Below are 112435 nucleotides of genomic sequence, written 5' to 3' on the forward strand. Positions count from 1 at the left end.
TATCATTTTCACTCCATTTCGTTTCTTACAGAGTAGAAACTAGGGAGAAAATGGTAAATTTCAAATAAAATCATATACTTATTATAAGTATGCCACGCATAATGGGGCGCTTAATGATAATGGGTATCCAGCCCAACATGCCAACATTGATGTAGACACACAGGCCCATTGCCATACATGTTTGGAGTAACTGACGTAAGCTACTGAGGTCATGCCAGTGTCTGATCAAAATCGACCACCAAAGCGCACTGAAAAACTGCAACTGATGCTCGACCTCGAAGAGCTTAAGGCCATCGATGATTGGCGGTTCGAGAACAGACTGCCATCCAGAGCGGCCGCCATTCGTGAACTTATCCGTCGCGGTCTGATTTCCAATGAGTTCGAAGAACCACCTACTGACGCGCCTTCCGGTGAGTTTCGTGTTGTGGACGAGTGATAGAAGCATCCACAGCGCATTTCGTCTTTGGAAGGACGTGACACTGACCCGACCGAACCATCCCGCGCGCGAGAAATCGTATGCTGATCTTGTTGCGTACTGCACACGTGACAGTAGGGCGATAGCCGCAATCCACCGGAGTGTTTTGGCGATTTTCTGTACTGTGCAACACAGTACTTTGTACCCAACTGATCCGCGAGGGCACTATTCGACTTGTCGGGTTAAGTTAAAGTCAACGCTCAGTTATTCCACTGGAGCCGATATAGAACGTGGTGTCCACGGAGACCTTTGAGCAGTCTGGGTTCTAGGCCGGAAAACGAAAAACCGGTCTGTCCGGCAACCATGGCGCGGGTCACATCTGAAACGAGGATTTCACCTGCCACACCAGCCGTTGTAATGCGTGACGCCTTGTTGACCACGGTACCGAAAAAATCTCCACGTGATTGCACGACATCGCCAGTGTGAATTCCAATACGAATTCCGAAAAACGGCTCTTCGGATACCGACGCAATGGCCTTCTGAATTTTGATGGCAGCCGCTAATGCTTCTTTCGCAGACGGAAAGACAGACAACGTTCCATCTCCAAGGGATTTTACGAACTGGCCATGATGCTTTTCAATGATCGCCGACAAGACCCGGAAATGGTTTTCGATCAGCACCGACCAACGCTGATCACCCAACGCCTCTGCCAATGCCGTACTGCCCTCCACATCAGTGAAAAGTACCGAAGCTAAACCTTCGGTTTGGGTCAGCTCGGGCCCTTCATCGCGTGCGGCATCAATCAGTTTTTGGATGGCCAGCTGTTCCTTACCCACAAGTTCAATATTCGGAGTGGGTACTGAAGCGTGGCGATTGACGATCTTCCAGGCCGCTCCCTCCAGGACAAAAATCAGGACGGTGCGATAGAAGACGGCTTCATCAAAGCCGACAAACTGAATCTTATGGACAAAGGATGACCATCCCGTTTCTCCGTTTTCGAAGGCTTCCGCTTCAATTTCCTCGAAAACGACCGGTGCCGGGATTTCCGCAAAAAAGCCGCTAACCCCATCACGGACGGCTTGCCCGCTCCAATACTCGCCTTCGCCGGTTCCAACGAACCGAAGTTCTTCTGCCTTCGACAGAAAGTTCCGCAATTCCTCAGTATTCTTCTTGGTTCTGAGAATCTCATACCAACGCCTGGAAACTGCCAGCAGTTCAGGTGAGGAATGTATCATCGCAAGCAACCCGAGACGCTACATGGGAAGAGACTAAGAAGGCCTTGCAAACGGTATCCCCATTTTTCGAACGACGCAGGTCAATGCTGCCGCCGGGATTTGGTCAGATCAAGACTTTTGTGTTTCTTCAGGACATGACCTGAGCCCGGAAATCTCCTCCAGTTTTGCGTAGAGTCTGGTCAACTAAAGGAAGGACAAGTGCACGTGGGATTCATCGGCGAACAGATCATTCAGATGATCAACGAACAAGAAGCCTGCGGGAAGACGGGGATGTTTACAAGCACTTTGGGATCAGCCAGAGTACCTTCCACAAATACAAATCGAAGTATGGCGGCATGGAACTGTCTGACGAGAAGCTGCGTGCTTTGGATTCCGAGAACCGGCGGCAGAAGAAGCAGCTAGGCCGCAAGTTCCGCCCACAGTTCATCAAAAAAACCCGTGTATTTGAACCGCACGCTCCGCCGAAATCTATTATCTGTCATCTAAACTGAAGTTCCGGTCACCCGTGAGAAATGAGACATTGAGAACATAAGCGTTAGTCGGAGTCCGGCGCAGTATTTGCATTCGGCCAGCAAAGAACGCCCGCAATTGATAAGCCACACCGGGCCTAGGTGCCTCAAAACGCGGCTTTCTTGCCATAGATTCCGTTCATTAAACTCAAGTTTAACGCCCATAGCCCTGCACGATTTGCCCAAAAGTCTGCACAGTCAGTATTTTGCGTTGGATTAAATCCCTCCGAATGTCTCTTTGAGTTCTGCGACTTGTTCTGCATCCAACGTTCGGGTTGGCATACCCCGCAGTGCCACGAGCAACTTGGCCGTTTCTTCCAACTCTTCTGCTGCACAGACCGCTGAGAAAAGATTCTTTCCCGAGACTACGGGTCCGTGGTTGGCCAACAGTACAGCACTGTATTTACCGCTCAATTCGCGGATCAGGTCACCAGATTTCGGATCACCCGGCTTGACGTATGGAACAAGTTTGACCGTGCCGACGCGCATCACCACGTACGGCGTCAACGGAGGAATACAATCATCTGGGTTGATGTCTTCCAGACACGACAGGGCGGTGGCCCAGGTCGAATGCAGATGAACCACGGCGCCCGTTTCTGGCCGCGTTTCATAGAAGGCTTGATGCAGGAAAACCTCTTTGGTCGGGTTGTCGCCAGAGACGTGGTTTCCATCCAAATCAATCTTGGCAATGCGCTCGGGATTTATATCTCCTAAAGTTGAGTTGGTTGGAGTCATCAGGATACCGTCGTGTAGACGTGCGGAGACATTGCCCGCAGTGCCGACGGAAAATCCACGCTCAAACAGCGAGGCACATAAATCCGACATCTGCTGCCGCAATACCAATTCTTCAGATTTCATGTGCCTGCCTCCATCATTCTGAGAGCCTTCAAAAAGAAGTTCGGAGCGCCAAAGTTTCCAGACTTCAACGCCAGCGCGATGGGTTCGGTTTTTCCAACGCTCAGGACCGGCACGCCCGGGTCAATCTCTGGCCCAACCGACATGGCAGGAGACCCCAGTGCCGCAGACACGGCTTTGGCGACAGCGCCCGACGTCTCCCCTCCTGCCACCACCAATCGCTTGTACCCCGTCAGGACAAGTTCTCGCGCGGTGTCTGCAAAGAGATTGTCCAGCTTTTCCGCTACTTCTTCCTGACCAAATTGGTTTTGGATCGCGCGCACATCTTCCGGGTTTCCCGACGAATATGCGAGCGGCGCCTGACCCAAGTGCGTTTCAAAGAATTCCAAAAGCGTTTGCGTGGTCACATCTCCGCAAATGACGCCCGGAACATCAATTGCGAAGGTCGGATGGGAACTCGCATGAACATCGATCTGCTCACGAGTAGCGCCTGAGCAAGACCCTGCAAGGATCGCCTCGGGCCCGGTGATACCGGGGAACACACTGCCAGCACTATTGGGTGAAGTCCCTCTCAAGAAGTTTCTTGGTAACCCCAGTGCTATACCCGATCCCCCAGTAATGAGCTTGGCACCCTTTAGAGTTTCGCCCCAGGCCAACAAATCTTCATCCGAAATCGCATCGCCAATCACAAATCGTTCGTCGGCGTTTTTCAAAGCAGCAGCAATCGCCTCGGATCCTTGCTTCACGGCGTCAATGGGCACCAACCCGACCGCTTCTTTGGTCTGACGCTGCAACCATCGCCGGATGTTGGCATCCGTCATCGGAGTAAGAGGGTGATTTTCCATCCCAGACTCGTGCAACAGCTTGCCGTGCACAAAAAGATGTCCCTGAAAAACGGTACGCCCCGTGGTGGGAAAGGCCGGACAGAAAACCACCTTTTGCTCATCCAACTCGTTGGCGAGTGCTTCCGCAACGGGGCCGATATTTCCCTCCATCGTGGAATCAAAGGTCGAGCAATACTTGAAAATGAACTGACCGCATCCTTGATCCGCGAGCCAGCGCAGGGCGCGCACGCTATCTGCAATGGCTTCATCGACGGGTGCAGTGCGGCTTTTGAGAGAGATCACACCCGCTTCGATCGCCTCGTCCGCCGGGGTAGTTGGAATGCCTGTAAACTGAGCCGTTCGTAACCCACCTTCCGGCTCAACGCCCTTTGCCAAGGTGTTCGCAATATCACTCGCACCAGTGAAGTCGTCCGCTATGACGCCGATCTTCATAATTTAATGTCCCTCGTCGGCCCTGGATCCAACCTATGGATATGCGGTGCTGCTCCGACGGGATAAACCTCGCGCACAAGTGGATCGTGGCCGGGCACTATGAGTCGAGGATGCGAAGCCAACCTCTCGAGCGTCTCGAAACCGTCCATCATGTCCTGCAGGTCGACAACGATGGGAAAGGCTTTGCGCGCCATGAAATTCTCGTAGTAATGCGAGGCATCTGAGGCGAGTACCATCCATCCGCCTGACGTCCTTACCCGAACGCATTGCAATCCGCGCGAATGCCCACCGATGCAGTGCACCGTGACCCCATCAGCTATCTCGGCTTCTCCGTCGTAAAAAACGACCTTGCCTGAATAGAGGCGCTTTACAACCTCGCAGATATGGCTCGCCGAGAAAGGCGCACGCAGATGATCGTGGCACATACAGGGGCCCGTGGCGAAGGCCATTTCCTCCGATTGCATATGCAACTTCGCGTTAGGGAACATATGCAGCCCCCCCGCGTGGTCATAATGAAGATGGGTCACGATGACATCGGTCACCGCTTCGGGCGAAATACCTAAGGGCCGCAAAGCCTCGCGAGGGTCCATCGCGATGGGACGACCCCGGGCAGTGGCCTCGCCGCTATCGTAACCAGTATCGACAAGAATGACTTTGTCGCCGCGTTTGAGCACCCAAACGAAATAATCCATCGCATGAGGCGCGTCGTGATTGTCATCCAAGATGAAGCTATCGCGCCGAGTGCGGGCATTGCGATCTGCATATTTGACGGCGTGGATTTCCCAATCGTTCATCGGATGACCTCGGAATACTGGTGAACAGCTTTGGCTTCTATCATATCAGCCACCGCAGCATCGAAGGACTTGAAATGCGGGCTTTCGAGGTGAACGCCGAACGCGGCAGCGTCCTCATAAACCTCGTAGAGGAACACCGTCTCGGGATCGTCACCGAGGCAAACGTCAAACTGATGGCATCCGGGTTCTTCACGCAAAGAGGTTGAAGCGTTTTCGACCATCAGCGGTAAAAAGGTGTCTGTCGTACCGGGCTTGAGAGTGAAGGTGACAGTAACCGCAAACATCAGACAGAAATTCCTCTTAGGCGTGAGAAAGCGCGCTTTGCGACAGGCAGTTGGCTGAGGATCAGACCAATGTTGAGCAGCAGCAGAATGGTCGCACCGGGTCGTGAAAAGAAGACCGAAAGATCCCCGTCCGACAAGAACAGCGACCGGCGGAAGGTTTCGTCAAACAGGCTTCCCAGAATAACACCAATCACCAACGGGGCGATTGGGTATTTCATCAGGTTCATGAAATAGGCAACGGCACCCACACCAAGCATCAGATAGAGATCATTGATGCCCCCACCAACGCTGAAAGATCCAATTGTTGTCAGAACCATAACGACGGGCAAGAAGATGGTCTGCGGGATGGCGAGTATCTTGATAAATACCCGAGCCGTGAAAAGCCCCATCAGGAACATTGTCAGGGATGCCAGCACAAGTATTGCAACCACGCGCAGAATGATCTCGGGGTCTATCGTCGGGCCTGGGATCACGTTGTTGATTTTGAAAGCGCCCATCAAAGCGGCGGCCGGTGGCGAACCGGGAATGCCCAACACCAAAAGCGGGATCAGAGCACCACCAATACAGGCATTGTTTGCAGTCTCAGAGCACAACAGACCTTCCAAAGAGCCTTTTCCGTATTTGTCGCCCTCGGCAGATACAGTCTTACCGACACCGTAGCTAACCCACCCGGCGACATCTTCGCCGACGCCGGGAAGTGCTCCTACCCCAGTTCCAATCACTCCTGACCGGCCAATGGTGGGCAGGTAGCGTCGGATGGAGCGTAGGTTCGGAAGAATGCGACCTTTCAGGGCCAGAACTTTCCCGGCCTCAACGTGCCTCAATCCATCAATGATTTGGGGGATCGCAAAGGCCCCCATCAAAACTGGCACAACCTGAAATCCGCTCATCAGGTAAGACCAGCCGAAAGTATAGCGTGGTTCAGACAACAGCGGGTCGAGCCCCACCATGGACATCGCAAGCCCGATCAGACCAGCGATCCATCCCTTGATCACCAGGTCTTCGCTCATCAAGGTGCCAGAAAGCAGAATGCCGAACAGGGCCAACAATGCTTTCTCCGGGCTTGCGATGTTCTTTGAAACCAAAAGCAGCGCCCAGACAAAAATCAAAAGCGTGATGGTCCCGATTACTGTGCCAATGAAACTGGCCGTCGTGGTGAGCCCTAGTGCTTCGCCCCCTCGACCCGCTTTGGCCAGAGGGTAGCCATCCATGGCCGTCGCAGCGCTGGCTGCCGTGCCCGGTATATTCAGCAGGATTGAAGGGTAAGAACCACCGTAAATCGCGCCGACATAGGCCCCGAGCAAGGCAATGAGCGAATAGTCGAGCGGGATTTTGTTACCGAAGAAGCCCGTCAAGATCGTCACGGCCAGGGTTGCCGTAAGTCCGGGCAATGCTCCAAATGCGATGCCCAGGAATACGGATGCGACCAAGTACAGATAGGTCAGCGGGTCCACTGCCAGGCCCACGAAAGCGGCCCCAAATCCAGCGAGTTGCGAAAGGATAAAGTCCATCCGGTCAGTCTTTCCAAAGCGGACGAAGCGTCACGTAGTAGTGGTATTCGATTTGCTTGAAGATCAGTCCGCCGCGCGCGGGCACGTTCTGCCGGAAAACAAAGGCCATCGCGCTTACAAGGATGAGCGGGGCAAGTATCGCCACCACTGGAACGAACCGCAAAACGCGTTCAGTAACCGCTTTGGACAACACCACAAGTGTAAGCGTGACCCAAACGGCCAATGTAAACCAATCATCACCGTGTTCATTCCAATCCGCCTGCGCGGGAAACACGGCGAACGCAAACAAACCGGCAGCGACAACTGCGACACAGGCCACCAAAGCACGCCGCGCATGACCCCCGTAATAGCCGTAAGTCAAAGCCGTGATCAGCAACCCAGAGCACAGAATGAAGTCCACTCTGGGAACCAGTCCGACGACATATGCAAGAAGGATCAGGCCTATTGTCGAAGCACGGTAGGCTTCGCACTTATCCCATCCAATCCCCAAGGCACTGAACGCGTTTTGAGCTCCGCCCGAACGGACCGAAATAGCCAGCAAAACGAAGGAAAGGACAAGTAACCCGCCGAAGATGAACAGCGGTACAATTGCAGCCGAGTTGTACCAATCAGATCCACTTACACCGGCGCGGTTTTCACCCCAAAGTGGAATGTCCAATGTCTTCCAAAGGAAAAAGAGGGACACTGTGATAAGAGCAATCGATGCCCAAAAATCGCGCGTCCGCAGGATCAGTGTTTCGTCAGGTTTGTCCATGGCCTGCCTCCTTCAGGAAAAGGCGCGATCGAACGCGCCCTTTCAAAATTGATCGGATTAGGGCTTCTCGATACCCAGCGAGGCCGGATCGACAGTGGCAGCACCAAGGTCCTGCAAGGTATAGGCAAAGGTAGCCTCAAGGTTCGCAAACAATTCTTGAGCTTCTTCGCCGTGCTGACCGCCGACATCGTATTTGTTTGCCGCAGCCCATTCAGCGACGGTGTCGGACGCAATCGCCTGCTCGAACGCAGCGCCAAGCGCAGCCTTTACGTCATCTCCGGCTGAACTGTGAACTGCAAACCCGATGGCCTGTTTGAGCGGCAGATACTGGTCGAGCCCGTCATAGATGCCAAAGGCAGATGGCACTGTTGTGCCTGCAATCTGCGCATCTTCGGGCGTCAACATTGCGAGCGGTTTAAGTTGACCGCCCTCAATCAACGGAGCCTGTTCAGCCAGTGAAGTCACAACCAACGCAACTTCACCCGCTATCGCCGCTTCCTGCCCGGGTGCTGAGCCTTTGTATGGAACAAATTTGAATTCCGCACCGGACCCTTTTTCGATGGCCAGAAGGTTCAAGTGGTGGATCGAACCTGCACCGGAAGCCGCTGCTGGAATAGTACCCGGAGCAGCTTTGGCAGCGTCGACCAGTTCTTCCAGCGTATTGTAAGGGCTGTCCGCTGGAACCGAGATCAGATCAGGCGATCCGCCGACAATAAACGGATACCAAAAATCAAATTTCTTGTCCCACCCCCCCTGCACAGCGGCCGTGACATTCGATTCTGACAGCCCGACCAATGTATAACCATCGTCTGGTTGGTTCATGACATAGACCATGCCGTTGGAGCCTGCGACCCCACCTGTTTGATTGATCACATTGATCGAGACCGGAAGGTGTTTTTCCATTTCGGCCATGATCATTCGGTTAATCGTGTCCGTGCCGCCACCGGCCCCCCAGACCACAGCTGTGGTGATATCACGATAGGGATAATCCTGCGCGGCAGTTGCCCCTGCGATCCCGGTCGCCATCACGGCTGCTGCCGCTAACCGCCCTAGCTTTAGTTTCATTTCCAAGTCCTCCCAAAACAACTTCGCGTTTATTGTTGCATTTATTTGCGTATACATTAAAGAATGCGTTGTCAACGGACTGTAGTGGAAGCTGCTATCGCGCTATGAATGCAAAACGGGAAGGAAGCGGGCCAAAATGAAAAAGACTTACGATATCGCGGTTTTCCACGGGGACGGGATCGGCCCGGAAATTATGGCGCCTACGCTTGAAATTTTGCGCCATCTCTCGCGCGGTAATCCGACCTACGAGTTGGCGTTTACAGACGCACCAGCAGGCGCAGGCCACTACGCCAAAACTGGAGAATCTTTCCCATCAGGATCACTCGAAACTGCACGCATGGCCGACGCGATTCTGCTGTCAGCAATGGGTTTACCGGATGTTCGATATCCTGACGGAACCGAGATTTCTCCACAGATAGACCTGCGAAAGCAGCTTGGCCTTTTTGCTGGCGTGCGTCCGGTAAAGGTAAGCAGCGGACAAATGACCCCCTTGGCGCTGCCTCCCGGAAAAGAGATCGACTTTGTCTTGATCCGTGAAAGCACCGAAGGGTTGTTCTTCACCCAAGGAACGGGCGAAGTCACGGAAGATGAGGCGCGTGAAACCCTGCTGATCACCCGAGAGGTATCCGAAAAGCTATTCTGCTTTGCGTTTGATCTCGCCAACAACCGCAAGGCGTCCGGTCGCGGCCCGGGACGAGTAACCTGTGTCGACAAAGCCAATGTATTCCGCGCCTTTGCATTCTTCAGATCAATCTTTGACGCCGAGGCCGCACGCCATCCCGATTTACAAGCAGACCATGCTTATGTTGATGCGACCGCCCTCTGGATGGTCCAGAAGCCTTGGGAATTCGATGTTTTGGTAACTGAGAATATGTTCGGAGATATCCTCTCTGACCTTGGTGCAGGTCTTATGGGCGGTCTTGGACTGGCTCCTTCAGCAGATATCGGATTGAACCACGCCGTGTTCCAACCCTGCCACGGCTCCGCTCCGGACATTGCGGGACAGGGTGTTGCCAACCCTTTTGCAATGTTCCTGTCCGCGGCAATGATGCTTGAATGGTTGGGTTTGACCCATGATCACCCGGAACTGTCCAGCGACGGCGCTCGATTGCGCGAGGCCGTAGAAAAGGTGGTGGCGAACGGTCAAAACCTGACGCGAGACTTGGGCGGCAAAGCTGGAACTCAGGAAGCGGCCTCAGCGGTATTGGAAGCATTGCCGGCATGAGTACTAAAGAAGCCATTCGGGTCGCGTGTGTAGGTGCGGGATACTTCAGCAAGTTCCACTACGAAAGCTGGTCAAGAATGCCTGGCGCTGCTCCAGTTGCATCCTGCAACCGTGATATCAAAAAAGCGAGGGAAACAGGGCTGGCGGCTTATGATGATCTGTCGAAAATGTTGGAGGCAGAAGAACCAGATCTCGTGGACATCATCCTTCCTCCTGTGGCGCAGGCCGAGGCCATCCGCACGGCACTGCGGTTTGGTATCAAGTGGCTGATCTGCCAAAAGCCATTTTGCTTGTCTCTGGGTGAAGCGGAGGAGGTTGTTTCCGAAGCAGATGAGGTTGGCGCAACGATTGTCGTACACGAGAACTTTCGCTTCCAGCCTTGGTACCGCGCAATCAAGGAAGCGATGGCTGAAGGTCGAATTGGAACGCCTCTACAAGCGACTTTCCGGCTTCGGCCCGGCGACGGACAGGGACCACGCGCCTATCTTGACCGGCAGCCCTACTTTCAGGACATGCCGCGTTTCCTCGTTCATGAAACAGCGGTTCACTGGGTAGACACGTTCCGGTTTCTGTTTAATGCGCCCAGCGCGGTTTATGCCGACCTGCGTCGAGTGAACCCCGTTATCGCAGGCGAGGATGCAGGTTACATCTTGTTTGATCACCCCAACGGCTTGAAAGCTCTGTTCGACGGGAACAGGTGCCTTGATCACAGTGCCGAAAACCTGCGCCAAACCATGGGCGAAGCGCTTATTGAAGGAACGAAAGGATCGCTGGTTCTTAACGGCGACGGTTCAGTTGAACTGCGCGCTTTTGGAAAACAGGAGCGACAGCAGATTCTACCTCCGAGCGATCACGAAGGATTTGGAGGAGACTGTGTCCACGCCTTGCAAAGTCACGTCATTTCGGGCCTTCTACGGGGCACGCTGTTGGAAAACACGGCCCGAGAATATTTGGATGTGATCCGCATAGAAGAGAAAATCTATCTCTCGGCTGCGGAGGGACGAAAGATCAACCTGGAGACGCCGTGAAGGATCAGGACGCAAAAACTCTTTCCAATACACAACGCGCTGTAAGGGATTTGCGGCGGATGATCCTATCCGGCGAACTTGCAGCCGGGACTGACCATCTGGAGTCGGAACTCGCCGAAACCCTTGGCATGTCCCGCACCCCGATACGAGAAGCTGCGCTGATGTTGGAAAGTAAGGGGTTGCTGGAAATGCGGCCCCGCAAGGGTGTGCGGATACTGCCTGTTTCATCAGATGATATGCGTGAAATTTACGACATATTGACGGAACTCGAGAGCCTCGCAGCACAGCGCGCAGCCGAAGCAGGTTATTCAGATGATGAACTGTCGGTACTTGCTGGATCGATTGCAAAGATGGACCAAGCCATCGACGCCGAAGACCTTGAAGCCTGGGCAGAGGCCGATGAGCTGTTTCATCAGGAACTCGTGCGTTTAGGTGGCAACAAACGGGTCGAAGCGATTGTGGCCATGATGAGCGACCAGGTTCGTCGCGCACGCGCAACGACACTGTTTATCAGGCCGCTACCAGTCAAATCCAATGAGGATCATCGTGTTGTTTTCCAAGCGATAAGTGAAGGTCGGCCGGATGTGGCGCGTGAACGCCATCGAGAACACAGGCTCCAAGCCAAGACTATGCTTTGTGGGATACTCGAGAAGCATCGGCTCAACAGCCTTTGAACCACTTGGACGGCTCTTCGAAAGTTCATTAAACCGCTAGGACCACGGGATAATTTGCTGCGCCCGGCTCGTTGCAGCCATTTGGTGAAGTTCACCGAGGGTCTACTCCTCAAGTGCAGAAGACATTTATTCTCGGCCGGAAATACTCCGTACCGGAGTTGTGTTATGATGCCTCCAATTATGGAGGAAAAGTTGTTTCGCTATGTTTTACCCCTCGCTCTCATTTTGGGGAACCCAATCCTTGCTCAGAATGCAATAAACCCGTCTGGGCTTTCTGGACCTTCTGGTCGCCCTTATTCACCTTACGCTGAGCGTGCGTATCCAACTCAAGTCTATTTTGGAGACACCCACGTTCATACCGGTCTTTCCGGGGACGCTGGCGGCGGCGGGACACGCCTGATGCCGCGAGATGCTTATCGGTTTGCGCGTGGCGAAGAGGTAATCTCTAATACGGGTCAACCAGTAAAACTTTCGATACCTCTCGATTTCTTCATGATTACAGACCATTCGGATGCGATGGGAGCAATCACCGACATAATTGGGGGTGCACCCAACATCCTGGCGGATGAGCAAGGCAGATATTTCCACGAGGAATTCAACAAAGGTGGGGAAGCCGCCTTGGCAGCTGCGCTTGAGCTTACCGCGGCATTTGCTCAAGGACAGGTTTCCCCTGCGCTGAACTATCAACCCGGCAATCCCGCTTACGCCCGTGTTTGGGACGACATTATTGATGCCGCGGAGGAGTACAATGACCCCGGCGTGTTCAGCACCTTCATAGCCTATGAATGGACATCTCTCGTTGCAGGGAACAATTTGCACCGAAACGTGATATTTCGCGACGGCCCTGAGCTCACAAGGCAGATACTGCCTTATACAACGACGCCCCCGGTCGGCTCACCAAACCCTCGTGATCTTTGGAAGTGGTTGGAAAACTATGAGCAAACAACCGGCGGGCGTGTGCTTGCTATTCCGCACAATGGAAACTTATCGAACGGCTGGATGTTCCCGCTCGTTGACGATTTTGCAGACGGGGTACCGTTAGATCCCGCATACGCAGAAGCGCGAAACAAATGGGAAAGGCTATATGAACCAACCCAGATAAAGGGGGACGGTGAGGCCCACCCGTTCCTTTCACCTGATGATGAATTTGCTGACTTCGAAACGTGGGACTTCGGTAACCTTGATGCTTCGGTTCGAAAAGAGGCGGATATGTTGCCCGGCGAATATGCACGATCCGGGTTGCTTCGCGGCCTGTCACTTCAAAAAATTTTTGGGGTGAACCCTTTCAAGTTTGGTTTGGGTGGGGCCAGTGACACGCACACAGGTTTGACCGCCCCTGACAACGACAATTTCTTCGGAAAATTTACCGGCTACGAGCCCAGCGAAGAACGGAGCCAACATGTCAGCAAAACGTATGCTGACGGGACTGTTGCGCTGCGGTCGTCGCAATATATTACCGGCGGTCTGACAGCAGTATGGGCTGAGGAGAATTCCCGCACAGCCATCTGGGATGCGATGCATCGGCGTGAAACTTACGCAACAACAGGTCCCCGAATGCGCGTCCGTATGTTCGGTGGATATACTTTTACCGAAGAGGATGCCTTGCGGCGGGACTTGGCGCTTGTGGGATACACCAAAGGTGTGCCGATGGGTGGCGATCTTGGCCCCGGGGAAGGCTCTCCTACTTTTCTGGTATACGCGCTTCGTGATCCGATGGGAGCAAACTTGGATCGAATCCAGATCATAAAGGGTTGGTTAGATGCAGATGGAGAGCAACGGGAAAAAGTCTACGATGTGGCCTGGTCCGGTTCCCGCGAACCAGATGCCGCTGGTAAGCTGCCATCCGTAGGCACCACAGTTAACCTTTCAATCCCCTCGTGGACCAACACGATAGGTGCTTCTGAGTTGGGAACCGTGTGGCAAGATCCCGACTTTGATCCGTCAGAAAGCGCGTTTTACTACGCCCGAGTGATCGAAATTCCGACACCCCGCTGGACGGCGTATGATGCCGTTAAGTTTGGAATACAAATGCCAGACAATGTCCCATTGACAGCGCAGGAACGCGCATACACTTCGCCAATTTGGTACGCCCCTGACCGATAGTCTGAGCTTACTGACTGTTCTGCTTTACGCTCTAAGCCCTCATAAACTGCGTCGAATACTTCAAGTATTTCAGCCATTTTTTGAGGTCGCTCGATTGGTCATAGCGCATGGATGCCGAATAGATCGGAGAAACCCTTGATCATGGTTCCACCAAATGTGTCCAACACATTTGCCCCCACCGACAGATCGAAGATTTCTTGATCAATCAATTAAAGGCTTCCGGTTTTCTGCGTCTCTGTCCCAAGGTAAGCAGCAAGGTTTACGGTCGATCCGATACAAGTATACGTCGCCCAATTATCCGTACCGGCATAGCCTGCGACGACTTCGCCAGTCGCTATTCCGATGCTGATTTTCAGGTCACTTTTCCCTTCTGAGCGCGGCTCGTGAACTTACATCTCAATCATGTTATGCATTTGATGTCCTTCCTACACTGAGCTTTGCGCAAAGTTCGGCGGTGGCTGCGGAACTCCGAAACCGTCGCCCAGCATCAGACTGACAATTCCGCCATTGCTGGTATGCGAAATCAACACTGACAAACGAAACAACCTCGGGTTTCATAGAACAAACTTGCAATCGCATGGTCCGGCGTAGTCACTTAGGGCATACGGTTGGAGGAAACCTATGGCGCAATGGAAGTTCATGATTGGGGTTTGTTGCGCGCTGTTTCTTGTCGCTTGCGCTCCAAAATCCCGTACATATGAAAAGACAGCATCGGCTGCGCTGCCGGCGAATTCGGGCACGGCTCTGGGCCAGGCGGCCAATCGCCTAGGGGACCCCAAAGACGGTCGGTCAGGCATCAAGCTGATCAGTGATGGAGAAGAAGCGCTTGTTTCACGGCTGCTGTTGGCGGCTGCTGCCGAGCGAACGATAGACGCGCAATACTACCTTCTGCACAACGACCCAACAGGTCACCTTTTTGCAGCCAGTCTTTTGCAGGCAGCAGATCGGGGTGTTCGTGTCCGATTGTTGCTGGATGACATGGACACGTCCAGCTATGACGCGATGACGGCCGCGTTGGACAATCACAAAAATATTGAGATCAGGCTATTCAATCCATTTTGGCGAGATCAGAGCCTTTTGATTGCGGGTATCACAGATTTCAAACGCATCAATCGAAGAATGCACAACAAGTCCATGACGGCAGACAATGTGTTCACGATTGTGGGTGGAAGAAACATCGGTGCCGAGTACTTTCTGGCACGGCAAGAAATGAACTACGCTGATCTGGATGTGCTGGCCGCAGGCCCCGTTGTGCGCGAGGTGTCGCGTAGCTTTGACTCTTACTGGAACAGCGAGTTCGCAGTTCCGGCGCGTGCGGTCGTTGGGGAACCCGAAGAATTTGACCTTAGCGATGCGCGAGGCAGGTTGAAGGAACTGGTCGAAGAAGCGAAGCAAACGCAGTACGGCGCCGCCCTCAGAAAGTCAGCACAAGAGAACTTCGCAGATGGAGCCCTGTCACTGGATTGGCTGCCTGCGAAACTATATGCCGATCCGCCTTCAAAAGCTGCGGGTCTGGATAGTTCAGACCCCGTTTTGGCATCTCAATTGCTTCCGTATTTTGAAAATGCCCGCAGTGAGGTGAATATCGTGTCCGCCTATTTTGTGCCGCGCAACAACGGTGTGAAATGGTTGACCGAACTCGAGAGGCGCGGGGTCGACGTAAAGGTCGTAACCAATTCACTTGCATCTAACGACGTCGCACCCGTTTACGCACACTACGCTAAAAAACGCCGAGCACTTTTACGCGGTGGAGTAGAACTTTACGAACTGCGACCCGACGCTTATCAAGTTCAACGCCGCGGGATTAACTGGGCTCAATCGCGATCAGGCCTACACTCCAAGGCATTTGCGGTTGATGACCGATACTTGTTCGTAGGGTCGTTCAACTGGGACCCCCGGTCTGTCAACATCAACACCGAGATGGGAATTCTGATTGACTCGCCAGCATTGACTGCACAGACGATGGGTGCCCTAGACGACGCGCTGCCCGCATACACATATCACGTCACACTCGAGCAAGCTGGCCAGCTTAGATGGACGACAAGAGATGATGATGGCAACGTCCTTGAGTATGAATCCGAGCCGACAGGATCAGCCTGGGATCACATAGTTTCCGGTTTCCTGAGTATTTTGCCAATTGGGTCGCAGCTTTAGGTCTTTTTGACAAATAATCTGATGGCGTGTCGCCCTTTTTTGGGGGGCGCGGCTACACCGAAAGGGGGACGCCCAGACGTATTTCCGGCCATCGCCCGGGCGACCTTCAGTAAAACCCAATCTCGCTGACATCCATACGGGCCTCGTGATCGCGCCCATAGGCTACAACTCCAACCGAGGTGATTTCGTCAGCGACGGGAATAGCGCGCAACATGGCACCTGAAGCCTTGAAGGCTGACAAAGGCAAAGAGACTTCGGTCCAGTCTTCTGAAGTTGGAAACTCGGCCTGGTAGTATTGCCAAGGAAGCACGGTGCCACGTGTCCTGAGGTGAACAAAGTATTGCTCGCCGTTACCCCGGACCAACAGCCTTACGCCCGATACGCCCGCATCGGGCCGATCAGGCAACTTGTGTCGAAACTGGATGAAGCCGCCGTTGTTTTTTGTACTAACGGTTCCGGTCAGATGCGCGAATGCGACATCACCTTCCGTACGAAACTGCACTTTCCCTGAAGAGACGCCTCCCATGACTGTGTCCGCAACATAGTCCCAACGCGTCTCCGGAGACTTGGAAAAGTCCTCAGCAAGGTTTTCATCAGCCTGTGCCATTGTAGATCCGAGCATAACAAGCCCCGAAAAAAGCCCAAAGAAGTTGGCACGCATGTTGTTCCTTCTCAGTTCAGTATCGCAATAGAAAGATTAAGCGCCGTGGCAAATGCGACCCATGCACAATACGGCAGGAAGGCCAGCGCGGAGACTGGATCCGAGTTCCTCACCCGAGCGATGAACACGAAGATGACAGCCAGCAACGCAACAATGACCACAAAGGCAACCCACGGCATTTGCAGTACGAAAAAGGTTGGTGACCACAAAAAGTTCAGCCCCATCTGCGCCCACCACAACTTCATGGCGGCCGAGCTCCGGTCTGCTTCGAACTGGCGCCAGCCCGCCATCGCGATCAATACATAAAGCGCCGTCCAAACCGGGCCAAAAATCCAATTTGGTGGATTGAAAGCAGGTTTAGAAAGTTGCGCATACCAATCACCGGGTGCGGTTAGTATCCCGATCAGGATGCCGCCTCCGAGCATGAGCACAAGAAATGCTATGCGGATCAACCAGTCCGACATTGCCGGGCAGCTCTCAGCAATCCTTGGTCATCACGTTGACGAACGCTTCGGAAGAGAAGGTCGCAGTATTGGTCTCATCCGAGGCAGTATATGACACCACGGCGCCCTCGATCTCCGACCCAGAAACAGTGATTTCGCGTTGCCCAAGGGTGTCATCTACATCGATGGTAAAAGCGAGTTGTTCCCCTGCCGCGAGGGAGGTGATCTCAAGTTCAATTGTATTTTGCCCGTCGACGACCGAAGGAAACTGACGCAGTGCATCAGCACCTTCAACGAATTCGAGAGGTTGAAAAACCTCCACGCCCGCGCCTTTTTCGGTAACGTCGAAAATCAAGCGTCCGGCAGATTGCGACAAGTCAATTTTTACGGTCGAGGCTGCGACGTCGCACGTTCCGACATTTGTCAGAACAAAACGATCCTTTGGTGCGCCCTCTACGAAGCGAATTTGAACACCAGCTTGAAGCGAAGTGGCTGCGAAAAATCCAAGGGTCGCAGCTATAATGCTGGGTGGAAGCATTCTTTTCTCCTTGTTAAGAGGTACTTGATAAATACGCCTCGGCGGGTGTCTTGGATCAGATTAATGCCTTTTGCCTATCGTGGTTCAGCCAATAATTGCTTTCGAAGTTACGGCTACAATCGCGCCTCGGAGATCAAGTGTGCCCTCGATGAAATGCAGGTGGCCAATAACTTCGACTGCCACGGGTGGATCGTCGGAATCGTTCCCAAAGTCCCTGATAAGAAGCTCCGCACGCAATTCACCGGGAACATTGGCGGGCAACACTGACGCGCAGTGCATTGTTCCGACCTCGCCTGACTTTGTTAAAACACTGACGTCACCCGCTGCATGGCTTCCAGATTTTCCTCGGTTGAAAAAATATAGGCATCCTGAATTTGCCCCTAGAACCCCAGAAAAGGAGATTTGAAACCCGAGGTAACGCCTCGGGCCCGTAGAAAGCAGAAAACAACTCGGCATCTTGTCCTCCGGCTGTACTCGGCAATCCGGGTTCCGGGGCTGCATCGTCAAGTTCTGGACCTGAGAGGTCCTGCGCGCATACAGCCGTGCCCGATAATACAAACGCAGTGGCAGGTGCGGGTCATGTGATCGCTTGAACCAATTTCCCAATCTGTTTCAGCAATCAGATGTTTCTCCTTATTTGGTCCTTGGCGCTGCGGGTTTTCGAGCGGTTACGAGTTGGAACTTAAGAATCACACGCAAGCAAGTTTGGTCGAACTTGCCGCTATGCGGTCGCCAATAACGCATCGGAAAGCTCGTATTCTGACAGGGCACCCGGTGCACCTATTGCAACAAGCCTTGTTTCGCGTTTTCGGTGGCCCCATGCCCCATCCCTTGCGATGTCCATACGTTTTCCAACGACCTGAACGAGAATGCGATGATCCGGGTCCTCCTCGCTAAAAACAAAACCCTTGAGGCGATAGACATCGCCTGGAAGCTTCCGAATTGCGTTCCGGAGAGAAGATAGGCTTATCGGGCGTTCAGCTTTCATCATGGTTGTTGAGAAACTGTCCGAGTGATCAGAGTGGTCACAACCACAATCTGGTCCATGTTCGTGATGATCGGGTATTGTTGTTTCGAGCTGTTCGGCGGCAAAGCGACCAACGGAAAGAAGTATATCCAGTGGGACGTCGGCATTGACAGCTTCGACCAGGCGATATCGACGGAAGCGAGACCCAAGCCAATCGTGCACCTTCTGAACAGCTGCCCTGTCGACGAGATCGACCTTGTTTAAAATAACCATGTCCGAGAACGCGATTTGACGGAGCTTCAGTTCCATTTGTTCCGGCGCAGCAAATAGCTGTTCCGCATCGACAAGACACATTAGGCTGTCCAAGCGGATCATGTCCCGAAACTTCTGATCGGTAAATGTCATCGCGATTGACGACGGGTCTGACACACCACTTGCCTCAAGGACGATGTATTCCGGCTTCTCAGGCCGGGCAAGTACGGCTTCCACCGTTTCGATCAGGTCATCTCGTATCGAGCAACAAACGCAACCATTAGCCAGGCTCATCACATCATCTTCGAGGCCGACTACAAGATCGGCATCGACATTGATGGATCCAAAGTCATTTACCAGAACCGCAACCCGCAACCCGTGATTGCCTGTCAGGATGCGGTTCAAAAGTGTTGTCTTACCGGCTCCTAGAAAGCCGGTAAGGATCGTCACGGGGATCGCAGAAGTCGAACCAAATTCAATCATCGTTCGATCTCCTTTCAGTCTTCATCACGCGTGCCGATTACATCCGAAACTTTGATGGTAAAGTCCTGCGGCCAGTCCCCGCCGGGTGCTCGGAAAACGTCAGTTGGGTAGTACTCGCGTGGATCAATCTCCATATCTCTGTACTTCTGATCTTGCTGATCTGCTCGGGTGAGCCTCGGGTTCGGTAGTGTGATTTCATCCGGAAGCTCAATACGTCCGGCCTCAGCTGCCGCAGCCAGTTCGCGGAATGGCGGAACGGTACCGGATTTTCCGGGCAGTGCAGCTTTCCTGTACCAGATTGCATCCTTGGTCACGTTTACAACGGCTACATCGAGACCCCATTGGAACAGACCGTCATAGTGGGCGCGAATTCCAGCCAGCATTTCAGCGTCGATGTCTTCGTCCTGAGTATAGTGCGTCACCATTCCCAAACGCGGCCTTGTGTCAGCAAAGAGCTTACCCACGGCATAGTGGGAGGTGTGATGCGTATCGATGGTGTAGTTAAAGAGATCCTGTGGGATACCATATTTGTAGGTCATCAGCTGACCAATATCCTGTCCTGACATTTCGGTTACAAAGACATCAACACCTTCGCCGTATTTTCGTGAAAGCTCATCCGGGCGACCATCGCCGGTCCATACAAAGCTCAGCCCGTTCCAATCGAGCCGATAGCCAACCGCACCGTCCTTGGCGTGGCTTCGTGGCCAGGACCGAACAGTCACGCCATCTTCGTCATAAACGATGCCGCCTTCCTGACGGAAATCGAATTCGTTGACCTCGATCTCGTAGCCGTCCCCAATCGGGAACACATCAAAGGCCTCCAGATGCCATTTGAGCATCTGTTGCATGCCTTTGACCATTCCGGCTGTGCCAAGCTCGGGTGTCCGACCAGAGGGACCGTGAATGCGCAGCGGTGTGTAACCACCCGACCAGGCACGGAATGGGTAAATATAGGGAATATCGGCGTAGTGGTCGACATGCAGGTGAGAGATGAAGATGTCGTTGATCAGTTGCCCAGGTACTTGCATGGCAATGATGTTGCGGACACAACCGGATCCAAAATCGAAAAAGAACCGCTTTCCATTCCCCAACTCCACCATGATACAAGTACCCGCCTGATCTTCGCGCGGTGGATACGGTGTTGAACCACAGAATGAGATGCGCATCTCATCTGGCCCCAACTCCTCACTCAGTGGAAAATAGTTCGCGTTTGAACCGGTCATGTACTTCGTCGGGCGGAAGTACTCTGGCAATGATATGCCGCCTGCGGGTCGACCGCCATATGGGTTCTTGAGTGTTTCTCCCAGGGGGCCGTCTCCTTCGTGGGCCTCGGCACTTCCTGCCGCAAACCCAGCTGCCCCTGTCGCGGCCGCTCCAGTGGCCAAGCCCTTTAGAACACTCCGCCGCGACGGGTCTTCGATTTGCTCTGTTGGTTGCCCCTGTTTGTTGTCCAGGTCTTTCCCAGTGTCTTCCTTAGTCATGGACCAGTCCTCAGTTAGAAGTGTTGCGAAGGCTTCGCTTCACCATCCGGCGAAGCTCGTTGATCAGCTCAGATTTGATGTGGGTCCATTCCGCGCGCTCTGGGGCTGGTATCGATGTGTCATCCAACAGTGCCGATACTTTCTTCAGGTCTTCGATTGCCTCGCTGAGCAACGCATCCGTTTCGTTAAACCCTGAGAGCGCATCGGAAAGCTCTGGAAGCTCGTCACTCAGTTCCCAAGTCACTGGATTATCCATGGTTCCCACTATCTATTCTCAGATCAAGATGAGTGCGGTTGACGATGCAGGCCAAGTGAGTCACCGTGAGTTGGGGGTGAGTTTGCTTTGAACCAAGCTAATGAATTGCCGATAGATCAAGATATTGCACCGCCATCGCCGGAGCTTGTCCGACAGGCACTTCAGAGCGTTGTTTCAAGCGTCGCGTTCCAGGCTTCGCCGCGACTCCAGCAATTTATTACTTACGTGGTCGAAGAAACTCTCGCTGGTCGCGGCGCCCAAATCCGTGGCAAAGCAATCGCAGTCGAAGTTTACGGTCGAAGTATTGATGGCACCGGTGGCCGAAATCTCGTTCGCGTTGAAGCCAGACGGCTGCGTCGACTGCTTCATGAGTTTTACGAAGATCAATGGAACGGCAAAGGGGTTCGCATTTTTGTTGATCCGGGTGGATACAAGCCACGGTTTTCGCAAAAAAATACGACAGCATACGACGCCTCAGAGGTACCGAGTAGCGATGTGCTAGCAGAACATCCGCGTTTGAAAAAAATGCTGCCGCTTGGACTGGGTTGTCTTGTATTGATTGCTGGACTTGGCTTTTGGCTGGCTCAAGATAGCAATGTGGTTTTGCCCCCAACCCAATCCCTAGGACAGGCTGAAAGAGCAGCCCTTGGTGAGCAGTCTTTGACGAGACTTCAGGCGGCCAACCTTGCGGATCAGGCCAGAGGAATGTTTTTTCCTGTTTTCGATGTCAAACGACAGCAAATAGCATTGGGAATGTTCCAACATGCCACAGAGTTGGACCCGGCACTTTCCGATGGCTACGCCGGATCGGCACAAGTTCTGGCGACTTTGGCTATTTTGTCCCCGGACACAGCGCAAAGAGATGACCTCATCAGCAAGGCTTCGGAGATGTCGGGAAGGGCGCTTGATCTGTCTCCGACAGATGCCTGGGCAAACGGCGCAAATGGTTGGGTATTGGCTGCCCAAAATAATCCAGTCGAGGCCAAAAAATATGCAAGAATGTCCGTCGAACTTGCTCCGAATGATGGTCATATCCTGGATCTTGTCGGCATCACAGCCATCCTGGCTAACGCACCGGAACTTGCTGCCGAGGTTAGCAATCCCGAAAGACTAAGGTCCGGATCGGGCCGCTTTGGCGCACGTAATATTTGGGGTGTATCGCAGCTTATGCTCGGGAATTACGAAAAGGTTGTCGAAGCATTTCAAGGCGCGCCCGCTGCCGGTGCGCCCGTAAGTGCTCCGTCGCTCCTATTCCAGGCCGTTGCGCAGGATCAGCTGGGACATTCGCAAGAAGCACAACGACTGGTCACTGAAATGCGCAAAACGTGGCCTGAGTTTCCATCGGAGTTTCTCGCCGGCAGGATCTTCCACAATGATGACGCAACGCGGCAAGCGATACTTGATACTCTGACTAGATACTGATCAAACACGTCGTATCGCAGCCGATGCAAAGTGTTCTAGGGTCAATCCTTGATGTCACATTCAGAGGTACAATGCGACGTTGAACTCGAATGATTGGTCTTGGTCCGAAGGCTTTACAGCGTTGAAAGCCATTGAAGATTGCAAGATTTGACGGATCCGGACGGCTTTGCACAGCCCGCTTTCTGCGCATCGGAGACATTTGCGAAAGTCCAAGCAAGAAAGGCTGCATAGAACCCAAGGTTCCTAAGGAGGACCTTTGCGGGATTCAGCAACGCAAGGGGCCGTAACCGCAAAGACTACGCCAAAAGACTGAACTATTTTGCACGATTTACTTGCGACAATGCGCGGCTCGAGAAATGCGCTCAATTGATTGTAGTCACCGCACTTCTTCCTCAACTAAAACCGGGCGCCCCTCAATCAAGGATGCATCCTGATTGGATACATTCAACCCTGATCATATGGCAGCAGTTCATTTGCAGGTTTGTGACAGGCCCTCGCCTTAAGAATAGAGATCTCCGTAGTTGCTGGGTGAGCGCGTCCAACCCGGCGCGCTCACTTTGCTTGGTATAGCCCGTCGCTAAGGGGTTAAGAGCGATGTATCACTCTGCAGCGACCGCTTCCTCTTCCAGTGCCGGATAATCGGTATACCCTTTTTCATTGCCGCCGTAGAGAGTGGTTGGATCGAGCTCATTCAGTGCGGCGTCTTTCTCCAGCCGGTTGACAAGATCCGGGTTGGAAATAAACGGCCGACCAAAGGCCACCAGGTCGACGGCGCCGGTCTCAACTGCTTCAATCGCCATGTCTCGGTCATAAGCGTTGTTGCCCATTTTCACTCCGTCAAACAGTTCATAGAGCGCCTTTAGGTCACCACCTTCAGGAATATCGCGCGGGCCGCCGGTCTGCCCTTCTACGAGATGGAGATAGGCCAACCCATAGCTATTCAACAATTTGATCGCATGCGAGAACGTCGCCTGTGGGTCGCTGTCGGAAATGTTGTTAGCGTCCGAGAACGGGCTGAGGCGGACACCGACGCGGTCGGCACCCCACACGCCGACAACAGCGTCCATCACCTCTTTCAAGAATCGCGCTCTATTCTCAACAGGACCACCGTATTCGTCTTCACGCTTGTTCGACCCGTCGCGCAGGAACTGATCGATAAGGTATCCGTTGGCTGCATGGACCTCTACACCGTCGAAACCAGCCTCCTTGGCGTTTTCCGCAGCCCTCCGGTAGTCCGCAACAATGTCAGCAATTTCTTCGATGGCCAGAGCCCGCGGTTCAGAAGTTTCAACAAACTGCTCACCATCAAACGTCTTGGCCTTAGCGCCAATTGCGGATGGCGCAACAGGGGCTTCACCACCCTCCTGCAAGCTGTAATGCGAAATCCGACCCACATGCCAAAGCTGGATCACGATCTTCCCGTCTTTGGCATGGACGGCCTCAGTCACTTTTTTCCAGCCGTCGATTTGCGCTTTGGAATAAATGCCGGGCGTCCAGGCATAGCCTTTGCCTTGGGGCGAGATTTGCGATGCTTCCGTGATGATCAGACCAGCAGCTGCCCTCTGCGCGTAGTACTCGGCCTGCAATTCATGGACACTGTCATCCTCAGCTCTTGCCCGGTTACGGGTCAGTGGCGCCATTACAATTCGGTTCTTCAGCTCGATTGCACCAGCTTTGATGCCAGAGAACAGTTTTTCATCAGCCATTGCTGCTTCCTTCTTTGGTAAACTTCGTTCAGATATTATTGGACCAACTAGTCCAATATTGCGCTCACTGTCTCTTGTTTGAGTTTGTGTTAGGTTTCATTTCGTTATGGTGGCGGGAGACCTTATGGCGAAATCACCAACCGGGCTTGTTTCAGGGTTTGCGATATCTGCTCAGCGGGAACGCCCGCCTTACGCAAGGCTAGCGTGCCAATGGCAAGGGAGGCATAGGCGCGCGCCCTGTCGAGCGCCAGACTCGGATCTGAAGGCTCAAGCGCTTCCGCAATAATTTTGTCAATGCTCTCCAAATGGTGTCGCCCGAGATCGGCCACTTCATCATCATGCGGGGCAAGCTCGGTAAGGCAGTTGATCAGCATGCAGCCGTCACGACCTCCTTGCGGATTCGCCAAGGCTTCCATTATCGCGCCGACGGGGTCATTTCCGCTCGCGTCCGCGAGGTCGCGCAAAGCTTTCAAACCACGTCTTGAATAGTGGCTGAGGGCTTTGCGAAACAATGCCTGCTTGTTTCCGAAGGTTCCATAGAAGCTGGAACGGCTCAAACCCATGGCCTTGGTCAGATCGTCCACCGACGCGGCCTCGTAGCCCTTGTGCCAAAATACGCACAAGGCTTTTTCCAAAGCATCGGCTTCGTCAAAGGCACGAGGCCTACCCGGGCCTGCGGACGACTTGACGTTGGCAATTGGAAGGGTTTCTTTGTTCATGGCATAGATGTGGAATGATCAGTCCAGAATTTCAAGGGACCAGTGAGATAAAGCTGTTCATCCGACTTCATTCGCAGGTCTGTTCGGCAAAGGAACTTGCTACACCATGTGTAGGTGCGCCCATAACGCTGCATTCCTAACATTGATTTTAATCAGAAATTCTGGTGGTTTTCGCCCATAATTTTGCGCAGCATTTGCGCATAAGTCTGCACGATTTGCCCATAAGTTTGCACGGTTCACTATACACGCTCAAACTTCGATTGTTGTAGCGCAATTCCATCAACTTTAACGCATCAAAACTCAATCAAAAGTGCATTCTGACTAGTAAAGTTCAACCCAAAACCGAAGAACACAGCTCAATTGAGAGGTCGCGGCAGATCCCTTTCAATGTAGCGCGGCTCGGTCTGCCTCGAATGTCCCCTCACCGTGGCTCAACCAACGGTTCAAAGTTGCATAGACATTTCGTGCCAAGTCATTCCTCCATGATCAGAGGTTGATGGACGAAGATAGTTGTACCCAAATCTCTGATAAAGCGGAACGTGATGCTCTTTGCACATAAGGTAGATCGCGGATTTGCCCATTTTTCTCATGCGGCCGACGAATTCAGTCATCAATGCCCGCGATAGGCCTTTTCCTTGATGCGCCGGATCCACGACGACAGACATAATAACGACATTTGGCGCGCCGGGGTCATGCCCTACAAGTTCTTTGAATTCCTCGTCAGACATTTCAACGTTGTACGCACATCCGCAATTCACAAAGCCGACGATCTCGCCTTCGACCTCAAGAACAAGGAAACCATCGGGATAGACCTCGATTCTCTTTGCTATCTTTTCGAGGGTAGCCGCTTCGTCGCCTTCATAGGCATCAGTCTCGATCTCAAAGCATCGAATTGCATCAGAGGGTTGGGCGTTTCGAATTCGGCTCATGCATTTACACTTTGAACGATAGGTCAAGTTGTATAGCCGCCGTTGGTTCTGCTCGCACCATTGCTCAATCTGCGCGCGGTGCAGCCTTTCTCTGCACACATCCCTCGCGGCAGCATTGCGGGCAATGTTGCCCAAGGCGCGAACACATGCTTTTCATTCCATAACAACGCAGCGCTCTTGACCGTACTCACTTGCACATCTAGTAAAACTGATCTGCCCGCTGGGACGACCCGGCCAAGCAAGGGCGTTTTTTTCAGGACGACCTGCCAAATTAGAGGTCGAACATGACAACTAAAGCCAAACAAGCCAGGAAACTGATCGAGGGTAGACCTGCCCTAGTCGTAATCGACATTCAAAAGAGCACGTTTATTGATGACAGCGAAGTACGCTCCATCGACAACATGCCGGGCTACAAAGATCGCATGATCGCTGCGCGTGATTTGGTTAACGCCGCGCATGAGAGCAAAGTGCCCGTCATCTTCGTTCAGGAAGTCCATCGTCCCGATCAGGTCGACTTCGGCAGGGAACTGGATGGTGACGAAGACATACACTGTCTCGAAGGTGATCCAAGAACGGAAATTGCAAAAGATGAGATGGGATATCGCAAAGGTGACTACATCGTACCGAAGCGACGGTATTCTGCATTTTTTGGCACCGATTTCGAAATCCTGCTGCGCGGTTTAAAGGTAGACACACTTTTGTTGTGCGGCGGGCTGACAGATGTTTGTGTGCACTACACATTCGTCGACGGCCACCAATCAGACTACTTCTGCCGCGTAGTAGAAGATTGCGTTGGCGGGTCATCTGTCCAAGCCCATGAAGCTGCTCTCAAAGCTATGGAGTATCTACAAACCGGCGCTGTTCAGAGCCGAGAAGCAGTGATCAACGCGATCACCTCGCTCTAAATTGCAATCGAACTGTTAGTAGCAGTTGGGGCGCACAATTATTTAGGGTGCACAAACGGGTGGAGATTTTTGTTGCTTGATCGCCTTGGACTTGCCCACTTGAAGCAGAAGATACCGACACTTTCAGTGCAAGCCTTTGAGTGTGCGACGATGGCCCTTCAAAACCTCGCTTGCATCGCAATCCAGCCGTCGGCGCGTATAATGCGAATATGACAAGAGATATTGAATCTAACGCTCAGACAATTGCTGATGCCCTGACCTCTGCCCAGCAGATACCTAAACTGTCTTCAGAGGCAGAACAGCTATCGCTGGATGACGCATATTCGATTGCTAGTCGTGTCCGCGAGATTCTGGGCAAAGAAAGAGTCGGCCGAAAAGTCGGCTTCACGAACCGCACGATTTGGCCTGTTTACGGTGTGGATCAACCCATTTGGGGAGAGGTCCACTCAGATGGGCTGTTTTCGACTGATCAGCCGGTAAACTTGGCAAGTTATTCAGAACCGAGAATCGAGCCAGAAATCGTACTGGGCCTTAAACATGCACCAACAGCTGAAATGAACAATGAGCAGTTGGCAGGTTGCGTGGAATGGGTGGCCCCGGGATTTGAAATTGTTCAATCGATTTATCCCAACTGGAAATTCTCGGTCGAAGACTCAATCGCAGCACAAGGATTGCACGGCTGCCTTGTGCTTGGCGACAAAATCGCGGCTACGCATGATGTCTTGACCGGCTTAGCCGAAGTGCCACTAGCATTGTTCAAGGGCGCCGAGGCCATCGAGTCCGGCAAAGGTGAAAACGCGCTTGGAGGCCCAATTGAAGTCCTGGCTCATCTTGTGTCTCTACTCTCACAAGCCGACCAGCTTCAGGCAGGCGAGCTGGTTACAACCGGTACTTTGACAGACGCATGGCCAGTGTCTCCGGGTGAAGATTGGTCAGCTGGTTTTGGTGGCGTGATGGACACCGAGCTATCAGTACGATTTACATGAGGCCTTGGTAGAGTGGTGACGCCGACTGCACCAAAGAAAAGTTACTCTCAATAGCTGACCATGATGGTCTTCCACTGGTTTCATCAATTCTGGGACGCAATTTAACCAGGTCCGGTTTAGGCTCGGTGTCGTCGTTCGCTCAGTCGCGGCGAATGTCCGGAAAGCGGACATGCATCGCGACTGAGCGAATGACCGCGTGGAGCCCATACCTGTGTAGTTTGCCCTCCGCAGCGAATGTCAGCTTGTCCGAGCTGTTCTATGCTCGTGTGCTGCTTCCTCGTGCCGTTCCTCAAGAGCCTGACGAATGATCTGGTACGAAGATGACAAGAACAGGCTTGCCATGATCGCAGCAACTATTAGGTCAGGCCAACCTGTTGCCGTACCCCAGACGCCCAACGCGGCAATCATCACAGCTACGTTACCGATGGCGTCGTTCCGCGAGCATAGCCAGACTGATCGCACGTTGGCGTCTCCATCCTTGTAGCTAACAAGCAAGAATACGCTCGCAAGGTTTGTTGCGAGAGCCAACGCGCCGATGATGCCCATAATTTCGGCCTCTGGAACGCCCACGTAAAAAACACGGTAGACGGTAGACCCAAACACCCACGCACCCATAAAAAAGAGGCTGATCCCCTTTGCCAAGGCGGCATTCGTTCGAGCGCGGATAGACGCGCCGATCACAGCGAGGGAAATGCCGTAGGTCAGTGCGTCACCAAGGAAGTCGAGCGCGTCGGCCTGAAGTGCCTGAGACTTCGCGTAGTGTCCCGCGGTCATCTCGACCACGAACATCGTCGCATTCAACGCGATGACGATCCAAAGCCGACGTTTGTATTTGTTCGACATTCCGTCGAATTTCACCTCGTTGCCGCAGCACCCTGCCATCTCAAAACCTCTTCAGAATCGCGTCAGATCCAATGTAGTGTCTCTAGTGACTAGAGGTTCAAGAGGTTTTTCACATGTTCTCGATTGGCGAGCTTTCGAAGCGGACGAAGGTCAAAGTGCCCACCATCCGCTATTACGAAGAAATGGGTCTACTGGCCGCACCGGAACGGACGGCAGGCAACCAGCGGCGCTACACAAATGAGGGTTTGGAGCGCCTGAGCTTTATACGGCACGCGCGTGATCTCGGCTTCTCCATCGAAGCAATTTCTTCTTTGATTGAGTTACAGAACCATCCGGATCGGTCGTGCGAAGCGGCCACCGAAATCGCAGAAGGTCAGTTGTCCGAAGTACGCGCAAAGATCAAACGCCTCAAAGCTCTCGAATATGAATTGAAGCGTATCGCACAGGGATGTGACGGACGGGGTGTGGCAGAAGACTGTTACGTCCTGGCTTCGCTTGCAGACCATGACCTTTGTGGTCGAGATCACTGACCCACAAAAGCAGACATCTTTTCACTGATTTTGAACGGCCGCTTGGCGGACGAAGCGGACATTGCAAAGTTTGGTGGTCGAGGCCAACTTTGGGCATGGTTTATGGGAACGTATCATCACAAATTACTCGAGACGCTAAATGGATTGAAACTTGCAAGGTTTTGCAACCGGTATCTCCATTTTTCGAAAGATGCAGGTCAATGCTGCCGCTGAGGTTTGGTCAGATCAAGACTTTTGTATTTTTCCAGAACAGAGCGCATCAGACGCAGATCAAAATAAGCGCGTCGGTTCAGAGCGCACTATCGACGGAGTTTCTGAGTTCGAGTCCGGGTCACAGGGTATCGAATCGTTTCGCTGACTGAGAGCTACTCGACGCTGTACTGACCCGCAAAATAGGATGCTTCATTCTTTTTGGCACACGCTAAGCTAGAAGGTTCCCAGAACTACACGGTGAATCTCGGGCTGCCGCGCACGTCGACTTGACACAGTAGCCCTAACTGGTTCAGCTTCTGGTCATGACGTACACACGCATCCACTGCCATCGAATATCGGCCTGAGGTCGATAACCCACGCGAAATCCGCGGGAGGCAGCATTGGTATGCGGGCGAGGCTTATATCCTTGTAATTGCTCCAGATTAGAGTGCACGAGTCGGTTCGATTCCGACGCCTCCTACCATCCTCAGGAGGAGTCCAACATGGCGGACGACGTCACGAACGCAATTGATTTCAACGACATCAAGCAATCGGTCGAGGAGAACCTCGGAAGCACACCCGAAGGCTGGTCCGGCTTGGTCACGGCACTCTTCACAGAGGTTAAGGAATACTGCAATCTGAAGGGTGCCACCTACCCCTTTGTCTTTCAGATCAAAGAGAAACTCGGCGAGCTCCGCATCTACCACCGGTGTGATGATCGACAAATCCAGTCGATGATCACCGCCACAATTGCACGAGCAAATCGTACCTGTGAGCGATGCTCAAACGCTGCCGAGACCCAGCTGTTGGACGGCTGGTACACGACACTGTGTTGCTGGTGCGCGCATGATGTCGCGAGCAAGCGCCACCCTGAAAGGAAGAGGCATTTTGGCGTTCGAAAAACGCGTGTTCGAGATCGAATGACCTGTGGTGTCTGCGGATATTACGGCCAGATTGACCGAACGGATGACCGTAATCGGTGCCCCGCGTGCGTGAAGAAGGACTGGTGATGACCGCCGAACAACAAGTGATCTTCAATAAGATTATGGAAGACCACGATGATGAGGACTACGCCCGGAAGCTCATGAACACGGGCTCGCTGTCAACTGGCCATGTTCCGCCGATTGCGCTTTGCCAGATCCCGGGAGGTGTATTCCACCTCAACAGGGCCAAGTTTTGGAGAGTGTGACTGATGGGTGATGTCGAAAAGAGCTGGAAGGAATTCCGGGAAAAGGTCCGAGGTGTGATCGAGGACCATGGAGCGCCAGATGATCTCCGCTCATTTGACGCCTGGTACGCCGAAGAGATGCGTTTGGTGATGGCGCACAACTACCCAGCTCCGCACGTCTCTGACGTCACATGGTCGACCGAGTTTCTGCATGTCGAGTGTGATGACCGCGAAGTGGTCGACCGTATGATGACTGCTATGGCGGAGGTTTCACATGATCTCAAAGAGGCGCGGGCCCGGAGGTCAGTGATGAGCAGTGTTGTCGACTGGAATGATATTCATGGAAGCGTCTTCAAGCAGCTTGGTGAGTATCGTGCCGGGTGGGCGGAGCAGCTTACGCTTGCACTTGAGAAAGTGAAGAGGTTGACCAACGAGCAGCCCGACCTGTTTGGTGATGAACACCCGTCCATCGTTCAGATCAAACAGAAATGGGGAGGCTTGCGCGTCTATGAGGGCCCGGGCTGCAACCAGGCTGCGAGTGAAGAGATTCAATGGCGTGTCGATCAGATTGAGCAAACCTGTGAAGGTTGTTCTAATTCTGCCCAACGCCAGAACATCCTTGGGTTTGTGACGACGCTTTGCAGCTGGTGCTACAATGATGCTCTACGGCGGCGATTTGAGGGCGCCGAAGAATCCTGGCCCGACAGCCTTAGGCTGGACATTGTGGAAAACTATCCAGACCTCGTTTCTCCGGATTGCGCATCTCTTGTTCCTGCTATCGGAAAGGGCTGGCTCGTCGTGATTTCGCAAGCACTCCACAAGCTTTCCTTCAGTCAGGATTTCAGGGCACTGGACCCTGGAACTATTCAGATCTCGGATATTAAGAAAGGCCAGGATGGCAAGATTTCCATCGGTTTCAGTCGATACCACGATCTCCTTCAGGAGTACGCTGACTGGATGAAGTTTCGATGCGGTGTGACGTGTGAAGAGTGTGGCCACGTTGGTGACATCGTTCGGACAGCCGACAGGTCTCAAGTGCTCTGTTCTCACTGTTATTGTACTCGGGAGAAGTCTGATGGGTGATGACGACGACGTTGAGCTGGATGAACAAACCTTGCGTTTGCTTAGGCTTCGGGAGGCTGAAATTGCGGCCGGTCGAGCAAAACTAACCAAGCCGATTACCTCGGATGAGATCCGGTCGCGAAAGGTGCCTGATCCGAAGGTTAAGCCAGATGAGTGACGAGTCTACGGAAGAGGAAATCCCAATTTTCGTAGTCTGCGAGACTTTGGTGAACGGCAAACTTCGAGAGATTGAAGGAAAAGAGATCACTGTAAAACCAAACAAGATCTTAGTCTTGACGATCAGTGTCGAGGATGTTGAGCGATGACAGATGATTTTTCAGAAGACGAGATCTTCGGGCGCCCGTTACAGGATGTTCCTCTGGATGAATTGATCGCGGAGTTGCAAGCTCGTCGCAAAGAGGGTCCGGAGGTCTGGCTTGCATTGCGCAAAATGATTTTCGAGCAAATCGCCGATTTTGCACAGCGTCCGGCCGATGCGCCCAAATGGCGGGATGAATGGGTCAAAGAGAACACCTGGGATCTAGTGACTGACGACGATGATGTCGAGATCACTGATGGTAGCGGCAACGTGTTCGACGACCTCGGGATCGAAGACCCAAGGAAGAAGACTTAGTGATGGGGGCGGAGCATATCAGCTTGATCTTATCCGCTGTGATCATTGTCGCGTTGGCGATCTACGTCAGACACATCGTCCAAACTGCCGGAAATGATCGCGAAGTCGACCCAGAGCGAGTTCGAAGGATCATGCGAGATCTGGACTACAGCCACCTGGACCGAGTGATGAACTGGCGAAGGAAGGGGTAGCGGGATGTTGAAGGTGGTTGTCTATGTCGGCGAAAACGAGGTCGCTCGAGCCATTGCTGAGAACGCTTCAGATCTGGCTGACGTGTCTGATTACGATATCCGCATGAATGAGAGGGCATCTGAACAGCTCGGTGTTGAAGAACGAGGCCTTGGCGGTAGAATCGAAGACCACCCACGAAATCAAACTGTTTGGTCGCTTGTTCGCAAGATCGCAGACCTTTGGCTTGCAGGGACTGGTGCTGGTGAAGAAAGCGCTCAGGCAAAGCTGCTGTCGGTGATCCGTGAGTCCATTCGCGAACCAGACGAGTGGATCGAAAAGGAATCGAACCAGAATGACGATTGGAATGCTGTGATCAAGCAGATTTCTGATGACGAGCCGTATTCCCTAGGCTTCTACGCTGACAAATTTGAGTCGTGGACAGCGGACGAGATTGAAGCTCTTCGATGTGATGTGGTTGAATCAGCCACAGAGGAAGAACTAATGGCCGAGGTCGAACGCCGGCGAAGAGCTGGTCTACTGCCCAAGGAGGCCTCGAATGATGGCTTCTCAGATATGGTTGATGATCTCTGGGGCAAGCTCGATACAGACCCAGACCGCTAGTACAGCTTACCTGCCGCCCTTAACCAAAATTTGACATAAGAAGTCTATGGCGACTGTCGTTGTAGTAGTGCGTGCTTCTTCTAAGCGCCTCTCCTGCTAGGAACCAAAGCGCCCCGGATAAGCATTTCCCCAGCACTGCTCTGCGGAACTATGTACCACCAGTCTCTACGATGAGCATGGTTGACCGCAACCAGCCCAAACCGGACATCCATCGTCGGGCTTTGCAAACTCCCAAATGAGGTAAAAACCTGCCTCTTAACACTTGGTGCCCAATATCTGGTTCCTGCTTCTCGCGATGCTGCCAAAATTAAGTCAGCGCTGAATCAAAGCTCTTCTTCGACGAGAGAAAACAATTCGATTGGACGCGCAAGTCCACGAACTTCTTGAAACCCACAAGGGGAAAACAGATCAGGGGAGACTTCGGCAATCGCAGATGTTGCCAGCACTCTTCGGCCAATAGATTTAGTCAGCCCCTCAATTCGACTCGCAACGTTCACTGCACCTCCGAGAACCGTGAAATCAAGTCGACCAGGGCTGCCGATGTTGCCATAGCTGACTTGTCCAACATTGATCCCGATCCCAACGTCCAAAGACGGCTTTTTCGCTTCAGCGCGGCGACGGTTGAGGACCGTCAAACCGGCCAATACACTTTGTGCGGCTTGCGCAGCCTTTCGGCATCGGTCGGCGTGATCAGCCTGAGTTGCGATGGTGAAGATCGAGAGAATTCCATCACCCATGAACTTGAGAACATCGCCACCGTTATCTTCCACAGACTGAACAACCAGATCAAAGTAGCCGCTCAGCGCGTCAAACACATCGGCCTCGGGTGCGGCTTCTGAAAGCGCCGTGAACCCTCGTAAATCAGAAAACATGACCACCGCATCAAGGGTCGTTCGTTCGCCTCGCTTGATCCTCCCGCTCCATACGGCGTCGGAGGGCCCATCGCCAAGATATGTTCGCAATAGACCCTTGGCTGACTTGCGCATCGTGACAGGTTCCAAAGCGGAAGACAAAGCAGGCAGCGCTGCCTCAATCAATTCCAGATGTTGCGGTGAAAAGCCGTCTGGTTCCTGCGTGACAAATGTGCAGCCGTGCAGAGATCCGTCGCCATAATACATCAGAGTTGCATAGTAATCTGTGCCACCGAGCTCAGCGAACTCTAGATACGATAAATGCTCAGTCTTTGGATCCAGTTGTCGCAGGCTTTTGTGAAGCGGCTTTCTGTGCTCCAGAATGTACTCAAACGAGCTACCAACATACCCTTCCGTCAACATCGTTTCATGAGTTACGTCGTAGCTGTCGGTCCCATCAGGTGTCCAAACGACCCCCCATGCAATGAGTAGCGGATTGGCGAAGCGCTGACCGATATTGACCCGCCAGAGCGGTACACCTTCCTCAATTAAGGACGAGCAGAAATGCGAAACTACTTTAACAGGGTCGCCTGAGCGGCGTCCTTCGGTAATCATCCAGTCGGTTAGTTGTGCTACGGAGGCCATGTTCTCAAACTAGCTGCTTAGACAAGATGATAAAGAACCTTGTCTTTGCTTTGTTTGCCTTAATCCAAGCAGTTTCTCAACGACCTTAACCGCATACGGCAGAGCGAAGCGCTAGGGTGCAACGACCGAAAGACCGTTGCTTCAGTCTTCAATTATCTGACGACTTTTTCTCATCGTAGTCCCTAAGAAGGGCATGTGTGAATTGTACAAACAGCGTGATGAAGACCCCGACGCCTACGAAAATATACAACACGGTAAAGAGTTTTCCTGTGTCGGTTACGGGCGTTAGGTCACTGAGGCCAACCGTAGAAATAGTAGTTGCACTGAAGTACAGCGCGTCCACCCAAGACCACCCCTCGACGCTGACATAAAACAAAGTTCCGGAAAGCAACAAGAGTATTGCAAGGGTAAGCGCTCCGCGGAATCTAGGGCTACTCCACGAGCGGACAATCGCTTTTAAGAGCCTGTAGAAATTCAAAAAAAATGAAAACATTCCGCCGTCCAATCCATAGTTCTGTTTGGCAAATCGTTGAGGTGCCATTGCAATCCGTCAAGGGAACTCTGCTACATCGGAGCCGAGATTCGTATTAATCGGTTTTCGGCAGAACTAAAAAGACAACCGGTCAAATGGGTACAGTACGCTCAATTTGCTCTGATGGTAAAATTCCATATATGCTTTTGTACAGGCTCCCAAATCGTCCCAAATCGGTGAATCCGTGAGCGAGCGCCACTTGCTTCACCATGGGTTTTTGCTGAGACGCCTGAACAAGTTCATCATGGACATTGGCCAGTCTTTGAAGAGCAAAAAATCGTGCTGGTGTTTCACCCGTTACGTCGCGAAATGCTGAGATCAATGTTGGCGCGCTTACCGCGGTTACTCGACACAGATCTGCCACTGATGGCCTTTTTGACAAGGCGGAAGAATAGTACTCTCGTGCTTTTGAGACCAAACCCACTTTTTGAGACCAAGTCGCTTTGCGTGCATTCCCACTATTCAGAGATAAGGCAAAGAAGATCGCAAGCGTCCTTGCAAGACGCGCCTCCAAATCACTCTGGGTATATTGACCATCGGCTTGGTTCATTATGCAGCTAAGTGTTCGCACCAAAGCTGCGTGAAAATCAGAAGACAGTTTCACGATAACCGTTGGTCTGCGAAAATCCGATGTATTTCTGCCGGAAAAAAGTTGAACCTCTTTGAGAAATCGTTGCAAGGGCACACGACCACATAACGAAGTTCGATTGCGCGCGACTACCTCGGTTTCCGATGCAGTGAAATTGAAGAAAACGGAGTTTTCTTTCAAAGGAACGCCACTTACCGTCCATAACTCTGAAGCGCAGATTGGTACAGTGAAATTAGCGAAGCTTTCACTTTGTGCGGTTCTCACCAATGCATTGGGCTTGAAGCGGATACTAGACAAACGGGAAAGCCCTAAACGAGCTGTGAAAATTGCGCCTTCGTCAGCCCCCTTTCCCAACTGTATCACATCGCCATCGAAAACCTCTCCTGTCATTGCTTCACGTACGGTTGCCGCAAAAAGCTCCGGTTTGCCTTCGCCAAGTTCCTTAAAAAAGTTCATATCGATTTTCCTCGGAGAGTTGGCTACCTTCGTTAAAATTAAACAATCGAATGCTTTGATATTCCTAGGGTGAAAGATATGCGCAAAAATCAATTGTCAACGCTCTGCTTGGTAATCTCAAGCATGCTGGCAACGCTGGCGAGCGCTCAAGAGGATTCTACAAGAACTCTCATAACGAATGTTCATGTTTTTGACGGGGTAAACGAAGCACGCATCGAGAATGCTAACGTTTTGATCGAAGATAATCTCATAACCGCTGTTTCTTCCGACCCAATCGAAGCCGAGAACGCGGTGGTGATTGACGGTGGCGGTCGCACGATGATCCCAGGATTGATCGATGTCCATTGGCACACGACGTATGCCTACACCCCTGCATCCGTTCTAATGTTGAATCAAGGCGACATGTCGGAAGTGGCCATTCGCAGTATGAAGGGGGCTGAAGAGACTTTAATGCGTGGATTTACCACCGTTAGAGACCCTGGCGGAAATCCGTTTACGATCAAGAAACTGATTGACGCTGGTGAATACCCCGGTCACCGCATTTTGCCCTCCGGACCATTCATGAGCCAAACGTCAGGCCATGCCGACTTTCACACGCTGCTTGAAAACCCAAGAAACTCCAACTCTGAACTGAGTTATTGGGAAAAAAATATGATGGCGATGATTTCTGATGGCGTACCGGAAGTCAGAAAGAGAACCAGAGAAATCCTCAAGTTTGGTGCTACTCAGGTCAAAATCACGACTGGTGGTGGTGTCTCTTCCCAATACGATCCGCTGGATGTGAGCGAGTATTCGGTCGACGAAATTCGTGCGGTAGTCGAAGAGGCAACGAACTTTAACACCTATGTTTTGGCGCATGTGATGACAGACAGAGGTATCCGTACCTCAATAGAAAACGGCGTGATGAGCATCGAGCACGGCTTCTTCGCATCAAGAGAAACACTGGAATTGATGAAGGAAAAAGGCGCTTGGCTCAGTCCTCAGGCGATGTTTGAGGCCGATATGGTTTGGGATAGCCCAGTTAGTGCCAAAAAGTGGAAACAGGTGACTGATGCTGTAGACGCGCTGTACCCAATGGCCGTCGAAATTGGCGTGAATCTCGCCTTTGGCACCGATCAACTCATGGATCCATCAAAGGCGTATCAACAGAGCGAATATCTTGTGAGGTTGGGAACTTGGATGACGCCTTATCAAGCGCTCAAGATAGCGACCTCTGAAAATGCCCGCCTAATGGAAATGAGTGGCCCTCGTCATCCCTACCAAGACGGTCCACTCGGAGTTATCAGAGATGGCGCATACGCTGATCTGATCCTCGTGGACGGCAACCCGCTTGAAAACTTGGAGCTTGTAGGGGACCCACAAGAAAACTTCGACCTGATTATGAAGGACGGAGTCATCTATAAAAACGAGCTTTGAACTGTGTTTCGCTTAGAGCCCAAGTGTCCATAAATGTCTTAAGCTGGCAGGTGATGACGCATTGACCAACATCCAAGTGGCCATACGGTTGAAAAGGATAAGTCATGAAGATTTGGAGAATAGTCTGTGTTGCCTCTTTGATTTCAACGTCGTTGTCCGCAGAAATCGCTGAGTTAGACTGGAACCAATTGATTGATGAAGAATCTCAGGAATACGTAGATCCTTTCAAAGAACTGACACCTGACCAGCTTAGTGGTCTTGTTGAAGTCGTCCGACTAAAGCTCAGACTGGATAGTGGAGCCCATTCCGAAGATGTCCGCAAAAGTCTTGAAGCGAAAATTCTGGAAAATGAGACGCCGCTGCAAAAGGCTGGGATCGACGTTGATTGGTTGATTGAACAACGATGGGTCGTTGCAGAGCGACGAAAGAAAGCCGCCACGGCTGGTAATCCAGAAATTGACGGAAAAGTCGTAAAGCTGGCGGGCTATGCGATACCCGCACCACCGGATCCTGATGGTACAAACGTCGCTTACTTGGTTCCGGAGAGAGGTATGTGCAGCCATACGCCTCCACCGAACCCAAACCAGCTTATTCGTGTTCGATTGCCGGAAGGTTGGTATCCAGAACGCTTTCACGAGCCAGTTCGCCTTACAGGGATAGTTTCTATTTCGCCGTCAGAGAGGACGATGAATTTCGTGGATGGGTTCGTTCCAATGAGAGCAACGTATTCATTTGAAGCTCAGTATGTAGAGGCTGGCGATGATCTCCCAGCTTATGGTTGGAAGTTCACTGACGCGGATGAGGTCAACGATCCAAGCGCCATTGGAAAATTAGGTTCCGGGGCTGCAAAATTTGACGCGTCAAAATTGGCAAGTTTTCGAGCCAAAGCTGCGCGTGAAGCAAATTCGAATTAAAAACCGCCTGTCTTAAGCATATGAAAGCCAGTGTGTTACGTGCCCAGACTGTGGATAAAACAGAATGTCATGCAGTAATACTTAAATGAAATTGCTTAATACGATTATCAATCTGGCGCCCACCAAGCATTGAAGTGCTGCTTGAAGTGGAGACTGTGACTTTGCAAAGTCAGCTTTCTGCGCATCGCAGACCTTTGAGTTCGAGGAAGCCCTTTGAACTTTGTGCTCACGGCTACCGCTGAAGGAATGTTCACGAGTGTCCGAGGTTCGGATCTAGCCGGTGGTTGGCTGACTAGAACGCAACCGCTCCATAATTGCGACTTATGTTAAATCTCGAAATCCCGGCATCCTGCCACAAAACCGGTGCGAATTTCCGACAGTTTCAGGAAAACGAATGTTTCTTCCGGTGACGTCTTGAAGGACGATGCCCGCAGTATCACTATTAGACTAAGTGTCCTTAAACCAAGACTTGTTCATTGTTTTCACTCCCTGATTGGCTGCGTTCCAAGCCAAAGCAGCTCACCGAAGCAAATCAAAAGCCCGCAAGCGAGCTTGATGCCGAACCGGTTGCGAAGGTCGGCACCAATATCGACCGGCCGGTCATCAATCTTTATCGACCCCACATCACCTCCGGGGATTGTCTGATTGTCACCGGGTATCAGGACTTCTTGTCTTCGCTGTCGATTTTGATGAAGGAATTGCCCGAGCTGCGGGATCTGGAAAACGACAGCGATATCCGGATCCGGATATCGTTCGGGATCGACACTGCGAATACCAAAAGACTGACAAACCCCAAACCAGTCACCCAAGAAATGAAAATCTACTGGCTGGAGCGCTCCGGGCTTCAAGTGGAAGAGGACCACGATCTCATCGCAGTGCTGGCAAAACACGCCATCAAAACCGGGAAAATTGATCTGCGTGTCTTCGATCCGGAGCTCGCCAAACGCAAGTTGGGTATATCTGGGGATCGGCGGCTACACTCAAAAATCGTCAGTTCCCCAAAAGGTGCCGTCGCCGGGTCCGCAAACTTTTCCTACTCAGGGCTCTACAGAAACATCGAGTATGCCGATGACCTGGATGCGGGCACGCATGAACTTCAGGTCGAACGCACAGAAGCCGCCGAGCAGGCTTGGGATGTGTCTGTCGATTGGAATACCGAGGCGCTGGAGATACTCGAAAAGCTTATCAAACCGGTGACCGCTGAAGACGCGATGGCGCGAACACTTTCGGAGCAAAAGGGGTTTGAACCCTGGCTCACTGGCGCCCGAAAAGAGATCACGAGCCATACGCTGTTTGGGTATCAACAGGAGCTGACCTATGAGGCGTGTTCCATCGTCTATGACCATGGCATCGCCTTCGTAGAAGCGCCAACCGGTTCAGGAAAGACAGAGATCGGCTGTCACCTGGCCGAAGCATTGTCAGAAACATTCTCAGAAGTCGTGCCCCGCTCCCCCGTCCATGGCGTTGCGCGAAAAAATGCGGCTGTAATTGCCCCGCCCAAAGTTATTCCCAGTTGGCGCAAGTATTCGACAAACTCGCTCCAACCTGTCGCGAATAGCAAACTTGCCAAACAACACCTCCGCGGCGCTGGCGATGAAGAAAAATCTGGGCTCAGGCTCGATCAGTTTGGCATTCTTATAATCGATGAAAGCCACACGGTTACACCAGGCTTTGAACAAGCATCTCAAATGGCTTCAGCCATCGAACTTGCCCCACCAAGCTGGAATGTCTGTCTGTCAGCAACGCTGCTCGGGAACCGGGATGTCGACTGGTTGACCCATATGCAGGAGAAGCGGGCGTCCATTTTCATGACCCCAACCTTCATTCAGGCCATGGGTGAGTTGTTCGAGCGCGAAACCCACGTTCCCAAAGATATCTTCAACCAGGATGCACAACTGGCCGTTTTGTCAGAACCCGACACGACGCTCACGCGAGAGGCTCGCACCGAACTCGCGCAACTTGTTTCTCCGTTTTTGACACGCAGACAAAGGCGATGCATTGGCGAGGACGAAGATCCCAGGAAGCACAGTTACCCGAAACTTGAAAACCACGGGCGCCCGAAGAAACTTATGGTGACAAAGCCTCAGCAAACGCGCCTGGATGAGATTGTGGCACTCTGTAAAGAACTTGCGCCTGGCGGTAGGGTGACCGCTGTCGAGAAAAGCCGGTTCGGGCATGTCAGCACGCAACAAAGCACCCAGGACCAACTCTACATCCGCAACCTTTTGAACATTCTGCGCGTGAGCGCCGCCCAGGCCCATTGGGAGATGTCTCATGGAGCTATTGGCAAATCGCTTCGCGACTTCGAGCGTGGCGGAAAATCGAAGAAAAAGGTGCCCCACCGCGACCAGTCCGACATGTTCGAAGCATTGGGAATAGAAGCGCCTGAACCCACAAAGAAATGCGACGCGCTAAACCAAAAACTGGGTCTCAGTGTTCTCAAGGAGCTTGATGAGAAGCGGTATGAGGCATGCCTGAGAATACAAAATGAAAAAGACAGAGTCGTCTTTCTCGCAGAACGGACGGACACACTAGAGATTTTTGCAGAAGCACTGTCGCGCAAAGGCCACCACACCAACTATGTCGTGGGAAACCAAACCAAGGGTGAAGATCGCGCCGTGAAGGTGATCTTTGGAGGTGGCCCCGACAGCTTCAAGCGTATCACACAGGGCAAGTCCGTTGAGTCTTACTTCCGACCTGGAGGAAAGAACGAACCAAAAGGATCTGCCTCGGTTTTTCTGACTTACAAAATGGCTGAAGGTATCAACCTTCAGTCGTCAGACACGCTGGTGTTGCTTGGTCTGACCTCGAACCTGAAAGAGCTCATCCAAGGTCTGGGTAGGATCGACAGGATCGATAGTGAGTTCGGGGTCGTCAATTATCACCTTATTGATGTGCCAGTAGGTCAGTTTGCATCTGACGAAAAAATCGCCCAGCGCATAGAGAACTATAGAACTTTGGCTGGGGAAGAGCTGATCGACGCCGTCTTAGAAGAAAGCACCGAAGACGCAGAACTGATCCTCGATAGTGTTGTTGAATATCTGCGATCCCCAAGGCGGCTTCGCGACAATAACTTTCACGACGTGCTGGAACGCACCAAGCAAACAATCCCCGAAGACCGCTACAAACTCATCGACAAGGCCAAAATCCAGGGCACCTGGGGCGCCGAGTTGGCGCTCCTATCGGCCCGTGAGAAATTCACGGCGCTACATCTCAAAGGACTTAGCAAGAGCAATAGCTTCTTTCCGCCTCGCCTGCTGCTTCTAAAGGATACTGCGCAAGGCCTGATATTGGAACGCGACCAGCTGGCCTGCGTCCAATCTCTGGAGACTGCATACGAACGGACCAGAAGCCTGGGTATGGAACACACCCACATGTCACTGGAAGATCTCTCTGAAGCGCTAGAGACGATTTCAGAGCAGATTGGCAAGCTGACCGAGTGGGACTTGCGCCCCGCTCGCGTTGAGAGCCTCATGAAAGCCTGCGCCGAGTTCATGGGACGCAAAGGTGGTGTCGAACTCAGTGATCAAGAATTGTTTGGCCATATGGCACTGCCTGCCGTGGAAATGGTGTGTGAGGCGTGGAGCCGTGAGCTTGATCCCTTCTGGGAAAAAGCGAAACACGAAGTGCGTGACAGCTTCGCCTATGAGGGTCTTCCCAAGGGGTACATCGCGCTTCAGGTTATCCTGGAAAAGCTCGAAAGCGATCATCAGGCGTCCGCAGAGATCCATGAGAAGATGGTCCGGGTCATCGAAGAAGCTGAACATATTTCACGCGACCACGAACCCGCAATTGGACAGCGCATTTCAGTGGTGTTCTTTTCGGATGGTGCAGGCGAGCACTAGGCAGCCTCAGACAGCAGCGAAGCCAGATCACTCAGTTTTACCAAGTGTCCTCGCGTCGTCTTACCTTCCATTTGCGCACCATGGGTCTCAATCCCTTTGCTCTCAAAATCAGACAGGAGTTTTCGGGACGTAGTTCCTCTTGACCTAGCCAGTGTAGCTACCGGCATGTACTCGCTTTGAAAGATCGCAAGCTGCTGCGGTCTGACCAAGAAAGACTCGCTTGGGCCATGCGGAACTTTGCGTGATCCGAGCAGGCCCAGCTTGCACCAATGTGTCACCGCCTGAGCCTTCCAACCCGTCAACTTTGCGACATCATTTGCGGTCCAGTCTTTTGACAACCGCTGCGTCCCAAGTTCGCGGTCGATGTCGGAAACTGAAAAATGAAACTCACCAAGTCGCATGTTTTCTTCCGCAACAACAGGTTTGATAACGCCTGTGGAGATTTTCTGAAGAACATGCATCAAAGCAGCTCGATAAGTTGTGCGCCTCAGGTTGAGCTGATTGAACGGAATAGTTTCTCCCGCTTGAACTTTAGTGCAGTTTCGAATGTTTGTTGTGAGCTCTTTTAGGCTTTCACCGTCAATGCAGCCATCAACAAGTGGAGGACGGTATTCAGCAGCAACCTCGTGGATCAATTCTGACGCGCGAAGCAGATCAAATTGCTTTCTTGTAACACCAAGGTAGTCTCTGGCCTGCAACCCATCCCAATACCGCTTCCTATCCAGATAGATGTTCGAAATTTCGAAGCGTGGAATCATCGTATGCCGGTGCCCATACCCGCTATGGGCTTGCTTTCCGGCAATTTGACCTGACTGAACCTCAGCCACCAAGCGCTGTGCAGAAATTCCCAGTTCCTTGGCCGCTTGTTTAGCCGAGACCCATTCCCGAGCTTGCAACGGCGTTAGCTTTCCCAGGTAGGTTCCCTTGAACTCGGTTGAAGCAGCACGCGACACTGCATCTCTGAAAGGCTGGTACGCATCATCTTCGAACTTCATAAGTCTTTGATACCAGCTTCCGAGCATGGACGGCACAGAGTTGGATTCTGAATTTCCTGCCAGTATCAACCCTCGAACGTGTTCTTCGAACCCATTTGGCCAATGGTCAAATACAGTTGCCAACGGCTCAATCAGTTCCAACGAATCTGCAACGCTTTTGGGTGTTTGTGTTTTCCCAGACTTGCCCGTGCGGTTCTGAGCGAAACCACTCGCTAGGAAATTAATAAAAGCGCCAATGTCTTTTGGGACCTGACGCCCTCCTGCAAGGTCAAGAAACCGCTTGCCAACCGTTGAATCTCCCGCAATCAAGGCGGAGATGATCACTTCGTGGTCCTTTGCTGCCACCCCTGAGAAATTTGAGTAGCTAAAGCCACATCTGCATTTATCAAAGCCGCCGGACGTCGGACGCAATGTGGTTTTGCAGACAGGGCAAACATCTTGAAGACGCGTTTTGTGATGGTGACAGGCTGTCACCAAGTAATGACGCCAAGTTTGTTGAAAGGGTAAGCCATCGGCAAGACATGAAGGGCAAATCGGATCGCTATGATGCCGCTCGAAACGCCAGCTTAAGCTGGGTGACTCAGGTTTGGCAGAAGGGGAGATAGCAACCAACAAACCTTTCTCTAAGCCCATCTCTTGCTCAAAGTGCTCGATGTTCTCGACTAGAATTCGCCCATACTTCCGCCGGAACCGTGTCAAAAATTCAGAGACATCTCTGTATCCATTTACATGGGCTAGACGACGCAAGTATCCGATAAGGCTCTCGCCTTTCAATGGTGGTACTGCAAACAAACCCGGCACCTCATACACCTCGCATAATCGCAAGCTCATGCGACGTCATAGGCTCTACTTCGAGACCAGCATCTGCCATGACTCTGATGTATGACCTGATCAGCTCAGTATCCGATGGTGGTTCTTCTTGAAAAAACGACTGATACGGATCTCGCTCCAGGCCTGAATCCGTCGCTGCCCTGGCAATCGTTTTGGTGCTGTATTGTAAATTTTGGGCACCCAATGCCAGGGGCGCGCGCAGCACTTCCAACGCCACTGGCACACGTCCGCCGGAAACACCGTACAATCGCCGTACCATATCGTCTTGGTCAAACTCCAAAAGGATGCCGGACTCCTCAAGACAATAGAAGGCCGCAAAGATTGCATCGCAGAACGCGATACGATCAGCCTCAACGCTCCACCAATAGGGGTTCATTCGAATGGTGTTCAAACAGCGTCCCGCAAACTGCTCGTTGCTGTCCATAACCGCTTCGAACATTGGCAACCCAGCTAAAATCAGAGTGACTGAGGTTTCATCAACAATAGTCTTGAAGTGATCAGCGGCTTGTCGACGCGAGTGTCTAGTCAGAGTTTCGGCGCAATGGTTCACTTCGTCGATAATGATAGTTTGAATGCCGTGCTCAGCTACGAGCCGAAAGAGACGTTCTCGAATTTGGGCAGGTCGCTCTCGTTCTACGAAATCAAAGCCCATGCTTCGCAAGCAGGAACCGTAATAATCCCGCTCGGAAGGCCGTGGCGCAAGTCGGCCCAGAATGACATCTGAAGATACCAGAATAGCACTTGGGCCGTGGCGGTCATTTTCAACTTGTGCCTTCAAGTCCTTTGTCAGTTCTGTCTTTCCACATCTCGTCGGCCCCAAGATTGGTATGATCCGTCCACCCTCGGTTGCTGCAATATTCAAAAGACGTTTTATCTCCGAGACAGCCCATTCGTGGCGGCTATGTCGGATGAATGCACCTTGCAGAGCTCTACTAGTTGTTTGGTCCAGCATCTTTTCTTTCGACCCTTGGCAAGTTCTTTGATCTCGTAACTGCGAGCTTGTTGTGACCAACCTCTGACCGTATTTGGTCAATTAGTTGTGGTTCTTTCAAACTTCTGTTCTGCATATCAGCGGCCCGCAACTTGTCGATTTCCGCAGAGCGGTTCCTTTGCAGTTTAGTTTTTTTGCCCTGCTTATACGTCCTGCGCGCTTGGATATCTTTGTGGATCTCCAAAGCCGTTTTGATTGGTCCGTTGTGTTTCGCCTTGGGTGACCGGCATTCTCTTAGCTCACGATAAGAAAGTGCTGCCAAGTCTTTTGCTTTGTTGGACGCGCGCACCAACTCGCCTGTATGCGGATCCACGACCAAAATTTCCCTAGCATCAAGTGGAGCATAGCGTATTTCAACACGCTGGCGCGGGCCTAGTCGTCGGTACAGCCTTGCCAAGTCTTCAGAGTTGTATTGCATACTCTCGAATTCGATACCGTAGTGCCACAGAGTTCGAGATTCGGATTGGATCATCAGCGCTGCGTGATGCTCGTCCAAAGACGGGGGTTCTGGCACTATGTGTTCATCTGCCAATCTGTCCCAAGCAGCGCTAGGTGTTTCACCCCGTTTAAAGATGTCTTGGACTTTTCTCCTCGGAGTTCTTCCATATTCGTCGTAGCGCCAGCGTTGCATTATTGAATTGAACACTCTTAGCGTCAGACGGGCTTCATCCATTGCTTTTTTGGTTCGATCCCGGTCGGGATACGCCTTTGACTTAGTCGCACCCGGAAGCTGGCTGACTTTGCTTCGAACTGCCCCGAACAAGTTTTCGATAAACGGCTTTTCCTGGGGTTTTCGAGGTTGCGCCCAATGGCCATGGACACCAGCAACTTCGATAAAAGCATCGATGGGTTCGCCCACGTTCTCTGAACCCTGATCCATTACAACCACTTTCGGCAGTGCGGCGATTTTTTTCCTGTTTACAATTTCGTGCTGTTCGAAAAAGTCTTCCTCTGGGTAGCTAATCATCTCCTTTAGAGCTTTGGCCACATGTTCTGATGATGGATCTGGTAGGAAGACCTGAAATGCGACAATCCAACTAGTAGCACAGTCAATCGCTGCACAAATCCACGGCCGACCTATTACCTCCCCGCTATCATCAACCAGCATTATGTCAGCTTTTGTGCAGTCCAATTCTATTTGATCGTAAGGTGCTGTTATATCATAGTATTTTTGGGCAATTCGCATGTGTTGGCGCGCCTCGTTACTGCCCAGTTGCCACTTTAGAACGTCAAAATGAGGGATTGTGTGCACAATCGCTTCGACTGCCTTGCGTCCGCAGCACCCAGGTTTTATGCCATTCTCATGGCAAACCAACTGGTATTGAATATAAGCGTCGCTAGACAGACTTGTTAGATTTTGTCTGTCCGAAGACGTATATTGCATTTCCAATAGATCGAGCACTATCTCTTGGAAAACGCTGTCAAACCTTGGCATACGATTTCCTGAATTGCTGCGCTTGGGCAAAAGCGCGTCCGGCCCGCCGCGCCGATACAATTTGACCCAATTCTGAACAGTCGATTGCCTCGGAAAACGGTTACCCTTGATTTTGAAGGTGGGTTCTTCGGCGAACTCGCGTTGAAGTATCGGTATGCGTTTTGCCCAATGAACGCCTTCCTCCCCAAGCTTTAGTGCATTTTCCACAATGCGTAGTCTGAGCTGAGCTTCACGTGCATCTTTAGCGGTTACATTACGAGGACGTTTGTCGAAGCCTTCTTCCTTCACTAGCCCATCGTGCACATGGTCTCGATATTCTTGTCCAGATATCTCAAAAGGATCAACTTGGGAGTTCGATATCTGATATGCATCCCGCCCAGCTATCGCTCCATCGACAGCATAGGTTTCTCCCCTATATTTGATGGTTCTCTGGTGCCGCCTTTTGACAATCTGCTTCAAAATTCGATTACCTCCAGATGTCTTCGGTCGCGGTTCGCAGTATTCAGGTTCGTGGATGGCCCAAGAGCTTCACATGAAAAATCGAACACCAGATAGCCATCAAGAATAAGGCGAAGAATCTTCGCTTGGGGGATGCCAATATTCTCTCTTAGTTCTTTGAACGTCACACGTTGCTGTTTGAGACACGCTATTTTGCTTGCAAGTTTAGGGGCGGTCTCTTCGGCTTGTCCTTGCAATAGCAGCCAAGCATTTCGATCAATCGGCCCCTGCAATAAGGACTCAGTTACAATGACAAGCGAGATTCCGACTTCGGCAAGAAGTGAAGGATAGTCCAGGTACTCAGGTTTCTTATCTATGTGAGCGCTGTGCTTGGCGTCCAAGTAGAACAAACGGCCGTCGACAAGTTTGACTTCTAGGTCTGGTGTATAAAGCTTAGGCCTGTACCGACGCCCTTCATAAGCCTCTAGCGCTGCTTCTTTGTTTGCAAATGCTCTTCCGGTTCCCATGTCGATTGTGCAAGGCTGTGGCTTAAGCGAGACCACACGAGGGTCGACCTGCATGCAACGAACCAGTGCTGCTTCCATTTGGCTTTCGAGCTGAATGACGCCTGGGAACTTGACGCCAGACATTTTGCCAGCGCGTTTTTTCATTCCGCGCTTGTGAACGCGTCGGGCCGTCGGGGGTGCGTGTCGATCTATCCTCATACGGGCTCTATACATGCATCCATTCGCATTGGCAATGGGCTCGATGCGAATAAAATGATTGCGACCGATGATGACTGAAGACGAATTTCAAGATTTGGCCAAAACTGAAAACTGGATTGCCCTCGGAGCGTGGCTGAATCGCGTTGTCCAAGACAGCCAAGCCTGCGGGTACGCGTTTCCGGACGATGCACTCCAAAGCGTTGCCGCTATTAGAGGCACAAAGCCTGCAAGCCTTCGCAATCCGATGTCCGCGGCGAAATGGTTAGAACAGAACCGACCCGATCTTTTTGAATCAAAGCCCGACTGGCTGGCCATGATGCAAGTTATTTTGCTTTCAAGGATAGATCGGTATGACCCTAGGAAATCCAAAGAGATAGCTGATGCCGTTCTTTCAGGGGAGTTATCTCAGGCGGAAACTAAGTCTATTCTTGATGAAGTTCGATTGGCGGAGAAGCCTGCGGTCGTGATTGCTAGAGGTGGTTTTGGCGGCCAGCGAAGAGCCCGAGACTTCGAAGTAAACGCAAAAATGCTTTTCAAACAGAACACTAGTGACATTTTCAATATGGAAAATTTGACTGTTCGAGAAGGCAGAACGTTCGAGCCTCTTGCCACAGACTTAATCGTATACAAAGGCTCGGAGCCTTTTGCGGCGATTGAGATCAAAGGCCCGAGGAATAGAATTGATCCTGGCTACTTGATTGACCAACTGGCAAGAGCAGCACTTCTTTTGAGAAAGGTTCCTCAAGTACTATACGTTGTTCCTGAGCAATCTGAGTACAAACTGGGTGAACTTGTAGCGATACGAGACAAACTCGAAATCGAAGGAATTAAATTTGGGACATTGCCGGAGAAAAGTCGGCTCGCACCAAAAGATCTAAAAGTTCTGGGATGATCCACTCTCTAATGTTGGGTGGTATGCCGTGCGCGAAGGTCTGCAATGCGCAGACAGCGGACTTTGCAAAGTCTTGGGTACAGATCGTAATAGAAGTCTCTTTTCTCAGAACTCTGGGCCTGAGCATCGCTGGCTGGGGATTAGAAGCGCGAACAACGGATTCAGTTTCAAGGTTCAAATCCATCTCAGCGGATCGCCTAGAGACTGTTGATCTTCCCCGAGTTCAGAGCGGAGCGACCAGGTAGAATGATGCGGCGCGAGTGACGCCAATTTATTTCCTACCAACCCGGCGCGGGCAGGGATTGGCTCAAGGCAGTTCCAGGAAGGGTCAAGATAGGCGCAGAATACAAATGGCTGAACAGAGTTCTGGACTGTGACATAGATGATCTTCGCCGAGGTTGGGTGTGGGTGAACTAGTAGTTGAAACGCAAACCCAAGCCGGCACCTTTATCGTAGGGGCGGTCGGAACCTATACCGATTAGGAAATCAGCATAAATTGCGATGCCAGGACTGAGGTTCTTGCCAATCTGGAACTCAGCGGTCGCTGGCCAAGCATCGTTCTCCCAGTCATATGGTGCTTTGATGTCAGCCTTGGCCCAGTACCCATCGCCAAACGGTTGTAGCGCAATCAACCGCATCGCAGTTTGGTTTATGTCCGTCGGGCCATTGTATGAAGCAAAATGCTGGAGCAGTGGGATCAGCGTCAGCCCTGATTTTGTGTTTGCAAAGGCGAACCCGCCAAAAGGCGCAATTTGATCGGACCCGGTTCCGATCCCTTTTTCCGGGTCGCCAAAGTCCAGAATCCACTCCAGACCAATGGCCGACTTGATGGCCCACGTTTCGTTGAGCGGTCTCTGAGAGGGAAAATAGATCGCTTTGAGGCTCAATTTCTCGAAGTCAGTGAACCGAGTTCCAGTCACATCCGTTGAGTTGTAGTGCAACTCATATTTCAGTTTCAGATCAGGCCGCAGCATGTATGCGCCATCTATAAAGGCGTCCTGCTTGTCAGCACCGTTGCCCAAATCAAAATACTGATACCGGATGTCCGTGTTATTAACTGCGGCCAAAGGGTTTGAAGCGTTTTCATCGGCGATTGCTGGGGCCGCAACAATGCCAGTCGCCAATGCAAGGACAAGCGCTTGGATTTTCATATTGTTTCCAGAATTTTTGTTGTGGATGCCAAGCCCCACATCAAGCATATCATTATCTGATGCGGGGCTTGCATTACTCTTATCAGCTTCACCTTTTAGTCGGGCTGAATGTCCCGCTTGGCGACAAAGGCATCCACCGCTGCGACGGTTTCAGGACGAAGGTTCACGATACCTTCATAGGGACGTCCAGTCGCGGCCGGTTGATCGGGGTACATTTCCTTAAATTTCAGGTGGCGGGCAATAATGCGGTTAAACTCATGTCCAGCCCATGCTCCGATCTCGGTCGATACGCTCTGTTCTTCGCGGGGGTCGCGGAACAGGTTGTAGAACTTGGCCACGATAGCATTTTCACCTTTGGCCGGAACTTTGAGTTTGATGTGTTCCTTTACCACCTCTTTCAGCGAATTGATCGAGTAGATCAGTACATGATCCCTGCGCCCATGCGTATCGCCAATAAACATCAGGGACGTCTGATCGACACCGTCAATGATCCGGTCGCGGGGGATGGCATCCATCGCTCCGCCGATACGCGCAATTGACGTGAACAAATCAGAGATATGAATAATGTCAGATACAATCGAGTCTCCCTCGATCAAGCCGGGCAGGCGGGCGAACGCATCCACCCGAACGCCTCCTTCAGACGTATCGGCCTTGCCGCCCCGGAAGACCAGCGGTGAAAACCCACTGCCGGGGGCATATTTGGTGAAGTGACCGTTGTCGCCCATCAAAACGATCAGGGTATTGTCCCTAAGCCCCAGCGCATCGACTTCGTTCAGAATGACCCCGATCCATTCATCCAGCTCTTCCATGCTTTCAACGAATGTACCGCCGTTGGGTGTCGTGAACGCCGCTCTCGTCGTGCGCGTTGTCGACAGAGGGACAAGCGGCCAGTATTGCAGGAAGAACGGTTCATCCCGTTCTGCTAGCAGGCGCAACTGTTCCATCGCCTGTGCCTGATAGCGGATGTTCATTTCATTATATTTGTCCTGGGTCCATTTCTCACCCGGTTCCATATGGACTTCGCGGACCTCCCCGCCAATAACAGCTTCGAGGCCGGTAATCATGTGTCCCGGATCAGGGCGAAACCAATCATCCAGCGTGTATTTGGAGTTGTAGTTGTCTTCCCCTATGGCCATGGTGATTTCTTCCTTGGCTGCATCTTCGTTGAAGATGGCCAACTGGCCCTGCTGATGGATGGGGAACGCGGCGTAGTCAAAGCCCTGATAAGTAGGCCAGGATTCCTGAATGTCGCCCATGTGCCATTTGCCAACATGCGAGGTGTTGTAGCCTACGGATTTCAGAACTTCGGCAATTGTGACTTCTTCATCGGCAAGGCCAAAACCTGAAATATCGACGGCGGTATCGCCCATCCCATTGCGATACGGCTGGCGACCCGTCATGAAGGCGACCCGCGACGGTGTGCAGGACGGCTCGGTATACATGCGCGCAAACCGCATGCTTTCCTCTGCGAGCGCGTTGATATTGGGCGTCGAATACCCGCGTATCGCGTTCATCTCGGGCATACCCATGTCGCCAAAACCCATATCGTCAATAAGGATGTAGAAGATGTTTGGAGGGTTCCCTCCGTTTTTCTCACGAAAATCGGCCAGCAGTTGGTCAACCTGTGCGTCGTTCTCGACCCAAACGGCTTCGTTTTGCTGCTTCAGGACATAGTATTCCGCATCATGCACGATATTGCTGTCCTGAGCTGCCGCCGTGATAGCGGAGCCGGTAAAGACCAGCGCTGAGAGGAACAGTTTTGATTTCATGAGATACCCCTGTTTCATGATTTACTTGTTTTCAGACCTTCAAGGATCAGATGATGGCAAAAGGTTGAAAGGGAGAGTTCGCTGTCTTCAGCCTGTGAGCGCAACAACTCTTTTTCGCTTTTGGTTAGCAGCGTTACGACGCGTTCGGTGCGCGCAGTATCGTCAGGCAACGATGGGCGTCCGAACCTCTTCCCTCTCGATTTGTCTGCTTTGTCTTGCAATTGTCCAAGCCTACATATTCGAATAACATTTCATGAAAACTACCTGCGGGGCGGAATGGACGACATCAAAAAACGATCAGCCCCCAAAAAAACCTGCGCCCCAAACACACTTTTTTTGCAGGACCCTTCGCAATTCCGCGAGCTGTCCCAATGGGATGTTGAGCTACGCCAAATTGAGGAGGGAACTATGAACTCTTCGGTATCCGTTTGGGCAGGTCTTGACCTTCAAATGATTGATTTGTCGTTTGATAAGGCTGTGTACCAAACTGGTGTTTCTCGCCCTGACATTCTAGCGTTTGGCTTACCAGACAAAGGGAGTGTACGGACTTGGCTTAACGGCTCACCCTCAGACACCGCTCTGATGAATTTTGGTAGCGGAGACCCTTTTGAAGGCGTGAGCAATTCAACGCTCACAGGCCTGACCTTTGGCATCAACATCCGAAGGGCTCAACGGATCGCCGACGATTGCGGTCTTGATATCAGCACCGTGCGAAATGACGCTTTAAGATCTTTCGTTAGCGACGCTGGAAAGCTTCATTCCTTAGTCAAAAACAAAGCGCGCTTTCTAATTGGATCAGCGGCCGGACCAAGCTCTGATAGTGAAGAGAGTGATATGATCTTTGAGCTTCTGGAAATGCTGGTGGTAGGCGAAAAATGGAGTGATCGGCGAAACAGTAAAAATAGAACCCGTTTAGCACAACAAGCCGTTGAGTTCATGCGGGCCCATTTGATGGATAACGTTTCAATCGGTGAAGTATGTGCAGATATTCAGGTATCTGCATGCACTCTTCGTCGCGCGTTTCAGGAAACATATGGGGTGAGCCCCAAGCAGTTTTATCTAAGAGCCCGTCTCGGTGCTGTACGCCATGAACTGGTGTCCTGCTCGCCAGAGGAGAGTATATCGGACATCGCAAACGCTTACGGATTTTGGCACATGGGTCAGTTCGCGCGAGACTACAGAGCACTCTTTGGACAACTGCCGACACAAACGTTGTCAGGCAAAGTGAACTGAAACAGAGCTTGGCAACAGTCTTTGGCGCAAAGTTTGTGTTAAGCAATTGTAGTTGCGGAGCCACTGTCAGAGTTCAGTGGCTAGCGACGCTGAGACCTTGGCAGTACGCGGCCTAACTTGTCCGCAACACGAGAATTGCAAAGTCGGATTTTGTAGGTCCGCTTCGGGCTGGAAGCGGCCATCCGAAAACCTTCCCCGGCAATACGGCGATGGCGCGAAACAGGCAAAGAATGAGACCCGAAGATATGGAGCCTCGAACCAAGAAAGTTGAAGGTTAATGCGCCCAAAGTTTTGGGCCAAAAATGCAATTCTTTGGGCGAAATGCAAAGCTATGGGCGCACCTACACCATGATCAGAAATCCAGATTCTCAACACTCAAGGCGTTTTTCTGGATGAACTCTCGACGAGGTTCCACGACGTCACCCATCAACTTGGTGAACAGATCATCCGCCTCGACCATGTCATCCACGCGCACTTGCAGCAGAGTCCGCGCATCCGGATCCAGTGTCGTTTCCCACAGCTGGTCAGGGTTCATCTCACCCAGGCCTTTATAGCGCTGCAAGGACAAGCCCTTTTCACCCTCTTCCAGAATGGCGCGCAACAAGTCCAGCGGACCGTGGATCATCTGGCTGCGATCACGACGGTTCAAAGTGGCCGGAGAGTTGTAGATCTCTTGCAGGCTCTGCGTAAAGCTGCCGGTCTTGCGCGCCTCGCCAGAACGCAGCATCGGGCCATCCAGCGTGCGAACCTCTTCAACACCGCGCAGGATTCGGGCCAGCCGGATGCCGTGATCCTGTGTGATCCGACCCTGCCAACCGCGTTCGTATTCCAACGCGATCAGATCCAGCCGTGCGGCGACTTTGTCAGCCACACCTTGCAGATCGGCGTCCACCGCACCCGGCACGAAAGCCCCAGCCACGGCGGCCTGTTCCAGAATATGACGCGGGTAATGCGTTGGAAACGCGTCCAGCACACGTTTCAACTGGCGCGCTTCGTCCACCACGCGGGTCAGATCCTGACCGACGATCTCTTCGCCCGAGCCCAGTTTCAGAACCGCGCCTTCGACGCCCTGATTGATCAGATAGTCATCCAGAGCGGCCTGGTCCTTCAGGTAAACCTCTGACTTTCCGCGGGAAACCTTGTACAGCGGCGGTTGCGCGATATAGAGGTACCCGCCCTCGATCAGTTCCGGCATCTGCCGATAGAAGAAGGTCAGCAACAGGGTCCGGATATGCGCGCCGTCCACATCCGCATCGGTCATGATGACGATCTTGTGGTAGCGCAGCTTTTCGATGTTGAATTCATCGCGGCCAATGCCAGTGCCAAGCGCCATGACGAGGTTGCCAATTTCCTGAGACGATAGCATCCGGTCGAACCGGGCGCGCTCGACGTTCAGGATTTTCCCCCGCAAGGGCAGAACCGCCTGCGTCAGACGATCCCGTCCGGTCTGTGCCGATCCACCTGCCGAGTCACCCTCGACGAGGAAAACTTCGGTTTTCGACGGATCTTTCTCGGAACAATCCTTCAGCTTGCCCGCCAGATAGTTCACGTCCATCGCCGTCTTGCGCCGGGTCAGCTCGCGCGCCTTCCGCGCAGCTTCCCGGGCCAACGCAGCCTCGATGATCTTGCCGACGATATTCTTGGCCTCGTTGGGGTTTTCTTCGAACCACTCGGCCAGTTTTTCATTCATCAGACCTTCGACAGCCGGACGGACCTCGGAGGAAACCAGCTTGTCCTTGGTCTGGGACGAGAATTTCGGGTCGGGCACTTTCACCGACAATACGCAGGTCAAACCTTCGCGCGCATCGTCACCGGTGAAGCTGACCTTTTCCTTTTTCGCGATCCCGCTGGACTGCGCATAGTTGTTGATCGTCCGGGTCAAAGCCCCCCGGAACCCAGCCACGTGGGTCCCGCCGTCGCGCTGCGGGATGTTGTTGGTGAATGGCAGCACCGTTTCGTGGTAGCTGTCATTCCACCACATGGCGATCTCGACACCGATATCGTCGCGCTCGCCCTTGATATAGATCGGCTCGGGCATGGCCGGCGTTTTGGATCGGTCGAGGTATTTGACGAACTCCTTTACGCCGCCCTCGTAGAACAGCTCGGTCTCCAGCCGCTCGGCAGGGCGTTCGTCGATCAGGATGATCCGCACGCCCGAGTTCAGGAATGCAAGTTCGCGCAGCCGTTTTTCCAACGTCTCGAACGAGTATTCGAGATTCGAGAACGTGTCGGTCGACGCCAGAAACCGCACTTCGGTTCCCGTACGATCGCCGCATTCGCCGACTACCTTCAGATGCTCTGCCGTTTCACCGCCCTCAAATCGCGCCACGTGCTCTTTGCCCGCGCGCCAAATGCGCAGCTCCAGCCAATCCGACAGCGCGTTTACCACCGAAACACCCACGCCATGCAGGCCGCCCGACACCTTGTAAGAGTTGCTGTCGAACTTGCCGCCCGCGTGCAGCTGGGTCATGATGACCTCTGCCGCTGAAACGCCTTCTTCCGGGTGGATATCAACCGGAATTCCGCGACCGTTGTCGCTGACCGAAACGCTGGAATCCGCGTGAATTTTCACGGTCACATGGTCGGCGTGACCCGCCAGCGCTTCGTCAATTCCGTTGTCGACAACCTCATACACCATGTGGTGCAGGCCCGATCCATCATCCGTGTCCCCGATATACATCCCGGGGCGTTTGCGAACGGCCTCTAAACCCCTGAGAACTTTGATGGAATCTGCGCCGTATTCTTGAGGAGCCTGTGCGTCTTCGGACATTCAGTCAGTACCTATATTATTTTGGTACCTTATACGTTTTCTGGTGGGGATTGTCACGCGATCCCCCAATATTTTGTGTGTGCTCAAGTCGTTTTCTGCCCATCTGAATCCACCTCATAACCGGTCGATGTCAGAAGCGATATCCGCCGCGATTTCCAGCGCATTGACATCTTTGCGTTCGGCCGACAACCGAAGCCCCAGAATGTCCGACTGAAACCGGGCCGCCAGCCGATCCGGGTCATGTTCAGGCCGGATTTCACCGGCAGCCTGGGCGCTGCGAAACAGGTCGGCGAAACACGCCTTCATTTCCGCCATGTGAAGCGCGGCCTGATCCGCAAGCGCATGATCCTTCGCCTGCAACTCGGCATATGTCTTTGCCAACATGCAAGCCTTTGCCGGGTTCTCGACCGCTTCGATGACCAAACGAGGTTGCGCCTTGAGCGCTTCCTTCGGCCCCAGTCTTTCAGCAAGGGCGTTCAGGCGCGCCATGCCTTCTTGCGTGTAGCTTTCCAGCGTCAACGCATAGAGCGCATCCTTCGACCCAAAAGCTGCGTAGAAACTGCCGGGTTTCAGCTTCAATGCCCGCTCAAGGTCCTTCAGCGACGTACCAGCCCAACCCTGACGCCAAAAGATGTCACGGGCCTTCTCGATCAACGCGTCGCGATCATATGCGGGTTTACGGGGCATCGGCATCACCAATTCTTGAACATTCACTCAAATATATACTTGAGCGATCGCTCAAGAAACCCTAAATACCACCCATCGCGCCAGAAACAGGAGTTCCGACATGGCCACTTTCCCGTCTCATGACCTCGAATCCGCACCCGAAGCATCCAAACCGCTGTTGGAAAAGTCCCAGGCCGCTTTTGGCCGTTTGCCGGGCCTGCACAAGGTGATGGCAGAAAGCCCACAGCACCTTGAAGGATATCAAGTTCTGCACAGCCTGTTCTTGCAGACCGATTTTGACAACGATGAGAAGACCGTCGTCTGGCAGACCATCAATGTGGAAAACGAATGCCATTACTGCGTGCCCGCGCACACCGGCATCGCAAAGATGATGAAGGTATCAGACGAGATAACTGAGGCTTTGCGCAATGAAACCCCACTGCCTTCGCCCAAGCTCGAAGCGCTGCGCACCTTCACCCTGCAAGTGATGGAAACCCGTGGCAACCCGACCGAGGAACAGCTTCAGGCGTTCTTCGACGCGGGCTATTCGCATCGTGCGGTTCTGGACGTGGTGCTGGGCCTGGCACAAAAAACCATGTCAAACTACGTCAACCACATGGCCAAAACACCGGTCGATGAAGTCATGCGCGGTTTCCTGTGGGAGCGCAAAGTCAACGAACCGGCCTAAGCCGCCACGACCGACCCCTCATCGCCTTCGGTCACGATCAGCGTCTGGGCCCGGTCACCCAACTCCTCAAACAGTTCAGGCCCGGTGCCCGTCATCCAGGCCTGAGCACCCAACGCACAAATCTCGTCATAAAGTGAAGCGCGCCGACCCGCGTCCAGATGAGCAGCCACCTCATCCAGCAACACGATCGGTGGCGCACCCACCATTGCGGCCAAAGCTCGGGCATTGGACAGGATCAATGAAACCAGCAGCGCCTTCTGCTCACCGGTCGAACAATCCTTGGCGGGAACACCCTTGGCAGCAAAGACGCCATACAAGTCTGACCGATGCGGCCCAACCAAAGTCCGACCCGCAGCCAAGTCCCTGAACCGGCTTTCATTCAAAGCCTCGCGCAAATCCTCAGCCGTTTCCGGCATCGCGCCTTCGGTTTGCAACAATTCCAACTCGGCAGACGGAAAAGCCGTTTCCGCCTGGTCCTGCGCCACCCGCAGATGGCTCAACGCCGCCAATCGCGCTGCGTGGATACGATGCCCCATCTCGGCCAGCTGACCCTCAAGCGCAGCATACCAATGCGCGTCCCGAACCTGCTCTTTCAGCAAACGGTTCCGTTCGCGCATTGCTTTTTCGTAGGTCAGCGAGGCCTCTGCATGAGACGGATCAAAACTGAGCGCAATGCGATCAAGAAACCGGCGCCGGCCTTCGGCCCCTTCAATCCACAGGCGGTCCATGGATGGAACCAGCCAGACCACCCGCGCAAGTTTACCCAGATCAATCTGGGTGGCGGATTTTCCATCAATCCTCACCTGCCGTGCTGCACCACCCTCAGACCAGGTTTCGATTTCGAAATTCTGACCCTGCGATTGCAACAGTCCCGACAGTTTCCAGCCCAACGCCTCGGGCCGCCGCGTCATCTCGGCCGCGCTTGCCCGCCGCATTCCGCGACCGGGTGAAAACAAGGATACCGCTTCCAGAATATTGGTCTTGCCCGCCCCGTTCGGCCCGTGAATCGCCACCGGTCGCCCGTCCAGAGACAACCGCGCCAGCTTGTGAGACCGAAAATGCGAGACCGTAAGCTCGGTCAGGGCCAATCCCATGACCCCTCCCTTCATCTTTTCAAAAATACTCCCGCCGGAGGCATCGCGCGTCCGCGCGATCAGACGCGCATTGGCATGACGACGTAAACCGCGCTCTGATCATTGCCTTCGCGCATCAGGGTCGGGTCGCCAGCTGAATTGAACATGAACACCGCATTCTCTCGATCCACCTGAGACGCGATCTCCAGCAGATATTTGGCATTGAACCCGATCTCCAGACGCTCATCACCATAGGCGACGGCCAGTTCTTCCTCGGCCGCGCCACTGTCTGGAGCGTTCACCGACAGGACCAGCTTGTCGCCATCCAGTTGCAGCTTTACCGCACGCGAACGCTCGGAAGACACCGTTGCCACCCGGTCCACGGCCTGTGCGAACTCGGCAGCATCCACTTCCAGCTTGCGTGTATTTCCTTGCGGGATAACGCGCGTGTAGTCGGGAAAGGTTCCGTCAATGACCTTCGAGGTCAGCGTGATATCCGGCGTGGCGAAACGCACCTTGGTTTCGCTGACCGAAACCGCGATATCCATTTCATCATCGTCCAGCAGCTTGCGCAGTTCGCCCACGGTTTTCCGCGGGACGATAACGCCCGGCATGCCCTCTGCACCATCCGGCAAATCGGCATCGATCCGAGCAAGCCGGTGGCCGTCGGTGGCCACGCAGCGCAGCACCTTGCCGCCATCGGATCCGTCGGCCACATGCATGTAGACACCATTCAGATAATACCGTGTCTCTTCTGTTGAGATTGCGAATTTCGACTTGTCGAACAACCGACGCAGCAGGGCAGCCGAAGCCGTGAAATTTGATTGATACTCCGACGACGCCATGACCGGGAAATCCTCTTTCGGCAGCGTCGCCAACGAGAAATTTGACCGACCGGCCTCAACCGTCAGACGCCCTGCCGCGCTGTCGGCGGTCAGCGTGACCAACGCTCCGTCGGGCAGTTTTCGCACGATCTCGTGCAAGGTGGTCGCGGCCACGGTGGTGGAACCGGCTTTCTCGACCTGCGCCAGGGCTTTGTCGACTACTTCGATATCCAGATCGGTCGCGCGAAACAGCGCCTGATCGCCTTCCGCCTCGATCAGGACATTGGCAAGTATGGGAATGGTATTGCGGCGTTCCACTACGGATTGGGCCTGCGAAACGGCCTTGAGAAGGGTGCCGCGTTCGATGCTGATCTTCATACCCTCAATTCCTCTGACTTGCGTACCGACATGGGCGGGACTGGCACGTTAGCGGTTCCACCCTGAGGCACAAGGATTTTTTACGGATTTCTGGGTTGGATTGCGTCCAGCGTCAAGGGCAGCGTGCCTGACAGGCACCAGTTCTGATCCAACCGTGGACTAATGCGCACAAGAAACGCCCCGGGCCCGGGGGACCGGGGCGGTTTCCTAGACTACAGGCGCGGATCAGGCTTCAAGCGACCGGCGCAGCATTTCCACATCTTCAGCGATCTGACCGTCGGTCAGTTTCAACTCTTCAATGCGCTTGACGCCATGCATGACCGTCGTGTGATCGCGCCCGCCAAAACGGCGGCCGATCTCGGGCAGCGACCGGCTGGTCAACTGCTTGCACAGATACATCGCCACCTGACGCGGACGCGCGTAAGAGCGCAGGCGCTTCGGGCCGATGATGTCAGAAAGCCGGATGTTGTAATACTCGGACACCTTCCGCTGGATCTCTTCAACGGTGATCTTGCGTTCCGAGGCGCGCAGCACATCCGCCAGACAATCCTGCGTCAGTTCCATGTCGATCTCGCGACCAACCAGCGAGGCAAAGGCGAACAGACGGGTCAGGGCACCTTCCAGCACCCGAACATTCGTCGAGATGCGATGCGCCAGAAATTCCAGAACGCCATCAGCAATCGCCAGGTCCGGATAGGATGAGCTGTATTGCTGCACCTTGTTCTGCAAAATGCCCAGACGCAGTTCATAATCGGTCGGGTGCAGGTCAACCACCAGACCACATTGCAGGCGGGATTTCACCCGATCTTCCAGATCCTTGATCTCACCCGGGGCGCGATCGGCCGAGATGATGATCTGTTTGTTCTGATCCACCAGCGCGTTGAACGTGTGGAAAAACTCTTCCTGAGTGGAATCCTTGCCGGCGATGAACTGCACGTCATCAACCATCAAAACGTCAACCGAACGGAACAGGTGTTTGAAATCCATCATCCGACGCTCGCGCAGGGCCTGCACGAACCGGTACATGAACTGTTCCGCCGACAGGTACAGAACATTTAGTTCCGGATGTTTGGTTTTCAGCTCCCATGCGATGGCATGCATCAAGTGGGTCTTACCCAGCCCTACGCCGCCGTACAGAACCAGCGGATTGAAGGTCACCGGCCCGCCCTCGGATACCCGACGCGCAGCCGCATGGGCCAGTTCATTGGGCTTGCCGACGACAAAACTGTCAAAGGTAAAGCGGGAATCCAACGGGGCGGCCTGAAGCGATTCCAATGTATCCTGCGCCGGGTCCTCGCTCGGCGCGGCGACAGGTTCAGGCTTTGCCACCGGCGGCGTATCGACAGCTGGCTTGGGTCGGGCAGGCGAGTTTGCAGCGACGCGGAAATCCAGACGCTGCACAGTTTCACCTGCGGTGTTCAGCTCGTATAAAATGAGGTCCGCAAAATTCTGGCTGACGTAATTGCCCATGAAATTGGTCGGCACCGAGAAAACCGCCACGCCGTCCTGAAGCTCCTTGAATTCCAAAGGCTCGATCCAGGTCGTATAATTGTTCCGACCGATGGCCTTCAGCAACTTGTTACGCAGTAGTCCCCATTTCTCTTGTGTCATTAAGCGCCTCACGCATCCCATTCTTATTGGCCTGTCAGCCTTATTCATACGAAGCCGGTTCCCCGGTGTTGTATTCACACGCAATAGGTATCCAGTCGCCAAACCAGTCGGCTTGGCGGGACCATCCCGAAGAGCTCGGCAACCCCAGTTCTGACGCTCAGCAATAACGGAACGTCCCGAAAATCGGGTTGCACGTCGCAATCTCAATTTTTAGACAGGGCCAAGATCACCGGGTTTATTCCGGCTTCCATGGCAGATCGGCAGCCTGGCTCAAGCCAGTCGTCGACAATTGTCCCCTGATCGCTCTGATGCCCGTCAGTTCGATCGGGAAAACAGCCTGTCCCCCCAAGCGAGTGAATCGCTGACATCAGTCGTAGCAATTCCGAGAGGGGCGCGGCAACGAAACTCTGATATTGACTCGGGTCTTTGGGCGAAAGAATCTCTCGGTTTTGTGAAGGCGCGGTTTTCTGGCAACACGAAAAAAGGCGCCGTGATGTGCGGCGCCTTTTCAGAATGGTTCAGCCTTTCTGACGTGACCTAGGGTCACCCCAAAGCTTAGCCCAGTGCTTTGACGCGCGAGGACAGGCGCGACATTTTACGGGCAGCAGTGTTCTTGTGAAAAACACCCTTGGTGACGCCACGCATCAGCTCGGGCTGAGCCGCACGCAGAGCAGCAGTCGCCGCGTCCTTGTCGCCGGATGCGATCGCTTCTTCGACTTTACGCAGATAGGTGCGGATGCGCGAACGACGCGCTTTGTTGATTGCAAAACGCTTTTCGTTCTGACGAGCGCGCTTTTTTGCCTGAGGCGAGTTTGCCATGTGAATCTGACCTTCGTTCGGTACGTTAATCTTGGGTTGCGCGCCACGGACATATCCGCACCGGATCAGAAATCACGAGTGTGAGTCGGGCCAAGCGGGCCGCACGCGCATGTATAACTGGGGTCTTTAGCCAAGTTCAAAGAGATTGCCAAGGTGATTCTTGGAACCATGGCCAAGAATATGGGGCGGGCTTAAAACACCCGCCTCAGAGGTTCCGCGCTTTACTTGTCGCGGAATTGCGCTGTGCGCTTTTCCAGGAACGCGGCCATGCCTTCCTTCTGATCTTCGGTCGCGAACATCGAGTGGAAGACACGACGCTCGAACAACATGCCTTCACTCAGCGGAAGCTCGTAGCTGCGGTTCACCGCTTCTTTCGCGGCCATTGCGGTCAGCTGCGATTTCTCGGCAATCTTCTGCGCTGCGCTCACGGCTTCTTCGATCAGCTTCTTTGCCGGCACCACCCGGCTGACAAGACCCGCACGCTCGGCTTCGTCGGCATCCATGAAACGCCCGGTCAGGTTCATGTCCATCGATTTGGATTTACCCACGAACCGCGTCAGACGCTGACTTCCCCCCAGACCGGCAATGACGCCAAGATTGATCTCGGGCTGGCCGAATTTCGCGGTGTCCGCCGCGATGATGAAATCGCACAGCATGGCAAGTTCACATCCACCGCCCAGCGCGTAACCTGCAACGGCCGCAATGATCGGCTTGCGAATTGCGGTCACACGATCATTCGCATCGGCAAAAAGGTTGATGTTGTAGACGTCGACAAAACTCATCTCGGACATTTCCTTGATGTCCGCGCCGGCGGCGAAGGCCTTGTCCGATCCGGTTATCACGATGCAGCGCACCTTGTCGTTGCTGTCCGCATCTTCCAGCGCGGTGCAGAGCTCACCCAGCAACTGGGTGTTCAACGCGTTCAGCGCATCCGGTCGGTTGAGTTTGATAAGTGCGACGTGGTCTTCGATTTCGACGATGATCGTCTCAAAAGCCATGAGGAGAAAGCTTCCGGTTGTTCCGTTCAGGTACGATTCCTTACCACGCGAAAAACTTGGATCAAGCTATCTTTGGCATTGCGCACAATAGAAGGATGAGCGACCGGACTGGGTGATTCTCTTGATCGGCGCTCCGCACCCTTCGGTCCGGCAGGCCTCGCCCTCGCGGCCGTAGACATCAAACTTGTGCTGAAAATATCCAAGTTCTCCATCGGCTTGGCGGAAATCCCGCAGCGAAGACCCACCGGCTTCGATGGCGTCCTGCAACACCTGCCGGATGATCGGAACAAGCGCCGCCACGCGGGGTTCGGAAATCTGTCCGGCTTTGCGACGTGGCGACACTCGGCCGCGATAAAGAGCTTCGCAAACATAGATATTGCCCAGACCGGCAACGATTCCCTGATCCAGCAGGGCGGATTTGACAGGGGTGTTCTTGCCTTTGAACGCCTTGATCAGGTGTTGGTCGTGAAAATCGTTGCCCAAGGGTTCAGGCCCCAGAACCGACAGCAGCTTGTGATCTTCGGCGTTGGCCGTTTGCAACAGGTCCATCGCGCCAAACCGGCGGGGATCGTTGAAGGTGATGCGCGCGCCGTTGGCCATATGAAAGACCACATGGTCATGTTTTTGCACGGCGGGATGGTTATGTGCGAATTGCCCCAACGGGTCACCCGACACCGTCATCCGCCCCGACATACCCAGATGGATCAACAGCGTCTCACCGCTGCTGAGATCCGCCAGAATGTATTTCGACCGCCGCCGCAACCGCTCCACCCGCTGTCCGGTCAGCCGTTCGGCCATACGTTCAGGGAACGGCCAGCGCAGATCGGGGCGGTTCACATCAGCCCGTTCGATCAAGACCCCTTCCATGGCGGGACTCAGGCCGCGTCTTACTGTCTCGACCTCAGGTAATTCGGGCATTACAGGGCTCCTAATTCAAAGGGCCGCATTGTGCCCGCCTCTCTTGGCCCTATAACAGAGGCGAAATTCGACAAACGGCAAGGCAAATGTCCGACAACATCGACAAGACCACTCATTTCGGTTTCGAAACCGTCCCCGAGGCCGAAAAGGCCGGGCGCGTGCAGGGCGTTTTCAACTCGGTTGCCTCGAAATATGACGTGATGAACGACGTCATGTCGATGGGCATCCACCGGGTCTGGAAGGACGCGATGATGGACTGGCTGGCGCCACGCCCCGGCCAGCGGCTGCTGGACGTGGCCGGCGGTACGGGCGACATCTCGTTCAGGTTCCTCAAGCGCGCGGGTCACGGCCACGCCACGGTGCTGGACCTGACCGAGCCGATGCTGATCGAAGGGCGGCAACGTGCCGAGGCAGATCAGATGTCGGACAGCCTGAACTGGGTCGTGGGCGATGCCATGGCCCTGCCCTTCGAAGACAATACATTCGATGTCTACACGATCTCGTTCGGCATTCGGAACGTCACCCGCCCGCAAGAAGCTTTGAACGAGGCTTACCGTGTGCTGAAACCCGGAGGCCGCCTGATGGTGCTGGAATTCAGCCAGCTGCCCAATGAGGGGCTGCAAAAGCTCTATGACCTTTACAGCTTCAACGTCATCCCGCGCATGGGAAAACTGATCGCCAATGACTATGACAGCTATCAGTACCTGGTCGAATCGATCCGAAAATTCCCCGATCAGGAAACGTTTCTGAACATGGTTCGCGCCGCAGGTTTCGAAAACGCCAAATACCGGAACCTGAGCATGGGTATCGCCGCGCTGCATTCCGGCTGGAAGATCTGACACATGCGTGGTCCCCATAACATCATCCGCCTGATCCGCACAGGCGCCACGCTCGAGCGCACAGGCGCCATGAACGTGGTACTGGATGCGTTCGAAGCCCCGCGCGCCGTTCGCATCCTAGCCCACACATTGGGCAAACCCTTTCAATGGCTTGGCTACAAAGGCGACCCCGGTATGCCACCGGCCACGCGCGCCCTGACGGCGCTTGGCCCCGCCTATATCAAATTCGGGCAAGTGCTTTCGACCCGCCCTGACGTCGTCGGAAATGAACTGGCCGAGCAACTGCGCGTTCTGCAAGACAAACTGCCCCCTTTCTCCAAAGCCGACGCGATGGCCGAAGTCGAGAAAGAACTGGGTCAGCCGATCTCCGACATGTTCAGCGAATTCAGCGAACCGATTGCCGCTGCCTCGATTGCGCAGGTTCACAAGGCCAAGCTGACCAGCACGGGCGAGGATGTCGCGGTGAAAGTCCTGCGTCCGGGGATCGAACGCGCGTTCCGCAAAGATGTCGATGCGTTCTATTTCGCCGCCTGGATCGTCCAGCTCTTCGCCCCCGGCGCGCGCCGTCTGCGACCGGTGGAGGTGATCGAGCATTTCGACGGTGTCGTACGCGGCGAACTGGATCTGCGTCTGGAAAGCGCGGCGGCCTCCGAATATGCCGCCAACACAAAGGACGACACCGGCTTCTGGCTGCCGCCCGTTGTGTGGTCTCTGTCCGCGCGGCGCGTCATGACGCTCAGCTGGGCGGACGGGATCGCGCTGGGTGACAATGATGCTCTGGATGCCGCAGGTCACAACCGCAATGATCTGGCCGAACGTGTCCTGCGCCTGTTCCTTCTGCATGCCCTGCGCGACGGCTTTTTCCACGCCGACATGCACCAGGGCAACCTCAAGGTCGCCGCGAACGGAGACATCATAGCCTATGACTACGGCATTATGGGTCATATCGATGAATACACGCGCCGGGTCTATGCCGAAATCCTGTTCGGTTTCATCCGCCGCGATTACAAACGCGTGGCCGAGGTGCATTTCGAAGCCGGCTATGTTCCCGCCAACCAGGACGTGGACGAGTTCGCCCGCGCCCTGCGTGCCGTGGGCGAGCCGATCTTCGGCATGGACGCCACGCATATCTCGATGGGGCGGTTGCTGAGCTATCTGTTCGAAGTGACCGAACGGTTCGGGATGGAAACACGTACCGAGCTGATCCTGCTGCAACGCACCATGGTTGTCGTCGAAGGCGTTGCGCGCTCACTCGACCCTCATATGAACATCTGGGAAGTCGCCCGACCCGTGGTCGAAGACTACATCAAACAGTCCATCGGCCCCCGGGCGGCCCTGCGTGATTTTGGGAAAACCGCAATGGTGCTGGCCCGCTTCGGCCCGCGTCTGCCGGCACTGGTCGAAAACGCACTGATCGCGCAGACCCAGAAGGACGAACCGCAGACGCCCACCCTTTGGTCCTTTGCTCTGCCCGCCACGATCGGCGCCGCAGCAGGTGCGGCGCTGGTCTTGCTGATCAACGCGCTCAGCTGAACCAACCGCCTGCTTCATCTGGCCACAAATATCCTCGGGGGGAATCGCGCCCTGGCGCGATGGGGGGCAGACAGCCCCCCCCCGCACCCCTTCCGGGTCAGAGCCGCTCGATGGCGATGGCAATCCCCTGACCGCCCCCGATGCACATGGTGATCAACCCTTTGGATCCGCCGGTACGTTCCAGCTCGTATAGTGCTTTCAGCGTGATGATCGCACCCGTGGCCCCCACCGGATGCCCCAACGCAATCGCACCGCCGTTGGGGTTCACCTTGCTCGCGTCCAATCCAAGCTCCTGATTCACGGCCAGAGCCTGCGCGGCGAAGGCTTCATTGCTTTCGATCACGTCGAAATCTTCTGCTGACAAGCCCGTCTTCTTCAACAGGTTTTGCACTGCCGGAACAGGGCCAATGCCCATGACTTCCGGCCGCACGCCCGCATGCGCATACCCAATGACACGCGCCTTCGGTTTCAACCCAGCCTTTTCGGCCGCATCCGCTGTCGCCAGCACCATCGCCGCCGCCCCGTCATTGATGCCCGAGGCATTGCCGGCCGTCACACGCCCGTCCTTTTTGAACACCGGGCGCAGACCGGCCAACGCTTCGGCGGTCGTCGCCTTTGGATGCTCGTCGACTTTGAAATCGACCATGTCCCGCTTGACCTTGACCTGTACCGGAGTGATCTGGCTGTCGAAGTACCCGGCCTCGATCGCCGCAGCCGCACGTGTCTGGCTGTCCAATGCGAACGCATCCATCTGTTCACGGCTGATCTGATGTTCATCCGCCACGTTTTCGGCCGTCACCCCCATATGTCCCGTGCCAAAGGGGCAATTCAGTGCGCCCAGCATCATGTCCAGAGAGGTGACGTCGCCCATCTTCGCGCCCCAGCGCGCCTGCGGAACGATGTAGGGGCTTCGTGACATGCTCTCTGCCCCGCCCGCAACGGCAAAGTCAGCATCGCCCAGCATCAGGGACTGCACGGCTGACACGATCGCCTGCGCGCCGGATCCGCACAGACGGTTCACGTTCATGGCCGGTGTGCCGTTGGGAATGCCCGCCTGCATCGCGGCAACACGCGACAGATACATGTCACGCGGTTCAGTGTTGATCACATGACCGAACACCACATGCCCGATCTGCGCCCCCTCAACCCCCGAGCGCTCAAGCGCCGCTTCCGTCGCGACAGTGGCCAGATCAATCGGCGCGGTTGAAGCCAGCGCACCACCAAAGGTGCCAATTGCGGTGCGGGCACCGTCGATAATAACGATATCGCTCATGAGCTACTCCTCCTGAATTTCGCTGCATTATGCATGCGCAGAATGGCACTGTCGCCCCAAACGTCCCGTCACGGCGGGAATTGACATTGCGTTGCGCAGCCCCCATGGATTCCGTCATGACGGAAGACACAGACGATATCCTGAACCTCCTGCCTGCCCGCCTGAAAGAGGCACGCCGGGCCAAAGGCCTGTCCCTGGAAGCTGTCGCCAATCTCAGCGGTGTGTCCCGGTCCATGGTCAGTCAGATCGAACGCGGCGAAAGCAGCCCGACGATCTCGACCTTGTGGAACCTGACACGCGCCTTGCAAGTGGATTTCGCCGGTCTCTTGGAGGGCACAAAGGCCACGGACCAGATCGAGGTACTCAGAAACTCCGAAGTGCCCAGCATCGACAATATGGGGCAGAACTGCCGAATTCGCATCCTGTCACCACCGGAAGAGGCCGGGGGTCATGAAGTCTATGATATCGAATTTGACGAGGACGGGGCCCTGAACAGCCAACCCCACGCCCGCGGTGCCCGTGAACAGCTCACCGTGCTGGAAGGTGCGGTCAAAGTCACTTCAGGCAATGCGGTGTCCGAGTTGAACCAGGGGGACACGGCCCGATACGCCGCCGACATTGCGCATTCCATCTGTGCCCAAGGGCCAGCCCGGGTATTTCTGATCGTAAAAAACGCCTGAGATCCGCGAAATTCCGCCTTCACGGATATTTTTCCTTCATATTGAATTTCCCCTATTTGGGAATTTCATCCGCTATGTTAGATGTGCGACTCAGTTGAACGGAGGTCGCCATGTCAGATGCATTCCTGTCCCATATCACGGACACACTTGCGCAGATCGAATCTGAGGGTCTTTACAAACGCGAACGAATGATCACCTCGCCTCAGGGCGGTGAGATCACTGTGGGCGGCAAGCAGGTGATCAACCTCTGTGCCAACAACTATCTGGGTCTGGCGGATCACCCGGCGCTGATCGAGGCCGCGACACAAGCGATGGGGCCCAAAGGATTCGGCATGGCGTCGGTTCGGTTCATCTGTGGTACGCAAGACATTCACCGCGAACTGGAACAACGTCTTGCCAATTTCCTGAACAAGGACGACTCCATCCTCTTTGCCGCCTGTTTCGACGCCAATGGCGGGTTGTTTGAACCTCTGCTGGGACCGGAAGACGCCATCATTTCAGACAGCCTGAACCACGCCTCGATCATCGACGGCGTGCGGCTGTGCAAGGCCAAGCGCTATCGCTACATGAACAATGACATGAACGACCTCGAAGCCTGGCTGAAACAGGCACGCGAGGACGGGGCGCGGCATATCATGATTGCCACCGATGGCGTGTTCTCGATGGACGGCTATCTGGCCAACCTGCCGAAAATCAGGGAACTGGCCGATAAATACGATGCGATTGTCATGGTGGACGATTGCCATGCGACCGGCTTCATGGGGCCGAACGGGGCCGGCACACCCGATCATTTCGGCGTCGATGTGGATATTCTGACGGGAACCTTGGGCAAGGCACTTGGGGGGGCAATCGGCGGCTATATCGCCGGGCCGCAGCCAGTGATCGACCTGCTGCGGCAGCGGGCGCGGCCCTATCTGTTCTCAAACTCGCTGCCGCCCTCGATCGTCGCTGCCGGGTTGGAGGCAATCCGTCTGGTCGAAGAAGGCGACATGCTGCGCGCGCAACTCTTCGGCAACGCCAAGTATTGGCGCGCTGGGCTGGAAAAGCTTGGCTTTGACCTGCTGCCCGGGGAACACCCGATCATCCCGGTGATGCTGGGTGAGGCGACGCTGGCACAAGACATGGCGTCACGGCTGTTCGACGAAGGCGTCTATGTTTCGGGCTTCTTCTTTCCGGTCGTCCCACGCGGGCAAGCGCGGATCAGAACGCAGATGAATGCGGCTCTGACCAGGGATGAACTGGACCGCGCCCTGTCCGCATTTGGCAAGGTCGGCAAAGAGCTGGGGGTCATCGAATGATCCTTCCATCGGTCATCGATGTGATCGGCGACACCCCCATGGTCGAACTGTCGCGCGTGTGTGCCCAGCAGAAGCTGAACGGGCGTATCATCGCCAAGCTTGATTACTTGCTGCCGGGATTTTCGAAAAAGGACCGCGCGGCGAAGTCCATCATCGAAACGGCGCGCGCAGACGGGACTTTGTCACCGGGGCAGACGGTGGTCGAGCTGACCTCAGGCAACATGGGCACCGGCCTGGCGATTGTCTGCGGCATTCTGGGGCACCCGTTCGTGGCAGTCATGAGCGCGGGGAACTCGGTCGAACGCGCCCGCATGATGCGCGCGTTGGGCGCCGAGGTGGTGATCGTCCCCCAGGCCCCCGGCAGCAAACCCGGCGAAGTCTCTGGGGCCGATCTTGAACTGGTCGATGTCGAGGCGAAACGCATCACGACCGCACGCAACGCGTTTCGTGCGGATCAATTTGGCCATTCGGGAAACCCCAAGGCCCACGAAACCGGGACCGGGCCCGAGATCTGGGCGCAATCCGAAGGCACCGTCACGGCATTCTGCGACTTTGCAGGGTCGGGCGGAACGCTGGCCGGAGCGGCAGAGTATCTGAACCGGCACGGCGTGCGATGCTATGCCGTGGAACCTGCGGGCGCGCGCGCTTTGGCCGGTGAGCCGGTTTCGACTCCGGACCATCCCATTCAGGGCGGCGGTTACGCCATGAATGATCTGGTGCATTTGAAGGATAGCCAATTGGCCGGACATCTTGCTGTTTCGGGGAAGGCCGCGCGGGATTGCGCCCGGCTTCTGGCCCGGACCGAGGGGATATTCGCCGGCTACTCGGCAGGCGCGAATCTTGCTGCGGCGATTGAACTGCTGCGCGGCCCCGAAGAAGGCGGCTGCGTCGCCATCGTCATGTGTGACAGCGGCCTGAAATACCTGTCGACCGATTTGTGGGAGTAAACATATGCGACCCAACACAATGAAAGCACTGGAAAAATCCAAACCCGAAGAAGGGTTGTGGATGGTGCAGGCCCCGATCCCCGAAATTGGCCCCGATGATGTGCTGATCCGCATCAACAAGACGGGTATCTGCGGCACCGACATCCATATCTGGAACTGGGATGAATGGGCGTCTCATACCGTGCCGGTTCCGATGATCACTGGCCATGAGTTTGCCGGAGAGATCGTCGAGATCGGGCGCAACGTGACAGGGCTTGAAATCGGCCAGCGATGCTCGGGCGAGGGCCATCTGATCACCACCGACAGCCGTCAGAGCCGCGCCGGAAAGTTTCACCTGGATCCGGGAACCCGGGGCATTGGAGTGAACGAACAGGGCGCATTTGCCGAATACCTGAAACTGCCTGCCTTCAACGTGGTTCCCTTGCCCGACGACATACCGGATGAGATCGGAGCCATCCTCGATCCGCTGGGCAATGCGGTGCATACTGCCCTCAGCTTTGATTTGCTGGGCGAGGACGTTCTGATCACGGGTGCGGGCCCCATCGGCATCATGGCCGCTGCCGTCGCTCGTCACGCGGGTGCACGTAACGTGGTCATCACCGACATCAACGCAGACCGATTGAAACTGGCCGAACATGTGGTTCCCTCGGTGCGGACTGTCGATGTATCCACCGAGGACTTGCAGGACGTCATCGCCGAGCTTGGGATGAAAGAAGGATTCGATGTCGGGCTTGAAATGTCCGGCTCGCAAGCCGCCCTGGACCAGATGGTCGAAGCGTTGGTGATGGGTGGAAAGATCGCGTTGCTGGGGATTCCTCCGGGCAAATCTCCGGTCGACTGGTCGCGCATCGTGTTCAAGGCGATCACGATCAAGGGGGTCTATGGGCGTGAGATGTTCGAGACGTGGTACAAGATGATCGCCATGCTGCAAAACGGTCTGGATGTGTCCCGCGTGATCACGCACCGCTTTGCGGTTGATGATTTCGCCAAAGGGTTTTCCGCGATGAAATCAGGCCTGTCCGGCAAGGTTGTTCTGGACTGGACCTAACGCGCTGGAAAGTTGCAAGTTCAGCCCCTAGACAGGTGCAGAACTTGCACAAGGGAGGCATGAGATGGGCGAGAACAAAGACGATCGTCTGTTGCAACGGGGGGTCGAAGACACCCTAGTCACTGATTTCGCCGAAACGCACCGCAAAAGCTATGGCGACTTCCTGCAACTGAAGACGCTGCTGAACCTGCAAAAAACCTTTCAGGACCCCGCACAACCTGACGAGATGCTGTTCATCATCATTCATCAGGTCAGTGAGCTGTGGCTGAAACTGATGCATCACCAACTGGTCGAGGTGCGTCGGTTCCTGCAACAAGATGAATTCGGACCCGCCATGAAAAACCTCGACCGCATCAAGGCCATTCAACGGCAATTGATTGCGGCCTGGGAAACCCTGCTGACCATGACGCCGGCCGACTATATGACGTTTCGGCAGGCCCTCGGCAATTCTTCCGGGTTTCAAAGCTATGGGTACAGGCAGATCGAGTTCATTTTGGGCAACAAGGATGCATCGACCCTGAAAGTGCACGAGCATGACCCCGAGGTGATGGAGGTGCTGAACGCCGCCCTGACCAAACCGTCCCTGTATGACGAAGTGTTGCACATGCTGGCCCGACAGGGGTTCGACGTTCCAAGGGATTTGATCGAGCGGGACTACTCCGAACCCTATTCCGGTGATCCGCGCGTGGTTCAGATCTGGGTCGACGTGTTCCGCAACACGGACAAATATTGGGATCTGTATGCGCTGGCCGAAAAACTCATGGATGTGGAAAGCCTGTTTCAACGCTGGCGCTTTGACCACGCCACGGCGGTTGAACGTGTGATCGGAATGCAACCCGGTACCGGAGGTTCCAGCGGCGTGGCTTTCTTGCGAAAAGCACTTGAGTTGCGGTTCTTCCATGACCTCTATGATGTGCGGACGGAATTGATGTACAGCGGGCAGGGCTGAGCCATGCTGTATCGCGGATTTTCACAAGCCGAACTGGAGCGGGAATACTCTCCCAGTTCGATGATCGGTGGCGACCTGACCCCTTATCTGGCCAGCTACCAAACGCTGAGTGCGCAAGCCCGTGCCGAGCTGCCCGTTCAGGCCAACCTGGCCTATGGCGACACCCCGGCCCAGGTGCTGGATTTCTTTCCTGCGAAGGGGGCCGGCGCCCCGTTGCATGTCTTTGTTCACGGTGGGTATTGGCAGGATCTCAGCCAGCGCGAATCGGCCATGATGGCCCCGGCGCTGATCGAAGCCGAGCAATCCTTTGCCACCTTGAACTACACGCTTGCCCCGGATGCGCGGCTGGATCAAATGGTCGACGAATGCCGCGACGCCCTCCTGTGGCTTGCGTCACAGGCCGAGGCACTGGGATTCGACCCGACGCGGATCACCTTGTCAGGGCAGAGTGCCGGCGCTCATCTGGCTAGCATGGTCATGGCGACCTCGGCCGGCGCATTGGCCCGGGCCGGGCTGCGTGTGCGTGACGTGCTTCTGATCAGCGGTGTATATGATCTGGAACCCATCAGTTTGACATCCGTGAATGATCCGCTGCACCTGACCCCGGTCGAAGTGAACGATCTGTCCCCGATCCGCAACCTGCCCCCACCGGGCCCCCGCTATCATGTTTCAGTGGGGGAACGGGACACCGGCGAATTCATTCGTCAAAGCCGCGACTATGCGGAACGGCTGCGCAAGGCCGGGCACTCGGTCAGCTTTGCCTTGAAACACGGAATGCACCATTTCGACATCATCCTGCATTCCGGGACATTCCTGCCCGACACGCAATGAGGCATTTTTCAAACAAAAACAGCGGCCCCATCTGTGCCGCTGTTTTTTTTGAGTCCATCCCGCTTGGGATCAATCCAGCGTGCGGGTAACTTCTTCGCGCTCGAATATCTCGATCACGTCGCCCTGACGGATATCGTCGTAGTTCTCGAACGCCATACCACATTCCTGACCCGACTGGACCTCGGCCACTTCGTCTTTGAAGCGCTTCAGGGTCTTCAGCGTGCCTTCGTGGATCACCACGTTGTCGCGCAGCAGGCGAACGCCTGCCGAACGGCGGGCAACACCTTCGGTCACCAGACACCCGGCAACCTTGCCGACACCGGTAACCTTGAAGACTTCGCGGATCTCGGCATAGCCGATGAACTTTTCGCGGATCTCGGCGCTCAGCAGGCCGGATGCGGCTGCTTTCACGTCGTCGACCAGGTCATAGATCACCGAGTAATAGCGGATCTCGACACCCTTTTGGTTCGCCGTGTTCCGCGCCGATGCGTTGGCACGGACGTTGAAGCCAAAGACCGGCGCGCCGGAGGCTTCCGCCAGACCAACATCCGTCTCGGTGATCGCACCCACGCCCGAGTGCAGCACGCGCACGCGCACTTCGTCGTTGCCGATCTTTTCCATCGCCTGAACGATAGCTTCGGCAGAACCCTGCACATCGGCTTTGACGAGGATCGGCAGCTCGGCCACGTTCTCGTCTTCCTTGGCCTTCTGCATCAGCTGTTCAAGGGTGGTCGCGGCACCTGCCGCGGCGCGTTTGTCCTTGGCGGCCTGTTCGCGATAAGCGGCGATTTCACGGGCCTGCGCTTCGGTCTCGGTCACGTTCAGAACGTCGCCCGCTTCGGGCGTACCGTTCAGGCCCAGAACCTCGACCGGAACCGAGGGGCCAGCTTCCTTGACGCGCTCACCCTTGTCATTGATCAGCGCACGGACCTTACCGTACTGCTCACCTACAACGAAGATATCGCCCTGACGCAGCGTGCCGTTCTGAACCAGAACCGTGGCAACCGGGCCACGACCCACGTCCAGCTGCGCCTCGATCACGGCACCTTGGGCGGCGCGGTTCGGGTTTGCTTTCAGTTCCAGAATCTCGGCCTGAAGCGCGATGGCTTCCAGCAATTCGTCCAGACCCTGACCCGTGATCGCGGACACTTCGACATCCTGGACGTCACCGGACATTTTCTCAACGATCACTTCGTGTTGCAGCAGATCGGTGCGCACCTTGTCCGGGTTTGCATCCGGCTTGTCGACCTTGTTGATCGCCACGATCATCGGTACTTCGGCCGCTTTTGCGTGGTTGATCGCTTCGATCGTCTGCGGCATCACCGCGTCGTCAGCCGCGACGACCAGAACCACGATATCCGTAACCTGAGCGCCGCGCGAGCGCATCGACGTAAACGCCGCGTGGCCCGGAGTGTCGAGGAAGGTCAGCGTGGTGCCGCCATCGGTTTTCACCTGATACGCGCCGATATGTTGGGTGATGCCACCGGCCTCACCCGCCACAACGCGCGCGTCGCGGATTGCGTCCAACAGCGAGGTCTTGCCGTGGTCAACGTGACCCATGATGGTGATGACCGGCGGACGCGGCTGCAGATCGTCTTCGCTGTCTTCGACCTCTTTGATGACGTCTTCAACATCCGAATCGGATACGCGAGTGACCTTGTGGCCAAATTCTTCGATGATCAGTTCCGCGGTGTCTGCGTCGATGGTCTGGTTCTGCGTGACCATCATGCCCATCTGCATCAGCGATTTGACCACGTCAGCCACACGCTCGGCCATACGGTTGGCCAGTTCCGAGACCATGATCGCCTCGGGCAACTGTACGTCGCGGATCACCTTTTCCCGTTCAACGGCACCGCCCATGGCTTTCTGACGCGCACGCTCCTGCTTGCGCTTCATCGCGGCCATCGAGCGCTGACGGTTGCCTTCGCCACCGGTCGCCTGACCCAGAGTCAGCTTGCCCGAACGGCGGTTGTCATCGCGACCTTTGCCACGACCACGCTGCTCACGTTCGCGATCCTGTTTGCGCGGCGTGGCTGCCGGCGCAGGTTTGCTGGCCGGGGCGCGAGCCGCTTTGGGCTCTTCCGGTGTGGGCGCGGCAGCGGCGCGCTTGGCAGCTTCTTCCGCCTCTTTGCGCTTGCGTTCTTCTTCCTCAGCCTTCTGACGCGCACGCTCTTCGGCTTCGCGCTGTTCGCGTTCTTTGGCTTCCTGTTCCGCACGGCGGCGTGCGCGTTCTTCTTCGCGCGCCTTTTCAGCAGCTTCGCGCGCCGCGGCCTCTTCGGCCTCGCGTGCCTTGGCCGCTTGCAACGCCTTCATGCGGCGCGCCATTTCCGCATCGGAAATGCCCGCAGGACGACGCGACGGATCACCCGAAGGTGCAGCACCGCCACCCGGCTTTGCTGCGCCCGGCTTGGGAACCACCACGCGTTTGCGTTTGGTTTCCACCACGACATTCTTGGTGCGTCCGTGGCTGAAACTCTGTTTCACATTTCCGGGGCGTGCCCCGCCACGAAGACCCAATGTCTTTTTGCCGTCATTATCGCTCATAAAGCTACTTACCCTTCCGCGCGGCCCCTGCCGCCGTCATCCGTTTCGCGCAAGCCACGCAGGCGCTGCGCTTCCTCTACAACACGTTTGGCGAGTCCGCCAGAGGCCAAGGCCGCATGAATCACCGTTTGGCGCCCAAATGCCTGTCCTAATTCGTCTGCCGTCAGCCAACCTATGTATTTCCCGAAGTGCGGCGTGCTCAGTTTGGACTTGCCGCGCCCCGATCCATCAGCGGCCTGAATCAGCACCTGCGCCTCTTCCCGGTCCAGCCACGTCTTGACCTTTTCATACCCGGCGACCGCGTCGCCGGACTTGCGCGCCAGGCTGAGCAGCTCGATAACGCGCCGCGCGATCTGCTGTTCAACCTTTTCCGCCAGGTCCTTGGGCACAGACACCTGCGCCTTGAACCCCCGCGCAAACAGTTTCTTGCCAACGGCCTTGTCCAGGGCGGCACGATCCGCCGCCACATAGACCCCCCGCCCGGGCAATTTCGCCGCGACATCCGGAAAAACCTGACCGTCCGGCCCCGCCACAAAGCGGATCAACCCGAATTTGGGCTGCACCTCGCCCGTGGCGATGCACTTGCGCTCGGGTCCGTCGGACCGATCCTTATGGGCGCCACCGCGACTCATACACGCCACCCGAAGCCCGAGATCAGGCCTCGACCTCCTCGTCTGCTGCGTCGCCGTCTGCGTCTTCTTCCGCCTGTTCCAGCTCGGCCGGATCAACCCAACCCAGCAGGATACGCGCCGTCATGACCATATCTTGCGCCTCTTCCAGCGTTACGCCGAAAGGCTCCAATACACCGTCATCCTTGACACGCTCACCATCGACGGTCGTCCAGCCACCGGCCAGTTCCCAGTCGGCGCAAGTTGCAAAGTCTTCCAGAGTCTTCACGTCGTCCCTGGCCAGCGCCTCTACCATCTGGGGTGTCAGACCTTCGAATTCAATGAGACTGTCCTCGGCGCCCAATTCACGCGCCGCATCCAGTGCCGCCTTGGCCTGTGCTTCCAGGAATTCGCGGGCGCGGGTTTGCAGTTCCTGCGCGGTACCTTCGTCAACGCCGTCAATGACCAGCAGTTCCTCGATCTCGACATAGGCAACCTCTTCGAGGTTGGTGAAGCCTTCCGAGACCAGCAGCTGAGCAAAGAATTCGTCCAGATCCAGGCTGTCCATGAACAGTTTGGTACGGGCTTCGAATTCCTTCTGACGGCGGGCCGATTCTTCGGCTTCGGTCATGATGTCGATGTCCAGACCGGTCAGCTGGCTGGCCAGACGCACGTTCTGACCGCGGCGACCGATGGCCAGCGACAGTTGTTCTTCGGGCACGACGACCTCGATCTTGCCGGCTTCTTCGTCCAGAACCACCTTGGAGACCTCGGCAGGCTGCAACGCGTTTACCAGGAAAGTCGGTTGATCTTCGTTCCACGGAATGATGTCGATCTTTTCACCCTGAAGCTCGTTCACAACGGCCTGAACACGGCTGCCGCGCATACCCACGCAAGCACCGACGGGGTCGATCGAGCCATCATAGGAAATCACAGCGATCTTGGCGCGCGAACCGGGGTCACGGGCCACGGCCTTGACCTCGATGATGCCGTCATAGATTTCCGGCACTTCCATCTTGAACAGCTCGGCCATGAATTCCGGCGCGGTGCGCGACAGGAAGATCTGATGGCCACGCACTTCGCGGCGAACCTCTTTGATATAGGCGCGCACCCGGTCATTCGGGCGATAGCTTTCGCGGCCGATCTTGTCGTTGCGGCGCAGAACCGCCTCGGCACCGCCCAGATCGACGATGACATTGCCAAACTCTTCGCGCTTGACCGCACCGTTGATGATGGTGCCCGCGCGATCCTTGAATTCTTCGTACTGACGGTCGCGCTCGGCTTCGCGCACTTTTTGCAGGATGACCTGCTTGGCGGACTGAGCCGCAATCCGACCCATTTCAACCGGCGGAACCTCTTCGACGAAGACGTCGCCAACCTCGGGCGATTCCATGTACTGCTTTGCCTGCTCGACGGTCATTTCGGCCTGATAGTTTTCAAGCTCGTCATCTTCGACCACCGTGCGAACACGGGTGAACGTCGCCTTGCCGGTCTTGCGGTCGATGCTGACGCGGATGTCCATCTCGGCGCCGTAGCGGCTCTTGGCGGCACGGGCGAGCGATTCCTCCATCGCTTCGACAACCAGGCCGGGGTCGATCATCTTTTCGCGGGCCACGGCCTCGGCGGTCTGCAACAGCTCCAGCTGGTTTGCTGAGGTGATTGCCATCAGTTCGTCTCCTCTTCGGACCCTTCGGTCTCAATCTCGTCGAAAGCGTTTTCGTTCAGGGCACCGGCATCTTTGCGCTGGCGCAGCATTTCCTTGATCAGGTCGTCGGTCAGGACCAGCTTGGCGTCGCTCAGCCAGTCGAATTGCAGACCGATGGTGATCGTCTCAGACCCCTCGGGGATGTTGATCAGAACCTCATCCCCTTCGATCCCGGCCAATTCACCCTTGAAGCGGCGGCGGCCGTCAATCAGTTCGGCGGTCTCGATCTTGGCCTCATACCCTTCGAAGGTCTCGAAATCCTTCAGACGGGTCAGAGGGCGGTCGATACCGGGGCTCGAGACCTCGAGCGTATAGGCATCAAGGATTGGGTCCTCGACATCCAGCGTGGCGCTGACCGCGTTGGAAATTTCGGCGCAATCATCCACTTCGATACCGCCATCGGGCTTGTCGGCCATGATCTGAAGCGTGGTCTGCTTGCCGCTCATCAGGCGGATGCGGACCAGCTCATACCCCAGATCCTCGATCACGGGCGTGATGATCTCGGCCAGTCGCCGGTCAATGGCAGCTTTTGCTATCAGGTCGTTTGTCATCTGGTACTCTACCCTGTCAGTCGGGCACAAAAAAACGGGCGCGCGGCCCGTCGAATTTTCCGGTGGAGCCTTGGACCAGAAGTCCAACGCGCCGCTGTTGAAACTGCATATACGCAGGATGGCCCGAGTCTGCAACCCCCCGAGGGATTCGCATTCGGATTTACACCATCCACCACCGTTCGGCGATGCGGCCATCGTCCAGCGCACCGTTCCCGGCAATCTGCCGCGGCATCCCGACAGCATCCGATACGGCAAGGGCCATGTCGGCCTCGGACGGGTGGAACCGGACACCGCGCGTGCCTCGCATTCCGGCCCGATCCGGAAGCGCCGCGATATCGACATACCCGTCCCGCAGCGCCTCGGCCCGCACGGCGGGGTCTGGGATTACAATGACCTCGACCGCGTCAGCCCATCCGGCCTGACCATCTTTGTAATGCCCGTCGACGCGGCGGCCCAGAAAATGGCGGCCATCTTCTGCCCGTTCGACACGATAGCAGCCGGTGCCGTAGGCCTTGCGCAACGGGGATACGGTTTCACCGGCGCGCGCAACAACAAAGCGGCTGTCGGCCAGCAGGAAAGGCAATCCGGGATTTGCCTCGGCAAGTTCAAGCCGCAGGCGGTTGGGGGCAAGCGCCTCGGGCCTTCCGATTTCGGCCAGAACGGCCATGACATCAGCAATCTGCAACGGTTCGCCATCGTGAAAGACCGCGTCATCACGCAGATCAAAGTTCCAGACCCGTGCGTCTGCGTCGGTTTGCCAGCCGGTCGCAAGCTCACCGCGCAACGTACCATCCGGGGCGATTTCGGTCATTGTGTCGAAAACGGCCCCACGCGCCACTTGCTCGAGGCTGTCATCGCGCGGAACGGCCAGACGCAATGTCCCGCCTTTTTTGGGCGTACCAGCAAGGGATGCTCCTGTCGCCGCCAGCAATGCGGCAGCGGCACCAGAGGCAAAGAGAGCACGGCGATCGATGCGGGTCATGCGACACCCTCCGCCACACGGTCCATGATTCGCACCAGTTCCGCGCTGATGCCCGGCTCGGACAGGGCGTGCCCCGCCTGACGAACCATCTTCAGTTCAGCATTCGGCCAGCGTTCCGCCAGGGACCACGCGGCCTGCGGCGGGCAGATCATGTCATAGCGCCCCTGCACGATATGGCCGGGGATATGCGCGATCCGGTCCATCTGATCCAGAATCTGCCCGTCCGTTTCCAGAAACGCCTTGTTGGTGAAATAGTGATTCTCGAGCCGCGCAAAGGTGCGCGCGTATTCGCCGGGGCTTTCGCCAACCGATCCGTTGGTGTGGATCGAGGCCAGCGCGTTTTCCCAATGCGACCAGGCCCGCGCATACAGGATCTCTGTCGCGCGGTCGCCCGAAAACAGACGTTTGTTATAGGCGGCAATGGTGTCGTCCAGTTCAACCTCGGGCAGCAGCGAGGTGAATTTCTGCCATTGCTCGGGCCAGAACCGCCCGGCGCCGCCGCCGTAAAACCAGTCAAGCTCGACCTGAGTCGCAAGGAACACCCCGCGCAACACCAATCGACTGACGCGATCGGGATGGGTCTGGGCATAGATCAACGCCAGAGTCGCCCCCCAGCTTCCGCCAAAAGCGATCCATTCTTCGATCTCGAAGAGTTTGCGCAGCCGCTCTATGTCGGCCACCAGATGCCACGTCGTGTTGTCCTCGACCGAGGCGGTGGGGCGCGACCGGCCACATCCGCGCTGGTCAAACAGAATCACCCTGTAGGCCTGTGGATCGAAGTATCGCCTCATGGCCGGGCTGCACCCCCCACCCGGCCCCCCGTGCAGGATCACGACGGGTATGCCGTCAGGATTACCGCATTGTTCCACATAAATACGGTGCCCATCGCCCATATCGACCATCCGCTGGTCGAAAGGGTCGATCGGCGGGTACAGATATTGAACTGCGCGCTTTTGGTCCGGGTACTTGTCCATTATCGCCCTATATAGTCCTTAAGCGTAAAAGAGCACACGGAGACAGGAATGCAAGCGCATCCGAACACGGTGGACCCGTCCGAGATCGCAAAATTCGAGGCGATGGCCGCGGAATGGTGGGACCCGAACGGAAAATTCAAACCATTGCACATGCTTAACCCGTGCCGGCTGGACTATATAACGCAGCAGATCGCCGGAGAATTCGATCGCGACCTAAAGTCGCCTGTGCCGTTCGAAGGTCTGCGCCTGCTGGATATCGGCTGCGGCGGTGGGCTGCTGAGCGAACCGATGGCGCGTCTTGGGGCCGACGTTGTGGGCGCCGACGCCGCGGAACGCAATCTGCCCGTGGCGCGCATTCACGCTGAACAATCCGGGCTGAAGATCGACTATCGCCATACCACGGCCGAGGACATGGCCGCTGCCGGTGAGCAATTCGATGTTGTGCTGAACATGGAAGTGGTCGAACACGTGGCTGATCCCCTGTCCTATCTGACCGCCACGCGTCAGTTGCTCAAACCCGGCGGGTTGGAGATTTGTTCAACCATCAACCGCAACCCGAAGTCTTACGCCATGGCGATTTTCGGGGCCGAGGTCGTCATGCGTTGGCTGCCGCGCGGCACGCATGAATGGAACAAGTTCATCACGCCGGACGAGCTGTTCGACCTGCTGCGTCAGGCCGGGCTGGACCCGGTGGACCGCAAAGGGTTCGTGTTCAACCCGATCCTTTGGAGCTGGTCCATCTCGGATCGGGACTTGAGCGTGAATTACGTGACGGCGAGCGTGAAGCCACAGTAGGGGGTTATTCCCCCTCCAACTGCATGCGCAAATCCCGAAGCACTGGCAGGGCGCTGCGGACCCGGTCCGGCCCGAGCTCTCCGACCACGCGGTTGATCAGCGGGGCAATCGAGGAAATCGCCTGATCCCGCGCCCGTCGACCTGCGGGGCTGATCGCCACCATCTTGCGGCGGGCGTCGTCCCAGTCGGGGCGGATGTGGATGTACCCGGCCCATTCCAGCTTGGCCAAAGTATTGGTCATCGCGCCACGGGTCACGTGGAATGTGTTGGCCAGTTGCGCCGGGCTACGTTCGTCCCCGACGAAAACAAGATGATTCAGCACCGAGAAATGCGAAATTTCCATACCCTTGGGCAGCACCCGGCTGAGCCGGTTGCGCAACAACTGATCCGCGGTCAGGATCTCGCTGAACAGCGTGACCGCAAGGGCGTTGGTGTCTTCCGTCATTGTTCAATTCTGTCAGGGTCCAGTGAAAGACCGGGTGTGTGTCAACGACGGCACGCGGCGGCGTGCCTCTGTCACAGAACTATCATCCAAATCGAAAATGTGAATGCCCGGATCGGTACCTGCGTCGATCAGCACCTTTCCCCAGGGGTCGACGACCATGCTGTGCCCATGGGTAAAACGCGTCTTTCCGCGCGTTGATGGGTGTTCCCCCGTTTGCGCGGGGGCCAAGACCCAACAGCCTGTCTCGATCGCCCGGGCCCGCAACAGCGATTCCCAATGCGCGGCGCCCGTAACAGGTGAAAACGCTGCCGGAACGGTCAGGATTCGCGCGCCTGCCTGTGCCAAAGCCGCGTGCAGGTATGGAAACCGGATGTCGTAACAGATGGTCAGCCCCACCTTGCCAAAGTCGGTCTCGGCTATGACCGCCTGTTCGCCGGGGCGGTAGTTTTTCGATTCGCGGAACGTCTCGGTTTCCGTGACCTGCACGTCGAACATATGGATCTTGTCGTAGCGCGCCACGATCTGACCTTGCGGATCGATCATGAAAGAGCGGTTGGCAAACCGCCCGTCAGCGTCATGAGTCTTGATCCCCAGTGATCCGATCAACACCCAAACGCCCAGTCGGGCGGCCTGATCCCGCAGGCCGGCCAAGGTGATGTCGTCTTCTTCGTGCTGAAGAACCTCGTTTTGCCGCGTCGTACTGTTTGACACGCAATTCGTGACCTCTGGCGTCAGGATAAACCGCGCCCCCTGCCCTGCCGCGTCGGCCGCCATGGCGCGCACCATGTCCAGGTTTTCGACCGGATCATCCGACGAGGTGATTTGCAGCAGCGCGGTCTTCATCAGGCCGCAAGCAGACGGTCAAGCTTGCCTTGCCGCTCCAGCTCGTAAAGGTCGTCGCAGCCGCCCACATGCTGCGTCCCGATGAAAATCTGAGGCACGGTGCGTTTGCCGCCTGCGCGCTGGATCATCTCGGGCTTGCGTTTGGGGTGCATCAGAATGTCAACTTCCTTGAACTCAACGCCTTTCTGCTTCAGCAGACGCTTGGCCGCGTGGCAAAAACCACAGAGCGGCGAGGTATAGATTTCTACGGGCTTCATGTTCCGGTCCCTTTAGATTTCGTGCAATCTTGGGCGAATTAGGCATCCTTGGCAACGCGCGCCAGTGCCAACACGAAAATATGATTTGCCCCTGCGGCCTGACACGCACGCGTGCACGCCGCCAACGTCGCGCCGGATGTCATCACGTCATCCACCAGCAGGATATCGCGCCCCTTCAAATGCAGTGCCCGCCTTGGGTGGATGTCAATTGCGCCCTCCAAGGTCTCGCCCCTTTCCCGCGCGGTCTTCCTGTCCAGCACCGGGGTCCGCCGTTTACGCACCAGCAGATCCGGCACGCAGTCCAATCCGGTTTCTCGCCCCAGGTTGCGTGCCAACAGTGCAGACTGATTGTATCGCCGTTTCAGCAGGCGCGACCAATGCAACGGCACCGGAGCAATCACCATCCCGGGACGCAGCAGCTCGCGCCCGGCCTGCGCCATCCAACGCGCAGCGGGGCGGGCCAGTTCAGTCCGGTCACCATGTTTCAAAGCCAGAACAAGTGACTGCGCCTTCCCATCATACATCAGCGCAGCGCGACCCGCTTTCCACGGCGGAGGGGTTTTCAGACAATCGTCGCACTCGGTCCGGAACCTGTCTGCGCTTCCGATCACGGGCACACCACAGCTTTCACAAACCGTGCCACCGATGAACGGCGTATCCCGCCAACACGTCCCACACAGGCCGAAATCGGATTCCGTCAGCTCTCCGCAGCCCATGCATCGCGGCGGATAGATCAATGCAAGGGCAGTTTGAATCCGCTGCGCAATGCGATACTTGCGACCTATGAAACTGCCCGAGCCCACCGCATCCTCTCTTTTCGACCGTAACGCCATTCTGCATCATCGCGCCCGCGCGAAGGACGACGCCCTGTTCTTGCACCGCGCCGCCATTGATGAGGTTCAGGATCGGCTCTCCATGGTTAACAGAAGCTTTACGGCACCTGCGGTTGTGACCCCTTTCCTACAGCTTTGGGCAGACGTTTTTCCAGATGCCGCCATTGTCGCGGATGACGATGTGCTGTCACTGCAACCCGGTGCGCATGATCTGGCGATTCATGCGATGGCGCTGCACTGCGCCAATGACCCGGTCGGCCAGCTGATCCAATGCAAAAGGGCTTTGCAGCCAGACGGGCTGGTGCTTGTCCTGTGCCTCGGGGGTGAGACCCTTCACGAATTGCGCGCCGCGCTGGGTCAGGCCGAAATCGAGGTCACGGGCGGGCTCAGCCCCCGAATCGCCCCCATGGCCGAGCTGCGCGATCTGGGTGGATTGCTGCAACGGGCCGGTCTGGCATTGCCAGTGGCCGATGCCGTACCGTTGACGGCAGAATACCGCGATATCTGGCACCTGATGCATGATCTGAGGGACATGGGTGAGACCAACGCTCTGGCTGCCCGGTTGAAATGTCCGACCCGACGCAAAGTGTTCGAAGCCGCGCAGCGCGTCTATTCGGATCACTTTTCGACGGAAACAGGCCGTCTTGCCGCAACCTTCGAACTGATTTGCCTGACCGGTTGGTCCCCCGATGACAGCCAACCAAAGCCGCTGCGCCCGGGGTCAGCCCAAATGCGCCTGGCAGATGCCCTGCGCACGGAAGAGGGCAAACTGTCGGATTGACGCGCAACCAAATCCCTTTATCTCAGGTCGGAACACGAAAATTCAGGAATGCCCAATGTTTGATGCCACTCGTCCCGCTCATGCCCCTGCCGACCATCCCAAGGTCAAGATGGGCCGTGTTGGAATTTTGCTGGCCAATCTGGGCACACCGGACAATTACACCTATTGGCCGATGCGTCGCTATCTGAACGAGTTTCTGTCGGATCAGCGGGTCATCGACTATCCGAAATGGAAATGGCAACCGATTCTTCAGGGAATCATCCTCAGCAAACGGCCATTCAGTTCGGGTGAAGCCTACAAATCGATCTGGAATCACGAGAAGGGCGAAAGCCCGCTGATGACGATCACCAAGGACCAGACTGCCAAGCTGCGCGACGCGATGCAGGATCGGTATGGGGATCAGGTGATGGTCGATTTCTGCATGCGCTACGGCAACCCGTCAACAAAGTCCAAAGTGCGCGAGATGGTTGCCGCGGGCTGTGACCGTATTCTGTTTTTCCCGCTTTACCCACAATACGCGGGCGCAACCACAGCCACCGCCAATGACCAGTTCTTTCGTGCACTGATGGATGAGGCCTGGCAGCCTGCCACGCGAACCGTACCGGCCTATTTCGACCAACCCGCCTATATCGACGCTCTGGCGCAATCCGTTGAACGTGCTTATGCAGCGGCGGAGATAAAACCCGATATTCTGGTCTGCTCGTATCACGGGATGCCGGAACGGTATCTGCAACAGGGTGACCCCTATCATTGCCAGTGCGCCAAGACGACACGGCTGCTGAAGGAACGGCTGGGATGGTCTGACGATCAACTGGTTTCAACGTTCCAGTCGCGATTCGGCCCCGAGGAATGGCTGAAACCCTATACAGTGGATCATGTGGCGGATTTGGCCAAACAGGGCAAAAAGAACATAGCGGTCATCGCGCCGGCTTTCTCGGCCGACTGCATCGAAACGCTGGAAGAGATCAACGAAGAGATCAAGGAAAGCTTCGAAGAAGCGGGCGGCGAAACCTTCACCTATATTCCATGTCTCAATGACGATGCGGCGCACATAGCTGCATTGGGCACAGTGATCGAAGAAAACTTGCGCGGCTGGCTGGACTGACCTGCACAGCCTTGGGAAAATAAAAAAGGCGGTGGATTGCTCCACCGCCTTTTTCATGAACTCCGTGTCGGATTAGCTTGCAGCAACAGCAGCAGCAACAACGACCAGCAGGATCAGCGGCAGCAGGATGCCCTGCGACGAACCCTGAGTTTCTTCTACAACAACAGGTGCTTCAACAACCGGCTCTTCCAGGTTACCAGCATAAGCGGTCGAAGCAGCAGCAGTCAGTGCAGCAGCGAGAACGAGTTTCTTCATATTAACCTCCAGAATTTGCGCAGTTCCAATGCCCGGAACCACACATCTAAGACTTACCTCGTGGTTTTTTCTAATCAGCATTGACGCTGGAATGCAATTGCAACTTGACCGCTAAACGGGTTCCCACACGAAAATGTCGTCAAATTAGCAACACTTGCGTGCCGACCTTCGCCATCGAGAACAGCTCGGCAATGTCTTCGTTGAACAGACCGATACAGCCATTCGACGACCGGCGTCCGATTTTTCGCGTATCGTGCGTTCCGTGAATGCGATAGTACTTCCAACTCAGGTATAAAGCATGTGTTCCCAGCGGGTTATCCGGCCCCGGAGGGATATAGTCAGGCCATTCCGGGTTTCGCTTTTTCATGGACGGTGTCGGAGACCAGCTGGGCCCTTCAACCTTTCTGATCACGCTGGTACGCCCCCGGCGGGTCAGTTCCTCGGTCAGGGGAACCGATGAAGGGTAGAGTTTGTATATACTTTGATCATCTGACCAATAGTGCAGCGCGCGCGACACGGTATCGACCAGAATGGCACCGTTTCTGGTGTTCGAAAAGTACGGCTGCCAATCCAGCGCCCGGAAACCCGATACGTTGCGGCGCACCGACGGTTCGGGTTCGGGTGCAGGGCGCAGCGGATCACCGGGGATGTACTGCGCCAGTGCGGGTGTTGCCAGCGTTGCAGTGGCCCCAGCCAGAAAACCCCTGCGTGTGGACGTTTGAATGCGCTTTTTGACCATGACAACGGGTCCTGTGTTCAAGTGAGGTCTGAAATCCGTGACATTCTATTGCCAGAATGCTTCAGTCGCAAATCAAACCGGCAGAATCACGCAAGTTTAGGCTATTGCGCGTTTGCTCAGAGCTGTCAGGCGCGCTATGCCCTGTAATGACACAATAACCAGGTCGATCATGACGCGTATCGTTTCTTTACTCTTGATTTGCTTTGTCGCGCTGGCGGCATGTACAGACACCGGCACCACGACCATCGGTGCAGACGGTCGCCCGCTGCCCACGGTCTACAAAATTCGCGGCAACCCGGAAAAGTTGCAGTTCCGTATGGTTGATTCGGTCAATGCCCTGCGTCAGGCCCAAGGATTGCAGCCTGTCCAGCTGAACGCGCAGTTGAACGCGGCAGCGGCGACCCATTCCAAGGACATGGCCAGACAGAACCGGCCCTGGCACTTCGGGTCCGACGGCTCCTCTCCGATCGATCGGGCTGCACGGGTCGGATATTTCGGCACGTTCCTCGGTGAAGCAATTTCCGAGACCTACGAAACCGAAACCGAAACCCTTGCCGCTTGGATGCAGGAACCCGGACCGCGCGCCGTGATCATGGACCCCAAGGCCACGCAGATGGGGTTCGCCTGGCATCAGGAAAAAGGCGGGAAAATCTGGTGGACGCTGGAAATGGGAACCGGCGGCTGACCCCGATCACCGTACACACAAAAAAGCCCCCGAAATCCGGGGGCTTTTTTTCAGATTACGCTGCTTGCATGGACTGCGCTTCGGTCAGGATCGCATAAAGCTTGACCGGATCGGGGTTCGCCCGAAGCTTGGTGCACACCGAGGTGTCCCTCAGCGTACGTGACACAAGGGCCAGCGCCTTGAGATGATCGACGCCGGCCTCTTCCGGCGCAAAAAGTGCAAAGGCGATGTCCACGGGTTGACGATCAACCGATCCAAAGTCGATGGGCTTTTCCAGCATGACGAACACGCCCGAAACCGAATCAAGCTCGGGCAACCGCGCGTGCGGAAGCGCAACGCCATGCCCAACGCCGGTCGGGCCTAGGCTTTCCCGTTCAAGCAGACAGTCGACGACGGCCTGAGAATCGAGCCCCAGATTGGCGGCTGCGACATCGCCGATTTCCTGAAACAACCGCTTCTTGCTGGAAGCGGCGGATAGTACACGCACTGCTTCGGGCTTCAGTATGCTCGAAAGCTCCATGATCACGCTCCATAGGCACGGCACCCGCGTCGGCGGGTGCGGCCCCGTATCCTTGCCTGTTAAGGATCAATCCAGCCGATGTTACCGTCTTCGCGACGATACACGACGTTCAATCCATCCTTGTTCTCATTTCTGAACACCAGCACCGGGGCACCGGCAAGTTCCATTTGCATCACGGCTTCACCAACGCTCAAAGATGGGATTTTTGTTTCCATCTCAGCCACAATCATGGGCTGTAGCGATTCGGGTTCATCGGCCGCGTCCGATTCGTCAGAGGCGAGGATATAAGAGGACGCCCCAAAGAGTTCAACCGGCTCGGACCGATCCTTGTGGTGGTCCTTCAAACGACGTTTGTAGCGCCGCAGCTGTGTTTCCATTTTGTCGCAGCATGCCTCGAACGCCGCATAAATTTCGGTTGCATGCGCCTTGGCCTGAGCGGTCAGCCCGGTGGACAGGTGCACTGTTGTTTCGCATACATATTCATGCGCTGAACGGGAAAAGACGACGTTGGCATCGGTAGGCCGCTGAGCATATTTACTCACAACCTCGCCCAATTCGGTCTGCACGTGAGTCTGAAGCGCCGCACCGATGTCGATCTGTTTTCCGCTGATTTGGTAACGCATGTGATCTCCTTCACAATTCACACCCATTCTGACGTCACGTTACGCGACGAACTTGTTTTTATCGGGTGGGGGGTCGAGACACTTTCCGCGGTTGTCTTAACTCCAGCCCTTCAACGAAGGGACAACGATCTCCAGACTGGAACCGGGTAAATGCCATGGGACAATTGAGGCAAGAGACGACGGAAGAGTCAATCAAAACAGGTGTGTATATACGCGATTTCCGCCATGCATCCGACGCAGACCATAACAAGCCTATGAAATACGGAAGTTTTCGCCAAGATAGACACGGCGGACATTCTCGTTCTCGACGACCTCGTCCGGTGTGCCCGACATCAGAACCTGCCCGTCATGCAGGATATAGGCGCGGTCGACAATTTCCAGCGTTTCCCGCACGTTATGGTCGGTGATCAGAACACCGATCCCCCGTTTTTTAAGGTCGGCAACCAGATGCCGGATATCGCCGACGCTGATGGGATCAACACCCGCAAATGGTTCGTCCAACAAAAGATATTTCGGGTCTGCGGCCAAACATCGCGCTATCTCAACGCGGCGGCGCTCACCGCCGGAAAGGGCAAGAGCAGGCGCGCGGCGCAGATGTTCGATCGAGAAATCTGACAACAGCTCTTCCAGCCGTTCTTTCCGCCTGTGAGCATGAGGAACCGTGATATCCAGCACCGCGGCGATATTGTCTTCGACGCTCATGCCGCGAAAGATCGACATCTCCTGCGGCAGGTAACCGATGCCCATCCGCGCACGCCGGTACATCGGCAACGTCGTAACATTCTGGCCGTCAATCGTGACTTTGCCGGCCTCTGGGAAAACAAGCCCCGCCACGGAATAAAAGGTCGTGGTCTTACCCGACCCGTTGGGTCCCAACAGGGCAACGACTTCGGACCGGTCCAGTGTCATCGAGACATCGCGGATCACCGTTTTCTTACGGTAGGATTTCCGCAGTTTCTCGATGCGCAGCCCGGAATTGCCTTCGGCCACTGACAAGTCGGGTCGCGCCATCAGTTGTTTCCCTGCTGAAGGATCGTCTTGACGCGCCCGGTCATGGTCGCTGTGCCCGTTGTCAGATTGGCGTTCATCTGATCGCCGCTGATGATGCTGGGGCCTTGCGTCAGCAGGACATTGCCTTTCATGACGATCACACCGGAATCTATCGTGTATTCCGCCCAATCGCCCTCTGCCGCATCCGGCGGGCTGACCAGAACAACATTCTCGGTGGCTTCCATCCGTTCAATCGCCGAGCGTTCCTCGTTGTAGATCACGAGAACCCGCTCAGCAGTCAGCCGCATTTCGCCCTGAATGACGACGACATTTCCGAGGAATTCGGCAGAACCGTCCTCCTGGTTGACGTTCAACGTTTCGGACGTGACTTCGACCGGAAGGCTCGGGTCGGCATTTGCGGAACCAAAAGCCACCTGCGCCTCCTGCGCTGTCGCGGTTGCGGCACCTGCAAACAGAGCAAGGCACAAAGGAACAAAACGAAAATCGAACACAGGTTATCTTTCTGCTTTTTCAGGCTCGTATACCAGCTTCACGCCGTCTGTAAAAACAATATGGACCGGTCCGTCCTTTTTTTCAGTCCCAAAGGTCATGCGTCCGGCGGAGAAATTGCCGATCGGCCCGGTTCCGTTCACCCGCCCCGGCGTGTCGCCCCGGATTTCGTCCAGCGACGTGTTGAGCAGGTCAGTCGTGACTTGAAGTCCGTCGGCAGTGGTAATCACCACGTCGCCGACAAAAGTTGCCGTACGCTCATCAGGGCGGATCAAACCTGAATTGGAATCCAGAAATATCGTTCCACCACTGAGAAGCCCCAGACGGCCCCGAAACTCGGATGCGTTCGGGGTTTCGTCTTCGTCGCCCTGCTTGGCTTGGATAGCTTCGATCTGGACATCTTCGCCTTTGCGGGTTGTCCCGCGGTACTTCGGCTGTGTGACCACCTGTTGCGCCAACCGCTCGTCAATGTCTTTTTCGGCGAATGGCACCGTTACGTTGGTTTCGATGCTGCGGGACAGAAGGAACACTGTGGACAGCATCAGAATGGCCGCAAGCGGCAACAGAACCTTCAGGAACTGTACCATGCGGGAATACCTGTCCAATTCGGCCTCCCTCAGCCCAGACCGACGCGCAAACAGTCGTGGATATGCAGAAGACCCAGCGCCTGCCCGGATGCAGCCTCGTCGACCACAAACAGCGAAGTGATCTTGCGATCATTCATGATCGCCACCGCCTCTTCGGCCAATGCGCCCGGTGTTATGGTGGTCGGATTGGCGGTCATGACCTGCTCGGTCGTTTTGTCCAGCAGACCGTCCATATGCCGCCGCAAGTCACCGTCCGTAATGATGCCCGACAAATGCCCCTGCGCATCCGTTACACCGGCCACGCCGAAACCCTTTTGGCTGATTTCGATCAGCGCGTCGCTCATCGGGGTGTTCGCCGCGACCAGAGGCAGAGCGTCGCCGGTATGCATCAGGTCACGCACCGTACTCAGCCGCGCACCCAGTTTTCCGCCGGGGTGGAAGGCGCGAAAATCCTCGGGGCGGAAGTCGCGATACTTCATCAGCGCAATGGCCAGCGCATCGCCCATGGCTAGGGTCAGCGTCGTCGAGATCGAAGGCACCATGCCGAAACCGCAGGCCTCGCCCATCGACGGGATCAGCAGATGCACATCGGCCTGTTTCATCAACGTGCTTTCTGGCTTGCTGGATAGCCCGATCAGCGGAATGCCAAAGCGGCGCGTAAAGGCCAGCAGGTTGGCCAGCTCGGGCGCTTCGCCAGAATTCGAAATCGCCAGCACCACATCGCCTTTGGAAACCATGCCCAGATCGCCATGGCTGGCCTCGGCCGGGTGCACGAAATAGGCGGGCGTTCCGGTACTGGCCAGAGTGGCGGCAATCTTGTGGCCGATATGGCCCGATTTTCCGATGCCGCTGATGATGATGCGCCCGGTGGCTTTCAGGATCAGATGCACCGCCTCTGCAAAATGCTCGTCAAGGCTGTCGGCCAGCACGTCCAGCGCGCGGGCCTCGTCGGTGACGACCCGGCGGGCGGTTCTCAGGAATGCTTCGGTGTCGGTCATGAGTGTGCAAAGATATCCGTTTCGGGCCAACCGGCGAGATCCAGCTTCGCACGCATCGGCAGGAAATCAAAACAGGCCTGCGCCATCTCGGTCCGGCCCTCGCGCGCCAGTCGCTTGTTCAACTCGTCCCGCAGGCGGTGCAGATAAAGAACGTCCGAGGCCGCATAGTCCAGCTGAGCATCCGTGAGGGCATCAGCGCCCCAGTCGCTCATCTGCTGTTGTTTCGAGATATCCACGCCAATCAGTTCCTGGCACAGGTTCTTCAACCCGTGGCGGTCGGTGTAGGTGCGCACCAGCCGGCTGGCGATCTTGGTGCAGTAAACCGGCGCGGCCAGGGCACCAAAGGTGTGATACATCGCGGCGATGTCGAACCGCCCGAAATGGAACAGCTTCAGGACATCAGGGTTTTCCAGCATGGCACTCAGGTTCGGGGCTTCGGTCTGGCCCTTGTCCACCTGGATGATATGGCTGTTTCCGTCACCGCCTGACATTTGAATCACGCACAGGCGATCGCGATGCGGGTTCAGCCCCATGGTTTCACAGTCAATGGCCACAACCGGGCCCAGATCCAGCCCATCCGGCAGATCGTTTTTGTACAAATGGTTCGCCACGCGACTATTCCTTTGTGCGATATCGCCTCCGAGATAGGCGGTTTGGTCTCCAAACTCAACGCCGTCCGAAAGTCGCGGGCCATTCGATGCCAAATCCTTGACCATATCCCCATCGGGGGGATATGGATAAGCCATGTCAGACAACGCCCACCAGTCACATCCACAGATTACGGCCCGGCTGAAGCGGGCCCATGGGCACCTGGCCAAGGTCATTGCCATGCTCGAGGAGCACGCGCCCTGTTCGGACGTCGCCCAACAGTTGTTTGCAGTAGAAAAAGCCGTCACCAATGCCAAACGCGCTTTGATTCACGATCATATCGAACACTGCCTGTCCGCTGACGACGATGGCGGCGGGATCGAAGACTTCAAGGCGATTACAAAGTACCTCTGAGCCATGCTGAGTATTCTGAAACACCGCACCTACCGCCACCTGTTCGCCGCCCAAATCGTTGCTCTGACCGGAACCGGGCTGGCCACCGTGGCCCTTGGGCTGCTCGCCTTTGATCTGGCCGGGAATGCTGCGGGCCTTGTCCTTGGCACGGCACTGACGATCAAGATGGTGGCTTATGTCACCGTTGCACCGCTCGCCGCTGCTTTTGCCGAGCGTCTGGATCGTCGCAAGATGTTGGTCGTGCTGGACCTGATCCGCGCAGCGGTTGCAGTATGTCTGCCTTTCGTGACCGAAGTCTGGCAAATCTACGTGCTGATCTTCGTGCTCCAATCGGCGTCGGCGGGCTTTACGCCCGCCTTCCAGGCCACGATTCCGGACGTTCTGCCAGACGAAGCTGAATACACGCATGCCTTGTCACTGTCACGCCTGGCCTACGATATGGAAAGCCTGCTGAGTCCCATGTTCGCCGCCGCATTGCTGCTGCTGGTCAGCTTCAACAGCCTGTTCTGGGGTACCGCGCTGGGTTTTGTCGCATCGGCATTGCTGGTTGTCTCGGTCGTGCTTCCGTCACCGAAGCCAAGCCGACCCCGCGGCATCTATGACCGCACAACACGTGGCATACGTATCTATCTGAAAACACCCCGGTTGCGCGGGCTGCTTGCACTCAGCTGGAGCGCGGCGGCGCTGAGCTCGATGGTGATCGTGAACACCGTGGTCATCGTGCGTGCCAATCTGGGCCTGTCGGAAAGCGCCGTGGCCATTGCCCTGGCCGGGTTCGGGGGCGGATCGATGCTGGCGGCCTTTTCCTTGCCCCGCCTTCTGGATCGGATCGAGGACCGTCGGGTCATGGTCGCGGGCGCCGCTTTTGCCACTGGTTCCATGGCCGTCGCCGCGATGCTGGCCGCAATTGCTCCTCTGTCGCTCGGGTTGCTGACCGCGTTGTGGGCATTCACCGGTTTCGGATATTCCACCACCCTGACACCCTCGGGCCGCCTTTTGACCCGGTCGGCCCACCCCGAGGATCGCCCTGCCGTCTTCGCCGCACAGTTTACCCTTTCGCATGGCTGCTGGCTGGTTCTTTACCCGCTGGCAGGGTGGCTGATGACCGTGTTTGGTCCGACCGTGACACTCAGCAGCATGGCGACGCTGTCCGTGGCCGGCGTCGTCGGTGCAATCGGCCTTTGGCCGCGCCTCGACCAGGAAGCGATCACCCATGATCACCCCGATCTGCCGCCCGATCACCCACATCTGGCCGGGTCAGGCCCGCACGCGCATCCGATCATCATCGACGATCTGCACCCGCGCATCCCGCGCGAACCCTGAGCGGGCGCTTGGACCTGATCTCAACCCGCAATGACCACAAACCAGAGCCCCAATGGACCAGCTTGACCGTCGCATCATCGCCGCCCTGCAAGCCAACGCACGCGCCTCGACCACGCAGATTGCGACCACGCTGGGTGTGGCCCGGACAACCGTGCACGAGAGAATAAACCGGATGGAACAGCGCGGCCTGATCGAAGGATATTCCGTGCGCCTAGGGTCCACCGAAGACACCCCGAAAGTGCAGGTCATCGTCATGCTCGAAGTGCAGCAAAAGGAAACCAGCCGGATCATCAAGCGGCTCGAAGCCTACCCCGAAGTCAAACTGTGCCTGTCGATCAACGGAGAGTTCGACCTTATGCTGTCCGCAGAGGCGCCGAGGCTGGAGGATCTGGACATTCTGGTCGATGACCTGGCGAAAATTCCTGGTGTCTTGCGCACCAATACCAGCGTTGTTTTCGGGCGCAGGATAGATCGAAACTGAAGCGGCGATAACTCTCTGTAAACCGATCGTTGGCTAGCTTGGCCGGGAGAGATCAGAATCCCGGACCGGCAGAATGCCAAATCAGAAATTCCCGCTGTTACTCATGTTGGTGCATGTGCTTTTGGCGCAGGCAGGGTTTGCCATGCCAGATGCCAAAACCGGTGACCTGTGCGATCATGCCGCGCGCCGCGCCGCTTTGTCCGAAGGCGTGCCCCTGGACGTGCTGCGCGCCATCTCGCGCGTTGAAACAGGGCGCAGGCTGGACGGCCGGTTGCAGCCTTGGCCCTGGACGATCAACGTCGGCGGTCAGGGATACTGGTTCAAGTCCGAGGTCGAAGCCAAGGCCTATGCGTTCAAAATCTTCAAATCGGGCACCCGCAGCTTTGATGTCGGCTGTTTTCAGATCAATTATCGCTGGCACGGCAAAGCCTTCCGTTCGATCGACGCGATGTTCGATCCAGATGAGAACGCGACCTACGCCGCCCGGTTCCTGAATGAACTCCATGCCGAGCTTGGATCGTGGCCCGCAGCCGCGGGGGCTTATCATTCCCGCACGGCACCCCTTGCCGAAGCTTACAAAGAGCGGTTTCAAACGGTGCTGGCACAGCTCGAAGGGCCCGCCCGAACCCGGGTTGCGGGCACGTCTCGGGATCCGTTCACCGAGGCCGGCCTCCCCTTGTTTCCCATTCCGACGGCCTCGCCCCGCACCGGCGCGCTTGGGTCTCTGGTGCCAGCCGCAGGCGCCGCAACCGCGTTTATCGCCTTCAACTAGGAGTTTCGCGTGCCCAAGGTAAACATCCAGTCGCTGTTTTCGCCTACTGTCCTGCTGGCGATTGCGCTGATGACGGTCATCGTCATGATGATCCTGCCCATGCCAGCCTGGGTTCTGGACGTGGGGTTGGCGGCCTCCTTTGCGCTGGCCATCCTGATCTTCACCCTCACCCTGTTCATTGAACGCCCGCTGGACTTTTCCTCCTTCCCGACGGTTCTGCTGGCGTCTTTGATGTTGCGCCTGTCGCTGAATGTGTCGTCGACGAAATTGATTATCGGGCAGGGGCACACTGGCCCGAATGCGGCAGGAGACGTGATCGAAGGTTTTGCCAGTTTCGTCATGGGCGGCAGTATTTTTCTTGGCCTGGTGGTGTTCGGCGTGCTGCTGATCGTGAATTTCATGGTCATCACCAAAGGCGCCGCCCGCATGGCCGAAGTCGGCGCGCGCTTTGCGTTGGACGGGATGCCCGGCAAACAACTTGCGATCGACAGCGACATGTCCGCCGGGGCAATCGATCATCAGCAGGCCAAGGAACGGCGAGAGCTGGAACAGCAGGAGACGACATTCTTCGGTTCGCTCGACGGTGCGTCGAAATTCGTGAAAGGTGACGCTGTCGCCGGGCTTCTGATCACGTTGCTGAACCTTGTCATGGGCCTGGTCATGGGCGTCGTCGTACATGGAATGCCTCTGGCCTCGGCGTTCGAAACCTATGCCATTCTGACCGTCGGCGACGGGTTGGTGTCCCAAATTCCCGCCGTCATCATTTCCATTGCGTCCGCCCTGCTGCTGGCACGGGGCGGCACGCAGGGGGCCACGGACAACGCCATCTTTTCTCAACTTGGCCGCCACCCGGCAGCATTGTCCACCGTGGCGGTGCTCATGGTCCTGTTCGCTCTGGTGCCCGGTCTTCCTTTTCTGCCGTTCATCCTCGGCGCGGCCATTCTGGGATACGCGGCTTACAATGTTTACCGAAAGCAGCATGACGCAGACGCGTCGGCAAACTTGCCCTCGACCGAAACCGAAGCGCCGACATCCCAAGCTATCGGCGACATCCTGGACCTGGATGATGTCCATCTGGAGTTCGCGCCGGATCTGGTCAGCATGGTTCTGAATCCTGGCACGGGGCTGGACGCTCGTATTGCCAATATGCGGACCTATGTGGCGTCGACCTTTGGCCTGATCCTGCCCGAAATCCGCCTGACCGACCGCGCCGACCTGCCGACCGGAACGTATGTGACCAAGGTTCAGGGCGTCGAACAGGCACGCGGTGTCTTGCATCCCGATCTCATCCTGGCGCTCGTGCAGGACGGGTTTGACCTGCTGCCGGAGGGCAATGACGTGACCGAGCCGGTCTATGGTGCTCCAGCGCGCTGGATCCTGCCGAAAGATCAGGAGGACGCCGCGCTTAGCGGTGCCACCATAGTTTCACCGCCCGAGATTCTTGCCACCCATCTGCTGGAGATCATCAAACAGAACTTCTCGCGCCTGCTGACACTGAAATCCCTCCGGCGCCTGCTGTCGGAAATGACGCGCCTGAGCGACCCGGTACGCGCCGAAGCCAACCGCAAGCTGCTGGATGAACTGATCCCCGACAAAGTTCCGATCGACACGTTGCACGCTGTTCTGCGCCTGTTGCTCGACGAACGTGTGTCGATCCGGAACATGGCGCTGATCCTTGAAAGTGTCGCCGAGGCGCGGCTTACCACAACCCAGCCCGAAGGCATCTGTGAACTTGTGCGTCAGCGTCTTGGCTTTCAGCTGGTCGCGGACATGAAGCGCGAGGATGGTTCGATCCCTCTGATCCAGTTGGCCCCGGAATGGGAGGACACGTTCGCCTCTTACCAGATTGACGCCCCTAATACCGGCATGGATGTCGCGCTGCCCCCGAACGTGTTCAACAAACTGGCCGACGGAGTCGTGAGCACCATCGCCAAATCCGCTGACAACGGTCTGTTTCCGGCCGTCGTGACCTCGACCCGGCGCCGTCGGTTGCTGCGCACCGTCATGCAGGCACGCGGCGTGTCCAACCCGGTTTTGTCCTTCGAAGAAATCGGGCTGGAAGCCAAACCTGCCTTGGTCGGAACTGTTGCAGCGTGATTGCCCTGCCGCCAGAGATGCTGTCGCAGCTGGCCGAAGCAATCTGGCAGGCCTTTGTCGTGTTTCTGCGCGTCTCCGCTCTTGGCTCGCTGCTTCCAGCTTTCGGGGAGCGCAGTATTCCGACACGGGTAAAGCTTGGTGCTTCCGTTGCTTTCACGCTGATCATACTGCCCGCTGCGCCCCCCGTCAGAATTGATCCCAGCCTTTGGACGATCGTGCGGCTGGTCGGCACCGAAGTTCTGATCGGGCTTGTCCTGGGGATAGGCCTGCGCCTGTTCGTTCTCGCGCTGCAAACCGCGGGGTCTATTGCGGCTCAGTCCACGTCATTGTCGCAACTGCTGGGTGGCGCGGCGGCCGATCCGGTCCCCGCCATGGGATACCTGCTGACCCTGGCAGGACTGACACTTGCCGTAATCATGGACCTGCACATCCGGGCCGCGCAGTTCCTGATCCAGAGTTATGCCCTGTTCCCAATAGGGCTGGCACCTGATGCCGCGGATGCGTCGCGCTGGGGATTGCATCAGGTCGCCAACAGCTTTGGACTGGCTTTTGCACTGGCAACGCCGTTCGTCATCGCCTCTTTGATCTACAACCTGGCACTTGGGGTCATCAACCGGGCAATGCCCCAGCTGATGGTGGCCTTCGTAGGCGCTCCTGCAATCACCTTCGCCGGGCTGTTTCTGCTGTTCGCCGGTACACCGCTGATCCTGTCCGTGTGGGCTGACGCGCTGGTTGCCTTCTTCACCAACCCGATAGGAGCGCAAAGATGAGCGCAGGTGATGACGACAGCGACAAGTCATACGAACCAACACCGCAAAAGCTGCTGAAGGCGCGCGAGAAGGGTGAGGTTCCAAAATCCAACGACTTGTCGGTTGTGGCGGCATATACCGGGCTTCTGATCGCCCTGCTCACAGTCGGTCAATACAGCGTCGAGCATATGGGCACCGGGTTCATGGTTCTGATCGATCAGTCCGACGCATTTGCACGGCTTCTGACGGATGGGCCATCGCATGCTCCGGTTGCGGGGGTATTGAAAAGTGCCCTGCTGCCTGTTGCTTTGCTGTTCTGCCTTCCTGCGGCGGCTGTTCTGCTGAACTTGATCGCCCAGCGCGCGCTGATCTTTGCCCCAAGCAAATTGAAACCAAAACTTTCGCGTATCTCGCCGATTTCGAACGCAAAGAACAAGTTCGGGCGGGGCGGGTTGTTCGAGTTTGCCAAAAGCACCACCAAACTGTTGATCTACGGCACCTGCCTTGCACTGTTTCTGAAGGCCAATCTAACCGAGATTCTGTCTGCCAGCGCGGCGCCGGCAAAATCATCCATTCTGCTGATGATGAACCTGCTGTTTCGCTTTCTTTTCATCGTGATCGCAATCGCACTGGCCATCGGGGTTGTCGATTTCCTTTGGCAATTTGCCGAGCACATGCGCAAGAACCGTATGTCGCGCAAGGAGATCATGGATGAAACCAAGGATGCCGAGGGCGACCCCCATGTCAAACAACACCGGCGCCAGCGCGCACAGGAAATCGCAACCAACCAAATGTTGGCAAATGTTCCAGGCGCGGATGTCGTGATCGTAAACCCCACCCATTATGCTGTGGCGCTTAAATGGACACGGGTTGCGGGCAGCGCCCCGGTTTGCGTTGCCAAAGGGGTGGACGAAATCGCCGCCACTATCCGATCCGCCGCAGGAGAAGCAGGCGTTCCGATCCATTCAGACCCTCCCACAGCTCGCGCCCTTCACGCGACCGTGGACATAGGTCAGGAGATCGCCGAAGAGCACTATCGTCCTGTTGCCGCCGCGATCCGGTTTGCCGAAGCGATGCGAAAACGCGCGAAGGAGCAAGTTCGATGACTCAGACGCAATTACCCGATCTGGAAAAAGTGACCAACGCAGCGTTTCAGAAGCAATTTCAAGCGCTGCGACCGATCCTGGAGGCCGAGGCACGGATCAAGCAGCAACTTGCCAGATTGGACGGTCAACTCCGTCAGGCGCGCCAAGACAGCACCAAGGTCGAAGGCTATCAGGTTTCAGGGACCGACGTACTCTGGAATAGTTGGGAGTCCGCGACGCGGAGACAATTGAACCTGCAACTGGCACGAACGCGCGCGCAGAAACTGGCCGGAATGGAAGCTTTACGTACTGCCTTTGGGCGAAAACAAGCGGTGGAAAAATTGCGAAAGAAAGTTCAGCAGGCAAACCGAAAAGCAAATGCCAAAAAGCACTTCGGGCCATAGCTTGACCGACCCGGAGTATCGGGCCGGTCAGTGTCAGCTGTCTTGTCGGTTTACACTCAGGATCAGCACTTTGGACACGTCGTCGCCAAATTCTTTGCGCGCCACTTCCAGCAAGGAATTCCGCAATACATCCAAGTTCCCGGATTCTGTAAAAGCCCCGTCAAAGCCGCCCGTGTTTGCATGGTCAAAAAGAACCTGAAGAAAGCCATCCCTGAGTTTAGGCTCGATTGCATAAAAGGTTTCTGTAATGTCCGGGTTCGCCTCAAGGCTCAGCGACAGCGTTACCATGGCTTCGATCTGGTCGTCTTTTACAACGGGGACGACGAATTGCTTGGTCATTTTCAGATAACCAAAGCTTTCCCCCTCGCCTTTTTCCTTTGATTTCCCGGTTTTTTTGCCGGCCGACTTATCCTCTTTGACTGCTTCTTTTTCGGCAACGGCAGTTTCAGGTTTTTTTGCAGGTGCAAGAACCAGACCCGCGCCAATACCCGCGCCGAGTCCAACAATCAGAAAAATCACGGGAATCAATTTCGCGACCACGATCTCACCTCAGAACGGCAAAAGGGAATCAAGAACTTGCTGACCATAGCGGGGTTGCTGGACATCCGTTATCTGCCCTCTGCCGCCATATGACACGCGCGCTGACGCGATTTTGTCATAGGTTATTTCGTTTTGCCGCGAGATGTCCTGCGGGCGGACATATCCCGTCACAAGAAGCTCTCGCAGTTCGAAGTTGACCCGCAACTCCTGCGATCCCGATATTGAAAGAACTCCGTTCGGCAACACATCCAGCACTGTTGCGGCAACACGCAGAGTCAGTTTTTCGTTTCTCCTGACGGATCCCCGGCCAGAGCTCGAGGAATCCGCTTCAATCGAAACGGCTTCATCCAATGACGCGCCCTGGGGCAGGTTCTTTTGCACGCGCTGAGGCAGGCCGAAGAGGCTGGGGACTTCGAGGGTCTCGGACCCAGATCTGGATCGTCTGGTATTGTTCGAAATTTCTGCCTTCTCGTCCAGCTCGATGACGACGGTCAGGATGTCGCCTTTCTTGATCGCCCGCTGGTCGCCCAGCAACGAATGCTGCCCGCCGCTCCACAAAGAGGACCGGTCGACGTTTCGCTGGGGTTGGGTGTGCAATGGCAAACCCGGCCACAACATTGCAACCTGTTCCGGGGAATCCTCGTTGGGTGTGAAACTTGGCGGTTTGCCCAAATGATCCATTCGTCCACATGCGGACAAGGCAAAAGCCGTCAGTACAAGGGTTTTTGGCAATCCGTGCATCACTGTACCTCGATTTGACCGTCCGGACGGATTCGGCCTGTTACGGTTGTTCGGGATGAAAGGTTCATGACCCGAATGCGATCCCCCGCCGCGCCGCGCCCCAAGGCCCGGCCCTCGGTGGTGATCGACAAGGGTTGGCTGCTGAACACCAGCACGACCAGATCGTTTCGATCCACGATGGCAGGTGGCCCGACATCAGAGCCGCGAATTGGCCGACCGGGGTAGAGCGCCACCCGGGCCTCTTGTCCGATCAGAAGATCAGGGTCTGAAATTGCATCGGCAACATCTGTTGGCTTCAACTCGAGATCGGCCGCAGAAATGACTTCCTTGGCCCGTATCGTACGTGTCGGCACCACAATTTCAGCCTGGGCGGCAATTGGCGCCAGAAGCACCAGAGAAAGAACCAGAAGTCGCATCACCGTACCTGCGTTGTCGCGCTCATCATCTGGTCCACCGCCGTGATGACTTTGGCATTCATCTCATAGCCGCGTTGCGCTTCGATCAGCTCGGTAACTTCGCGAACGGCGTCAACCGAACTGTCTTCCAGATAACCCTGTCGCAAAGTTCCCAGACCGTCTGCGCCCGGCGTACCCAGAACTGGAGCACCCGAAGCTTCGGTTTCCTTGAACAGATTGCCTCCGACGGCTTCCAGGCCTTTGGCGTTCGAAAAACTGGCCAGCGTAAACTCCCCAAGCAACTGACCTTCGGGGGAATCGTCAAAATACGCATAGACTTCGCCCGACGCGTTGATCGAAACAGAACGCGCATCGTCAGGGATGGTGATTTCCGGCGAAACCGCAAATCCGTCAGAGGTGACGATCAGGCCCTCTGCCGACCGCTTCAAACTGCCGTCGCGCGTATACGCGGCCTGACCGCTGGGCAAGGTCACCTCCAGATATCCGCGACCTTCGATTGCAACATCCAGATCGCTCCCGGTGGCCGACAAGGCCCCTTGTTCCAATTGCACTGTCACCGCTGCCGGTCGCACACCCAGACCCAGTTGAATACCCGTGGGCAGAACCGTTCCGTCCGACGCGTTCACGGTGCCGGCCCGCGCCATCTGTTGATAATGCAGGTCGGCGAATTCGGCCCGTCGGGCGTTGTAGCCGGTGGTGTTCATATTCGCGAGGTTGTTCGAGATCGTCTCGACCCGCATCTGTTGCGCTGTCATCCCGGTGGCAGCAATTTTAAGGGCCCGCATGTCCAACTCTCCTCATCCAAATCAGCGCATCAGCGCCTTGAGTGCTCCACGCACGCGCTCATCTTCACTCTCAAGAAAGCTTTGCCCCAGCTCATAGGCGCGCTGGATTTCCACCAAACGGGTCACTTGCTGAATCGCATTCACGTTTGACCCTTCGAGAAAGCGATGCAAAACTACCGGCTCGTCGACCGGCTCAATTGCACCGTCGGTGCGGAAACGAGTGTTTCCTTCGCGTACAAGTTCGTTCGTATCGGCGACGTTGAAAACGCCCAGCTGACCCAGAAGCTGACCATCGACACTCAGCGTTCCGTCGCTGCCGACATCGATTGACGCCGCATCAGGCGGGATGAACACAGGCGCGCCATTGGCATCGAGCACGCGCGCGCCATCCATTGAAACCAGATCGCCATCGGCATTGGGAGAAAAGCTGCCAGCCCGCGTCAGCCGGTTGCCATCCTGGGTTTCGACCAAGAAGAAACCGTCGCCTTCGATGGCAAAATCAAATTGCCCGCCGGTTTGCGTCAGCACGCCTTGTTGCATTGACGTATTTCGCGCCTCGGCCCGGCTCATGGAGAGGGAGGGGCTGTTCGGCATATCTCGAATGTATTCCGAGAACACCAGCCCCTGCTGGCGATAGCCGGTCGTGTTGGCATTTGCGATGTTATTCGCCACCAGGCGCATTTCGTTCATCAGCCCGGACTGGCGGGACAGGGTGACATAGGCGGTGTCCATCAGCGACCTCCTGCGATCAATGGAACAAGCGTACCGGTGAAAAACGTAACAAGGGTCTGAGTCATGAACCCCATCGAGATCCAGAACACGACGACGATGGCGATCAGTTTGGGAACAAAGGTCAGTGTCATTTCCTGTATCGACGTCAGGGCCTGAAACAGACCAACGATCAGGCCTGACACCAGAGCAACTGCCAGAATCGGGACCGATGTGATGACGGCGATCCAGAGAGCCTGACGTACGATGTCATAGAAAAGACCTTCGCTCAGCATGGTATCAGACCGGCATCCGAAGGATTTCCTGATAGGCCTCGACCACCTTGTTGCGAACGATCACAGCTGTCTCGACGGCCAGTTCGGTCTGTGCCAGCGCCTGCACCAGCGCGTGCGGGTCGGCTTGCCCGACCATCGCGGTCTGCGACATCTGCTCGCTGTGTTTCAACGTGGAGGCAAAGTCCTGAAAACTTGCCTTCAGCCCCTGCACCATGCCCAGGTGATCGGGGTCGGCCTGGGTTGCAGGACGGGCGCCGGCATAATTCTGCGCGGCGGTCAAGGATCGGATGTCCATTCTGGCTGTCCTTTATTTTCTGAGCAGTTCCATCAATGACGACGACATTTGCCGTGTCTGATCGAACATCTTGAGGTTAGCTTCGTAGCTCCGCTGCGCCTCACGCGCGTCGGCTATTTCGATCATCAGATCGACATTCGATCCCAGATAGTGACCACTGGCATCTGCCATCGGGTGGCCGGGGTCGAAAATTCGTGTCAGGTCGCGTCGATCAAGCTTTACGCGGCCAGCTTGCACCACGTTCTGACCATCTTTTTCTATGGTCTCAAACGGCACCGTCTTGCGCCGGTACCCGGGCGTATCCGCATTCGATATGTTTTCGGACACGTGGCGCAGCCGGGCTGCCTGCGCACGCAGGGCGCTGGCGGATGCCGCAAGTGAGTGGGAAAAATCGCTCATCCTCGGCCTCCTTATCCACGTCCCAGACTGGTGCGAAGGATGTTCATCGAGGAATTGTAGATCGCCAACGCGCGGTCGTGCTGTCGTTTGACCTCGACCGATTTCAGCATCTCTTCTTCAAGCGATACGCCGTTGCCATTTGGATCACCCGACGGAGCGGCCTGGTGCTCTGCCCAAGGCTGCGTACCCGTACCGCCATGCAGATGACCCCGCCGCGTGGCCATCATGGTCACTTCGCGTCCCGAGTTTTCAAGTGCTTTATGGAAGGGGTCGATATCGCGCGGCTGGTAGCCCGGCGTATCCGCATTGGCCATGTTGCGCGCAATCACCGCCTGCCGTTGCCCGGCATGGGTTGCCATTGCGTGCGCGGTCTTAAGGACGTTCAAGTCATAGAACACCGGGGCTTCTCCCTCGATCAATTTCAATCAAGGCTTAACCCCGATTCCTTTAGAAACCGTTTTCAGAACTCAGTTGGAGAACCCACAATGTCCGATCTCGACCCTATGCTTCTGAAACATGAATTCGACAGGATGACTGCGGTCCGTCATGTGGGGCTGGTCAGCGGAGTTGCAAAAGGGTTGATCGAGATCAGCGGCCTGAACAGTCACGCGCGAGTTGGCGACCAACTTACATTGCAGCGGCGCTCGGGGCCTGATCTTTCCGGTGAAGTTCTGCACGTGGATGCAGATCACGTTCATATGATGCCAGGCGCCGCACCAGATGGTGTCAGTCTGGGGGACCGCGTGTATCTTGACCCTTCTCCCGGCTTCGCACCGGGCCTGCATTGGTTCGGGCGCGTCATCGATCCTTTTGGCAAACCACTGGACGGGAAACCTCTGCTAAACGGGGCGCAGGACCGCGATATCATGCAGGCCCCGCCGCCTGCCGTTTCGCGCAAACCGTTGGGACAGAGAATGCCCACAGGTTTGTCCGTTCTCAATACAATGCTGCCGATTGTACGTGGTCAGAGAGTCGGGTTGTTTGCCGGATCGGGCGTTGGGAAGTCCACACTCCTATCAACCCTCGCACGCTCCATACAGGCCGACGCAGTCGTGGTCGCTCTGGTTGGTGAACGGGGGCGCGAAGTGAATGAGTTTGTCGCCCACGCGGTCGGTCCAGAAGCCATGAGACGGACCATCGTCATTGCTGCCACCTCGGATCAGTCGGCCTTGTCCCGCAGGCGTTGCGCGTGGTCGGCAATGTCGGCAGCAGAATTCCTGCGCGATCAGGGCCTGAACGTTCTTTTTCTGGCCGATTCTGTGACCCGTTTTGCCGAAGCGCACCGGGAAATTGCCGTCGCAATGGGGGAATCGCCATCTCTGCGCGGGTATCCGCCTTCGGTCACACCCCTGATTGCCAACCTGTGCGAACGCGCTGGTCCGGGCGCACAAGATCAGGGGGACATTACGGCTGTGTTCAGCGTTCTGGTGGCCGGGTCCGACATGGATGAGCCTGTCGCGGACATTCTACGCGGCGTGTTGGACGGGCATATAGTGCTTAGCCGGGACATTGCTGAACGCGGGCGTTTCCCGGCGATTGATCTCAGCAGATCTGTATCTCGCAGCTTACCAGTCGCTGCATCTGAGGCAGAGAACCAGATGATCAACGAAACCCGCAAACTTGTTGGCAGCTACGAACAATCCGAAGTCATGATAAAGGCCGGGCTGTATTCAGAAGGATCAGATCCGCTCTTGGATCAGGCCGTGCGCGTTCATGAGGAGTTGGACGCATTTTTCGGCAAACCCGATTCCGAAGGAATTGAAAACAGCTTCAACCGCTTGTCCCTGATTCTGCGCCGTGCCTCGGCCGGCCTGCCGCGTCAGTGAACTCGGAACAGTTTTAAGTATTAAGGCCGCCTTAAGACCTGCACTGCTATTCCGATAGTCGGGTGATAAAAAGGTGGTGGAGATGGGTGCGCAAACCAATGCGGCGCCAATCATCATCAAGAAGAAGCGTGTATCGGGTGGCGATGGCCATCACGGTGGCGCGTGGAAAGTCGCGTATGCCGACTTTGTGACGGCCATGATGGCCTTCTTCATGTTGATGTGGCTGCTGAACGCAACAACGGAACAGCAACGAAAAGGGTTGGCGGATTATTTCGCGCCGACAATCCCGCTAAGCCCGGAATCCGGCGGCGGGGACGGGGCGTTTGGCGGCGACAGCATGCTGTCTGAAGAAGTGCTGCTGCGGGACGGTCAGGGTGCCACGACCACGCACCCGACCGAATCGCATCAGGCTCGTGGCTCGATCGGAGTGAACGCCGTGGGCGGCGACAAAGGGGCCAAGGAAGATTTCTCTACCCTGGAGGCGCAACTGCTGGGGCGCACGGGTGAAAGCGAGGTCTCGGACAAACTGCTCAAGCATATCGTCACACGGGTCACCGATGAAGGATTGGTGGTGGAACTGTTCGACACCGACGATCAGGCATTGTTCGAATCGGGTTCCGACAAGCCAACCAGCTTTCTGCGGTCCCTGGCCCTGATCATCGCCCGAGCCTCGGATCTTGTCGTCAATTCGATCGCCGTCGAAGGGCATGTCAGCGCGTCTCCGGTTGTGCAGGCGCGCAACACTGCCTGGGAACTGTCCACGGCAAGGGCCCAAAAATTGCGTCAATTGCTACAGGACAAGGGCGTTGCGGCACAAAGGATGGATCGTGTTACGGGCCATGCAGACCGAGAATTGTTCGCCGACAATCCCATGGCTGCGCGGAACAACAGGATCGAAGTGATCTTTCTGCGCCAGCCCTAAATGATAGAGCGTATTTTACATGTTAGCGCGCTGTTAAGGGGCAGCGCGTTACCTGTTGCATCAAAGACGGACGCAACAGAAGGGCGCACCCATGACCATTTCCTCTTCGCTCAATGCCGGTGTGGCGGCGCTGAAAGCCAATGCCAACAGGTTGGCGACGATTTCCGACAACATCGCGAATTCTTCAACCTACGGGTATAAACGGGTCGAGACGGATTTTCATTCAATGGTCACGTCGGGCCAGGGTGGCAGCTATTCGGCAGGCGGCGTACGGACGACAAGCCAGCGCATGATTGATCAACGCGGGCCCCTGGTGACGACCAGCAACTCAACCGATCTGGCAGTTCGCGGGCGCGGCATGCTGCCTGTGCGCCCCAGTTCGCAGATCGGGAATAGTTCGAACGAGATGCTGCTGACAACAACCGGGTCGTTCCGAACCAACGAAGAAGGGTATTTGGTTACCGAATCCGGCCTTGTTCTTCTGGGGTGGCCCGCGGCACCCGATGGCACTATTCCACCGGTTTCGCGAGATACTCCCGCCGCGCTTGAACCCATTCAGCTGAGCGTGAACCAGCTGTCGGGTTCACCAACCACAGAAATGAAACTGCGTATGAACCTTCCGGCCACGGCGACAAATGCGGGCGCGCCGGGCGACGTTCAACCTTTGTCGGTTGAGTATTTCGATAATCTCGGCAAGTCTGAAAGCGTCGATATCCAGCTGATCCCAACTGTTCCCGCAACCGGCAGCAGCAACGAATGGACCATGGTCTTGCGTGACTCGGCGTCGGGTGGCGCGGTCATCGGTGAATACACGCTGACATTCACCGACAACCGAACGGCAGGCGGCACTCTGGCCAGCGTCACACCTGTTTCTGGCGGAGCTTATGATCCAGCAACGGGCAGTGTCATGGTCAACGTCGCCGGCGGAGCGATGGAGGTCAATATTGGCCTGATCGGGGATGCAGACGGGATAACCCAATTGTCCGACACGTTCGCGCCTGTTTCGATCACACGTGACGGTTCTGCCGTGGGAACAATGACCAGCGTTCAGGTCGATGAGAGAGGATATGTCTACGCGTTCTACGACACCGGCGTCAGTCGCCGGATGTACCAGATTCCGTTGGCAGATGTCCCCAATCCCAACGGTTTAACCGCGTTGGACAGCCAGACTTACGCGCCTTCCCGTGAAAGCGGTACGTTCTTTCTTTGGAATGCCGGCGAAGGCCCGACCGGGGATCTTGTTTCTTTCGCGCGTGAGGAATCCACCACGGATGTAGCGACCGAGCTGACCTCATTGATTCAGACGCAACGTGCTTACTCCTCCAGCGCCACGGTGATCCAGACGGTGGACGAGATGTTGCAGGAAACGACAAACCTGAAACGTTAATCCAGCTCTGACCCAAAGAAAGGAGCGGCCTCATGAACATGTCGACAGCACTCAATAACGCATTGGGCGGGCTGACTGCGGCCAGTCGCGGGGCCGCTGTGGTGTCCGGAAACATCGCGAATGCGCTGACCCCCGGCTATGCGCGCCGGTCCCTAGAACTTGCCACAAGCCCAATTTCCGGAAATGGCGTACGCACCGTTGGCGTGATCCGGCATCAGGATCCGGTTTTGACCGCCAACAGACGTTCGTCTGATGCCGAACTCGCCTTTCGGTCGGACGTTTCAGATTTTCACGCACGGTTCGAACAACTGGTGGGGTCTCCTGATGACGGCCCTTCGCTGTCTACCCGTCTGTCCTCGTTGGAAAACGCCTTTATCACGGCGGCCAGTCTGCCTGACTCGATCGAACGGCTGGATCAGGTTGCGCGCTCGGCCCGCGATCTGACCAACGAGCTGAACGCGGCGTCCGAAGGCGTACGCCAGGCACGCTCGGATGCTGATCGAAAAATTGGCGCCCAGATCAACACCCTGAATCAGACTCTGAAAGATATCGAAGACCTGAACGCCAAGATTCCCGCCATTCAAAACTCTGGCGGTGACATCGGTGCCCTGCTGGATCAGCGGCATGTCCTGATCGACCAGGTCAATACCCTGATCCCGGTCAATGTCGTGCCGCGCGCCAATGATCAGGTATCCCTGTACTCGGAGGGCGGGCTGATCCTGCTGGAAGGCACGGCCTCGGAGTTCACTTTTTCCACGACCGGCGAAACAAAATCTCACATGACCGTGGCAAATGGTCTGTTGTCCGGTCTGGAGATGAACGGCAACCCGGTACGGACAAGCGGAGACAACGCTCAAATCCGCGGCGGGGCACTGATGGCGCAGTTCACCATCCGCGACGACTTGGCAGTCGAGGCGCAGGGTCAGCTCGACACGGTTGCAAGGGACCTGATTGAACGATTTGAAACGCCCGGTTTGGATTCGTCGGCTCTTGCGACAGATCCTGGTCTGTTCACCGACGATGGCAACCGATTTGATCCTGCATCTGTTGTCGGGCTGGCATCACGGATTTCACTCAATTCAACCGTGGACCCTGACAATGGCGGGGACAGTTGGAAACTGCGCGCGGGTCTGGGTGCCGCAACTCCGGGTGACCCCGGGCAGGCTGCTCAACTGCGCGCGTTCGGGAACATATTGAACGACGCACGTCCGGTACCCGGCGGGCTGTTCGGCACGGGAAACATGCGCGCTGCCGAGTTGACCGAGGCCCTGTTGTCGAAAGCGGGCGCACACGCCCATGCCGCAGATCAACGCAAGACTTTTGCAAACAGCTTCCAGCAGCAAATGGCGCAGATCGAGGCCGCGCAGGGAGTAGATACCGATCAGGAACTACAGCGGCTCATGCAGGTCGAACAGACATATGCCGCAAACGCTCGTGTCATCTCGGTTGTTGACGAGCTTATGGAAACTCTTCTGAGGTTGTGACCATGAATATCACTTCTATCGGCGATTTGGCGCGAGGAATGACCTTGCGAACCCGCGCAACAGATATCAAAACCCAGATCGAAACCCTGTCTTATGAAATGTCCACCGGGCGGGTACAGGACGTGTCGGGGCGGCTTGGCGGGGATTATTCGCAAATTCTGGATCTCGACCGCAGCCTCGCCAGACTCGACGCCTTTGGCATCGCAACGTCCGAAGCGGCCCTGTTTACCAATACCATGCAACTGAGCCTGAAAACCTTCGGAGATTCGGTCGGAGACATGACCGCGTCTTTGCTGGCTTACGGAACTGCCAATCAGCCCGTCAATCATGAACAAGCGTCCCAACAGGCGAAGAATGAGCTGGACACGATGATCTCGGCACTGAACACGCGCGTAGGAGGGCGCAGCCTGTTTTCCGGTACCGCCACCGATGTGTCGCCCCTGCAATCTTCGAACGATCTTTTGACGGCGCTGAAATCGCAGTTGACGGGGCTTGCCACGGTCGCTGATATCAGGCTGGCGGCAGAAAACTGGTTCAATGACCCAGCCGGTTTCGACGCCGTGATTTATCAGGGGTCAAACAGCACCCTGTCTCCGATGCAGATTTCGGAAAACGAAAGCGTCACGCTGCCGATCACGGCAACGGATCCGGCGTTCAAGGCCGCACTCAGGGACGTCGCCGTTGCGGCGCTGGCCACCGACAGCGCATTGGCACTTTCGCCCGATCAACGTACCGCTTTGTTCACGGAGTTAGGGGTCGATCTGGCCAACGCACAGGATGCCACTGTCAAGCTCCGGGCAAAGGTCGGGGCGGCCGAAGCCCGCATCGAAGAGGCGGCAACACGCAACTCCTCGGCCCGGACCAGCCTGGAATTCAGCCGGAACGAACTGATCGCGGCCGATCCTTATGAGACGGCAGCGAAACTGCAAACGGTGCAATTTCAGCTGGAAAGCCTGTATTCCGTAACCGTTCGCAATGCGAACCTGTCGCTGGTGAACTTTCTGAGATGAGGGCGCTGATATTTCTCCTGATTTTCCTTCCCGGCATGGCTTGGGCTGGGACAATCCGTCTCAAGGACCTCGTGGATTTTGACGGTGTAAGGGGCAACGATCTGGTGGGTTACGGCCTGGTGGTCGGCTTGAACGGAACCGGCGATGGGTTACGAAACGCGCCTTTCACCGAAGAAATCATGTCCAACATCCTCGAACGTCTTGGCGTCAACGTCACCGGTGAGGATTTTCGGCCCAAAAACGTGGCAGCGGTATTGGTCACGGCCAGCCTGCCGCCTTTTGCACGGGTGGGGGGTCAAATCGATGTAACGGTTTCAGCCATAGGCGATTCAAGCAGCCTGTTGGGTGGAACATTGATCATGACCCCGCTTAACGCAGCCGATGGCCAAATCTATGCGGTCGCGCAGGGCACAATCCTTGCAGGTGGCGTTTCGGCTGAAGGAGAGGCAGCCTCGGTCGTGCGTGGGGTGCCAACTTCGGGCGTGATCCCATCCGGTGCAAGGGTCGAGCGTGAAATTGACTTCGATTTGTCAACTCTCACTCAGATGCGCCTTGCACTCAGAGAGCCTGATTTCACCACAGCCGCGCGCATCGAAACCGCGATAAACACTGAGTTCAACAGAGCCGTGGCAATCATGCGGGATTCCGGCACGGTTGAGATCAACGTCGCGGCGACGCAGGCGCTTTCGACAGCCCACGCCATAGGGCGTATCGAAAACATTCTGGTCGAACCTGAATCGAAAGCGCGCGTTGTTGTCGATCAGCGCTCTGGCACCATTGTCATGGGGCAGGAGGTCCGAATTTCGCGTGTTGCAGTGTCTCAAGGCAACCTGACTCTGACGGTTCAGGAAGCACCGATTGCGGTGCAGCCCAACCCGTTCGCCAGAGGTGAAACAGTGGTCGTGCCACGTACAATCGCAGGGATCGAGGAAGAAGAGGGAACCGGCCTCGCCGAAATCCCCGAGGCCACCACGTTGTCCGAGGTTGTCGCAGGTCTGAACGCGCTTGGGGTCTCGCCTCAGGACATGATCGACATTCTGAAAACGATCAAGGCAGCAGGCGCGCTGCATGCGGAATTCATCGTCAGGTGAAGGGCACGGCCGGCTGGATGGGCGCGCTGCTGGCACGCCCGCCAAAGCTTGTATCTATTTCGATTTCCAGCTGTCCAGCCAGCGCCGAAATCTGTTGTGTCGCTCTTCTATGGCGTCACCCGCCGCATATAGGCCGTCTTCCACGTTTTCGATCATCGGATCAATCCGTGCTTGCCGGAACCTGCGCCAACGCACCCATATCGCCCAGACGAACGCCGCAAAGATCGTCAGGAAGATGATATTGAACCAGGGAATGATCCGAACATCCGGCCCTTCAACGTCTTTGATGAAAATGGCGTTGGGAAAGATCGACATGAATTCGTTGCGCCACCCGTAGTGGGTTACGACCACCCATTTCGGGTTTTCTTTGGTGGATTTCGCATCATTGGCCTCGGTATACAGGTTCGCCGTGTCGAACTTGAAATACGGGGGCCATCCCCAGCCGGTATCCTCATTTCGGTACACGATGGGTTTTCCATTGGCCCGCACCGCCTGAATGAACTGCACATCCCGGTTGGACAGGCTGGTGGATTGATCTTCCGGCTCTGACCAGAAGATCCGGGTCCAGTCGTTCAGATCCTGCCGTTCTTCATAGGTGTTGACGATGCGCACAATGTCATGCTGGGGCAGAGAATATTGCAGGATCACGGCAATCGTGCCCCAGAAAATGATAATGAACGCCCATTTCACATAGGCCATGCCTAAACCCTCACATGTAATTCACGATGTAGATCAGCGCGCCAATCGCCACCCACGGCACGATATAGACACCCAGGATCAGTTTACGCCGAAACGAGTTGTCATACACATGCAATCCGCGTTCGACAAAGGCTTCTTTGTTGCCCGTCTTGCCCTTTTCGTCCCACCAGTTTTCCAGTTTACGCCGGCGTATGCCGCGCGAGTAGAAAGACAGCCCGACATAGGCAATCGTCTGGATCACCAGCAAGATCAGCAAAAGGCGCAATAATCCAAACATTTCAACCTTTCCTCACCGAACCCCACGGACCAACCCGAGCAATTATGTCATCGCTGACGCGATCGTCGCCGCTCATATCCGGCTCATGTCCGAACAAGGCGGCGCGGGCGCCTTGCTTGTCCACCTGATATTCGCGCGCAAGGAAGTCGGCCACATAGGCCTTCTTGCTCTCGGGCCAGCCCGAATATGTTCGGTAGAACAATTCTTTGTGGCAGATGAACATCTGGCGCGGATCCAGCGGGGCCAATTCGGACAGCAGCATGTTGACCAGATCGCGGTTCGGCGTATCGGCGGCGCGAAGCGTGTAGAAATAGGCCGGGTGGTCCGAGGTGATGCGCGGCCACGGCCCGCCGTCACTTGCCCAGCGCAGCAGTTGAGCAAGCCCGTGATATGCTTCAGGCAGGCGATCCGAGTGGTTTCGCGCCAGCCGCCGCATGTCGCTGCGATCCAGCCCGGTCAGGTTGACATCGGCATCTGCCGCCGCATCGACGGTCAGGAAATCCATCTTCTGTTGCAGGATCGCGGCCGCATCCACGCCGCGCGCCTTGACGATGGGCTCAACCAGATCGTTGTAGTCCAGAAATTTGGCGATCTGGTTCCGCTGCGACAGATC

The 112435-nt window shown here is 55.7% G+C and carries 116 protein-coding genes, 1 tRNA gene and 1 pseudogene (2 of these 118 only partly in view); 49 read left to right on the forward strand and 69 right to left on the reverse strand.

Annotation, left to right across the window (positions count from 1 at the left end; translation table 11 throughout):
- Positions 1-6, reverse strand: partial view of a Dps family protein gene (locus GOW56_RS14530; protein WP_171171700.1) — the beginning only. 495 nt of this gene lie to the left of the window's left edge; the window shows 6 of its 501 coding nt (coding positions 1-6); its start codon is at positions 4-6; its stop codon lies off the left edge, out of view.
- A 211-nt stretch (positions 7-217) separates the two neighbouring features.
- Here GOW56_RS14530 and GOW56_RS14535 point away from each other — a divergent pair, with 211 nt between their 5' ends.
- The gene (locus GOW56_RS14535) at positions 218-436 is read left to right on the forward strand and encodes a hypothetical protein (protein ID WP_152456637.1); all 219 of its coding nucleotides are present in this window, start codon (positions 218-220) and stop codon (positions 434-436) included.
- A gap of 239 nt (positions 437-675) precedes the next feature.
- Here the strand turns inward: GOW56_RS14535 and GOW56_RS14540 are convergent, their stop codons facing one another.
- The 8 genes from GOW56_RS14540 to GOW56_RS14575 form a co-directional block, all read right to left on the reverse strand.
- Positions 676-1650, reverse strand: coding sequence for an adenylate/guanylate cyclase domain-containing protein (locus tag GOW56_RS14540; protein ID WP_171206339.1), 975 nt, complete (start codon positions 1648-1650; stop codon positions 676-678).
- Between the two features lie 725 nt (positions 1651-2375).
- Positions 2376-3017: a 3-oxo-tetronate 4-phosphate decarboxylase gene (gene otnC, locus GOW56_RS14545; RefSeq protein ID WP_171206340.1), complete on the reverse strand. Its 642-nt coding sequence runs from the start codon at positions 3015-3017 to the stop codon at positions 2376-2378.
- A complete protein-coding gene (gene otnK / locus GOW56_RS14550; protein ID WP_171206341.1) occupies positions 3014-4291 on the reverse strand; it encodes a 3-oxo-tetronate kinase in 1278 nt (425 codons plus the stop codon). Before otnK ends, otnC begins: the two co-directional genes overlap by 4 nt.
- Positions 4288-5085: an N-acyl homoserine lactonase family protein gene (locus GOW56_RS14555; protein ID WP_171206342.1), complete on the reverse strand. Its 798-nt coding sequence runs from the start codon at positions 5083-5085 to the stop codon at positions 4288-4290. Before GOW56_RS14555 ends, otnK begins: the two co-directional genes overlap by 4 nt.
- Entirely contained in the window at positions 5082-5369 is a 288-nt protein-coding gene (locus tag GOW56_RS14560) for a putative quinol monooxygenase (RefSeq protein ID WP_171171709.1), read from the reverse strand. Before GOW56_RS14560 ends, GOW56_RS14555 begins: the two co-directional genes overlap by 4 nt.
- Positions 5369-6880 carry a tripartite tricarboxylate transporter permease gene (locus GOW56_RS14565; protein ID WP_171206343.1) on the reverse strand — a complete coding sequence of 504 codons (1512 nt, stop codon included), beginning with the start codon at positions 6878-6880 and terminating at the stop codon, positions 5369-5371. Before GOW56_RS14565 ends, GOW56_RS14560 begins: the two co-directional genes overlap by 1 nt.
- Before the next feature lie 4 nt (positions 6881-6884).
- Positions 6885-7634: a hypothetical protein gene (locus GOW56_RS14570; RefSeq protein ID WP_171206344.1), complete on the reverse strand. Its 750-nt coding sequence runs from the start codon at positions 7632-7634 to the stop codon at positions 6885-6887.
- Between the two features lie 57 nt (positions 7635-7691).
- Positions 7692-8699: a tripartite tricarboxylate transporter substrate binding protein gene (locus tag GOW56_RS14575; RefSeq protein WP_171206345.1), complete on the reverse strand. Its 1008-nt coding sequence runs from the start codon at positions 8697-8699 to the stop codon at positions 7692-7694.
- Between the two features lie 136 nt (positions 8700-8835).
- On the opposite strand from GOW56_RS14575, the gene GOW56_RS14580 reads away from it, so the two are divergent.
- From GOW56_RS14580 to GOW56_RS14595, 4 genes are all read left to right on the forward strand, one after another.
- Entirely contained in the window at positions 8836-9924 is a 1089-nt protein-coding gene (locus GOW56_RS14580) for an isocitrate/isopropylmalate dehydrogenase family protein (RefSeq protein ID WP_171120695.1), read from the forward strand.
- Complete coding sequence (locus GOW56_RS14585; protein WP_171206346.1) at positions 9921-10952, forward strand: Gfo/Idh/MocA family protein; 1032 nt, start codon at positions 9921-9923, stop codon at positions 10950-10952. Before GOW56_RS14580 ends, GOW56_RS14585 begins: the two co-directional genes overlap by 4 nt.
- On the forward strand, positions 10949-11626 hold the full coding sequence (locus tag GOW56_RS22115; RefSeq protein ID WP_171120699.1) for a GntR family transcriptional regulator: 678 nt from the start codon (positions 10949-10951) through the stop codon (positions 11624-11626). Before GOW56_RS14585 ends, GOW56_RS22115 begins: the two co-directional genes overlap by 4 nt.
- A gap of 165 nt (positions 11627-11791) precedes the next feature.
- Positions 11792-13729, forward strand: a complete 1938-nt coding sequence (locus GOW56_RS14595; RefSeq protein WP_171206347.1) for a DUF3604 domain-containing protein — start codon at positions 11792-11794, stop codon at positions 13727-13729.
- A 209-nt stretch (positions 13730-13938) separates the two neighbouring features.
- Here the strand turns inward: GOW56_RS14595 and GOW56_RS22120 are convergent.
- A pseudogene (locus GOW56_RS22120) lies at positions 13939-14091 on the reverse strand (adenylate/guanylate cyclase domain-containing protein); the annotation flags it as partial.
- Between the two features lie 277 nt (positions 14092-14368).
- Here GOW56_RS22120 and GOW56_RS14605 point away from each other — a divergent pair.
- Positions 14369-15883: a phospholipase D family protein gene (locus GOW56_RS14605; RefSeq protein ID WP_254447236.1), complete on the forward strand. Its 1515-nt coding sequence runs from the start codon at positions 14369-14371 to the stop codon at positions 15881-15883.
- 106 nt (positions 15884-15989) lie between these two features.
- On the opposite strand, the gene GOW56_RS14610 is transcribed toward GOW56_RS14605, so the two are convergent.
- The 6 genes from GOW56_RS14610 to GOW56_RS14635 form a co-directional block, all read right to left on the reverse strand.
- The gene (locus tag GOW56_RS14610; RefSeq protein WP_254447234.1) at positions 15990-16505 is read right to left on the reverse strand and encodes a CIA30 family protein; all 516 of its coding nucleotides are present in this window, start codon (positions 16503-16505) and stop codon (positions 15990-15992) included.
- A 50-nt stretch (positions 16506-16555) separates the two neighbouring features.
- Positions 16556-17008, reverse strand: coding sequence for a TspO/MBR family protein (locus tag GOW56_RS14615; RefSeq protein WP_152456623.1), 453 nt, complete (start codon positions 17006-17008; stop codon positions 16556-16558).
- 13 nt (positions 17009-17021) lie between these two features.
- Positions 17022-17525, reverse strand: coding sequence for an aggregation factor core (locus GOW56_RS14620; protein WP_171206350.1), 504 nt, complete (start codon positions 17523-17525; stop codon positions 17022-17024).
- A gap of 721 nt (positions 17526-18246) precedes the next feature.
- Entirely contained in the window at positions 18247-19227 is a 981-nt protein-coding gene (locus GOW56_RS14625; RefSeq protein WP_171206351.1) for a GTP-binding protein, read from the reverse strand.
- Between the two features lie 14 nt (positions 19228-19241).
- Positions 19242-20708, reverse strand: coding sequence for a guanitoxin biosynthesis MBL fold metallo-hydrolase GntH (gntH, locus tag GOW56_RS14630; RefSeq protein ID WP_216600366.1), 1467 nt, complete (start codon positions 20706-20708; stop codon positions 19242-19244).
- A 10-nt stretch (positions 20709-20718) separates the two neighbouring features.
- Positions 20719-20964 (reverse strand): hypothetical protein, encoded by a 246-nt coding sequence (locus tag GOW56_RS14635; RefSeq protein WP_152456619.1) that lies wholly within the window; start codon positions 20962-20964, stop codon positions 20719-20721.
- Positions 20965-21051: 87 nt separating this feature from the next.
- Here GOW56_RS14635 and GOW56_RS14640 point away from each other — a divergent pair, with 87 nt between their 5' ends.
- Positions 21052-22386, forward strand: coding sequence for a hypothetical protein (locus tag GOW56_RS14640; RefSeq protein ID WP_171206352.1), 1335 nt, complete (start codon positions 21052-21054; stop codon positions 22384-22386).
- A gap of 599 nt (positions 22387-22985) precedes the next feature.
- Here the strand turns inward: GOW56_RS14640 and GOW56_RS14645 are convergent.
- The 3 genes from GOW56_RS14645 to GOW56_RS14655 all read right to left on the reverse strand — a co-directional run bounded on the left by GOW56_RS14645 (position 22986) and on the right by GOW56_RS14655 (position 25740).
- On the reverse strand, positions 22986-24092 hold the full coding sequence (locus GOW56_RS14645) for an alkene reductase (protein ID WP_171120714.1): 1107 nt from the start codon (positions 24090-24092) through the stop codon (positions 22986-22988).
- 122 nt (positions 24093-24214) lie between these two features.
- Positions 24215-24811 carry a TetR/AcrR family transcriptional regulator gene (locus tag GOW56_RS14650; RefSeq protein ID WP_171206353.1) on the reverse strand — a complete coding sequence of 199 codons (597 nt, stop codon included), beginning with the start codon at positions 24809-24811 and terminating at the stop codon, positions 24215-24217.
- Between the two features lie 443 nt (positions 24812-25254).
- Entirely contained in the window at positions 25255-25740 is a 486-nt protein-coding gene (locus GOW56_RS14655) for a GNAT family N-acetyltransferase (RefSeq protein WP_171206354.1), read from the reverse strand.
- Positions 25741-26024: 284 nt separating this feature from the next.
- Between GOW56_RS14655 and GOW56_RS14660 the strand changes: the two genes are divergently transcribed.
- Both GOW56_RS14660 and GOW56_RS14665 read left to right on the forward strand, forming a co-directional pair.
- On the forward strand, positions 26025-26645 hold the full coding sequence (locus tag GOW56_RS14660; protein ID WP_171206355.1) for a cysteine hydrolase: 621 nt from the start codon (positions 26025-26027) through the stop codon (positions 26643-26645).
- Between the two features lie 209 nt (positions 26646-26854).
- Positions 26855-27631 (forward strand): 2-keto-4-pentenoate hydratase, encoded by a 777-nt coding sequence (locus GOW56_RS14665; protein WP_171206356.1) that lies wholly within the window; start codon positions 26855-26857, stop codon positions 27629-27631.
- 237 nt (positions 27632-27868) lie between these two features.
- On the opposite strand, the gene GOW56_RS14670 is transcribed toward GOW56_RS14665, so the two are convergent.
- Positions 27869-28513, reverse strand: a complete 645-nt coding sequence (locus tag GOW56_RS14670; RefSeq protein ID WP_170682774.1) for a cation transporter — start codon at positions 28511-28513, stop codon at positions 27869-27871.
- 74 nt (positions 28514-28587) lie between these two features.
- Here GOW56_RS14670 and GOW56_RS14675 point away from each other — a divergent pair, with 74 nt between their 5' ends.
- The 8 genes from GOW56_RS14675 to GOW56_RS14710 all read left to right on the forward strand — a co-directional run bounded on the left by GOW56_RS14675 (position 28588) and on the right by GOW56_RS14710 (position 32852).
- Positions 28588-29004, forward strand: a complete 417-nt coding sequence (locus GOW56_RS14675; protein ID WP_170520077.1) for a helix-turn-helix domain-containing protein — start codon at positions 28588-28590, stop codon at positions 29002-29004.
- 582 nt (positions 29005-29586) lie between these two features.
- Positions 29587-29680, forward strand: a tRNA-OTHER gene (locus GOW56_RS14680).
- A gap of 19 nt (positions 29681-29699) precedes the next feature.
- Complete coding sequence (locus GOW56_RS14685) at positions 29700-30206, forward strand: hypothetical protein (RefSeq protein ID WP_171206357.1); 507 nt, start codon at positions 29700-29702, stop codon at positions 30204-30206.
- Positions 30206-30385 (forward strand): hypothetical protein, encoded by a 180-nt coding sequence (locus GOW56_RS14690; protein ID WP_171617355.1) that lies wholly within the window; start codon positions 30206-30208, stop codon positions 30383-30385. Before GOW56_RS14685 ends, GOW56_RS14690 begins: the two co-directional genes overlap by 1 nt.
- Positions 30386-30388: 3 nt before the next feature.
- Complete coding sequence (locus tag GOW56_RS14695) at positions 30389-31447, forward strand: hypothetical protein (protein WP_170682768.1); 1059 nt, start codon at positions 30389-30391, stop codon at positions 31445-31447.
- Positions 31440-31604: a hypothetical protein gene (locus GOW56_RS14700; RefSeq protein WP_170682767.1), complete on the forward strand. Its 165-nt coding sequence runs from the start codon at positions 31440-31442 to the stop codon at positions 31602-31604. The genes GOW56_RS14695 and GOW56_RS14700 overlap by 8 nt, the downstream gene beginning before the upstream one ends.
- Positions 31605-31748: 144 nt before the next feature.
- Complete coding sequence (locus tag GOW56_RS14705) at positions 31749-32060, forward strand: hypothetical protein (RefSeq protein ID WP_170682766.1); 312 nt, start codon at positions 31749-31751, stop codon at positions 32058-32060.
- 195 nt (positions 32061-32255) lie between these two features.
- Positions 32256-32852: a hypothetical protein gene (locus GOW56_RS14710; RefSeq protein WP_170682765.1), complete on the forward strand. Its 597-nt coding sequence runs from the start codon at positions 32256-32258 to the stop codon at positions 32850-32852.
- 323 nt (positions 32853-33175) lie between these two features.
- On the opposite strand, the gene GOW56_RS14715 is transcribed toward GOW56_RS14710, so the two are convergent.
- The 3 genes from GOW56_RS14715 to GOW56_RS14725 all read right to left on the reverse strand — a co-directional run bounded on the left by GOW56_RS14715 (position 33176) and on the right by GOW56_RS14725 (position 35925).
- The gene (locus GOW56_RS14715; protein ID WP_170332093.1) at positions 33176-34348 is read right to left on the reverse strand and encodes an adenylate/guanylate cyclase domain-containing protein; all 1173 of its coding nucleotides are present in this window, start codon (positions 34346-34348) and stop codon (positions 33176-33178) included.
- Between the two features lie 148 nt (positions 34349-34496).
- Positions 34497-34889: a potassium channel family protein gene (locus GOW56_RS14720; protein ID WP_367397140.1), complete on the reverse strand. Its 393-nt coding sequence runs from the start codon at positions 34887-34889 to the stop codon at positions 34497-34499.
- Positions 34890-34971: 82 nt separating this feature from the next.
- Positions 34972-35925, reverse strand: coding sequence for a helix-turn-helix domain-containing protein (locus tag GOW56_RS14725; protein ID WP_171206358.1), 954 nt, complete (start codon positions 35923-35925; stop codon positions 34972-34974).
- 78 nt (positions 35926-36003) lie between these two features.
- Between GOW56_RS14725 and GOW56_RS14730 the strand changes: the two genes are divergently transcribed.
- The 3 genes from GOW56_RS14730 (at position 36004) to GOW56_RS14740 (ending at position 42100) form a co-directional block, all read left to right on the forward strand.
- The gene (locus tag GOW56_RS14730) at positions 36004-37341 is read left to right on the forward strand and encodes an amidohydrolase family protein (RefSeq protein ID WP_170380015.1); all 1338 of its coding nucleotides are present in this window, start codon (positions 36004-36006) and stop codon (positions 37339-37341) included.
- 104 nt (positions 37342-37445) lie between these two features.
- Positions 37446-38255, forward strand: a complete 810-nt coding sequence (locus tag GOW56_RS14735; protein WP_170380014.1) for a DUF3299 domain-containing protein — start codon at positions 37446-37448, stop codon at positions 38253-38255.
- Positions 38256-38731: 476 nt separating this feature from the next.
- A complete protein-coding gene (locus GOW56_RS14740; RefSeq protein WP_171206359.1) occupies positions 38732-42100 on the forward strand; it encodes a DEAD/DEAH box helicase family protein in 3369 nt (1122 codons plus the stop codon).
- Here the strand turns inward: GOW56_RS14740 and GOW56_RS14745 are convergent.
- The 4 genes from GOW56_RS14745 to GOW56_RS14760 are packed head-to-tail and all read right to left on the reverse strand — an operon-like array spanning position 42097 to position 47461.
- Positions 42097-43926: a TniQ family protein gene (locus GOW56_RS14745; RefSeq protein ID WP_170657907.1), complete on the reverse strand. Its 1830-nt coding sequence runs from the start codon at positions 43924-43926 to the stop codon at positions 42097-42099. The genes GOW56_RS14740 and GOW56_RS14745 overlap by 4 nt on opposite strands.
- Positions 43898-44878, reverse strand: coding sequence for a TniB family NTP-binding protein (locus tag GOW56_RS14750; RefSeq protein WP_170657906.1), 981 nt, complete (start codon positions 44876-44878; stop codon positions 43898-43900). Before GOW56_RS14750 ends, GOW56_RS14745 begins: the two co-directional genes overlap by 29 nt.
- Positions 44859-46811 (reverse strand): Mu transposase C-terminal domain-containing protein, encoded by a 1953-nt coding sequence (locus tag GOW56_RS14755; RefSeq protein WP_170657905.1) that lies wholly within the window; start codon positions 46809-46811, stop codon positions 44859-44861. Before GOW56_RS14755 ends, GOW56_RS14750 begins: the two co-directional genes overlap by 20 nt.
- Positions 46808-47461, reverse strand: a complete 654-nt coding sequence (locus GOW56_RS14760; RefSeq protein WP_170698494.1) for a hypothetical protein — start codon at positions 47459-47461, stop codon at positions 46808-46810. The genes GOW56_RS14755 and GOW56_RS14760 overlap by 4 nt, the downstream gene beginning before the upstream one ends.
- 121 nt (positions 47462-47582) lie before the next feature.
- On the opposite strand from GOW56_RS14760, the gene GOW56_RS14765 reads away from it, so the two are divergent.
- The gene (locus GOW56_RS14765) at positions 47583-48407 is read left to right on the forward strand and encodes a hypothetical protein (RefSeq protein ID WP_170657903.1); all 825 of its coding nucleotides are present in this window, start codon (positions 47583-47585) and stop codon (positions 48405-48407) included.
- Positions 48408-48820: 413 nt separating this feature from the next.
- Here the strand turns inward: GOW56_RS14765 and GOW56_RS14770 are convergent, their stop codons facing one another.
- Positions 48821-49606 carry a hypothetical protein gene (locus tag GOW56_RS14770; protein WP_170592131.1) on the reverse strand — a complete coding sequence of 262 codons (786 nt, stop codon included), beginning with the start codon at positions 49604-49606 and terminating at the stop codon, positions 48821-48823.
- Between the two features lie 47 nt (positions 49607-49653).
- On the reverse strand, positions 49654-51327 hold the full coding sequence (locus GOW56_RS14775) for a sulfatase-like hydrolase/transferase (protein ID WP_170644975.1): 1674 nt from the start codon (positions 51325-51327) through the stop codon (positions 49654-49656).
- A 276-nt stretch (positions 51328-51603) separates the two neighbouring features.
- Here GOW56_RS14775 and GOW56_RS14785 point away from each other — a divergent pair, with 276 nt between their 5' ends.
- On the forward strand, positions 51604-52560 hold the full coding sequence (locus tag GOW56_RS14785; RefSeq protein WP_170556206.1) for an AraC family transcriptional regulator: 957 nt from the start codon (positions 51604-51606) through the stop codon (positions 52558-52560).
- 352 nt (positions 52561-52912) lie between these two features.
- On the opposite strand, the gene gyrB is transcribed toward GOW56_RS14785, so the two are convergent.
- Entirely contained in the window at positions 52913-55330 is a 2418-nt protein-coding gene (gene gyrB, locus GOW56_RS14790) for a DNA topoisomerase (ATP-hydrolyzing) subunit B (RefSeq protein ID WP_171206360.1), read from the reverse strand.
- Between the two features lie 114 nt (positions 55331-55444).
- On the reverse strand, positions 55445-56017 hold the full coding sequence (locus tag GOW56_RS14795) for a TetR/AcrR family transcriptional regulator (RefSeq protein WP_171206361.1): 573 nt from the start codon (positions 56015-56017) through the stop codon (positions 55445-55447).
- A gap of 100 nt (positions 56018-56117) precedes the next feature.
- Here GOW56_RS14795 and GOW56_RS14800 point away from each other — a divergent pair, with 100 nt between their 5' ends.
- Positions 56118-56684 (forward strand): carboxymuconolactone decarboxylase family protein, encoded by a 567-nt coding sequence (locus GOW56_RS14800; RefSeq protein WP_171171745.1) that lies wholly within the window; start codon positions 56118-56120, stop codon positions 56682-56684.
- Here GOW56_RS14800 and recF read toward each other — a convergent pair.
- The 6 genes from recF to mutM form a co-directional block, all read right to left on the reverse strand.
- Positions 56681-57778: a DNA replication/repair protein RecF gene (gene recF / locus GOW56_RS14805; RefSeq protein ID WP_171206362.1), complete on the reverse strand. Its 1098-nt coding sequence runs from the start codon at positions 57776-57778 to the stop codon at positions 56681-56683. The two genes, GOW56_RS14800 and recF, sit on opposite strands and share 4 nt — an antisense overlap.
- A 59-nt stretch (positions 57779-57837) precedes the next feature.
- On the reverse strand, positions 57838-58959 hold the full coding sequence (gene dnaN, locus GOW56_RS14810; protein ID WP_171120205.1) for a DNA polymerase III subunit beta: 1122 nt from the start codon (positions 58957-58959) through the stop codon (positions 57838-57840).
- Between the two features lie 225 nt (positions 58960-59184).
- Positions 59185-60570 (reverse strand): chromosomal replication initiator protein DnaA, encoded by a 1386-nt coding sequence (dnaA, locus tag GOW56_RS14815; RefSeq protein WP_170345655.1) that lies wholly within the window; start codon positions 60568-60570, stop codon positions 59185-59187.
- A gap of 555 nt (positions 60571-61125) precedes the next feature.
- Positions 61126-61389, reverse strand: coding sequence for a 30S ribosomal protein S20 (rpsT, locus tag GOW56_RS14820; RefSeq protein ID WP_152459792.1), 264 nt, complete (start codon positions 61387-61389; stop codon positions 61126-61128).
- A gap of 221 nt (positions 61390-61610) precedes the next feature.
- Complete coding sequence (locus GOW56_RS14825; RefSeq protein ID WP_117870917.1) at positions 61611-62387, reverse strand: enoyl-CoA hydratase; 777 nt, start codon at positions 62385-62387, stop codon at positions 61611-61613.
- A 66-nt stretch (positions 62388-62453) separates the two neighbouring features.
- Complete coding sequence (gene mutM, locus GOW56_RS14830) at positions 62454-63305, reverse strand: bifunctional DNA-formamidopyrimidine glycosylase/DNA-(apurinic or apyrimidinic site) lyase (RefSeq protein WP_171171749.1); 852 nt, start codon at positions 63303-63305, stop codon at positions 62454-62456.
- A gap of 86 nt (positions 63306-63391) precedes the next feature.
- Between mutM and ubiE the strand changes: the two genes are divergently transcribed.
- Together ubiE and ubiB are read left to right on the forward strand one after the other, a co-directional pair.
- On the forward strand, positions 63392-64144 hold the full coding sequence (gene ubiE, locus GOW56_RS14835) for a bifunctional demethylmenaquinone methyltransferase/2-methoxy-6-polyprenyl-1,4-benzoquinol methylase UbiE (RefSeq protein ID WP_171206363.1): 753 nt from the start codon (positions 63392-63394) through the stop codon (positions 64142-64144).
- Between the two features lie 3 nt (positions 64145-64147).
- The gene (ubiB, locus tag GOW56_RS14840) at positions 64148-65677 is read left to right on the forward strand and encodes a 2-polyprenylphenol 6-hydroxylase (protein WP_171206364.1); all 1530 of its coding nucleotides are present in this window, start codon (positions 64148-64150) and stop codon (positions 65675-65677) included.
- Positions 65678-65774: 97 nt separating this feature from the next.
- Here the strand turns inward: ubiB and GOW56_RS14845 are convergent, their stop codons facing one another.
- Positions 65775-66950 (reverse strand): acetyl-CoA C-acyltransferase family protein, encoded by a 1176-nt coding sequence (locus tag GOW56_RS14845; RefSeq protein WP_171206365.1) that lies wholly within the window; start codon positions 66948-66950, stop codon positions 65775-65777.
- Between the two features lie 116 nt (positions 66951-67066).
- Between GOW56_RS14845 and GOW56_RS14850 the strand changes: the two genes are divergently transcribed.
- From GOW56_RS14850 to GOW56_RS14875, 6 genes are all read left to right on the forward strand, one after another.
- On the forward strand, positions 67067-67630 hold the full coding sequence (locus GOW56_RS14850) for a helix-turn-helix domain-containing protein (RefSeq protein ID WP_171171757.1): 564 nt from the start codon (positions 67067-67069) through the stop codon (positions 67628-67630).
- 110 nt (positions 67631-67740) lie between these two features.
- Positions 67741-68928, forward strand: a complete 1188-nt coding sequence (locus tag GOW56_RS14855) for a glycine C-acetyltransferase (protein ID WP_171206366.1) — start codon at positions 67741-67743, stop codon at positions 68926-68928.
- The gene (locus tag GOW56_RS14860; RefSeq protein ID WP_171206367.1) at positions 68925-69875 is read left to right on the forward strand and encodes a PLP-dependent cysteine synthase family protein; all 951 of its coding nucleotides are present in this window, start codon (positions 68925-68927) and stop codon (positions 69873-69875) included. The genes GOW56_RS14855 and GOW56_RS14860 overlap by 4 nt, the downstream gene beginning before the upstream one ends.
- Before the next feature lie 19 nt (positions 69876-69894).
- Positions 69895-70923 carry an L-threonine 3-dehydrogenase gene (gene tdh, locus GOW56_RS14865; RefSeq protein WP_171206431.1) on the forward strand — a complete coding sequence of 343 codons (1029 nt, stop codon included), beginning with the start codon at positions 69895-69897 and terminating at the stop codon, positions 70921-70923.
- Positions 70924-70987: 64 nt separating this feature from the next.
- On the forward strand, positions 70988-71872 hold the full coding sequence (locus GOW56_RS14870; RefSeq protein WP_171171763.1) for a tryptophan 2,3-dioxygenase: 885 nt from the start codon (positions 70988-70990) through the stop codon (positions 71870-71872).
- 3 nt (positions 71873-71875) lie between these two features.
- Positions 71876-72703, forward strand: a complete 828-nt coding sequence (locus GOW56_RS14875; RefSeq protein ID WP_171206368.1) for an alpha/beta hydrolase — start codon at positions 71876-71878, stop codon at positions 72701-72703.
- Positions 72704-72772: 69 nt separating this feature from the next.
- Here the strand turns inward: GOW56_RS14875 and infB are convergent, their stop codons facing one another.
- The 6 genes from infB to pip form a co-directional block, all read right to left on the reverse strand.
- Positions 72773-75247, reverse strand: coding sequence for a translation initiation factor IF-2 (gene infB, locus GOW56_RS14880; protein WP_171206369.1), 2475 nt, complete (start codon positions 75245-75247; stop codon positions 72773-72775).
- 8 nt (positions 75248-75255) lie between these two features.
- Positions 75256-75879: an RNA-binding protein gene (locus GOW56_RS14885; protein ID WP_171206370.1), complete on the reverse strand. Its 624-nt coding sequence runs from the start codon at positions 75877-75879 to the stop codon at positions 75256-75258.
- 22 nt (positions 75880-75901) lie between these two features.
- A complete protein-coding gene (gene nusA, locus GOW56_RS14890; RefSeq protein ID WP_152459780.1) occupies positions 75902-77521 on the reverse strand; it encodes a transcription termination factor NusA in 1620 nt (539 codons plus the stop codon).
- Positions 77521-78111, reverse strand: coding sequence for a ribosome maturation factor RimP (gene rimP, locus GOW56_RS14895; RefSeq protein ID WP_170386826.1), 591 nt, complete (start codon positions 78109-78111; stop codon positions 77521-77523). The genes nusA and rimP overlap by 1 nt, the downstream gene beginning before the upstream one ends.
- 160 nt (positions 78112-78271) lie before the next feature.
- Positions 78272-79093 carry an ABC transporter substrate-binding protein gene (locus GOW56_RS14900; protein ID WP_171206371.1) on the reverse strand — a complete coding sequence of 274 codons (822 nt, stop codon included), beginning with the start codon at positions 79091-79093 and terminating at the stop codon, positions 78272-78274.
- Entirely contained in the window at positions 79090-80067 is a 978-nt protein-coding gene (gene pip, locus GOW56_RS14905) for a prolyl aminopeptidase (RefSeq protein ID WP_171206372.1), read from the reverse strand. The genes GOW56_RS14900 and pip overlap by 4 nt, the downstream gene beginning before the upstream one ends.
- Positions 80068-80115: 48 nt before the next feature.
- On the opposite strand from pip, the gene ubiG reads away from it, so the two are divergent.
- The gene (ubiG, locus tag GOW56_RS14910; RefSeq protein ID WP_171206373.1) at positions 80116-80862 is read left to right on the forward strand and encodes a bifunctional 2-polyprenyl-6-hydroxyphenol methylase/3-demethylubiquinol 3-O-methyltransferase UbiG; all 747 of its coding nucleotides are present in this window, start codon (positions 80116-80118) and stop codon (positions 80860-80862) included.
- A 4-nt stretch (positions 80863-80866) separates the two neighbouring features.
- On the opposite strand, the gene GOW56_RS14915 is transcribed toward ubiG, so the two are convergent.
- Genes GOW56_RS14915 through GOW56_RS14930 form a run of 4 tightly spaced genes read right to left on the reverse strand, consistent with a single transcriptional unit; the run spans position 80867 to position 83210 of the window.
- Positions 80867-81307 (reverse strand): MarR family winged helix-turn-helix transcriptional regulator, encoded by a 441-nt coding sequence (locus GOW56_RS14915; protein WP_171120173.1) that lies wholly within the window; start codon positions 81305-81307, stop codon positions 80867-80869.
- Between the two features lie 12 nt (positions 81308-81319).
- Positions 81320-82150, reverse strand: a complete 831-nt coding sequence (locus tag GOW56_RS14920) for a carbon-nitrogen hydrolase family protein (protein WP_171206374.1) — start codon at positions 82148-82150, stop codon at positions 81320-81322.
- A complete protein-coding gene (grxC, locus tag GOW56_RS14925) occupies positions 82150-82407 on the reverse strand; it encodes a glutaredoxin 3 (RefSeq protein WP_152459773.1) in 258 nt (85 codons plus the stop codon). The genes GOW56_RS14920 and grxC overlap by 1 nt, the downstream gene beginning before the upstream one ends.
- A gap of 38 nt (positions 82408-82445) precedes the next feature.
- Positions 82446-83210, reverse strand: coding sequence for a double zinc ribbon domain-containing protein (locus tag GOW56_RS14930; RefSeq protein ID WP_371807912.1), 765 nt, complete (start codon positions 83208-83210; stop codon positions 82446-82448).
- Between GOW56_RS14930 and GOW56_RS14935 the strand changes: the two genes are divergently transcribed.
- Both GOW56_RS14935 and hemH read left to right on the forward strand, forming a co-directional pair.
- Complete coding sequence (locus tag GOW56_RS14935) at positions 83191-84021, forward strand: SAM-dependent methyltransferase (protein WP_171206376.1); 831 nt, start codon at positions 83191-83193, stop codon at positions 84019-84021. The two genes, GOW56_RS14930 and GOW56_RS14935, sit on opposite strands and share 20 nt — an antisense overlap.
- A gap of 55 nt (positions 84022-84076) precedes the next feature.
- Positions 84077-85126, forward strand: coding sequence for a ferrochelatase (hemH, locus tag GOW56_RS14940; RefSeq protein ID WP_171171784.1), 1050 nt, complete (start codon positions 84077-84079; stop codon positions 85124-85126).
- Positions 85127-85198: 72 nt separating this feature from the next.
- Here the strand turns inward: hemH and GOW56_RS14945 are convergent, their stop codons facing one another.
- Together GOW56_RS14945 and GOW56_RS14950 are read right to left on the reverse strand one after the other, a co-directional pair.
- A complete protein-coding gene (locus GOW56_RS14945) occupies positions 85199-85381 on the reverse strand; it encodes a hypothetical protein (protein WP_117870963.1) in 183 nt (60 codons plus the stop codon).
- Positions 85382-85520: 139 nt separating this feature from the next.
- The gene (locus GOW56_RS14950; RefSeq protein ID WP_152459769.1) at positions 85521-86120 is read right to left on the reverse strand and encodes a L,D-transpeptidase; all 600 of its coding nucleotides are present in this window, start codon (positions 86118-86120) and stop codon (positions 85521-85523) included.
- 169 nt (positions 86121-86289) lie between these two features.
- Here GOW56_RS14950 and GOW56_RS14955 point away from each other — a divergent pair, with 169 nt between their 5' ends.
- On the forward strand, positions 86290-86805 hold the full coding sequence (locus tag GOW56_RS14955) for a CAP domain-containing protein (protein ID WP_171120163.1): 516 nt from the start codon (positions 86290-86292) through the stop codon (positions 86803-86805).
- 55 nt (positions 86806-86860) lie between these two features.
- On the opposite strand, the gene ptsN is transcribed toward GOW56_RS14955, so the two are convergent.
- The 7 genes from ptsN to GOW56_RS14990 all read right to left on the reverse strand — a co-directional run bounded on the left by ptsN (position 86861) and on the right by GOW56_RS14990 (position 91644).
- Positions 86861-87325: a PTS IIA-like nitrogen regulatory protein PtsN gene (gene ptsN / locus GOW56_RS14960; protein ID WP_117872900.1), complete on the reverse strand. Its 465-nt coding sequence runs from the start codon at positions 87323-87325 to the stop codon at positions 86861-86863.
- Between the two features lie 59 nt (positions 87326-87384).
- Positions 87385-87948 carry a ribosome hibernation-promoting factor, HPF/YfiA family gene (gene hpf / locus GOW56_RS14965; RefSeq protein ID WP_171120161.1) on the reverse strand — a complete coding sequence of 188 codons (564 nt, stop codon included), beginning with the start codon at positions 87946-87948 and terminating at the stop codon, positions 87385-87387.
- 252 nt (positions 87949-88200) lie between these two features.
- Complete coding sequence (gene lptB / locus GOW56_RS14970) at positions 88201-88959, reverse strand: LPS export ABC transporter ATP-binding protein (protein WP_152459766.1); 759 nt, start codon at positions 88957-88959, stop codon at positions 88201-88203.
- Complete coding sequence (locus GOW56_RS14975) at positions 88959-89450, reverse strand: LptA/OstA family protein (protein ID WP_371807913.1); 492 nt, start codon at positions 89448-89450, stop codon at positions 88959-88961. The genes lptB and GOW56_RS14975 overlap by 1 nt, the downstream gene beginning before the upstream one ends.
- 3 nt (positions 89451-89453) lie before the next feature.
- Positions 89454-90053, reverse strand: a complete 600-nt coding sequence (lptC, locus tag GOW56_RS14980) for an LPS export ABC transporter periplasmic protein LptC (RefSeq protein ID WP_171120158.1) — start codon at positions 90051-90053, stop codon at positions 89454-89456.
- 11 nt (positions 90054-90064) lie between these two features.
- On the reverse strand, positions 90065-91033 hold the full coding sequence (locus GOW56_RS14985; RefSeq protein ID WP_171206377.1) for an SIS domain-containing protein: 969 nt from the start codon (positions 91031-91033) through the stop codon (positions 90065-90067).
- Positions 91030-91644 (reverse strand): ribonuclease D, encoded by a 615-nt coding sequence (locus GOW56_RS14990; protein ID WP_171206432.1) that lies wholly within the window; start codon positions 91642-91644, stop codon positions 91030-91032. Before GOW56_RS14990 ends, GOW56_RS14985 begins: the two co-directional genes overlap by 4 nt.
- 133 nt (positions 91645-91777) lie before the next feature.
- Here GOW56_RS14990 and GOW56_RS14995 point away from each other — a divergent pair, with 133 nt between their 5' ends.
- The 8 genes from GOW56_RS14995 (at position 91778) to GOW56_RS15030 (ending at position 98946) form a co-directional block, all read left to right on the forward strand.
- Positions 91778-92035 (forward strand): metal-sensing transcriptional repressor, encoded by a 258-nt coding sequence (locus GOW56_RS14995; protein ID WP_171206378.1) that lies wholly within the window; start codon positions 91778-91780, stop codon positions 92033-92035.
- A 3-nt stretch (positions 92036-92038) separates the two neighbouring features.
- Positions 92039-93358, forward strand: coding sequence for an MFS transporter (locus GOW56_RS15000; RefSeq protein ID WP_171206379.1), 1320 nt, complete (start codon positions 92039-92041; stop codon positions 93356-93358).
- 52 nt (positions 93359-93410) lie between these two features.
- Positions 93411-93839: an Lrp/AsnC family transcriptional regulator gene (locus GOW56_RS15005; RefSeq protein WP_152459759.1), complete on the forward strand. Its 429-nt coding sequence runs from the start codon at positions 93411-93413 to the stop codon at positions 93837-93839.
- A 73-nt stretch (positions 93840-93912) separates the two neighbouring features.
- Positions 93913-94611, forward strand: a complete 699-nt coding sequence (locus tag GOW56_RS15010; RefSeq protein WP_371807914.1) for a transglycosylase SLT domain-containing protein — start codon at positions 93913-93915, stop codon at positions 94609-94611.
- 69 nt (positions 94612-94680) lie between these two features.
- Positions 94681-96708: a flagellar biosynthesis protein FlhA gene (flhA, locus tag GOW56_RS15015; protein ID WP_174831865.1), complete on the forward strand. Its 2028-nt coding sequence runs from the start codon at positions 94681-94683 to the stop codon at positions 96706-96708.
- Positions 96705-97478, forward strand: a complete 774-nt coding sequence (locus GOW56_RS15020) for a flagellar biosynthetic protein FliR (protein ID WP_171206381.1) — start codon at positions 96705-96707, stop codon at positions 97476-97478. Before flhA ends, GOW56_RS15020 begins: the two co-directional genes overlap by 4 nt.
- Positions 97475-98563: a flagellar type III secretion system protein FlhB gene (flhB, locus tag GOW56_RS15025; protein WP_171206382.1), complete on the forward strand. Its 1089-nt coding sequence runs from the start codon at positions 97475-97477 to the stop codon at positions 98561-98563. The genes GOW56_RS15020 and flhB overlap by 4 nt, the downstream gene beginning before the upstream one ends.
- Complete coding sequence (locus GOW56_RS15030; RefSeq protein ID WP_171206383.1) at positions 98560-98946, forward strand: hypothetical protein; 387 nt, start codon at positions 98560-98562, stop codon at positions 98944-98946. The genes flhB and GOW56_RS15030 overlap by 4 nt, the downstream gene beginning before the upstream one ends.
- 33 nt (positions 98947-98979) lie before the next feature.
- On the opposite strand, the gene GOW56_RS15035 is transcribed toward GOW56_RS15030, so the two are convergent.
- From GOW56_RS15035 to GOW56_RS15075, 9 genes are read right to left on the reverse strand one after another with little or no spacing between them, the layout of a single operon-like run.
- Entirely contained in the window at positions 98980-99486 is a 507-nt protein-coding gene (locus tag GOW56_RS15035) for a flagellar basal body-associated protein FliL (RefSeq protein WP_171120138.1), read from the reverse strand.
- A 9-nt stretch (positions 99487-99495) separates the two neighbouring features.
- A complete protein-coding gene (gene flgH, locus GOW56_RS15040; RefSeq protein ID WP_152459754.1) occupies positions 99496-100227 on the reverse strand; it encodes a flagellar basal body L-ring protein FlgH in 732 nt (243 codons plus the stop codon).
- Complete coding sequence (flgA, locus tag GOW56_RS15045; protein ID WP_171206384.1) at positions 100227-100643, reverse strand: flagellar basal body P-ring formation chaperone FlgA; 417 nt, start codon at positions 100641-100643, stop codon at positions 100227-100229. The genes flgH and flgA overlap by 1 nt, the downstream gene beginning before the upstream one ends.
- Complete coding sequence (flgG, locus tag GOW56_RS15050; RefSeq protein WP_171206385.1) at positions 100643-101428, reverse strand: flagellar basal-body rod protein FlgG; 786 nt, start codon at positions 101426-101428, stop codon at positions 100643-100645. The genes flgA and flgG overlap by 1 nt, the downstream gene beginning before the upstream one ends.
- Positions 101429-101449: 21 nt before the next feature.
- Entirely contained in the window at positions 101450-102160 is a 711-nt protein-coding gene (locus GOW56_RS15055; RefSeq protein WP_171206386.1) for a flagellar hook-basal body complex protein, read from the reverse strand.
- On the reverse strand, positions 102160-102432 hold the full coding sequence (locus GOW56_RS15060) for a flagellar biosynthetic protein FliQ (protein ID WP_152459750.1): 273 nt from the start codon (positions 102430-102432) through the stop codon (positions 102160-102162). Before GOW56_RS15060 ends, GOW56_RS15055 begins: the two co-directional genes overlap by 1 nt.
- Before the next feature lie 4 nt (positions 102433-102436).
- Complete coding sequence (gene fliE, locus GOW56_RS15065; RefSeq protein ID WP_171206387.1) at positions 102437-102727, reverse strand: flagellar hook-basal body complex protein FliE; 291 nt, start codon at positions 102725-102727, stop codon at positions 102437-102439.
- Between the two features lie 12 nt (positions 102728-102739).
- Entirely contained in the window at positions 102740-103126 is a 387-nt protein-coding gene (gene flgC / locus GOW56_RS15070; RefSeq protein WP_170345698.1) for a flagellar basal body rod protein FlgC, read from the reverse strand.
- A gap of 11 nt (positions 103127-103137) precedes the next feature.
- Complete coding sequence (locus tag GOW56_RS15075; protein ID WP_174831858.1) at positions 103138-103551, reverse strand: FlgB family protein; 414 nt, start codon at positions 103549-103551, stop codon at positions 103138-103140.
- 60 nt (positions 103552-103611) lie between these two features.
- Here GOW56_RS15075 and GOW56_RS15080 point away from each other — a divergent pair, with 60 nt between their 5' ends.
- From GOW56_RS15080 to GOW56_RS15105, 6 genes are all read left to right on the forward strand, one after another.
- Positions 103612-104952, forward strand: coding sequence for a FliI/YscN family ATPase (locus tag GOW56_RS15080; protein WP_171206388.1), 1341 nt, complete (start codon positions 103612-103614; stop codon positions 104950-104952).
- Positions 104953-105034: 82 nt separating this feature from the next.
- Positions 105035-105874, forward strand: coding sequence for a flagellar motor protein MotB (locus tag GOW56_RS15085; RefSeq protein WP_171171814.1), 840 nt, complete (start codon positions 105035-105037; stop codon positions 105872-105874).
- Positions 105875-105965: 91 nt separating this feature from the next.
- The gene (locus GOW56_RS15090; RefSeq protein ID WP_171206389.1) at positions 105966-107261 is read left to right on the forward strand and encodes a flagellar hook protein FlgE; all 1296 of its coding nucleotides are present in this window, start codon (positions 105966-105968) and stop codon (positions 107259-107261) included.
- 32 nt (positions 107262-107293) lie between these two features.
- The gene (gene flgK / locus GOW56_RS15095; RefSeq protein ID WP_171206390.1) at positions 107294-108745 is read left to right on the forward strand and encodes a flagellar hook-associated protein FlgK; all 1452 of its coding nucleotides are present in this window, start codon (positions 107294-107296) and stop codon (positions 108743-108745) included.
- Positions 108746-108747: 2 nt separating this feature from the next.
- A complete protein-coding gene (locus GOW56_RS15100; RefSeq protein WP_171206391.1) occupies positions 108748-109755 on the forward strand; it encodes a flagellin in 1008 nt (335 codons plus the stop codon).
- Complete coding sequence (locus GOW56_RS15105) at positions 109752-110846, forward strand: flagellar basal body P-ring protein FlgI (RefSeq protein WP_171206392.1); 1095 nt, start codon at positions 109752-109754, stop codon at positions 110844-110846. The genes GOW56_RS15100 and GOW56_RS15105 overlap by 4 nt, the downstream gene beginning before the upstream one ends.
- A gap of 54 nt (positions 110847-110900) precedes the next feature.
- Here the strand turns inward: GOW56_RS15105 and GOW56_RS15110 are convergent, their stop codons facing one another.
- The 3 genes in view from GOW56_RS15110 to GOW56_RS15120 are tightly spaced (at most 10 nt apart) and all read right to left on the reverse strand, a layout consistent with a single transcriptional unit that may run on beyond the window.
- Entirely contained in the window at positions 110901-111545 is a 645-nt protein-coding gene (locus GOW56_RS15110; RefSeq protein WP_152459741.1) for a DUF1523 family protein, read from the reverse strand.
- Between the two features lie 10 nt (positions 111546-111555).
- A complete protein-coding gene (locus GOW56_RS15115; protein WP_170345707.1) occupies positions 111556-111822 on the reverse strand; it encodes a hypothetical protein in 267 nt (88 codons plus the stop codon).
- A 1-nt stretch (position 111823) separates the two neighbouring features.
- Positions 111824-112435: the final stretch of a DUF6638 family protein gene (locus GOW56_RS15120; protein ID WP_171206393.1), read on the reverse strand. Its footprint extends 726 nt past the window's final position; only the last 612 of its 1338 coding nucleotides appear in the window; its start codon lies beyond the right edge, outside the window; it ends in the stop codon at positions 111824-111826.

It is taken from the genome of Ruegeria sp. HKCCA0235A, from assembly GCF_013033235.1.
GTDB lineage: Bacteria > Pseudomonadota > Alphaproteobacteria > Rhodobacterales > Rhodobacteraceae > Ruegeria.

What these genes read in the sequence shown, in the direction of transcription:
- GOW56_RS14540 (WP_171206339.1), bottom strand. Translation starts at nt 1,650, where the DNA reads ATGATACATTCCTCACCTGAACTGCTGGCAGTTTCCAGGCGTTGGTAT.
- otnC (WP_171206340.1), bottom strand. Translation starts at nt 3,017, where the DNA reads ATGAAATCTGAAGAATTGGTATTGCGGCAGCAGATGTCGGATTTATGT.
- otnK (WP_171206341.1), bottom strand. Translation starts at nt 4,291, where the DNA reads ATGAAGATCGGCGTCATAGCGGACGACTTCACTGGTGCGAGTGATATT.
- GOW56_RS14555 (WP_171206342.1), bottom strand. Translation starts at nt 5,085, where the DNA reads ATGAACGATTGGGAAATCCACGCCGTCAAATATGCAGATCGCAATGCC.
- GOW56_RS14560 (WP_171171709.1), bottom strand. Translation starts at nt 5,369, where the DNA reads ATGTTTGCGGTTACTGTCACCTTCACTCTCAAGCCCGGTACGACAGAC.
- GOW56_RS14565 (WP_171206343.1), bottom strand. Translation starts at nt 6,880, where the DNA reads ATGGACTTTATCCTTTCGCAACTCGCTGGATTTGGGGCCGCTTTCGTG.
- GOW56_RS14570 (WP_171206344.1), bottom strand. Translation starts at nt 7,634, where the DNA reads ATGGACAAACCTGACGAAACACTGATCCTGCGGACGCGCGATTTTTGG.
- GOW56_RS14575 (WP_171206345.1), bottom strand. Translation starts at nt 8,699, where the DNA reads ATGAAACTAAAGCTAGGGCGGTTAGCGGCAGCAGCCGTGATGGCGACC.
- GOW56_RS14580 (WP_171120695.1), top strand. Translation starts at nt 8,836, where the DNA reads ATGAAAAAGACTTACGATATCGCGGTTTTCCACGGGGACGGGATCGGC.
- GOW56_RS14585 (WP_171206346.1), top strand. Translation starts at nt 9,921, where the DNA reads ATGAGTACTAAAGAAGCCATTCGGGTCGCGTGTGTAGGTGCGGGATAC.
- GOW56_RS14595 (WP_171206347.1), top strand. Translation starts at nt 11,792, where the DNA reads ATGATGCCTCCAATTATGGAGGAAAAGTTGTTTCGCTATGTTTTACCC.
- GOW56_RS14605 (WP_254447236.1), top strand. Translation starts at nt 14,369, where the DNA reads ATGATTGGGGTTTGTTGCGCGCTGTTTCTTGTCGCTTGCGCTCCAAAA.
- GOW56_RS14610 (WP_254447234.1), bottom strand. Translation starts at nt 16,505, where the DNA reads ATGCTCGGATCTACAATGGCACAGGCTGATGAAAACCTTGCTGAGGAC.
- GOW56_RS14615 (WP_152456623.1), bottom strand. Translation starts at nt 17,008, where the DNA reads ATGTCGGACTGGTTGATCCGCATAGCATTTCTTGTGCTCATGCTCGGA.
- GOW56_RS14620 (WP_171206350.1), bottom strand. Translation starts at nt 17,525, where the DNA reads ATGCTTCCACCCAGCATTATAGCTGCGACCCTTGGATTTTTCGCAGCC.
- GOW56_RS14625 (WP_171206351.1), bottom strand. Translation starts at nt 19,227, where the DNA reads ATGATTGAATTTGGTTCGACTTCTGCGATCCCCGTGACGATCCTTACC.
- gntH (WP_216600366.1), bottom strand. Translation starts at nt 20,708, where the DNA reads ATGACTAAGGAAGACACTGGGAAAGACCTGGACAACAAACAGGGGCAA.
- GOW56_RS14635 (WP_152456619.1), bottom strand. Translation starts at nt 20,964, where the DNA reads ATGGATAATCCAGTGACTTGGGAACTGAGTGACGAGCTTCCAGAGCTT.
- GOW56_RS14645 (WP_171120714.1), bottom strand. Translation starts at nt 24,092, where the DNA reads ATGGCTGATGAAAAACTGTTCTCTGGCATCAAAGCTGGTGCAATCGAG.
- GOW56_RS14650 (WP_171206353.1), bottom strand. Translation starts at nt 24,811, where the DNA reads ATGAACAAAGAAACCCTTCCAATTGCCAACGTCAAGTCGTCCGCAGGC.
- GOW56_RS14655 (WP_171206354.1), bottom strand. Translation starts at nt 25,740, where the DNA reads ATGAGCCGAATTCGAAACGCCCAACCCTCTGATGCAATTCGATGCTTT.
- GOW56_RS14660 (WP_171206355.1), top strand. Translation starts at nt 26,025, where the DNA reads ATGACAACTAAAGCCAAACAAGCCAGGAAACTGATCGAGGGTAGACCT.
- GOW56_RS14665 (WP_171206356.1), top strand. Translation starts at nt 26,855, where the DNA reads ATGACAAGAGATATTGAATCTAACGCTCAGACAATTGCTGATGCCCTG.
- GOW56_RS14670 (WP_170682774.1), bottom strand. Translation starts at nt 28,513, where the DNA reads ATGGCAGGGTGCTGCGGCAACGAGGTGAAATTCGACGGAATGTCGAAC.
- GOW56_RS14675 (WP_170520077.1), top strand. Translation starts at nt 28,588, where the DNA reads ATGTTCTCGATTGGCGAGCTTTCGAAGCGGACGAAGGTCAAAGTGCCC.
- GOW56_RS14685 (WP_171206357.1), top strand. Translation starts at nt 29,700, where the DNA reads ATGGCGGACGACGTCACGAACGCAATTGATTTCAACGACATCAAGCAA.
- GOW56_RS14690 (WP_171617355.1), top strand. Translation starts at nt 30,206, where the DNA reads ATGACCGCCGAACAACAAGTGATCTTCAATAAGATTATGGAAGACCAC.
- GOW56_RS14695 (WP_170682768.1), top strand. Translation starts at nt 30,389, where the DNA reads ATGGGTGATGTCGAAAAGAGCTGGAAGGAATTCCGGGAAAAGGTCCGA.
- GOW56_RS14700 (WP_170682767.1), top strand. Translation starts at nt 31,440, where the DNA reads ATGGGTGATGACGACGACGTTGAGCTGGATGAACAAACCTTGCGTTTG.
- GOW56_RS14705 (WP_170682766.1), top strand. Translation starts at nt 31,749, where the DNA reads ATGACAGATGATTTTTCAGAAGACGAGATCTTCGGGCGCCCGTTACAG.
- GOW56_RS14710 (WP_170682765.1), top strand. Translation starts at nt 32,256, where the DNA reads ATGTTGAAGGTGGTTGTCTATGTCGGCGAAAACGAGGTCGCTCGAGCC.
- GOW56_RS14715 (WP_170332093.1), bottom strand. Translation starts at nt 34,348, where the DNA reads ATGGCCTCCGTAGCACAACTAACCGACTGGATGATTACCGAAGGACGC.
- GOW56_RS14720 (WP_367397140.1), bottom strand. Translation starts at nt 34,889, where the DNA reads ATGGCACCTCAACGATTTGCCAAACAGAACTATGGATTGGACGGCGGA.
- GOW56_RS14725 (WP_171206358.1), bottom strand. Translation starts at nt 35,925, where the DNA reads ATGAACTTTTTTAAGGAACTTGGCGAAGGCAAACCGGAGCTTTTTGCG.
- GOW56_RS14730 (WP_170380015.1), top strand. Translation starts at nt 36,004, where the DNA reads ATGCGCAAAAATCAATTGTCAACGCTCTGCTTGGTAATCTCAAGCATG.
- GOW56_RS14735 (WP_170380014.1), top strand. Translation starts at nt 37,446, where the DNA reads ATGAAGATTTGGAGAATAGTCTGTGTTGCCTCTTTGATTTCAACGTCG.
- GOW56_RS14745 (WP_170657907.1), bottom strand. Translation starts at nt 43,926, where the DNA reads ATGAGCTTGCGATTATGCGAGGTGTATGAGGTGCCGGGTTTGTTTGCA.
- GOW56_RS14750 (WP_170657906.1), bottom strand. Translation starts at nt 44,878, where the DNA reads ATGCTGGACCAAACAACTAGTAGAGCTCTGCAAGGTGCATTCATCCGA.
- GOW56_RS14760 (WP_170698494.1), bottom strand. Translation starts at nt 47,461, where the DNA reads ATGAAAAAACGCGCTGGCAAAATGTCTGGCGTCAAGTTCCCAGGCGTC.
- GOW56_RS14765 (WP_170657903.1), top strand. Translation starts at nt 47,583, where the DNA reads ATGATGACTGAAGACGAATTTCAAGATTTGGCCAAAACTGAAAACTGG.
- GOW56_RS14770 (WP_170592131.1), bottom strand. Translation starts at nt 49,606, where the DNA reads ATGCTTGATGTGGGGCTTGGCATCCACAACAAAAATTCTGGAAACAAT.
- GOW56_RS14775 (WP_170644975.1), bottom strand. Translation starts at nt 51,327, where the DNA reads ATGAAATCAAAACTGTTCCTCTCAGCGCTGGTCTTTACCGGCTCCGCT.
- GOW56_RS14785 (WP_170556206.1), top strand. Translation starts at nt 51,604, where the DNA reads ATGGACGACATCAAAAAACGATCAGCCCCCAAAAAAACCTGCGCCCCA.
- gyrB (WP_171206360.1), bottom strand. Translation starts at nt 55,330, where the DNA reads ATGTCCGAAGACGCACAGGCTCCTCAAGAATACGGCGCAGATTCCATC.
- GOW56_RS14795 (WP_171206361.1), bottom strand. Translation starts at nt 56,017, where the DNA reads ATGCCCCGTAAACCCGCATATGATCGCGACGCGTTGATCGAGAAGGCC.
- GOW56_RS14800 (WP_171171745.1), top strand. Translation starts at nt 56,118, where the DNA reads ATGGCCACTTTCCCGTCTCATGACCTCGAATCCGCACCCGAAGCATCC.
- recF (WP_171206362.1), bottom strand. Translation starts at nt 57,778, where the DNA reads ATGGGATTGGCCCTGACCGAGCTTACGGTCTCGCATTTTCGGTCTCAC.
- dnaN (WP_171120205.1), bottom strand. Translation starts at nt 58,959, where the DNA reads ATGAAGATCAGCATCGAACGCGGCACCCTTCTCAAGGCCGTTTCGCAG.
- dnaA (WP_170345655.1), bottom strand. Translation starts at nt 60,570, where the DNA reads ATGACACAAGAGAAATGGGGACTACTGCGTAACAAGTTGCTGAAGGCC.
- rpsT (WP_152459792.1), bottom strand. Translation starts at nt 61,389, where the DNA reads ATGGCAAACTCGCCTCAGGCAAAAAAGCGCGCTCGTCAGAACGAAAAG.
- GOW56_RS14825 (WP_117870917.1), bottom strand. Translation starts at nt 62,387, where the DNA reads ATGGCTTTTGAGACGATCATCGTCGAAATCGAAGACCACGTCGCACTT.
- mutM (WP_171171749.1), bottom strand. Translation starts at nt 63,305, where the DNA reads ATGCCCGAATTACCTGAGGTCGAGACAGTAAGACGCGGCCTGAGTCCC.
- ubiE (WP_171206363.1), top strand. Translation starts at nt 63,392, where the DNA reads ATGTCCGACAACATCGACAAGACCACTCATTTCGGTTTCGAAACCGTC.
- ubiB (WP_171206364.1), top strand. Translation starts at nt 64,148, where the DNA reads ATGCGTGGTCCCCATAACATCATCCGCCTGATCCGCACAGGCGCCACG.
- GOW56_RS14845 (WP_171206365.1), bottom strand. Translation starts at nt 66,950, where the DNA reads ATGAGCGATATCGTTATTATCGACGGTGCCCGCACCGCAATTGGCACC.
- GOW56_RS14850 (WP_171171757.1), top strand. Translation starts at nt 67,067, where the DNA reads ATGACGGAAGACACAGACGATATCCTGAACCTCCTGCCTGCCCGCCTG.
- GOW56_RS14855 (WP_171206366.1), top strand. Translation starts at nt 67,741, where the DNA reads ATGTCAGATGCATTCCTGTCCCATATCACGGACACACTTGCGCAGATC.
- GOW56_RS14860 (WP_171206367.1), top strand. Translation starts at nt 68,925, where the DNA reads ATGATCCTTCCATCGGTCATCGATGTGATCGGCGACACCCCCATGGTC.
- tdh (WP_171206431.1), top strand. Translation starts at nt 69,895, where the DNA reads ATGAAAGCACTGGAAAAATCCAAACCCGAAGAAGGGTTGTGGATGGTG.
- GOW56_RS14870 (WP_171171763.1), top strand. Translation starts at nt 70,988, where the DNA reads ATGGGCGAGAACAAAGACGATCGTCTGTTGCAACGGGGGGTCGAAGAC.
- GOW56_RS14875 (WP_171206368.1), top strand. Translation starts at nt 71,876, where the DNA reads ATGCTGTATCGCGGATTTTCACAAGCCGAACTGGAGCGGGAATACTCT.
- infB (WP_171206369.1), bottom strand. Translation starts at nt 75,247, where the DNA reads ATGAGCGATAATGACGGCAAAAAGACATTGGGTCTTCGTGGCGGGGCA.
- GOW56_RS14885 (WP_171206370.1), bottom strand. Translation starts at nt 75,879, where the DNA reads ATGAGTCGCGGTGGCGCCCATAAGGATCGGTCCGACGGACCCGAGCGC.
- nusA (WP_152459780.1), bottom strand. Translation starts at nt 77,521, where the DNA reads ATGGCAATCACCTCAGCAAACCAGCTGGAGCTGTTGCAGACCGCCGAG.
- rimP (WP_170386826.1), bottom strand. Translation starts at nt 78,111, where the DNA reads ATGACAAACGACCTGATAGCAAAAGCTGCCATTGACCGGCGACTGGCC.
- GOW56_RS14900 (WP_171206371.1), bottom strand. Translation starts at nt 79,093, where the DNA reads ATGACCCGCATCGATCGCCGTGCTCTCTTTGCCTCTGGTGCCGCTGCC.
- pip (WP_171206372.1), bottom strand. Translation starts at nt 80,067, where the DNA reads ATGGACAAGTACCCGGACCAAAAGCGCGCAGTTCAATATCTGTACCCG.
- ubiG (WP_171206373.1), top strand. Translation starts at nt 80,116, where the DNA reads ATGCAAGCGCATCCGAACACGGTGGACCCGTCCGAGATCGCAAAATTC.
- GOW56_RS14915 (WP_171120173.1), bottom strand. Translation starts at nt 81,307, where the DNA reads ATGACGGAAGACACCAACGCCCTTGCGGTCACGCTGTTCAGCGAGATC.
- GOW56_RS14920 (WP_171206374.1), bottom strand. Translation starts at nt 82,150, where the DNA reads ATGAAGACCGCGCTGCTGCAAATCACCTCGTCGGATGATCCGGTCGAA.
- grxC (WP_152459773.1), bottom strand. Translation starts at nt 82,407, where the DNA reads ATGAAGCCCGTAGAAATCTATACCTCGCCGCTCTGTGGTTTTTGCCAC.
- GOW56_RS14935 (WP_171206376.1), top strand. Translation starts at nt 83,191, where the DNA reads ATGAAACTGCCCGAGCCCACCGCATCCTCTCTTTTCGACCGTAACGCC.
- hemH (WP_171171784.1), top strand. Translation starts at nt 84,077, where the DNA reads ATGTTTGATGCCACTCGTCCCGCTCATGCCCCTGCCGACCATCCCAAG.
- GOW56_RS14945 (WP_117870963.1), bottom strand. Translation starts at nt 85,381, where the DNA reads ATGAAGAAACTCGTTCTCGCTGCTGCACTGACTGCTGCTGCTTCGACC.
- GOW56_RS14950 (WP_152459769.1), bottom strand. Translation starts at nt 86,120, where the DNA reads ATGGTCAAAAAGCGCATTCAAACGTCCACACGCAGGGGTTTTCTGGCT.
- GOW56_RS14955 (WP_171120163.1), top strand. Translation starts at nt 86,290, where the DNA reads ATGACGCGTATCGTTTCTTTACTCTTGATTTGCTTTGTCGCGCTGGCG.
- ptsN (WP_117872900.1), bottom strand. Translation starts at nt 87,325, where the DNA reads ATGGAGCTTTCGAGCATACTGAAGCCCGAAGCAGTGCGTGTACTATCC.
- hpf (WP_171120161.1), bottom strand. Translation starts at nt 87,948, where the DNA reads ATGCGTTACCAAATCAGCGGAAAACAGATCGACATCGGTGCGGCGCTT.
- lptB (WP_152459766.1), bottom strand. Translation starts at nt 88,959, where the DNA reads ATGGCGCGACCCGACTTGTCAGTGGCCGAAGGCAATTCCGGGCTGCGC.
- GOW56_RS14985 (WP_171206377.1), bottom strand. Translation starts at nt 91,033, where the DNA reads ATGACCGACACCGAAGCATTCCTGAGAACCGCCCGCCGGGTCGTCACC.
- GOW56_RS14995 (WP_171206378.1), top strand. Translation starts at nt 91,778, where the DNA reads ATGTCAGACAACGCCCACCAGTCACATCCACAGATTACGGCCCGGCTG.
- GOW56_RS15000 (WP_171206379.1), top strand. Translation starts at nt 92,039, where the DNA reads ATGCTGAGTATTCTGAAACACCGCACCTACCGCCACCTGTTCGCCGCC.
- GOW56_RS15005 (WP_152459759.1), top strand. Translation starts at nt 93,411, where the DNA reads ATGGACCAGCTTGACCGTCGCATCATCGCCGCCCTGCAAGCCAACGCA.
- GOW56_RS15010 (WP_371807914.1), top strand. Translation starts at nt 93,913, where the DNA reads ATGCCAAATCAGAAATTCCCGCTGTTACTCATGTTGGTGCATGTGCTT.
- flhA (WP_174831865.1), top strand. Translation starts at nt 94,681, where the DNA reads ATGACGGTCATCGTCATGATGATCCTGCCCATGCCAGCCTGGGTTCTG.
- flhB (WP_171206382.1), top strand. Translation starts at nt 97,475, where the DNA reads ATGAGCGCAGGTGATGACGACAGCGACAAGTCATACGAACCAACACCG.
- GOW56_RS15030 (WP_171206383.1), top strand. Translation starts at nt 98,560, where the DNA reads ATGACTCAGACGCAATTACCCGATCTGGAAAAAGTGACCAACGCAGCG.
- flgH (WP_152459754.1), bottom strand. Translation starts at nt 100,227, where the DNA reads ATGCACGGATTGCCAAAAACCCTTGTACTGACGGCTTTTGCCTTGTCC.
- flgA (WP_171206384.1), bottom strand. Translation starts at nt 100,643, where the DNA reads ATGCGACTTCTGGTTCTTTCTCTGGTGCTTCTGGCGCCAATTGCCGCC.
- flgG (WP_171206385.1), bottom strand. Translation starts at nt 101,428, where the DNA reads ATGCGGGCCCTTAAAATTGCTGCCACCGGGATGACAGCGCAACAGATG.
- GOW56_RS15055 (WP_171206386.1), bottom strand. Translation starts at nt 102,160, where the DNA reads ATGGACACCGCCTATGTCACCCTGTCCCGCCAGTCCGGGCTGATGAAC.
- GOW56_RS15060 (WP_152459750.1), bottom strand. Translation starts at nt 102,432, where the DNA reads ATGCTGAGCGAAGGTCTTTTCTATGACATCGTACGTCAGGCTCTCTGG.
- fliE (WP_171206387.1), bottom strand. Translation starts at nt 102,727, where the DNA reads ATGGACATCCGATCCTTGACCGCCGCGCAGAATTATGCCGGCGCCCGT.
- flgC (WP_170345698.1), bottom strand. Translation starts at nt 103,126, where the DNA reads ATGAGCGATTTTTCCCACTCACTTGCGGCATCCGCCAGCGCCCTGCGT.
- GOW56_RS15080 (WP_171206388.1), top strand. Translation starts at nt 103,612, where the DNA reads ATGTCCGATCTCGACCCTATGCTTCTGAAACATGAATTCGACAGGATG.
- GOW56_RS15085 (WP_171171814.1), top strand. Translation starts at nt 105,035, where the DNA reads ATGGGTGCGCAAACCAATGCGGCGCCAATCATCATCAAGAAGAAGCGT.
- GOW56_RS15090 (WP_171206389.1), top strand. Translation starts at nt 105,966, where the DNA reads ATGACCATTTCCTCTTCGCTCAATGCCGGTGTGGCGGCGCTGAAAGCC.
- flgK (WP_171206390.1), top strand. Translation starts at nt 107,294, where the DNA reads ATGAACATGTCGACAGCACTCAATAACGCATTGGGCGGGCTGACTGCG.
- GOW56_RS15100 (WP_171206391.1), top strand. Translation starts at nt 108,748, where the DNA reads ATGAATATCACTTCTATCGGCGATTTGGCGCGAGGAATGACCTTGCGA.
- GOW56_RS15105 (WP_171206392.1), top strand. Translation starts at nt 109,752, where the DNA reads ATGAGGGCGCTGATATTTCTCCTGATTTTCCTTCCCGGCATGGCTTGG.
- GOW56_RS15110 (WP_152459741.1), bottom strand. Translation starts at nt 111,545, where the DNA reads ATGGCCTATGTGAAATGGGCGTTCATTATCATTTTCTGGGGCACGATT.
- GOW56_RS15115 (WP_170345707.1), bottom strand. Translation starts at nt 111,822, where the DNA reads ATGTTTGGATTATTGCGCCTTTTGCTGATCTTGCTGGTGATCCAGACG.